A 115,343-nucleotide genomic window follows, 5' to 3' on the forward strand; every position below is an offset into this window, starting at 1 on the left:
AAAGAGTTAAAATAGATAGTTTTATCACCGATTTTGTAAGAATTTAATTCTTTTAAATCGTCTGCTTTTAAGCTACGTTTTACTAAAATTCCAACACGCAGAATTAATTCTTCTAAGTTGAAAGGTTTTACTAAATAATCGTCTGCTCCTTTTTTAAGACCCATTACACGGTCTTCGCTAGTATTCTTAGCAGTTAAAAACAAAATAGGAACTTCAGTATTTTCTAAACGAATAGTTTCACAAACCTGGAAACCATCCATCTCAGGCAACATTACATCTAAAATGATTAAGTTGAAACGTTCTTCCTTAAAAACTTTTAATGCAGTTTTACCGTCTTTAACAGCGTGAACTTTATAACCCTCTAGTTCGAGGTTTAATTTGATGGCATCCAATAAATGATCTTCATCTTCTACCAATAGTATTCTTAATTTCTGTGGCATATCAGTTAAATGTTACTTCAAAAATTGCACCTTGCGGTGTGTTATCTTTAACGCTAATATCAGCGTCGTGGTTTTGTAATACCTCTTTAACAATAAACAAGCCAAGTCCAGTGCCCTTAGATTTGCGCACATTTTCATCTCCTACACGATAAAATTTATCGAAAATAAGCATTTTTTCTTCATCCGGAATGCCCGGACCTTTATCAGAAACCGTTAAAAACGGCTTACCGTCATTTTGACAGAGTGTTACTGCTATTTCGGCACAAGGACCAGAATATTTTACAGCATTCTCTACCAAATTGGTAACTACCGATGATAAAGCAAATTTATCACCCAATACTTTTATGTCATTATCTATTTTAGTATTAATCATCTGCTGATTACCACAAGAGTGAACCTGTAGTCTATCAGTAATTCTGGTTACCAATTCAGACAAGTCAAACTCTTCTTTGGGAAACGAGTAAGTACGACTTTCGATCTTTGTGGCCAATAACATATTCTCTACTAAATCATCCAGGCGTTCAATATCTTTTAACGAGTTTCGCAGCAATTTAGATTGTTGCTCCTTATCTAAATCTCGTTTTACTATAGTTTCTATAGAAAGTTTAATAGCAGCCAAAGGCGATTTCAATTCGTGAGTTACAGACAATAAGAAATTTTGTTGCCTCTCGTGTAATTTATCTTCCTTTTTAATAGATGCATGAATAAAATAAGCACCCACGCAAAGTAAAAACAAGAAAACAGAGCCCTCTCCCATTACCATAGCCATTCGGTCCGGCTGTAATTTTATAACAACTGTTCCCCACCAAAACATTTCTAGCATGGCGTAGAACAAAAGGAAATAAAATATGAGCAAGGATTTCTTCATTTTATATACATTGTGTCATCTGAAGCTTGTCGAAGGACTTTTGGTTACATTTCGACTACTTATCCCGATTATTCGGGAGGCTTCAATGTGACAATTATTATTTTTTACTAAAAACTAAATCCAACGCATCAAAAATAGCTCTTTTTGCTTTCTCTAGTTCTATTTTAGTGTGTGCGGAAGAAACAAAACCTACTTCATATCCAGATGGTCCTAAATAAATACCTCTGTTTAACAATTCACGGTGCATTACTTTAAATTTCTCCATACTCGTTGGGTCTATATCTTCTGCAGTTTTAATGTCTTTATCAGTAAAAGCAAACCAGAAAATAGAACCAACGGTAAACACCTTGAACTTATAATTTCTTGCTGTTGCAAAACGTTGAATGCTATCTACAAACTCCTTTGTTTTTTGGTTTAAGTCTTTATAAAAACCAGAACGCAAAAGTTCAGTTAAAGTGGCAATACCTGCTGCCATCGCTACTGGATTACCAGATAAAGTTCCTGCTTGGTAAACGCCACCATCTGGTGAAATATGACTCATTATTTCTGCGGAAGCCCCATACATGCCCACAGGTAAACCACCACCGATAATTTTTCCGTAAGTAACAATATCGGGCTTAATGCCATAATGAGCAGCTGCACCTTCAAACCCAACTCTAAATCCTGTAATCACCTCATCAAAAATTAGTAAAGCTTTATTATCTGTACAAGCTTGTCGCAAAAACTCGATATAAGCTTGGTCTTGCATTAACAAACCATTATTTGCCGGAATACCTTCTATAATTACCGCAGCAACTTGGTCTTTAAATTGTTCGAAAGCCTTGCTAATCGCTTCCGTATCATTCAAAGGTATAACAATGGTTTCTTCTGCAAAAGATTTAGGCACACCTGCCGAAGAAGTTTCTCCAAAAGTTACCAATCCAGAACCTGCCTTTACTAAAAGCGAATCGCTGTGTCCGTGATAACAGCCTTCAAATTTGATGATTTTATCTCTTCCAGTATATCCACGAGCTAAACGAATTGCCGACATTACCGCCTCTGTTCCAGAACTTGTAAAACGGATTTTTTCTACATAACTGTTATTCTTGATAATCAACTCTGCTAATTCATTTTCTAAAGCAGTTGGTGCGCCAAAGCTCATTCCGCTTTGCATTACATCAATCACTTTTTCTCTAATTTTTGCGTTATTATGACCTAAAATTAGCGGCCCCCAACTTGCACAAAAATCTATGAACTGATTGCCATCTGCATCCCAAATGTAACACCCATCGCCTTTTTGAATAAACAAAGGTGTTCCGTAAACCGATTTAAAAGCCCTAACAGGAGAATTTACTCCACCAGGAAAATAGGTTTTTGATTTTGCATACAACTCTGCCGATTTCTCACGACTAATATCAGGTTTGCTTCCTGTATTTACCGGCATCTCCTCTTCGTTTCCCGAGAATATTTTCTTTAACGATTCTAACATTTTTTATTAAGCTAAAAGCTGAAAGACTAAAGGTAAAAGCTAAAAACTATGCACCCATTTTGGTTGCTTTAGTCTTTTTGCTTTAAGCTTTCAGCTTTAAAATTACATCCAATTATTCTCTACTATATCTCTAATGTGGTAAGTGGTTATAATACTTGCTCCTGCTCTTGCAAATGCATGCATCGTTTCCATTACTACTTTTTGTTCGTCTATCCATCCTCTTTGCGCTGCTGCTTTAATCATCGAGTATTCTCCCGATACATTATAACAAGCAATTGGCAAATCGCTGTTTTGCTTTAATTTACTAATGACATCTAAATAAGCCAAAGCTGGTTTAACCATCAAAACATCCGCACCTTCACTTTCATCTAATAATGCCTCCCTAACTGCTTCTGTTCCATTTCTGAAATCCATTTGGTAAGCTTTTCTGTCGCCATTATTTGGCGCACAATCTGCAGCTTCCCTAAATGGGCCATAATATGACGAAGCAAATTTGGTAGCGTGACTCATGATAGCAGTATTTACAAAGCCGCTTCCGTCTAATTTATGTCTTATTGCTGCTACTCTACCATCCATCATATCTGAAGGCGCTAACATATCTGCTCCCGCCTCTGCGTGATTCAATGCCATTTTTGCAATTAAATCTACTGATAAATCATTTTGGATATAGTCATCTTTCATGATTCCGCAATGACCGTGAGTAGTGTAAGAGCAAACACAAACATCGGTTACCACATATAAATCATCACCAAAGTTTTTCTTTAATTCCCTGACCGCAACAGGCACCAAAGAATGTGGCTCGTAAGCAGATTTTGCATCATCACTTTTCTCATCTCCAACACCAAAAAGCATAATTTTATTTACGCCTAACTTTAATCCTTTTTCAACGTCTTTTAACAAGGTATCTGTAGAGAAATGGTTAACACCGGGCATTGCATCAATTGCTTTTGTAATTCCGCTTCCTGGAACTACAAAATACGGATAGATGAACATATCCTTTGACAATCGCGTTTCGGCAATTAACTCTCTAACAACTGGATTTTTTCTTAACCTACGTGGTCTGTGCATAAATTTGGTATTGAAACTGCAAACCTATTTATTTTAAAACTTAGTATGATAACCTAAATATCATTTTTTAGAAAAGCAGTGATAGTGGTTCTTTTGTTTTGTAGTCCTGTTCCAAAGGAACCCCTTTTGGGGCTATTCGTTACAAGTTTTAATGGTCTTCGACAAGCTCAGACTGGCATTAAAACTTTTCACTGCTGTCAGGTTTATTTAAGAAAATTCAGTGCCGACACCTTCCTTTTCCTGCAATCGCTTTAAGGTTACTTCCCAGAGAAGTCGGGACAGCCTGTTCTTCTCAATTACGAGTAGAAAAACCTTCCCTCCTCAACCGTTCTACCTTTTACCTTATATCTATTCCAAAAACTGCTTCAGCTAGTCCAATTTCATCTGGAGAATAAGGCAATGTGTATTTTACACCCATTTCTTCAAACTTCTTACCTGTAGAGTTACCAATGGCTATTACTTTTTGTTCAGGGTCTAATAAATTATCTGCAAAATACGCTTCAACGTTACTTGGACTGGTAAAGATTAACACCTCAGCAGTTGTTCCATCAATATCATCAGCTACAACAGTTTCGTAAATTGGCAAGTCAACAATTTTTGTACCTGTACCTAAAGATTTTTGAATGCTTAACAGCGAATCTTGAGCTCTTGGGAATAATACGCTCTGACCAACAACTAATTTTGCAAACTCTTCTGCAACTTCTACAATATCTCCACTTTCGCCAACAAAGTCTGCCAAATGACCGAATTTCCTTAATGTATCTTCAGAACCACGACCAACCACACCAAATTGAACTTTTTTAGCTAATACAGGATTCAGTTTAAAGAAATATTCAACTCCATTTCTACTGCTAAAAAATATCCAATCGATATTCTTTAAATAAAAAGGATCTAAAATATTTACAATTGGAAACGTACGAATTAACGAACGTCCATCTATTTCAATATCGTGTTTTGCTAAAGCTTTTCTAAAATAACTATGTTCTCCAATTTCTCTAGAAATAAAAACCTTAGCAGGCAGTTTTCTTTCCTTATCAAACTTAGCTACTATTTTCTCTGCTAAGCCTTCAGTAGTTTCAGACCTTAAGAATAAACGGTCTGGAAAATCCTCGTCAGTTTCTGCCTTAGAAGTCCAAACTTCAAAAACTCCATTTTCCTTTTTACAATAGCATCCCAAAGGCATATGGCAGCCACCTTCAAATAAGTTTAAGACCTTACGTTCCACAGCAATTTCTTCAGCAGTTGCTGAATTATGGATTTGTTGTAAAGCAGTAAAAAGCTCATTATCATCTTCACGAATTTGGATTGCCAAAGCACCTTGCGCTGGTGCGGGGATCAACTCTGTGGTATCTATAACTTCTACGTGAAACTCACTTAAATCTATATTCAATCTATTGACACCAGCTTTTGCCAATAAAATAGCATCATAATTTTCATCACGTAATTTTTGAATACGTGTTGGTACATTACCACGTAAATCTTCAATATTTAAATCGGGACGTAAAGCTAATAATTGGGCTTTTCGGCGATTGGATGATGTACCAACCATTGCTCCCTTTTTTAAGGAAAGTTTATTGCTAACCTCAACCGTATCCTTCAAAATCAATAATAATTCTGCCGGGTCTTCACGCTCAGTAACCGCAGCAATGATTAATCCAGCTGGGTTTGTGGTAGGTAAATCCTTATGAGAGTGGACAGCAATATCAATTGTTCCGCCTAATAATTCTTCTTCTAATTCTTTGGTAAAGAAACCCTTACCTTCCAATTTATCAAGTCTAAGGTTTAATATTTTATCGCCCTGCGTTTTAATGATTTTTAATTCTGCCTCTATTCCGATGCTTGCCAACCTATCTTTTGTGTTGTTAGCTTGCCATAATGCCAAATCGCTTCCGCGTGTACCGATTATTAGTTTCTTCACTTTATGCTTAGTTTTCTGCTAAATTAATAAAATTTTGAAAGGGTTATATGCTTTGAGTTGTTTTAACCGCAAAGGCGCAAAGAGCGCAAAGAAGATGGTAAAATTATTTGATTGCATCCAATCTCATATCTCACCTGCCTAGCGGCAGGCAGGCATCTCAATACGCAAATCTATTTAACTGTTTTTAACCAGAATTTCTTTTGCCATCACCATTGGGATAGTGATACATTTTTTCTCCATGTAATCCATTACCCGTTCTAAAACCGCTCTTGAGTTATCATCCATCATATTTATCTCGTCTGCAAAAACAGCGTTGATAGCCTTATGTTTGATATCCTTAATTTTTTGAGGAACATCGCTCATGGCAATTTCAATTTTACGCTGACGTAAAACAGATTCAAAATCCTTGATATTTTCATCTATGATATGCTCGGCATTTACCAACTCATCATAACGTTCTTGAATATTTTTGCGAGCAACTTCCTTTAGAGATTCTACCTCAATATAATGTAGAGGGAAGTTTTCAACAACTTCTGGGGCTGTATCATTAGGAATTGCTAAATCGACGATAACTTTTTTGCAAGTATCTCCTTTTAACAATTTAGCATAAATTTCTTCTGTAATTATAGGTTCAGTTGCACCAGTACAGGTAATAATCACATCAAAACCTTGGTCGTAATCTGCTAAAGCTGATAGTGGATAGGCCGTTCCATTTAAATCTTTAGCAAGGTTTTCTGCTTTTTCTATTGTTCTATTAAAAATAGAGAAGTTAGAATATTTGTGCTTTTTAAGGTATTGAGCAATATTCTTATTGGTTTCGCCAGCGCCGATAATTAATAATCGAGAATTACCGCACATATTTAGTTCACGCAATTTGCGATAAGCAAGTGAAACTATAGAAACTGGATTTTTAGAAATATTAGTATTGGTATAAACCTCTTTTGCAGTTTTAACTACACGATTCATAATCATACGCATGTAATCGCCTGTAAAACCTGCAACTCTACAAGCTTCATAAGCTTTACGAACTTGGGCAAGAATTTCTTTTTCTCCAACTACTAAACTTTCTAAAGAACAAGAAATACGTAATAAATGGTTAAAAGCTTCAACCTTTTCAAACACAGAAACATTTTCGATGAATTGTTCCATGTATTCTTCGGGCAAGCCCATATCCAAAACATGTAAAAATCGATTGATGAAAGCCTTGTTAACTTCATCAGCAGAAGTAAAAATAAATTCTACACGGTTACAAGTACCAACGTAAAATATCTCTTTGATATTTAACTCTGATTGGATATTCCTCAACCTATCATCCAGCGTTTGCTCACATATAACTAATTTACCTAAAGCTTTTAGGTCTATCTGCTGATGTGTAAATGCAATAATCTTTAAATATTCCAAAATGGGTACAGCGTATTATTTTTAGCGAAACAAAAGTAACAACGTAGGCTGGTTTCACTGTCATTATGCTGTAAATTAGGTTTATTTAGAAAGATTTTAAATTAAAGGATGCCTCCATTCAATGCAAATGATGTTGAGTTAAATTAGCTGATATTTAGCTGACAAAAATTTATTAATTTAGAATATGGTCATCTTCAAAAAAACAGCTTTTTGGCTTACAATTTTAATTTAAGATTATGATTACGATAGAAAAACACAGCATTAAGGGAAGTAGTAACCTGTCAATTTTAATGGATATTACTTTTAATGAAACTAAAAAAAATGCACCTATAATAATTTTTGTTCACGGTTTTAAGGGTTTTAAAGATTGGGGAGCTCATCATTTAACTGCTCGTTATTTTGCTCAAAATGGTTATCGTTATTTAAAATTTAATTTATCGCATAGCGGAGTAACTTTAGAAAAACCTAATGATGTGAGTGACATGGAAACATTTGCAGCAAACACTTTTTCTAAGGAAATGCTTGATGTTGATTTAGTGATTAATTATGCCGTAGAGAATTTAGGCGTAAAAGAAGTTTTTCTAATTGGCCATAGTCGTGGTGGCGGATTGAGCATTTTGCAAGCAGCCAACAACCCACACATTAAAGGTTTAATAACATGGAGCTCTATCGCAGATTTTAGTAGTCTATGGAAAAGAGAACAGGAAACGGAATGGAAAAAAGAAGGTAAAATCCATGTCATAAATGCTCGAACCAAAGAGAAAATGCCTTTAAACGTGACTTTACTTGAAGACTTTAAAGCCAATAAAGAAAAACTAGACATTTTAGCCGCTGCAAAACAAATTACCATTCCTTGGTTAATTGTGCAGGGCGATGATGATGTAAATGTACCTTTTGAAACTGCTCAGCAATTAGCCAATGTAAATTCAAATAGTAGGTTGGTAAAAATTGAAGGAGCCAATCATGTTTATGGAGCTTCCCATCCTTATGATAAAGAAACTTTGCCAGCTCAACTTTTTCAGGTTTGTGAAAAGAGTTTGATATTTTTGAATAGCTTGATTTAAATCTTATTATCACAAAACAGCTCTAAGAAAATTTAGGTAACGACATAGTAAATTTACTTCCTACTCCCAGAATGGAATCTAAAACAATGGTGCCACCTAGTTTTTCAACAGATTGTTTAATGATGTAAAGACCTAAACCAGTACCTCTTTTACGAGAGTCAAGAATATAAAACATATCAAAAACCTTTTGATGGAATTCTTCAGAAATACCAATACCATTATCTTCTACTTTAATCACTAAATTAGTGTCATCGCTTTTTACCTTTACCTTAATAAACTGATATTCTTTTGTAGGGTCGCTATATTTAAAAGCATTAGAGATTAGATTATTAATAATAATCTTGATAAAAACAATATCGCTATTAATCTCCTCAAGGCCCTTTGCTATTTCTATTTCTGTTCTAATTTCTTTGTTATCTGCATTATGCTTATTTAATGAAAATGCATCTTCTACCACAACTTTTAAATTCATTTTTTTAGGTTGTGGAGTTAGGTTTCTGCGTTGCAATAAAGAAATCACATCTTTAATAAATGCATCCTGTTTGTCCAATAACCTATCCATTAAAAGCATGTTTTCCTTAATAGAGGTTATATCTGTTTCTAGGGATGAAAATTTAACTAAGCCTTGCAAAGAGGTTAAAGGCGCTCTTAAATCATGAGACAAACTATAAACAAAAGTATCCAGCTCTAAATTTAAATCGAAAACCTTATCGTAACTTTCTTTAAGTTCTCCCTTAGATTTATATAATTTAGCTATCACCAACATCAAATAAGCTGATAAACTTCCAATCATTATAATTGTTACTAATGCATTTACCCAGTTTAGTAATTTTTCAATTTTTCTGGCCAAATTACTCAGGTTTTTAGAAAAATTTGTTTCTAACTCTGTGAGTTTAGCATTCGATATCGCTATTTTTAAAGAAAGCTGTTCTTTAAGCTGTATGTCAGTACTGTGTTTAAATCGTTCTGCATCTCTATTTATATCAATTAAGACAATCTCAGATTTTGCCCATAAATCAACCGCTTCTTTAAATTCTTTTACGTTTTTAAAGTTTTTAAACATCCATATAATATTATCTATATCTGATGGGTGAACTTTTCCATTAATAAAGTGATTAAAAGGTATTGAATCTGGCTCATTATTAACCATTGCATGGCGGGCTAGATTATCACTCATTGGCACTTTTAATGATTCCTTATACCTGTTCCAATAAGATATGTCTTGCGTATTTAAGTAATAGCTTAAATTTAGAAGCGCATCTTTTTGACCTTTAGAATACGCTGACTCGCCATTAATATAAGACCTGACACCTGATTTAATTCTAGATGAATAAATGTTAAACAAAATAAGAATTAAGGAGGTTAGAGATACCAAAAATACTACTAGCCTACTTTGCGCTTTAAAAGTCATTCGTAAAATTTATTGAAACTAATCAATTTCTTATAATTTTTATCAACGCTAACTACTTTTAATTAAAAAGGTTAAGTAAAAATGATGAAGATTAAGCAATTCATATTTTATTTCATTTAAAATTTTAAAACAAACCAATTTCTCCATAAGAAATTCAAAAATGAATACCTTTGTTTTTTATATATAAGATCATGAACGAAAAATTTTTTCGCCAATTTACAGATATTGAAGTTAAAGAAATGAGCCCTGGTTTCTTTTCTAAACTTATTCATACAGAAAACAATACCATCAATTTTATTGATATTAAAGCTGGCAGCGACTCCCCCATCCATAGCCATCCACATCATCAATGTGCTTTTGTTTTAAAAGGACAATTTGAGATGACCGTTGGTGAAGAAACTCAAATTTTAGATACAGGTAAGTTTGTTTTAATCCCCGGCAATGTACCACATGGTGGAAGAGCGGTTACCGATTGTACTTTATTAGATATTTTTAGTCCGGGGAGAGAAGATTTTAAATATTAACATTATCAGTCTGATCCTGTCGAAGACCTTTATTAAAGCAATTCTGGAATAGAGTTCCTACAAAAAGAAACAATAAAACCTCCCCCTAACCCCCTCCAAAGGGGCACAACATAATGCCAAGAGAAAAATACAAATGTTTCAAAAAACAATTAGTTTAAAAGCAAGAAGTAGAGGCTTTCATTTGATAACTGATGAAATCCTTCAAGCTATTCCAGAAATTAAGGATTTGAAAATTGGGATGATGCAGGTTTTTATTTTGCATACCTCTGCTTCATTAACTATTAATGAAAATGCCGATCCAACGGTTAGAAAAGATTTTGAAATGTGGTTTAACAAGGCTGTTCCCGAGAACGACCCAGATTACAAGCACGACTATGAAGGTTCAGATGACATGCCTGCTCACCTAAAATCTGCATTATTAGATACCTCAGTTTTAATTCCATTAAGAAATGGAAGACCAGCTTTAGGAACTTGGCAAGGTATTTACTTATGCGAACACCGCAATTACGGGGGCAACAGAAATGTGGTCATTACAGTTTGGGGAGTTTAGTTTTGTCATTCAGAATGCACTGAAGAAACTCAAAATCGAATCCTTTATAATAGACTCCTCCGAAGTCGGAATGACAAATTTTAATTTAGATTTGCTAACTCGCAACTGTTTCCACCCAATTTCCGTCTTCTCTTATAATTTCGATAAGTTCATCTAGTGCTGATGGTGTATTCACGTTTTTCTTCACCACTTCTTTTCCACGGTATAGTGTAATTTTCCCTGGACCCGTGCCCACATAACCATAATCTGCATCTGCCATTTCTCCAGGGCCATTAACAATGCAGCCCATAATGGCAATCTTAATACCTTTTAAGTGGTCGGTTTTTGAACGGATATACTGCGTGGTTTCCTGTAAATCGAATAAAGTACGGCCGCAACTTGGACAAGAAATATATTCCGTTTTGGAAATACGAGTTCTTGTGGCTTGCAAAATTCCGAAACTAGTAGAATTAACTAATGATAATCCAATTGTAGTTGGGGCATCTATCCAAACACCATCGCCAAAACCATCAGTTAACAAGGCACCTAAATCACTTGCTGCATATAGCATCAACTGATCTGCACCAACATTATTATAACTTCTTTTTATGATTACAGGGACTTGAATGTTTTGCTGTTGCAAAGCGACAAAAAACTCCCTTTGCTTTTGCATTCCTAGATTTTGTGAGGTTTCTAAGATGATAATAGTGGAGTTATTGAATTGCTGGATTGTTGAATTGTTGAATTGCTCTGCATTAATACTCACGAAGTTCAAACCTTCTACCTTCCATCCTTCTACCTCTATATATTCCTTTTCAGTTAGTAACGGGTAACAATTATGCTTGTCTTTTAATTTAAGCCACGTTTGGTAATTATAAACCTGTTTTAAATTGCCTGGAAATGAAAAAGAAGGTAATTCATCACCTAAATACACCAAGTCACAAGCTTGGTCAGACAAGTTGTATTTATCTAATCCAGCACTGTAATTATAACCCAAAGGGCTTAAAAAATAAGGATCTTTTAAGTTTTGTTTCGTTACATCAATCATCACCACTGGGTGAAAATGCCCACCAATTTGTTGAACTGGGGTTGTGATGCGACGGCTGTATTGGTAAGGTGAATAAGTTGAGTTGTGAATTGTGGGTTGTGGGTTGTGGGTTGTAACTCCTGACTCTTGACTAAGGTCTGAAGACTTTCTCTCAAATCTATCTGCCAAGGCTCTTGCAACTGGCGCTTCAAATTCTGGGTCTTCGGTTAAAGAAACACGAATAGTATCCCCTAATCCGTCGGCTAGCAAAGTTCCAATGCCAACTGCAGATTTAATTCGTCCATCTTCCCCATCTCCTGCTTCGGTAACACCTAAATGCAAAGGATAATTCATCCCTTCCTTAACCATGGTTTCTACCAACAAACGATAAGCTTGCACCATTACTTGTGTGTTACTCGCTTTCATAGAAATGCACAAATTGTAATAATTCAAGCTTTCGCACATGCGGATGAATTCCATTGCAGATTCAACCATTCCTCTTGGTGTATCTCCATAATGGCTCATGATTCTATCTGAAAGAGAACCATGGTTGGTTCCAATTCTCATCGCCGTGCCGTACTCTTTACAGATTTTTATAAGTGGTGTAAACTTTTTATAAATTCTTTCTAACTCTGCTTGATAGGTATCAGTAGTATATTCTAGATTTTCGAACTTCTTTTTATCAGCATAATTACCAGGATTTACACGAACTTTCTCTACAATTCGAGCCGCAGATTCTGCAGCATTTGGAGTAAAATGAATGTCGGCAATTAATGGCACATCGTAACCACGAGCCCTTAATTCTTTTTTGATGTTCTCTAAATTTTCTGCTTCCTTAATACTTGGTGCAGTAATTCGCACATATTCGCAACCAGATTCTACCATTCTGATAGTTTGCTCAACTGTACCCAGAGTATCCATTGTGTCTGTGGTTGTCATAGACTGGATACGAATTGGATTTAAACCTCCCATTGGGATATTTCCTATCTTAACTTCGCGGGTTAAAAACCTAGAATATTGGGTTAAACTGTTACAATAACCGCCTTCTAGTTGGTTTGGTTTAATTAGTTCTTGCATACATTGCAAAGATATGCTAAAGGTTTTAAATGTTCCAAACGTTGTAAGGTTGAAATGTTTGAAGGTTGTAAAGTTTAGTTAACTATATCAACCTTTGTTTAGTTACCAAAGTTTCTGCCATTATATCATGTAAACATTGTTGCTTTTTATTTAGGAAACAAAAAAGATACCCCAGACCAAAAGTTGCATTAGAAACAATCTTACCTAGATTTCTACCAATTGAATTTCCTAATGTCAGTCGGCTACCATTTAAATCGGTAACTTTTATATCCATTATGCGCTTACCAATTGTTGCTTGTTTAATAGAAGCTTCAGCTACGCTAGAATAAACAATTCTTGCAACGGGAACTAAAATCAGGAAGAATAATGCCGTTCCAATTCTGAACATTTTTTGATCGACAAATATATAAGCTAGAAGAACAATGACAACATAACAAATCATTAGCAAGAAATAATCTATAACCGAAGCCATTAAACGTTGATCAAAAGAAGCGAAATATTGAGGTGCGGTTTGTTGAAATTTGAAACCCAAAAACTCACGTAGCTCTTCAAATTCATGGGCTTCTTTATAATCGTCCATACCAGGTTTACGAATGAAAGTACCTGGTTTTATATTTAGCTTTTGCAGTTCTTGCAAGGCATAAGGACCTTCAGGTTTTCCATTGATAACGACTGTATATTCTTGCATTAGATTTGTGAATTGAGATGTTAGGTTTGTGACAATAAACTAATAGCGTAAAAACAAAACTACTAAACATTTTGTCTTTACGCTACTTATAGTCTTTCAGCCTTTAAAACTTCGACCTACTAATATCTATCTACTTCGAAGCTACTTAAACCACCATCTAGGTTGATGAATATTTTATTGGTCGAGGTTTTGTAATTAGGTGTTTCGTAAACGCCATCACTAAGCTTAGTAAAACCATTAAAATCTTTGGTTGACAAGCCCGTTTTTGTTTTGATTCTGCAACCTGAACTTTCTGGAATTTTAATTTTCACATCTGCTAATCCAGATTTAACATTTACATCTGCAATTGGCAATAAGCTACCTATTTTAATGTCTAACTCGGCTGCACCACCATCAAAATTTAAGGTTCTAACTTTATAATTTGTTAAATCTAAATCCATGCTTCCAGCACCCATATTCAATTGCAGTTCCCAATTAGGGGCTGTGTTCATGTATAACTTAACATCATTCCCATTTCCAATATTCCATGATTTGTGACGGCCTTTATCTTGCATTTTAAAAGCTACTGTATTTACACTATCTGAAGTTGTTTTTGTAATACCAAAATGATTGTTTTTCCCACTAACTTGAGCAGTGAATAAGCTATCTGTTTGTCCTTCTAACTTGAATGATGTTCCTCCGCCAGAAAGATTTAAAATAGTTCTTCTAGCTTCATCACCCGCATCGAAAACAGCAGAATAGCTTTCTTTTACATCGCTGTCATTATCGTTATCTTCATCATCATTGTTGTCATAATGCTCATATCTATCTACTCTATCTCTATGATTTCCCCACCAAAAACGATGTGAAGCTCTTTCTTGTCCTCTGAAAAATAAAAATCCAAGCGCTATAACCAAAATACCTAGTGACATGATACTTCCAATTTGCGATTCACCTCTGTTAAACAGGATATTAACACCTAGAATAATGATAAATACTGGCCAGAAATCCCATACGTTTCCCCAATAAAAATCAATTACGTTAAAATTTTCTAACAATAGTACACCACCTATAAACAATAGTAGCACACCCCATATTACTTTGTCAAATTTCATATCTTTTAATATTTAAACTCGGTTTTAGTTTGCATGAAAACTGATTTACCGTTACTAATTAAATCATGCTTGGTTGGTTAATTAAGGATTTGGTGTTACCGAATCTTTATCTTCTACGATAATAGTTGCGTCTTCAACTGGTTTTTGGTCAGTTGTTTTTTGTGCTTCCTCGGTGGTTTTCTTAAAATTATCCCACTCTGTTTTTCTTTGGTTTCTAAAGATTAAACTAATACCCACCGCAACGATTGCCAAAGGCCACAATTTGTATATTTTGAAAATATTAAACCACTCTGGCAGGATCTCAAATTGACGAAGCAAGAAATAAAAACCTACAATTAATAAGATTAAACCACCAATTGTACGACTGGTATCGTCTTTCTTTTTAAAACTATTTGGATTAGTTGCGTCTGTAAAATCAGGGCCAGCATTTGGCGTATTCCACTTGGTTTGTTCAGTAGTATTTGAAGCATCTCCAAAAGCATTAGGCGTGCTAAAGGGATTATTGTTTGGTTGGTTCTTCTGAAAGTAATCGTTAAATTTATTAAAACGTGCTACTGGGTCGTTATTAACCGGCAGTATAATCCACATGATAATATAAACCAACAAACCTGTTCCCGCTAAAAATATGGTTGCCAACACAAAAAGTAATCTTACAATGGTAATATCAACTTGCATATAATCTGCTAAGCCAGATGCAACACCTGCAACTTTTTTGTCGTGTTCATTTCTAAATAATCTCTTTTCCATGATTCATCTCCTCCTTTTATTTGTGTGTTAAAATTTTAAAGGCGTTAGGGTTATTTCATCAACGTTTACACCACTACTTAAATTTAAAATGGAGTATAAAGAATTGGCAATGTCTTCTGGTTGTACAAACTTATCAGGATTAATGGTTGTACCTTCCCAAGAAGCTGTTAATGTAGAACCTGGCAAAATTGCCGTAACCTTAACGTTGTAATCTGCTAACTCTTTCCGCAATACATTATTAAGACTTAGCATCGCTGTTTTTGTTACACTGTAACTACCTGCATTCTCAATTGTTTGCGCACTTGCTATGGAGCAGATATTAAAAATATGCCCAGAATGCTGAGAACGCATTATTTTACCAAAATATTTAGAAAAATAATAAGTAGCATTTAGGTTTAATTGTTGTTGAAACTCGAATGAGTAATCATCTTCATCTAATATACTTCCTGTTAAAAAAACACCTGCATTATTAACTAAAACATCAATTATATTAAAAGCTGCTTTTGCTTTTTCGAAGAAATTCATTACATCAACCTTGTTGCTACAATCTGCTACAACAGTAACTATTTTTACATCCATTGGTTCTAGTTCTTTTTGCAGGGCAATTAAATCTTTTTCAGTTCTGGCGCAAACTGCTAAATTATAACCATTAGAAGCCAACTTAACAGCTATAGCTTTTCCAATTCCTTTAGTGGCACCTGTAATTACTGCGTTCTTCATTTGCAAATTGTTTTTTGACACAAAAAAGAATATTTATATCCGAAATCGGTAATATTTTTTTACAAATACACAAAGCCAGAACATTTTTTGTTGTTTCTTTGTATATTAAAGTGTTTACGCATAAGCTAATCTTTATTAAATGAACTTTACCAATTTTGGCAAATATATATTGCTACTTAAGGCAGTATTCAGAAGACCCGAAAAAACTAAAATATACCTTAAAGCTATTTTTCAACAGATGGATTTTATAGGGGTAGGCTCTTTGGGATTGATCAGCATCATATCTACATTTATTGGAGCAGTAATGACTTTACAAATCGCCTTCCAATTGGTAAGTGATTTAATCCCTAAAACCATTATTGGTTCTGTAAACCGCGATTCGAGCATTTTAGAATTAAGCCCTACAATTAGTGCTATTGTTTTGGCAGGTAAGATTGGTTCTGCAATCTCATCAGAAATTGGAACAATGAGAGTAACCGAACAAATAGATGCATTAGAAATTATGGGAATTAATGCGCCAGGTTATTTAATTTTACCTAAAATATTAGCCGGAATTACAATGGTACCTGTTTTGGTTATTATTTCTATGGTATTGAGTATTGGCGGTGGTTATTTAGGTGGTACATTATCTGGAGCCGTTTCTGCAGCAGAATATATTCAAGGCATTACTACAGACTTTAATCCATATACCATTACCGTTGCTTTAACCAAAGCATTTGTTTTTGGTTTCATTATTACTTCGGTTCCTGCATACGAGGGTTTTTACGTAAAGGGAGGTGCTTTAGAAGTTGCCCAAGCTAGTACAAGAGCAGTTGTTGTTAGCTGTATAAGTATCTTAGCTTGTGATTACCTTGTAACCCAATTATTATTATGATCGAGATTAAAGATATTCATAAATCGTTTGGTGATAATGAGGTTTTAAAAGGTATCTCAGGAACATTTAAAGAAGGTGTAACCAATTTAATAATTGGAGGTTCTGGTTCTGGAAAAACTACGCTTTTAAAATGTATGATTGGTTTGCATCAACCTGAAGAAGGAAGTGTGCTATACGATAATAGAGAATTTACTCAACTCAGCTTTGAAGAACGCATTGAGATTAGAAAAGAAATTGGAATGCTGTTTCAAGGTTCTGCCTTATTTGATTCGATGACAGTTGAAGAAAACATTATGTTTCCTTTAAATATGTTCACAGAACAATCTCGAAGTGAAAAGTTAGAGCGTGTTAATTTCTGTTTGCAGCGTGTCAATTTAGAGGGGAAAAACAAGTTATTTCCTGCAGAGCTTTCTGGAGGAATGAAAAAACGTGTTGGTATTGCTCGTGCCATTGCGATGAACCCAAAATATCTTTTTTGCGATGAGCCCAACTCTGGCTTAGATCCAAAAACTTCTATTGTAATTGATGAGTTGATTAAAGAATTAACAGAAGAATATAATACAACAACTATTGTGGTAACACATGACATGAACTCTGTAATGGGTATTGGAGATTATATTATTTTCTTACACGAAGGAAAAAAATTCTGGGAAGGTTCTAATAAAGAAATTGCCAAAACAGATATTGAAGAACTGAATGATTTTGTATTTGCTAGCCGATTCATGAAAGCTGCAAAAGGCAAATTTTAATATATACCACACCATTTATGATAAGCCTCTTAACACCAACCCACTGGAAAGATTACGAATTGATAGATTGCGGAGATTTCGAAAAGCTAGAACGTTTCGGCAATTTGGTACTTTCTCGTCCTGAGCCGCAGGCAGTTTGGAAAAAGATACTATCACCACAGGAGTGGAAGAAAAAAACGCATATTAATTTTAAAGGTCGCTCTGCAACAAGCGGAGAGTGGATTAAAGCTGATAAAAATATTCCAGACCGCTGGAATGTGAATTATAAAAATGATGACATCAGCATTAATTTACGCTTAGGCTTAACTTCATTTAAACACGTTGGTGTTTTTCCAGAGCAAGCAGTTAACTGGGATTATATCTCATCATCAATTAAAAAATTTAAGACACCTAGTCCGAAAGTACTTAACCTTTTTGCTTATACAGGCGCAGCTTCTTTAGTTGCAAAGGCAGCAGGAGCTGATACCACACACGTTGATTCGATTAAACAGGTAGTAAACTGGGCAAATGAAAACCAAGAACTATCTAACTTAAAAGATGTACGTTGGGTAGTTGAAGATGCTTTGAAATTTGTTAAAAGAGAATTAAAGCGAGGCAAAAAATACAATGGTATTATTTTAGACCCTCCTGCTTTTGGTCACGGGCCAAATGGCGAAAAATGGAAATTAGAAGACCATATCCAAGAAATGATGCAAGACGTTGTTCAATTATTGGATGAGGAAGAACATTTCTTAATTTTAAATACTTATTCATTAGGTTTCTCTTCGGTAATAGTGGAAAACCTAATTAAAACATCTTTCCCGCAAGTTAAAAATCTAGAAACTGGGGAGCTTTATTTACAAGCTACTTCGGGCATTAAATTGCCTTTGGGTGTTTTTGGCAAGTTTAATAAGTTTAGATAGATAAAGGAGCAAAGAATAAGGATAAAAGAGTAAAGCCTTAAAGTATAATATTTAGCCAACGATGTATTCGTTGGCTTTTTTTATGCGATTTGCGACTTGAAATAGCAGCACTAGATTTCGTTAATTAAAACTAACGATAATCAAAATCTTTTTTGTCATCTTAAGCGAGCTCGCACTGAGCGTAGCCGAAGTGAAGGACAAAAAGATTGGAATGGGTAATTCCAAAGAGTCCCTTTGTGCAATCGCTGCTATGAAATACTAACGTTGTTTTTCTAATTAGAATTAAGGATTACAATCCCCTTTTAATAGGAAAGGCTTCCGAATCCTCGAAAGCCTAGCTCCTAAACAAAACATAACCAAATGTATTATCCTTTTTTAACCAGTTTATATTCGATAACAGGTTTACCGCGTTCTCCGCCATCACCCGATATATAACTGTTAAATTTCAATTTGTAAATGTTGCCATTACTATCTTTTACAACATAAAATGAGTCTGTTTTAACTCCACCTCCAACACCTGTTTGACTTGGAGCAGTTCTCCATTTTGTTCCTATAACATCTTTTGCAGATGAAAATGTTAAGGCGGCAATATCTGCTTCTGCAAATGCAGCATAAGTTTTTGTGGCAGTAAGAACCTGCACCGCAGAAACTCCAGATAATGTATTTAGTGATATAAAATCTTGAACCCAATATGGAGAGCCTAAGCCTGAATTGTATGTAGAATAACTCCAAGAGATATCCCAATTAGTTTTTTCTGGCTCTACACTAACTATTTTATTATTCTCTAAAGACACGAATGTTAAATTAAATCTAGAGTCTTTAGGGACATCTAATGTTTTAATTACGGTTTCTCCAAGCTTTGCATATTGTACCTTATAACCAGTACCTGAACGAGTAACTTTAATTTTAAACCATTTATCACGCTCTTTATTTCCTTCATAGCTCAACAAGAAAACTTTGTTACTCGCATCAGTGACACTTATTTCATCCCTAATGGCAGTTTTTGTAATGTCTCCATCCCAACTATCTGCCAAGCTAATTGTATTTGGATCAAGTATATCATGGTTTAAATTAACTGTTGTACCAGGATCCCCAATAGTAACAGTATTAATGTCAGTTTTATTGGTTACAACAGCTGTAGTTTGATAAGAAGCATTTAATACTACTTTAAATTTAGAGTCAGAAGTAAGGGCAAGGTTCCAAGATTTTCTATCTGCTTTAGTTGCTTTATCAGCGCTAAAATCAACAAATACAATATTTGCGTAGTTGGAAGCATCTGTTTTACCTTCCATTGTTAGCGTACTACCATCAGATGGTGGCGCAACAATAATAGGTTCTTCCTTACTTTTTTTACAAGCTGTAAATGTAATTGCCAATAATGCAATCGCGACGAATGAGTTAAGTTTATTCATTTCTATTTGAGTTAAATATATATTTAAAAAGCCCCTTTAGGGGTTTGGGGGTTATTCCAGTTAAAAGTTATGCCTAGTACATACGAACGACCATAGCTATATGAAACACTTGCGCCACCTGTACTATGTGCACCATTGCTTGCGGTAGATGTATTTGTGAGTTGTGTTACATCAAATATGTTTTTAACACCAGCATTTAATGTGATATATTTATAAATGATTTTGTTAAGCATTAAATCTGCCCAACTAAAATCTCCTATTTTAACAACTCTTGGGGTTTGTACACCACCAACCATTGTTAATTGATAACCTGGTCTTTTGCCGGTGTATTTGTAGAATAAGCTTACGCTTCCATTAATTTTAGGGAAATTGTAAACTACGTTTCCGTTAATTTCTGGCGCCCACATGAACTCTGCTACATCTAACGATTCTTTATTTACCAATAAATTATTATACCTACCGATGTAAGAAACACCAAGATTTAATTGTAAATTTTTAAGAATGAAAGTATTATCTAACGTACCGCCAATTGTTTTATATCTAGAAACATTAATTAATGTGGTTATAGAAGAATTTGCAGGGTCCATACCGAAATCAATTCTATTGGTAAAAAGATTATAAAAACCTGTTGCCGTACTTCTAAACTGCAGATCATCTTTTTGTATACCTGCCCAAACCAATGATGTATTGAAACTATGAGATTGTTCTGCCTTTAAATTTTCGTTACCTCTAATCGAATGACTGGCATCAAAGAAATCATAATACAATTCTCTTAAAGCTGGTGCTCTAAATCCTCTTGCATAAGATAGGCGCAAGTCGAAGTTTTTTGTTAATCCGAATTTGATATTTAGAGATGGAATTACTGCTGGTGCATCATAAACAGAGTTTTTGATAAACCTAACTCCAGGGCGAATGTTAATGCTTTCTGTCGGTCTAACTTCCGCCGATGCGAAAAATGCGTAGTCATTGATAACTGGTGTGCCTTTAATCCTTTGTCCACTCGCAGCATCTCTGTTATATTCAAAACCAGGTTGAATAGAAATCAATTTATGGGCAAAGTATTGCGCAGTTAGCCTTACACTTGTTCCATTAAATTTGGCAACATCTTGCTCTCCAGCATCTGTAGAAAGTTGTTCTGCACCAGTAGTATAATCGTGAATAACAGACTTAGTTGCTCTCTGTAAATCTGTATAACCAACAATAGCGTTTAATTCTAACTCTTTAGAGAACCTATATTCAGATTGAATTTGATTTGTGTAACGTTTTGTAGTATAGGTTTGTAATTTGCCTTTATAGTTATTTGGGTTGATGCCCAATCTGGTATCTATTGTTTCTTTTAAGCCATCTAGGCGATACCAAATATTAAAATTATTATTTCTGTAAACGATTTTGGTATTTCCTAAAAACTGTTCTTTTGGTTTCCATCTGTTAGTTGCAGCATTTACCTCTGCAGTTGTGGCTGTTTTTGGCGCTAAATTCCAGCCACCAAATTCATTGTGACTAACACCTGCCAAAGCGCTCCAACCTTTATTTTGCCAACTTGCACTTAAATTTTGATTGTGTACACCACTACCACCAAATGCTTCGTACTCTTTACCAGCAGTTTCCTCCTGCACCCTTGCCGAAACATTTAATAATGATTTACCCGCATTTTTTGTAATGATATTAATTACACCCGCTAATGCATCAGTTCCGTAAACAACAGAAACCGGACCTTCAACAATTTCTATTCTTTCAACAGTGTTGATGTCTATTTGATTTAAACTTTCTCTGCTATCAGAACGGTCTACCATTGGTACACCATCTAAAAGGATTTTGATGTTTCTACCACTCATCCCCATTAACTCAACATCTGTTGTACCTAAAGTTAAATCGTTATTAAAGCGGAAACCAAGCTCAGTATTTAAAACCTGCTGTACATTAGTTGCTGATCTTAATCTAATTTTTTCTGCACTAATGGTTTTAACATTGTAAACAGAGTTCTTCATAGATTGTGGACCATACTGAGCAGTTACCACAACTTCTTTTAAATCGTAAGCCTTTTCTTTTAAGGTAATTGTTGGTATGGCTAACTGATTATCGCTAACCTCGATATTTTGTTCTAATGTAGAAGCACCAGATCTTACGATTAATTGCTTGTTGCCAACAGTCGATAATATCTTAAAAGAACCATCACTTTGAGTAAAGGCAATGCTTTTTGATTCTTTAATCGATATCAACAAACCAGCAGCAGGTAAACCATCAGCAGTCAACACCTTACCTGTAATAATTAAGCCCTTACCTTGTTGTTGTGCGATAGCACAGTTTATACAAATTAGAAATAAAATAGAAAATAAATATATTCTCATTGACGCTATTTAGAATGATTTCAAATAATACAGCAATGATATAACTTATTTAGACTAATTACAAATAATATTCAACAATAAGCTGCAAGTACCTAAAAACGAGGATTTTTGATATTGATAACTATATGTAGTATAGCAAAAGATTTGAGTGTTGAATTTTTATAGCCTTTTATTAACAAAATGTTAATGTGTTGATAATTATACGACCAGTCTCAAATGAAATGACGTATTTTTGAATTCGGACAAGAAAAACTAAAATAAAACAACCATTTATCTATGAAACTTACAAAAATTGCTGGTGCTGTGCTGATAGGAATAGCTACAATTAGCACATTCGCTTATTGCACTTCTGACGCTAAAAAGGCCGGAGATAAGAAGGCGGCAAATGACACTACTAAAGTTGAAGAAGAAAATTTGCGTGCACCAGTTGATACTGCAAAGTACGACCAAATTATTAAAAAATTAGCGAATGGTGACACTACAGGTAAGTGGCCAGTAAAAAATCAACCCTATCCATTAGACGGCGCAATTTTACCTTTTAAACGCATAGTTGTTTATTATGGAAACTTACACTCAAAAAAAATGGGTGCTTTAGGGGAATATGCACCTAAAGAAATGTGGTCTCGCTTAAATAAAGAGATTAAACATTGGGAAAAAGTAGACCCATCTACTCCAGTACAAGCAGGTTTACATTACATTGCAGCAGTTGCTAGTGGAACTCCAGGAAAAGACGGCAAATACATTAATAGGATGGGCAATAAGCAAATCGACTCTGTGTTGAAAATTGCAAAAATGCGTCCAAACACAATTGTGTTTTTAGATTTACAAGTTGCGTTAAGTAATATTAAAGCAGAACTTCCTCATATTGCGAAATATTTAGAAATGCCTAATGTACACTTAGGTATCGACCCAGAATTCTCTATGAAGGATGGTTCTTTACCAGGCAAAAAAATTGGAACTTATGATGCTGCTGATTTAAATTATGTTACTGGCTATTTAGCGGATATCGTTAAAAAACATAACTTAACCCCTAAGGTTTTTGTTGTACATCGTTTCACCAAAAAGATGGTTACAAACTATAAAAGCATCAAGTTAAGACCAGAAGTTCAAATCGTTATGCACATGGATGGCTGGGGCGAACCAGATTTGAAACTAGGTACTTACCGTCACTTTATTTTTGGCGAACCTGTTCAATTTACTGGATTTAAATTGTTCTATAAAAACGATTTGAAAAAAGCGCCAAACCGCTTAATGACACCAGAAGAATTGATGAAACTAAAACCAATCCCTAGTTATATTCAATATCAATAATTGAAAAAGAAATACCAAAAAAGGGCTTCGAGAATTCTCGAAGCCTTTTTTGTTTTAAGCTAATCCTCAAATGTTAAGAGAGAATGTTGGCTTGCCGTATGTATATCTCGCCAAACTCTATTAATTTCTGATTCTTTTTTTGCTGCCTCTAATCCGCAATAAGGATAAAGTGTGTCGGTAATCTTTCTGCTTGTATGGGCTAACTTTCTACTTGCCAAGCTTACGTTTTTAAGCAGACTTTCACCAATAGATTTTTTGTTCATCAAACTTACCCATGAGAAATCGAATGCTTCATAAAACTCATTTCGAGCTTGCTCAAATTCCATTTTACAACGCTTAAATTCTATATCAAAATAAAGTAATTGACTTTCCTTATAACGTTTTATTCCTGTTCTTCCATAAAAAAACGCTTCTGTTAGCTGCAGAAAATGCTTAGCCATGCCAGCACTATTTACAGCTAAAGTGGTTTCTGCCAATTGCAAAAATGGATAATCGAACCCAGGGATATCAACTTTTATATCCTTATTTATTTGAAAAGTTCTGTTTAATGGCACTTGCAAATTCTTAGCTTCAAATGCGTGGCTGCCTGTAGCAATTAAACCAAAATAAGACCAACCTGGTAAAATGGTTATTTCATCCTTAAATAAAATAAAAGATTTAATTACTTGTTCTCCCTCATCTGATAAAATAGGAGAACCATCTTCATTTTGCAAATTACAGTTTGCTGTAAATATAGTAGCGTGTAGTGCGCCACTAGCATAGTTCCAATGACCATTTACAACATACCCTTGCTCTGCTTTAACAGCTGTTCCTCCTACTGCCCCACTACCTGCAAAACAAACCTCCCTATTAGCAAAAACTTCCTTGGCTAATGCTGGATCCAAAAAACCTGCAAACCAACCAGCGCCACTACAAAGTGTAACCGTCCATCCTAAACTGCCATCTAAATAAGCCAACTCTTCTAGTAGTCTTAAAATTTCGGGAAGTATTCTAGCTGGTCCACCATAAACTTTTGGCACGTATAGCTTGAACCATTCTTGCTGATAGGTTATCTCTAATATATCTGGATGCAATTTTCCAAGCTGCTCTGAGGCAGATGCTAATTCGACTACGATTTCTTGCCAAGCTTTTTCTTTATTGATTTCCATAATTAGATAGGTTGTAAAACTTGTTGTTGTCTGTAAATTTTTCTCCAATCGAAGAAACCGAAAATGGCAACAATGAATAGGAATAAGGTTAATAAAGAAAAGAGTTCCAAATCTTTATGCCATAACAATGGAATAGCCACTATATTTGATACGTTGAAAAAAATCCAATTTTCTATTTTCCGACGAGCCAGTAACCACATCCCAGCCCAAGCCGTTGATGATACAAAAGCATCCAAAATAGGCACATCAGAATTGGTAAAGTTCACAAGTACATAATATAGTACAAAATAACCTCCTATGGCAATGGATAGAGCTATTTTAAGCTCTTGTTTATTCATCCAGCTTACAGATAAAATTTCATTTTTGGCTTTACGTTTAGTCCAGATTATCCACCCATAAAAACTCATTACTAAGTAGTACATGCTCAATAAACTTTCGGCATACAAGCGTGCATCTATTTTCAAATAAAGAGATAATAAGATACCTATAATACCGGCCGGATAAAGTAAAATATTATTACGCTTAGCTAATAACACTTCCATTACACCAAAACACACGGCAAACCACTCTAAAAAAGAGGTAGCTAAAATCTGGTCGTACAATAGTGCAAACCATTCCTGAAAATTCATCATTTACAATGCTTTTTGTCTGCAAAGACAGTTAAAAAAATAAAATATTAAAAACTGTCGCAGGGGCGAAACAGCAATGTAAAACAACCTCCTTCCTACGCTGGCATTATCCAGATCAGGTACATTTGGAGTTGAAACTGTAAGGTATAAAGTTGACAATCCAAACCTTTAACTTTCTACCTATAACTTCTTCACTCCAAAATGGGTATAATCTCAGCTAGCTTTTACAATTTGAGTTTGCAAAAAGCCAGCACCCCTTTGAGTGATGCAAATATAGATTTAAAAAGATTAAAACAAAGTGTGTTTTTAACCACATTGGCACATAGCCTGTGTTAAATGGGTCTTAAGTGAAAATAAAATCTTATTATGTGGTTGGTGAGCCACCAACCAAGGAGGTATGGGGGGCTTTTTGAATGAACAATATTACCACATAGGTACATAGCTATGTTTTCTATGTGGCTAAAAGGTTTGTTCTTGTGGTCGGTGTTATCACCGACCCACTCAAAAAAATAAATAATGGTTGGTGATAACACCAGCCAAAGGAAAAAGGGCTTCAAAAATTCAAAGCCCTTTTATAATTAATTTGCCATAGGGGGTGCATCTCCAGTGCCACCAATCCTATCAAAACTTAAATATCCTAACTGATAATCTTTACTTACTACAATAGAGACATCGCCTTCAATATGATTCGCTTTTGAGTAGAATATATATTTATATACGTAGTCTTTATAAGAAACAAACTTTACGGATTTTAATTTTCCCATCATATTGTAAACTTCTTTCATTTGTTTAGTAACGGATTCTTCAGAGACCTTTTGTCTATAACCTAAAGTATATAAATCATAAGCTGATTTATAGTCTTGTTTATTGAAACAATCTTTCCATTTATTCAATACTTCGTCAACTTTTTTATCTTGCCCAAAAGAGATTGAGCTAATGAATGATATTAATACTATGATTATTTTTTTTTTCATATCAACTTTAAAAAAAACCTAACTGTCCCTTATCGTCAATTTTAATATCATCAGGATTGGTGATTTCAAAATCTACTTTTTTAACCGGTTTTGCTTCTTCAGCTGGTTTCTCAACTTTTGGTTCAGCTTTAGTCTCGATTTTTATTTCTTCCTTAGCAACTGGAGCTGCTATTGGCTCAGCTTTAAAAACAGGCTTTCTCTTTGGCGCCTCTTCAGTAGGTTTCTCGACTTCAACCTTTATTTCTGGCAACTCAGCTTCTTCTACCATTTCTGGAACAACTTCATCAACAGTAATTTCATTTACCATTTCTACCGAAGTTTCATCAGCATCTGCTGAAGGAGCCGAGTCTTCAATAGCATCATCGCTATCTACCGCAATTGGCTCAACATCATCAACAATAATCGGTTCTACCAGCTCCATTCCTATTTCTGGTGTGGCATCAACTAAAGTAACTTGTTTTACATCGTGTTGCGAAAGCCTGTTACCATTTGCCTTTAGTCCTTTAACATCAATTAATCCGGCTAAGTCTACAACCAAAGTTTCTGGTGTTTTTGATTTACCTTTTTCTACATCAATCTGAACTTGCGCATCTGGCTTACCAGTAATAAAAACCAGTTTAGAACCCGGTTCCTCGCTAATAATACTTACCTCTTTCCCGGCAGGCTGCATTTCAAATACAAATCGTTTTACGAAGTAGTTTTTGGCCTTGGTATCAAAATGTACTAATCCATAAACTTTTTCAGGATCATATTTTTGCATCAATACAATTCCTGGGTCAAAGTGATTGCTCAACTCAAATCCAGTTAACTCATACCAACCCGCAGCATTTACTTGTAAAATTTTATCATCACCATCAAATTCACCAAGGTATTTCCCCCTGCCATCAACATTTAAGCGTTTCAGTAATTCGTCATACCAAATCTTTAATCCTGATAAGGTAGAAACACCTTTGCTCTTTAATAGCACTTTTTTAACCGGATATTTCGAAACAATATTACCCTGAGAAGCACGACCTTTTATCGCAGTTTCTGCAAAATCTAAATCAAATTGTAATTTCTTTAACTTAGAATGAGGTTTTAACTGAATGGTGATAATCTCTGCCTCTCCATTCGGATTAGCAGTAAAATATAAAATCTTAGAACCTTTAGTGCCTTTGGTTAAATCGTATTCCTTATCTCGCGTAACGCCTAAAACAGCGAAACGTTTAATGTAATTCGTTCCGCTTGCACCATCTCTATAAATCAAGTTGTAAACAGTACGCTCATCTCCTTTTTTAAATACCTGTGCATGGATAATTCCCTTGCCTACAAAAGTTTTATCTGCAACCTTGGTTACTATACATTTCCCATCTTCACGGAAAACGATAATTTCATCGATATCAGAACAATCAGCAACAAATTCGTCCTTACGTAAACCAGTGCCAATAAAACCATCTTCACGGTTTACATATAATTTAACATTAGCCAAGGCCACTTTACTCGCCTCAACTTTATCAAAAAAGCGAATTTCCGTTTTACGTTCCCTACCCTTGCCATATTTATCTTTCAGTTTCTGATACCAAGCAATGGCATAATCAGTTAAGTGACGTAAATGACCTTTAACCACCTTAATCTCATCTTCCAAAGCCTTCATCTGCTCATCAGCCTTTTTCACATCAAAACGGGTGATGCTACTCATCGGCTTGTCAATTAGCTTCTTGAAATCTTCTGGCAAAATGGCTCTGTATAAAGACGGTTTAAATGGATCGAACAATAAATTCAACACCGTTACCACACCTTCAAAATCAGCAGAATTTTCGTATTCAGGATTTTTGTACATCCCTTCCTGAATAAAAATCTTTAATAACGAACTAAAGAAAATCTTCTCTTGTAGCTCATGCAAACGGATTTCCAATTCTCGCTTTAAAAGAAACTTAGTGTGCTTTGTATTTTGCTCAAGAATATCATTAACCGTTAAAAAATGCGGCTTATCATCCTTAATGATACAAGTATTGGGCGAAATTGAAACCTCACAAGAAGTAAAGGCATATAAGGCATCAATTGTCACATCCGGAGAAATACCAGGTGCCAATTGAATAACAATCTCCACATTAGCTGCAGTATTATCTTCAATCTTTTTGATCTTGATTTTACCCTTATCGTTCGCCGCTAAAATACTGTCGATTACCGAACCAGTTGTTGTACTATATGGAACTTCGGTAATTACCAAAGTCTTTTTATCCTTTTCTGTAATTTTTGCCCTCACCCTAATTCTACCACCACGCATTCCCTCGTTGTAGTTAGAAAAATCGGCCATCCCTCCCGTAAAGAAATCTGGCAAAATATTACTTCTATTGCCTCTTAAAATTTCTATCGAAGCATCTAAAAGCTCCACGAAATTATGAGGCATTACTTTAGTCGCCAAACCTACTGCAATTCCCTCAGCTCCTTGCGCCAATAGCAATGGAAACTTAACCGGCAAGGTTACGGGTTCGCTATTTCTACCATCGTAACTTAATTGCCAAATGGTCGTATCTGCGTTAAAAACAACATCATTAGCAAACTTAGATAAACGAGCTTCAATGTAACGAGGTGCCGCAGCGCTATCCCCAGTAATCGGGTCGCCCCAGTTACCTTGGCAATCAATTAGTAAATCTTTCTGACCAATTTGAACCATTGCATCGCCAATAGAGGCATCGCCATGCGGATGGTATTTCATCGTATTCCCAATTACGTTGGCCGCTTTGTTAAAACGCCCATCATCCATTTCTTTTAGCGAGTGCATGATACGGCGTTGCACAGGTTTTAAACCATCATGAATGTGCGGCACTGCCCTATCCAGAATTACATAAGAAGCATAATCGAGAAACCAGTTTTCATAAAGTCCGTTAATGGGTATAACTGAATGTTTAATCTCCGGATTATCCGGCAAGGCATCTTCGTTTAAATTTTGGTCTAATTCTTCACTCATTCGCTATAAAAGTATTTGGGATGCGTAAATATAACGCTTGCAATTATAATTTTCGAGAGAAGTTTTTAACAGCTTGTGAACAGCGAATTGAGTAGAGCGTATTGCGAAATTAAATAACCATCTAAGAAATCTAAGAGCAGCTAAGCATAATCCAATCTAAGTCCCCTTAATGCCTTAGATGGTGAGATATTTAACCACATAGGAAAATAGCAATCTTAAAAACTTAGGTTTTCTTAGGTCTCTTAGGTGGTAAAGTAATACACATAAGAAAAACCATCTAAGAAATCTAAGAGCAGCTAAGTATAACTTCCAGTCTTAGATTTTCTAAGATGTCTTAGATGGTAAAAAATTAACCGATTAGGAAAGCAAAAACAGCAATCCTTAGCAATGTTAATCCCGTGCCAAAGGCACCCCTTTGGGGCTGTGCGCTTTACTTCAGGGTAACCGCAAGGGTTATCCCTACGTGCTCATTTCCATTGGGTTTATTTAACAAAAGATGGTGCAACTATTTGAGGTTGCAAAGTTTTCCAGTAAATTGCTTGCTTTGTAGGAAAACTAAGAGAACATGTCTGTTAAAAGAACTAAATACCTAAAAAAATATAAGGAAATTGATGCACCAGGTTTAGATGCCATTAACGAACGTGAGCTAGAAATTTATGGCAATCAGGAAGCTACACACATTGCTACAGCCATACCTTATGAAATGGGCGGAAAAGACCCACTTTGGGCAGTTGAATATTTCAAAAGCGAAGAACAAACTACTCACTTACATTATGTTACATTGGGTTATACCAATTTATTCTACGATGCCGAATGTGCAGATGATCAGATAAATGGTTTTGGTTTTGAAATTACTTTCAGGCATTTACCAGTTGCCGGTGACTCAGAAAAACCACTTTGGGCTGCTGCCTTTTTACAGAACATTGCCAAATACGTTTGGAAGTACCAAAATGCTTTTGATGAGTATCATTACATGTCGGCCGGTGGTCCATTTAGACCAAAGACAGCGTCAGACATTACAGCTTTTGTATTCTCTATCGACTCAGAATTTGAAGAGTTAGACACGCCACACGGTCATTTAAAATTCTTGCAATTGTTTGGCATCACCACTCAAGAGTATCAAGACATCGAAGACAAAAAATATACCGCAAAAGAATTGGTAGAGAGACATAAAAAAACGAATCCGCTGTTGATTACAGATTTGTTTAGGAAGTAGTCTTATAAACAGAATAATATGATAATTGCAAATCAGTCTATTAATATTAGTACAAAGAAACTATGATTCCATCTATACTTCAATTATCTGGTTCTATTTTATTGGCAATAATGACCTTTTTAAGAAATACAAACCAAATTCAAATGTATGCTGGTATTGTGTTGGTACAAAAAAGGGGAGTAATAAATCCAAAATTAAAGGAAATACTTAAAGAAACATTTCTATTTAGAGTTGGATTAGCCTACATATGTTTTGGCTATATTTTTCAAATAGGAGAAGTTGATTATAAAATAGATATTATTTCGAAGACCTGTGATTCTATTCTTTTAACACTCCTAATTACAACTCTAGGATATTTTGCATCTAGTTTATTTGCTAAATTCAAATTTAACAGATTAGAACCATTTGATCCAGAAAAAGGGAATCATCCTGATGGAAGTATTTTTATAGAAGATGAAAAATAAATTTATATCTAAATTTGTTTATTTAGGAATTGCAACATATTTGTAGCGTTAATTGATACAGAAAGATGGATAATAGCTTTTATAAAAAAATACTACTAATTGTGTTTTGGATTGCTGTCTTGATAGTTTCGTTTTATTTTTATTTCGATAGTGTATTGCCATACTTTAAAGGAACGCTCAGCCCTAGACAAGAAAGTGAAAAATGGTGGCTTATTGTACATTTTTCTGGAGCCACTTGTACGCTGGTTTTAGGTCCCCTTCAATTTTGGTCATATTTTAGAAACCATTTCAAGCGTTGGCACCGATTAGCTGGAAAATTCTATATTGGAGGTTCCATTGTCTCAGCTTTGATGGTTTTTTATTTGCTGTCAAATTATCCTTTACCTGGTTCAGTACCTTCTCTTGGCCTACTTGCTATCATTTGGCTTTTTACTACAATCATAGCATTTTGGTTTGCAGTGAAGAAAAATTTTAAACTTCATAAGCAATTCATGATACGTTCTTATGTTTGTGGACTAGCCTTTGTATTTATCAGGCTACTCCCTCTTATTAATGAATATACAGGCTTGTTCAATTTTATAAAAAATGAAGAAGTGCAATTTACAGTATATGAATGGATTTGTTGGGTTTATCCGATTATGCTAACAGAATTCATTTTAATATGGTGGCCCTCAGTTTTAAAGATTAAGACTTTAAAATAAATTTGTTTTTAATCTCGTGATACTCGCTATTCCAGATTTGTAATCTGGAATTCTTATCATAGGATTTGTAATCCGTAATAAATACATTTGATAAAGGGATTTAAATTCTAAACCTATGAAAATACAGTGCACCGATAAAAAGACATTTGAGCTTATTGATGGTTCCGAAAAATTAGGCCATATCACCTACGATGGCTTGTTTTCTTACAGCGCTAATGCTGTAATAGGTAAGGATAATTATAAAATCACTCCGAAAGGAATTTTTAGCTCCACAATTTCTGTAACGAAAGATGAGATAGAGGTTGCCAATTTGCAAATGAATTGGAAAGGACACATCATCATTTCATTTCCAGATGGAAAAAATTTCATATTAAAAACAACTGGTACTTTCCAAGACAAATACGTTCTTGAAGACGAAAATCATCAAAAATTAATGTTATTAAACCCTGATTTCAATTGGTCAAAATTCAGCTATAACTACGACATTTCTTACGACAATAAACAAAAAGACATATTATTGATTTTACTAACAACCTATGCTGCTAATTATTACATAGCTGCCATGTCTGGACAAATGTAATTCGTAGAAAGATTAAAGAAGCAAACTATCAAGATACCATAACTAGATGATGAATACAGAACTTTGGGACAAAATTATACAGTTTGACTTTGATAATCCCCCAAGTGAATATGGTTTTTCTACTAGGCTTGCCAAGGAAAACTATTGGACAAAAGACTTTACAGCAAAAGCCATTTTAGAATATAAGAAGTTCATGTATTTAGCCTCTACTTCTGAATTTATGGTTTCACCCTCAGAAACTATTGACATCGTTTGGCATCAACATTTAATTTTCACTCAATCTTATCAAGAATTTTGCAACTTAAGTGGTAAACAAATTCAACATATCCCCTCTACCCATAACAAAAAAGATTTCTCAAAATTTAAACAAGCAAAAGAAAGAACTATCAAGTTTTACGAAAACACTTTTGGAACTCAACCAAGTGACATTTGGGAGTTGGAAGGGATGTATGAGAGCTTGAATTTAGACAAAGCCAAACTTAAAATAAGAACATTTATTATAATTGGTATTTTGTCTTTTATCCTTTTAACAACGCCCTTCTACCTTCTACTAAAACCAATTTATATTACAATTAACAATCCTGATTTTCTTCTATATTTCATTGGCTTGGTAGTAACAATTGTCATAATTCTTGAAATATACAATAAAGACAAACTTAAAATTATTACAAGGTCTTTTGATAAAAATTCATTCATTTATTCCCTTCAACCTTTTGAATTGGTTTATCTTCAAACTCAACAACTTTCTAACGTTATCAATGGGGCAGTAAATGAATTAATTGATAATGAAACGATAAAAGTAAACACAGACAACACAGTTAAGCTTGTTATTAGAGGAGAAGCCAAATCGCCAGAGCAACTTCAAGTAACTACCACTTTAAGCGAGATTGGAAAAACTGCTTACCCAACACTTTTAACGCATTTACTTAGAAAACCAATTTTTTGGAACATTGTTAATGCCATGGATGCATTCAAAAAGTACTCTATCAAATCCAAAAAATTTGGCAATCTATTTTATTTGAACTTTGGCATACTTTCCATTTTTTTGATGTTAGGTTCTATAAGACTGGTAACTGGAATTTTAAGAGAAAAACCTGTCACACAAATTGCCATAATTGTTATTGCTTTGACAGTTTTTATGATATATTACCTGAATAGATTAACGAAAATTATTTGTACCCATACTATACCAAACTTGTATAAAACTGAGATTTTACCAACAAGAGAAATTGAAAATGATTGGCAATGGAATTACTTCTTATTTGGGTCTGCTGTTTTAACAACTACTTTTGTTCCACTAGTTAATTATGCAAATCGAAACAATAATGATGGCGGAAGTAGTTGTGGGAGCTCATCTAGTTCATCCTGTGGAAGTTCTTGCAGCAGTTGCGGGGGTTGTGGTAGCGATTAAATTATGACATTCTATTTCCTTTTATAACAGGCATTATAATAGTTCAAAGATATATGAGTGTTTTATAGAAAGCATCCAAGCAAATCATAAGAATTCTCTATAAAAAGCCTACCTTTATTACAACACCTCTTACTTGGCAATCCTGCCAAAATCTTTCAATCAAAAATGATATAGTTACAGCGACGTTATGGCGACATTACAGCGACCTTACCGCGACTTGTAGTCGTGAAGAAGTCGTGAAGAAGTCGTGAAGAATTCGTGAAGAGTTCGACATTAGCCTAGTTATTGGTTTGCTTAGCACCTCCAGCTAATGCATATCGCTACCCAAAAATTGATGTTTTTCCCGAACAGAAGTCGACCACTTCTCGACCATGATACGATGCAGACACGAAGCTGTTACGACCAAAGCTAAAAGAACAGTAAATGCCAGCTCACACAAATTCTTTTCTAATTTGTGGCATTTACTTTTTCTCTCTTATTACTACATCCATCTTAAAACATATTTTCTTCTTCACTTAAGATTTAATCATTTCTTATCATACATCAAATCTTTATTAACTTTCGCCGCTTATTTTTGTTATGTAAACAAAGAGAAATCATATCGTTGTTTATTCAAGCAAAAAAACAATCATCAATTAAAACCTTAAATCATGAGCTCATTAAAATTAAAAGACGGAACAGAAATTTATTACAAAGATTGGGGAACAGGACAACCCATAGTTTTTCACCATGGTTGGCCATTAAGTGGTGATGATTGGGATGCGCAAATGATGTTTTTCTTAAATGAAGGTTATAGAGTAATAGCCCATGACCGAAGAGGTCACGGCAGGTCTACACAAACTGCCACTGGAAATGACATGGATACTTATGCAGCAGACGTTGCAGAATTGACAGCATTTCTAGATTTAAAAGATGCCATTCACGTTGGTCACTCTACTGGGGGTGGCGAAGTAATTCGTTATGTAGCTAAACATGGAAAAGGCAGGGTAGCTAAAGCGGTTTTAGTAAGTGCAGTTACACCCATTATGGTACAGAACGATGAAAATCCTGATGGTATACCAATGTCGGTTTTCGATGAAATTCGCGAAGGTACTGCTACAAAACGACCTCAATATTTTGCAGATTTTACAGATGCCTTTTATGGTTTCAATCGCGAAGGAGCAAAAATTTCTCAAGGTATAAAAGACAACTGGTGGCGACAAGGAATGATGGGTGGCATAAAAGCACATTATGATTGTATCAAAGCTTTCTCTGAAACAGATTTCACTGACGATTTGAAAAGTGTAGATATACCTGTATTGGTTTTACATGGTGAAGACGATCAAATTGTTCCTTTTGAGTTAACTGGCGTAAAGGCTTCAAAATTATTAAAAAACGGACAACTGATTTCTTACCCGGGTTTCCCTCACGGAATGCCAACTACTGAAGCTACAACCATAAACAGAGACCTTTTAGCTTTTATTAAAGGATAATAATTATTGCGATAAACTCATTTCAAAAACTTGAACATTAAGTAATTAAGAAAAATGAAGTCTTAATTACTTAATGTTTTTTATTATGATGCAGCTTGAACCATCTAAGAAATCTAAGTTCATCTTAGCATTTCATAGCCATACAACATACTATTTGTCCTTAGATTTTCTAAGATGTCTTAGATGGTAAATAAACTACCTGATTCTTCCCTGTTCCTTTGCGGTAAACATTTTCATTTCTTATCATACATCAAATATTATAAACCGACCACACCTTAACTTTGTTAAAAATATTTAAGTTATGGAATTAGGTATAGGAATGTTTGGAGATTTGCAAGTAAATGCAAAAGGCGAAGTACAACCAGCCCAACAAAGATTACAAGAAATTATAGAAGAAATTAAACTAATGGATGAAGTTGGTTTAGATTTCTACGGCATAGGCGAACATCATCGTCCAGATTATGCAGTATCTACTCCAGAAATTATTTTAGCAGCGGCTTCTACGGTTACCAAAAACATAAAATTGGGTAGTGCGGTTTCTGTTCTTAGTTCTTCAGACCCTGTTAAATTATACCAAAGTTTTGCTACCATAGACTTAATCTCTAATGGCAGAGCCGAATTAATGGCTGGTCGTGGCAGTTTCATCGAATCATTTCCATTGTACGGTTTTAATCTGCAAGACTATGATGAACTCTACGAAGAAAAATTAGAATTACTTTTAAAAATAAACAAGGAACAAAAGATAAGCTGGAAAGGTAAATTCAGACCTGAATTAGCCAATCAAGAAATACTACCTCGTGCTGTAGACAATAACTTGAAAATCTGGGTAGCCATTGGTGGCACACCAGAATCTGTAGAAAGAGCTGGAAGATTGGGTTTACCAGTAATTTTCGCCATTATTGGTGGTAATCCGGCTAGTTTTAAACCTTTGTTTGATTATTATAAAAAAGTTTATCAGGCTTATGGTCACGATATGGCTAAGTTTGAAGTGGGTGTTCATATGCATTCTTTCTTTGGAGAAAACAGTGCCGAAACCGCTGATTATTATTACTCCTTATATTCTTCACAAATGGATCGAGTTGGTCGCTCTCGTGGTTGGCCCCCTTACCAAAAAAATCAATTCGATTTCGGGAGAAGTAAAGATGGTGCATTAATCATCGGCGATGCCAACGAAGCAATTGATAAAATTTTGGCAATGGAAGCTATGTTTGGTTTAACCCGTTTCTCTGCACACATGGATGTCGGCGGACCATCACACTCAGCAATGATGAAATCTATTGAAATATTCGGTACTAAGATTGCGCCAAAAGTAAGGGAAGCGTTGAAATAGAATTGCGTAAAGCGTATTGCGTATCGCGATAAATTAACATTAAGAAAGATTTGTGCTTTAAACCTTTTAAGAAATCTGAGAACAGCTAAGGATTTCCAACGAAAGATTTAAGATTATTTTTGAACCACCTAAGGAAACCAAAGAGAACCTAAGCATTTCAACTTCGGTTTCTAAGGTATCTTAGGTGGTAAATTTTTATTTAAACTACCTCTCCAACCTATCTTCTACAAAAGCAAAAGGCAATAAATTTTTAACGCTTTTTACTTTTAAAATCTGTCCATCTATGCAATAGAATAAAACTTCAATCGGCAATTTTTGTCTTTTTTCTACTTCAATCATCACTTGCAAACAACCACCACAAGAAGTAATTGGATTTACAATTTTAAAAACATCGGTCTGTGCAGTTATGGCCATTGTTTTGATAACAGCATTTGGATAGTTTGAGCCAATAGTAAATAAGGCAACCCTTTCGGCACAAAGTCCTGATGGATAAGCCACATTTTCCTGATTACTTCCTAAAACAACCTGCTCATCGGCTAACAAAATTGCTGTTCCTACTTTAAATTTAGAATATGGAGAAAACGATGAAGCTAATGCATTCTTCGCTTTTAAACATAGTATTTTATCGGTTTCTGAAAGGTCTTCTATACCGTCGAAAGTTTCGTAGCTAATTGTAAAATTCTGTGCGCTCATAGATTATGTTCCACAAATTATTTGTGGGATATAAACCTAAGCTATTTTTTCTTTAAATTCTAAAGAACTTTTCTATTCGCAATTTGTTTAAAATGCATAGTGTTAATGGCACAGTATTAGTATTAAACATTTTATCATCTCAAATTTATCTCGCTTGAAGAAGTATTTACGCAAAGGTTTAAAAATTTTCCTATGGGTTATCGCTAGCATTATTTTGCTGGTGGTGCTTATTGCGCTTTCTTTAAATATTCCTGCGGTACAGAATTTTGTAAAGGATAAAGCCATCACATACATCAAAAATAAGACTAAAACTGAAGTTAGGTTAGAAAGTATAAAAATTGCCTTACCAAAAGATGTGGTGCTTAACAAGTTTTATATCGAAGACCGTAAAGGTGATACCCTATTGTATGCGGAGAAATTACAGGTTGATATTAGCTTATTGAAGTTACTAAAAAACACAGTAGAAATTAATAACATTGAACTAAAAAACATACGGGCTAACGTAAAACGAATAAATCCAGATACTGCGTTTAATTTTTCTTTTTTGGTGGATGCTTTTATGACCGAGGAGAAAAAAGACCCAGCAAAAGACACTACTTCTGCCCCGCTTAAATTTAGGATAGACAAAGTTTTATTTACAGATATCGGTATTACCTATCGGGATGATGTGGTGGGAAATGACATTAAACTACATCTTGGCGAATTTAAAACCAAGATTAAAGACTTCGATTTAGCAAAACAGAATTACGTAATTAAATCACTTAGCCTAAAAAATACCACGCTAAATTATTTACAACAAAAACCGCTCACACAATTGGTGCAACATTTGACCAACAGTGTTGACAGCGCCCATATAGAAAAAGGGAAATTACCCACCATAACTGTTGAGGATTTTGCATTTACTAATGTGAAGATCAATTACGACGACCAGTTATCTACTACCAAAGCTATAGCCAACATTAATGATTTAGGTTTGGTGAATTTGAAGGTAGATTTAACAAATGGGAAATATAATGCTGATGAAGCAAGGCTAAACAAATCTAAAATCTTATTCGCTTTTAAACCTGCACCAAGTAATAATTTAAACAAGGTAAAAGATACAGTTCTAGTAGAGCAATCGCCCTTGGCTTTATTTCTAAAGAAGGTAGATTTTAACGACAACAATATACAGTTTGACAATTTGAGTGCAAAACCAACCAAGGGTTTAGATTTTAATCATTTAAATATTACCAATTTAAACTTAGGTGCTGGAGATTTGAATTTTGCCAATGGCGGAATTACCGTTAAAGTTAATAATGGTTCGCTAAAAGATAAGAGTGGTTTTATTTTAAATGAATTGCAAGGCGATGCTACTTATACAGACAAACAAATCAAGCTGGCCAATTTCATTTTAAGAACGCCAAATACCAGCATTGATAATGCAACAGAGTTGAATTTTACTTCTTTGGAAGATTTAACTAAACATCCTGAACGGGTTCAGATGAGCTTGAATTTTAAAAACACCATCATTGGTTTAAAAGATGCTGCTTTCTTCAGCAATGCGATACCTGCTAATTATAGAAATGAAAAAATTAAGGTAAACGCTAATGTAAATGGCTACTTAAACAATTTAACTATTGCCCAATTACAGATTTCTGGATTAAAGAATACGCAAATAGACATTAGTGGAAGAGCAAAAGGATTACCTGATATCAATAAAACTTACCTCGATTTAAACATCAAAAAGCTCCATCTTAGCAAAGCTGACATATTGGTAGTTGTACCTAAAAAATCACTTCCTCCAACTATTGAACTACCAAATATGGTAGATGCGAGAGGGACTTTTAAAGGTTCGATGACTGATTTTAACACCAATCTAAACATTCAGACAGATATGGGGGGTGCTGTGGTTGTAGCGAATATGAAAGGGCCGAAAGGAAAAGAACGTTACCAAGCCAATATAAGTTTAAACAACTTCAACGTTGGCAGATTATTGAAACAACAAGCTACTTTAGGCAGAATTACAGCAAAGGCTAATGTTTCAGGAACAGGTTTAGACCCAAAAACAATCCATGCGAAATTTGATGCTACCGTTTTAAGAGCAACCTATAACAAATACAATTACAGCAATTTGAAGCTAAACGGAACTTATGCTAACCAGTTAGTAAATGTTAAGGGAAGTATGCCAGATAGTAACGCGAACTTCAGTTTAGATGCAAAAATTAACTTGGCAGGAAAATATCCATCGTTAAAGGCTGATATTAATCTAAAACAAGTTGATTTACAAAAATTAAACTTTAGCACAACAGAATTTAAGGTTGCAGGTAATATAAAAGCTAATATCAGCACTGCTGATGTAGATCATTTAAATGGTGATGTTTTTGCAACTGGCTTACAAATTGTAAAAGAAGGTAGAAGGTTTAATGTTGATACTGTTGAAATTAATGCGGTTTCTACAGCAACGTCTAATAGCTTAGCTTTAAAATCTGAATTGTTAAGTGCAAAAATTGACGGAAAATACCAGTTAAGTAAAATTGGAAATGCAGTAATTAACCAAATCAACAAATACTATCAGTTTGGTGAAGTGGTTTCCATTCCAGATCAACGTTTCAGGTTTGATATTAACATTTACAGCCCTAAATTCTTAAAAGATTTTGTCCCTCAGTTAAGCACTTTTGTCCCCTCAAGAATTAACGGATTAATTGACACACAGAAAGACAGTTTATTGATGAATGCCTCTTTCCCGAAAGTAGTTTATGGCGATTATAATGTAGATAGTGTCCGACTTGCAGTTAATAACAATAACCAAAAGCTAAACTATAATCTAACTATCAGAAGTATTCAAAGTCCATCAATTGTATTATTCAACTCTGAAATTTCTGGAAATGCAGCCAATAATCAATTAGATTTAAACATCTTTCTTCGCGACAGACAAAGAAAAGATAAATATGTAATTGGTGGGATATTCAAATCTTTCAACAAGGATTTTAGGTTTAACCTTGATCCAAATAAGCTATTATTAGATTATCAGAAATGGACCATGTCTCCTGAAAACTATATTCAATTTGGTCAATCGGGCATATTGGCAAACCAATTTAATTTAAGTCAGGGTTCTCAATTATTGAGCATTAATAGCATCAGCAACACACCGAATTCTCCACTTCGAGTAGAGTTTAAAAACTTCCAAATAGAAACCATTACTAAGTTTGCAGAAACTGATACTGCAATGGTTGGCGGAACAATTAACGGAATAGTTGATGTAAAAGATTTGATTTCCAATCCTAAGTTCGAGGCTAATTTGAATGTTAGCAAATTACGTTACCAAAAAGACGAGCTTGGCGATTTGAGCTTACTGGTAAATAACAATACCGCCAATGCTTTTCAAGTAGATGCCAGATTAAAAGGAGTACACGAATTACGAGCAAGTGGTTTCTATTATACAGCTCCTCAAAGTGCATTAGACTTAGTAGTAAATATTGATAAGATAGATTTAAAGGAAGTAGAAAGTGTAAGTCTTGGGCAAATTAGACAAGGTAAAGGAACGGTTACTGGACAGTTTACTGTTAAAGGAGAATTAACTGCGCCAAAAGTTTTGGGTTCGTTGAAGTTTAATGACGCCGGATTTAATGTGGCTTACATCAATTCATATTTCACAATGCCTACGCAAGAAATAGCATTTACTAATGAAGGCATAAGATTTGATGATTTTACACTGATTGATTCATTAGGTAAAAAAGCAATTATAGATGGCAATATCTATACTACAGATTTTAAAAATGTAAGATTTGGCTTAGATATTAGAACAGATAATTTTAGGGCGATTAATTCTACCGCAGCTGATAATGACATGATTTACGGAACGGTTTATTTAACCAGTACCATTAAAGTTCGTGGAGATTTAAATCAGCCAGATGTGAATATGAACATCAGGGTAAATAAAGGCACTAAATTCTTTTACGCGTTGCCAATCAACGACCCATCTGTTATAGAACAGGAAGGAATTGTGGAGTTTATTGACGCTGATGCACCACCATTTAATGGTCAAAAACCTCTAAAAGCCGACAGCATAAGTAAATCGCCATTAAAGGGAATGAATATGGTTGCTAACATAACAATTGACCCAGAAGCAGAGTTAAATGTAGTAGTAGACCCCCAAAATGGCGATAATTTAAGTATAAAAGGTAATGCCAACTTAAATGCAACAATTGACCCGAGCGGAAAAATAAGCTTAACAGGGAGGTATGAAGTTGAAGAAGGTTCTTATAGTTTAACGGTTGCTCCTTTAGGGAAAAGACCGTTTAAAATTGTAAAAGGTAGCACTATTATTTGGACAGGTGAACCTACCGCAGCTACCGTAGATTTAACTGCTTTATATGAAGTTAATGCAGCCCCAATTGATTTAATTAATGAACCAGATAATATCCAGGCCAAAACGAAATTACCGTTTCAAGTTTATTTATACATGAAAGAGGAGTTGTTGAAACCAAAAATTTCTTTCAAAATAGATTTGCCTGAAAACGAGCGAGGTGCTTTATCTGGAACTGTTTATACCAAATTACAAAATGTAAACAGAGATGAAAGTGAGTTAAACAAACAAGTTTTCGCCTTGTTGGCCTTAAATAGATTTATAGCTAACAATCCTTTCCAAAGTTTAGCTGGCGGTGGTGGTGCTTCTACTTGGGCCCGCTCAAGTGTAAGTAAATTATTAACCGAGCAATTGAATAACCTAGCATCTGATTTAATACAAGGGGTAGATTTGAACTTCAATGTAAATTCTTCAGAAGATTATTCTACTGGCTCATTAGAGCAAAAAACGGATTTAGAAGTTGGCCTTTCTAAAAAACTATTGAACGAACGATTAACAATTACTGTTGGAAGTTCATTCGGTTTAGAAGGCCCTAAAGTACCTGGCCAAAGTTCATCTAACATAGCTGGAAATTTAAATGTAGAATACGCCTTATCTGCTGATGGAAAATATAGGTTACGTTTTTACAGGAGAAATCAGAATGAGGCGGTAATTGATGGTCAAATAATTGAAACTGGTATCGGTTTTACCTTAGTAGTCGATTACAATAAGTTTAGGGAGGTTTTCCAGTCACGTAAGAAGAAAATAAGAAACCAAATAGAACAGAAACCAAAAGATGAAACAACTAATTAAACCTATAGTATTTTTATTGGCTTGTTTGGTTGTGGCTAGCTGTAGTACAACCAGGCGATTAAAACCCGGGCAATATTTGTATACAGGCGCTGAAATAAACATCAACCCAGATTCAAGTAAAAGAATTGACGATCAAAAAGAGGTTAAAAAGACTTTAGAAAACAAAACCAGGCCTCGACCTAACAAATCGCTTTTAGGGATAAAATACAAATTGCTCATTCATAACTTAGCTCCAGATACTGTAAAACCTAAAGGGATTGGCAATTGGTTAAAAAACAAGATTGGAGAAGCTCCAGTTTTATTAAGTGAAGTAAAAATTAAATACAATAATGATGTCTTAAAAAGTTATTTAATTAGTCAGGGTTATTTGCAAGCTGAGGTTACAGGCGACACTGTAATTAAAGGGAAAAAAGGGAAAGCGATTTACACCACAAATACCGGAATTAGGTATAAAATAAACAGCATTACTTTCCCAAAAGACACTGGTGTTTTAACTCATATCATTGACCAAAACAAGAATAATACATTGCTTAAAGTTGGCAATTTTTATGATTTGGATACTTATAAAAATGAGCGGATTAGAATCGATAACGATTTAAAAGAAAACGGATATTTCTATTTCAGTCCAGACTATTTGATTTTACAAGTAGACAGTACAATAGGTAAAAATTTAGTCAACATAAATGTTAATGTTAAAAGAAGTGCACCAGATGCAGGTATAAAACCTTATACCATTAAATCTATTAATATTTATCCAAATTACAGCTTACGCAGAGATAGTTTATTAAAAACATTAACCCCTTTGCAGTATAACGATTTTAATATTTACGATAATAGAAATACATTCAAGCCAAAACTGTTCGACAGGTTAGTTTTCTTTAAAAAAGGAGAAAATTATAATCGTAAAGACCATAATCAATCTTTAAATAGAATGGTTAATCTAGGGGCGTTTAGAGATGTTAGGGCAGAGTTTTTATCAATTGACAGTTTTAAAAACAATCAGCTTAACTTAAATATTTTCCTCACACCATTAAAGAAAAACTCCCTAACATTTTCAGTAAATGGAACCAATAAAACGAATGGTTTTGTAGGTTCTGAAGTAAAACTAACACAAACAACCAGAAATTTATTTAGGGGGGCGGAGCAATTAGACGTAAGTGTAAGTGGTGGTTTTGAAACTCAAATTAGTGGATTGGCAAAAGGATTAAATTCATATTCATTTACAGCAGAAGGAAAGTTGACCTTTCCTCAGTTCATTGTTCCATTTTATAAACCAAGAGTTACAAATTCTTTTATTCCTAGAACTGTGACTTCTTTATCCTATCAATTATTAAACAGAGGTTCGTTATACAAGTTGAATTCGTTTAAAGGTGAATTTGGTTACAACTGGAAAGAGAATTTATATAAAGAGCACAGCTTTAACCCAATATCTATCACTTTAGTTAAACCAACAGAGGGAGATTCGTTAAAGCTAGATAGTTTATTTAAAGCCACACCAGGATTAGAAAACACATTAGAGGAGCAGTTTATTATAGGAAGTAACTACAGTTTTACCTTTACCAATCAAATGGAAAACCAACGTAGAAACACAACCTATTTTAGAGGTAGTGTAGAAACTGGTGGTAATTTATGGGGCTTATTTGTTTCTAAAAATGGGATTGGTGAAAGAACGTTATTTGGCATTCCATTAACCCAATTTATTAAGTTTGAAGCAGATTTGCGTAACTATCATAAAATAAATAGAAATATAACTTGGGCAAATCGATTTAATGCTGGTTATGGCTATGCTTATGGAAATAGTACATCGTTACCATTTGTTAAACAATTTTTTGCTGGCGGAAGTAATGACATTAGGGCTTTTAGAGCAAGGTCTCTAGGTCCAGGAACCTATCAAGTAGATTTAACCAATCAATTTGCAGATCAAGGTGGTGATATTAAATTAATGCTGAATACAGAATTAAGATTTAAAATTGCTGGACCACTGCAAGGTGCTCTATTTGTTGATGCTGGAAACATTTGGTTAAGAAAAGAAGATTTAGGCAAACCAACAATTCCAAACAGTGGTAGACCTGGTTCTGGCTTTAAATTAAGTAATACATTAAATGAATTGGCTGTTGGTACAGGAGCTGGATTAAGGATAGATGCTCAAATTTTTGTAATTAGGTTAGATGGTGCATTTCCTATTAGAAAACCCTATCTTCCTAATGGACAACGCTGGGTGTTAAATGATGTAGATTTTGGTAGCAAAACCTGGCGCAAAGAAAATTTTATTTTAAACATCGGCATCGGTTATCCGTTTTAAAAGTATGATTGGTTTATTAAAAAAGACAAAAAACTTATTAGTTATAACTTATCACCTTTTTATAGCTGCTGGAAAAGGCTTTATGGAAGATAGGGTGATGAAGTTAAGTGCGGCATTGGCTTATTATACCATATTTTCACTTACTCCACTGATTATCATTATTATTTCAGCTGCAACTCTTTTCTTGGGAGATAACATGGATCCTAACACAAAGCTATTTGGAGAAATTAGCGAAATGATCGGTACCGACGCTGCAAATCAGTTGAGAGGTTTTGTAGAAAATGCTAATCTTTCTGGCAAAAGCACAATGGGTTTAATTATTGGTATAGTAACCTTAATTATTGGGTCTACAGCAATATTTATAGAAATTCAGGATAGTATTAATATCATTTGGAAAGTAAAGGCGGTTCCTAAAAAGGGATGGAAAAAATTAATTACCAATCGTTTATTGTCATTTTCTCTTATTGCATCTTTAGGCTTTTTACTTTTAGTTTCTCTTGTTATAAATAGTGTTGTAGTTGGAATTGGCAATAGATTAGAAGTTTATGCCTCCAGGGTTGGTATTGAACAGATATCTGGATTTGTGATGTTAATTATTACCAATATATTAACACTCGGCGTGGTAACCGCCATATTCGCCATCATTTTTAAGGTTTTGCCAGATGTAGATTTAAAATGGAAGCCTGCATTAATAGGGGCTCTATTTACTGCACTTATGTTTAGTTTGGGTAAATACCTAATTGGTATTTACATCGAAAAGGGCAATCCAGGTTCTGCATTTGGAGCAGCAAGTTCCATTATTGTTATTTTAGTTTGGATATACTATACCTCTATCATTTTATATTTTGGTGCCGAATTTACTCAGGCCTATGCAGAAAAATATACTGAAGGCATCTCACCAAGTAAATATGCCGTCCACTTAAAAACAATAATTGTAGAGAAGAAAGTAGCTGTTTTACCTCCTCAACATCCAGAAGATACGGTTGATTGCCCTGAAGAAACTTAATCCTTATTTAAATACTCGGCCATTTTGTCTATCAATTCCTTTTCCGAGAATGGTTTGAGTACTAAGTCATCAATCCCAGATTCGATATATTTCTTTCTATCTTCTTCCAAAACGTTTGCCGTTACCCCTAAAATTGGGAGATTGGCCTTTGATGGATCAGGATACGATCTAATAAGTTTTGTTAACTCTATCCCTCCCATCTCTGGCATTTGAATATCTGTTAAAAGTAACTCGTAATCATTCTTTTTGAATAACTCAAATGCTTCCACCCCATCATAAGCAACATCAGTTATCATTTTATATTTTTTAATAACAGTTTGAGCAAGTAGAATATTCATCTTGTTATCATCCGCCAATAAAATACGTTTACCTTCTAAGCCATCTACAGCAATAATGGTTACATTCTTATTTTTTACAGCGTTACTTGTTGTACAAATATCATAGGGAATTTCAAAACTAAATATCGAGCCCTTTCCTAATTCGCTCGTTACACCAATTTGCCCACCCTGAAACTCTACTATTCTTTTACAGATTGCTAATCCTAAACCAGTTCCCTTTTGTTTAATCTTGGTTGATGAATAGTAAACTTGTGCGAACTCATCAAAAATCATATCAATATCTTCAGCCCCAATACCAATTCCAGTATCCACAATTTGAACTGTTAATAATCCTTTTTTACCATTTAAATCAATATCAGCCTTTAATGTAACCGAACCTTTATCGGTAAACTTAATTGCATTGCTTAACAAATTCATCACCACTTGCTTTAAACGTAATGAATCACCAGAAAAGCAAGCGTTTCGCTTAAAAGAAATTTCCTTTTTCAACTCTATCCCCTTGCTTGTAGCTTGTATGGCTATACTGTTAAATACTTCTGTTATAGCATCAAGCGGGATGAAAGAAATCTTATCAAAGTTTACTTTGCCCGTTTCATATTTAGAAAAATCAAGAATATCATTCACAACATCTAATAGCATTACAGAAGAACTCCTAATAGCGCTTACCTGCTCAATTTGCTGTGCATCAAGCTTACCTTGACTTAATTGTTCAGAAAAACCAATTACAGAGTTTAATGGCGTTCTAATTTCATGGCTCATGTTTGCCAAGAACCTACTTTTAGAAACCGCATACTGAGAGGCTTTCTGACTGTAATTAATCAGTTCGCTTTCATTTTTATAAATTTTCCAAAGGTTAAATAAAATGCCACTCACCAATAAAATGAGTAAAACGATACTAAAGACAAAAATCTTGTCTATGCTCTTAAAATTACCATTTATATTCCCTAAAATCTCTTCTTTATTTTGTTTAGCAAAGGTTATTTCCTTTGTCTTATAGTTTTGTAATAGCGAAACTATTTCTGTGATGATTTTGCTATTGAGTTTTAAAATAGCTATCTCATTATTCTTCAACATGCTATTCGCCGTATATAAATTACGGAAATAATTATTCATGTTTTTTAGTTGTAACCTATTGAAAGCTTTACTTTTCTTAGTAGTGTCTAATTTAGTTTCTACCCTAACTACCCTAGTTATAGCATTGTTTTGCTCTGTTTTTGGTTTACGTTTAATTGCATCTCCTAAACGACCAATTAGGTTTTTTTCTTTTTGAGCCTTTGGCCCAATCTTAATGGTATCAATAGTAACCATTGTCTTAAACTGTTTATAGGTTAACTCATTCCCATCGTCGTCTGTTTGAATTTTATTACCCACAGTATCTACCCCAGTTGATAAATTAATTAAACTATCCGTTAATTGCCTTAACCTTAAGTAAAGCTGAGTTCTAACTTTCTTTTGATCAACTAAACCTTTTAAATCTTGTGGACTATTTTTTCCATTAACATCTGCAGATAGCTTGATATTATTTAAAATGTTAGAAACAAATTTGATATCACTTGCAAATTTATTGATATATGCTTTTTGGCCTGTAACTGCATACAACCTGCAATTATTGTCTGCATTGTATAATACTACAATGCATGAATCTACTAAGGCGTAGTCTTCTTTTAGTTCAGATAGATTGTTAATGTCACGAGACAAATCATTCCCTTTACTATTGCGAACATAAAAGAAAATCGCACATAAAAAGAGTGATAATATTAAGAAAACGATAAGTCCGTATCGAGTTGAGGAGTTTTTAGCAGAGGAAAAAGGCATAAAGGAATTTGTTTATTAAATCAATTTTCCCATAATAATATATTACAGGCATTTTTTAATAACAAATAGGGATATGCAATATTACGTAAAAAATTATTCTTTTAAGTTAAATTAAAAAAATTATGCTACTTCTAAGTCTTCCGTGTTAGCTGCGTTTCTTTCTTCCTCACCCTCTTTTACCTCGTCTTTTTCAATACGTAAGTTTTTAATAATATGTTGTTGCCTTTCTGGTGTGTTTTTACCCATATAATATTCCAAAAGCTTTTTAATAGTTTGTTCCTTTAAAATAACAGGATCTAAACGAATATCTTTTCCTATAAACAAACCAAACTCGTCTGGAGATATTTCTCCTAATCCTTTAAATCGAGTAATTTCTGGCTTACCACCTAGTTTTTCAATCGCATCCCTTCGCTCCTCTTCACTATAGCAATAAATAGTTTCCTTCTTATTACGGACCCTAAACAATGGGGTTTGCAAAATGTAAACGTGACCGGCCTTTACTAAATCTGGGAAAAATTGCAAAAAGAAAGTCATCATTAACAAACGAATGTGCATTCCATCAACATCTGCATCTGTAGCAATAACAATATTGTTATAGTGTAAACCTTCCAAACCATCTTCAATATTTAAAGCGTGTTGTAGAAGATTAAATTCCTCATTTTCATAAACTACTTTTTTGGTTAATTCATAGCAGTTTAATGGTTTTCCTTTTAAGCTAAAAACAGCCTGACAATCTACATCTCGAGATTTGGTAATAGAACCAGAAGCAGAATCCCCCTCGGTTATAAACAATGTAGTTTCGTATCTTTTTTCGTGCGTACTGTTAAAGTGAACTTTGCAATCTCTTAGTTTTTTATTATGTAATGATGCTTTTTTCGCTCTGTCATTAGCTAGTTTTTTAATACCAGCAATATCTTTTCTTTCTCGTTCAGATTGGATAATTCTTTTTAAAAGTGCATCAGCAACATCTGAATGTTTGTGTAAATAATCGTCTAATTCTTTCTTTACAAAATCATTAACGAAGCCTCTAACAGATTGTCCTTCTGGGGCTATTTTCTCAGAACCTAATTTCGTTTTCGTTTGCGATTCGAAAACAGGTTCTTGCACACGTATGGCAACAGCTGCAATGATAGATGCCCTCACATCATTCGCATCAAACTCTTTTTTATAAAACTCACGAATTGTTTTTACCACTGCTTCTCTAAACGCCGCTTGGTGTGTTCCACCTTGTGTAGTGTATTGTCCATTTACAAAAGAGTGGTAATCCTCACCATACTGTTGTCCATGTGTCATGGCTACCTCGATATCATGGCCTTTTAAATGGATAATTGGATAACGGATTTCTTCTGGTTTATTTTGCTTTGATAATAAATCGAATAAACCTCGCTCTGAGAAATATTTTTGATTATTGAAATTAATAACTAAGCCTGTATTTAAAAATACATAGTTCCAGATCATGCTTTCTACAAAATCAGGTATGTAGTGGTAATTTCTAAAAATAGTTTCATCAGGGTAAAAAGTTATAGCTGTACCATTACGCTGTGTAGTATCAATTTCTGGATGCTCCAAAGTAATAAGGCCTTTACTAAACTCTACTTTTTTTGTTTTACCGTCTCTATAACTTTGTACCAAAAATGAAGTAGATAAGGCATTAACCGCTTTTGTACCAACACCGTTCATTCCTACCGATTTTTGAAAGGCATTACTATCATACTTACCTCCAGTATTCATTTTAGAAACGCAATCAATCACTTTACCCAAAGGTATACCACGACCATAATCACGAATGTTTACTTTTTGGTCGCTTAAGGTTATATCAATTGTTTTTCCTGCACCCATCATGAACTCATCTATAGAGTTATCCATGATTTCTTTCAATAGTACATAAATACCATCATCTTGCGCAGAACCATCTCCAAGTTTACCAATGTACATTCCTGGTCGGCGACGAATGTGTTCCTGCCAATCAAGTGACTTAATACTATCTTCGTTATAAATCGGTTCTGCCATAATATTTTTTTTGTAATAGAGGTCGTCATTTAGAGCACCGCGAGAAATCTACCAGTTAGAATAATAAATAATTAGATTTCTCCATCGTTCCACAGTCGAACTGACGTGGAAACAACTCAGCATTACAAATTTAATCTAATCTCTGTTCAAATCAATTACAAAGTTTCCACAAATGAACATTTTGGATAAGAGTTAATCGCATGGTGTATGGCGAAAATCGAAATGTACAATTAATAGCTCACCCCAAAAACAGAAAAACTTGCCCAATACATTGGGTTTGGATACTTAACTTTAGTATCTAAAATTGCTAGCCGAAGTTGTTCAGATGGAAGGTAAAAATTGGGCTCTTGTAAATGAAAGATGAACCTTTCCATTAAAAAAGCGGTGGCTTCATCATCAACATTCCATAAACTCATGATTACTTGTTTTGTACCCCCTAAAATAAACGACCTAGCTAATCCGGTTATACCCACATCAACAGATTTCCCCAAACCTGTTTGACAAGCAGAAAGTATAACCAGCTCTGGAAATGACTTGCCTTTTGCGGCAAGGTTCATTACATCTCTTGCCGTTAATTTCGCATCAATGCCGCTCAACACCAAGTAACTATTTTCTATCGGATTGCTCTCGTCAGCTATGCCGTGTGTCGCAAAATAAATTAAATCTGCCTTATCCCAATATTTAAGTATACTGTCTTTTTTGGCATTATTCCCACTAAGTAAGTGATAGTCTTCAGCATAACTTATTGCACCGGCAATTTCTTTTGTTGCTCCAGGCAAATCTGGAAAACTGTATTCTAAATTTTTAGGGTAGGCTGGGTTACTGATAAATAACGGGTTGTCTAATGTAAATTTTCTCCTTGGGGGCATATAAGTATTTCGGTCTGTACCACCAGATTGATCAAAGTATTTTCCGTCTCGCCACTCGCCGCCCATAGTTCCTCTTAATATTAGGGTTTTAGAAACTATTAAATCAACTATTCCCGGACTAATTGTAAAACTACATTTATCAATCAGATAAGAATTATCCTTGTAGGGCTTCAAAATATGGAAAGGGAAAGTACCAATATTTAATGCCGGAATAACGATTAACTGTTTTACTGTCTCATCAAAACCAATAGGCAACAAAATACTACCAATTTCTTTTGTTAATACTTCGAGATTAATTTTCTTGGCATTTGAACCTACATTCTTAACGGCCACTCCTCTTTTTATTGGAGATCTGCTTGCAGATTTGGCCTGTATTTGAAAAGCCATTAATAAATCACTATGCAGTTCTACAAGTTTTTGTTGGCTAATCTTAATCGCCTTTTCCTCTAAAACTTGTCCTGGTTTAAAAAAGGTCCGATGTAAAATACCTTCATTATAAAAAAAGAATACAACGCCTATTTTCTCCTTGTCGCCATACAGGTTCTTTAAAACATTGGCAAAATCTGTATTAGACTTTAAACCAGACGTTTTGAAACCTCCAATTAGATCTGTAAATCCAGATGAATAGGAAGCACCTCTAGATTTAATCATACTATTATATTGTCGTTTATAGATTTCAAAAACATCTTTTTCTACTGTTTGAGCAAAAACTAAATGGTTTAAAAATAAGATGATGAACAACAAAATGTATTTCATAATACTATAATACAAAAAAAGCCTGTCGTTTAATAATTTTCAACAGGCTTACAAAGCCCAAACTTTTAACTCCAAACTAAAATTCATATCTTCCAAACTTAAACTTATGCTCATGCAAGCTAAAAAGCAACTCTCTCTTTTCGACCTTTCTATGATTGTGGTTAGTCTAGTAATTGGGATGGGAATATTTCGCACCCCTGTTAATGTAGCTAATAAAGCACAAATTCCAGAACTCTTCTTTTTAGCATGGGTGGTTGGTGGTTTTGTGGCTTTATGCGGCGCATTAACCTATGCAGAAATTGGCTCTCGTTATCCAGTTACAGGCGGATACTATAAAATTTTCTCTGTTTGTTACCACCCCTCAATTGCATTTGCAATCAATTGTATTATTGTGGTTTCCAACGCAGCATCAGTTGCCGGTGTTTCCTTAATTGGTGCAGAATATTTAAGCAAGGTAATACTAAGTCCGGAAATGCAAACAGCAGAATATCGAATTATTATTGCTGCCATAAGCATCATTATATTTTACTTAGTTAACTTATTAGGCTTAAAAACAAGTTCCAGAACACAAAATGTACTAACCATTATTAAAATTGTGATGGTACTTACCCTAATTTGTGCTGTCTTTTTTGGAGAGCAAACTTCTAGTATCACTCCCATTTTCAATAGCACTTCTGGTTTGCCCGCAACGTGGAGCGATTATGGAAAAGCATTAGGCTTATGTTTAATAGCCGTTTCATTTAGTTTTGGGGGTTATCAACAAACTATCAATTTTGGGGGCGAAGCTAAGGAGGCTAAAAGAGTTATTCCAAGATCTATTATTATTGGTCTGGGAATAATCATCACTTTGTATATGGCCATAAATTATGCTTATGTTAAGGTTATTGGTTTCGAACAACTAAAAACTGCAGAAAGTATTGCAGCTATTTTGGCAGGCAAAATCTTTGGTCCGGCAGGTTTTACCTTACTTTCAGTTTTAATTTTCTTTTCAGTACTAGGTTATGTAAATGTTAATTTGCTAAGTAACCCGAGAGCAATGTACGCTATGGGCGAAGAAAAAGCCCTGCCTAGCATCTTTACCAAAAAAACAAAGAAAAATGATGTAATGATTGTGAGCTTAACTGTATTTACCCTTATTTCAATCCTTACCTTATTTTATGCTCAAACTTTTGATAAAATTTTAAACTATACCATATTTTTAGATAGCATTGGAATGGCATTCTCTGCAGCTGCAATTTTCTATTTACGCAAAACAACAGCCCATTTAGATAAAAACACAATTTATACAATGAAATTTTATCCAGTAATGCCAATCATTTTTATTGCCGCTTACCTGTTTGTAACCGTTAGTATTTACAGTGACGACCCAAGTGCGGCTACAAATGGTTTAATTATCTTTTTAGGATTTGTTGCCATTTATTTCATTACCAGATTTTTCAACAATAGAAAGGCAAAAACTAGCTAATGGATTTATCTTACATATTAAATGAACTAGGTGAAGAACGCGAAAACTATTTCAATTCAATTGCTCCTCCTATTATGCAAACGAGCAACTTTAAGTTTAACACAGTTGAAGATTTTAGAGCTGCATTGGCTGATGAATATCAAGGTAATTTATACTCAAGGGGGTTTAACCCAACGATAGATATTTTAAGAAAAAAATTAGCTGCGCTTGATGGAGCAGAAGACGCACTGGTTTTTAGCAGTGGCATTGCAGCAATTACTGTCCCTGTTTTGGCTTTATTGCAAAGTGGCGATGAAGTAGTTTGCGTAGAAAACCCATATAGTTGGACAATTAAATTATTTAAAGAGTTTTTACCAAGATACGGTGTAAGCACAACCTTTATAGATGGAACAGATCTAAGTCAGTTTGAAAGCGCCATTACAGCTAAAACAAAGTTGATTTATTTAGAATCACCAAATACATTTAGCTTCGATGTTCAAAACTTAGAAGCTGTAGCCAAAATTGCCAAAGCAAAGGGTATTTTAACAATGATTGATAATAGCTATTGTTCTCCACTTTATCAACAACCCATTGCTCATGGAATAGATTTAGTAGCACAATCGGCAACCAAGTATTTAGCAGGGCATAGCGATGTTGTAGCAGGAGTTTTAACTGGGAAAAAAGAATTATTGGAAAAGATTTTCAACAAAGAATACCTGAATATTGGTGCAGCATTAGCTCCACAAAATGCCTGGCTTTTATTGCGTGGTTTAAGAACCTTGCCAATTAGGTTAGATAAGATTAGTGAAACTGCAGATAAGGTGGTAGCTTATTTAAATGCGCATCCTAAGGTTGAAAAAGTATTACATCCTTTTAGTCAAGATAACAAGGACTTAGCTCTCGCTAAAAAACAAATGAAAAAATGTGGCGGTTTGTTTAGTATTGTTTTAAAAGATGCTGATCTTACTAAAATTGAAACTTTTTGCAATGGCTTAAAGCATATTTTAATGGCGGTTTCTTGGGGTGGTTATGAAAGTTTAATTATTCCAGCCTGTGCAGGGATTAACAAAACAAATTTCGATGCGACCAATAATAGACACGTGTTGATAAGAATTTATGTAGGATTGGAAGAAGCTGAGTATATTATCGCTGATTTAGAACAAGCCTTCTCGAAAATTTAAATGCCAACACAAACACTACCCTTTAAAAAACAATTACTTTATTGCGCCGGAATGATGGGTTGGAGTATCATGTCCAATATCATCATTGTAATGTTGCCTTATTTTTATTTACCACCTAACAATGCTGGCTTAAATCCATTAATTCCGCAATTACTGGTTTTTGGCGCATTTAATATTCTTTCTTTAATATTAGCTTCGGGTAGATTAATTGATGCTGCTTACGACCCATTCATTGCTTCGGTAAGTGATAGTAGTGAAAATCCAAAAGGAAGACGTTTTCCAATTATGAAATGGGCAATTTTACCTGCAGTTATCTTTTGCAGTTTGGTTTTTTATCCCTTGGTTAAAGGCGAAAGTGTAAATAATGCTTGGTGGTTGACTTTTGTTTTAGGTGGATTTTTTGTTTCGGTAACTACTTATATAATTCCGTATAATGCATTGCTTGCAGAATTAACCCATACACCAGAAGAAAAAGTTAAGCTTTCTACATTTCAACAAGTAGGTTTTGTTTTGGGGATGATTTTAGGTGCACTTTGTAATAACTTCGCCGATTTAATTCAGACATTTTTTCATGTAACAGAACGTTTTCACGCTTTGCAATATACCATTTGGGGATTAGCTATTTTCTCTGGTTTGGTGATGATTTTACCTATTCTTTTTATTAACGAAAAAGATTATGTGCAAAGCAAGCCAACACATATTCCTTTGTTACCGGCTATTAAAAGCACATTTAGAAATGTAAATTTTAAATATTATTTAATATCAGATTTTACTTATTACACTGCATTAAGCTTAATGAGTAGCGGCTTGTTATATTATGTAACCGTATTGCTTGGCTTACCAGATTCTGATGGTGGTAAGTTCATGGGAACAATGGTTTTGCTGTCTTTATTATTTTATCCCTTCATTAATGTTGGCGCTAAAAAATTAGGGAAAAAGACTTTGGTACTTTTAGCTTTCGGGGTTTTGAGTTTAATATTTGTCACCATTTTCTTTTTAGGCAAATTACCATTTACACCTTCCAACCAAATGTATCTATTAGTCGCTTTTGCCTCTTTCCCATTAGCAGCTTTAGGCATTTTACCAAATGCCATTTTAGCAGATATTGCACAACAAGATACTTCAGAAACTGGCGAAAACCACGAAGGAATGTTCTTCGCCGTTAAATATCTCTTCGTAAAATTAGGTCAGACTTTAGGCATAGCCATTTTTGCAATGCTTACCATTTATGGAAAAGACACAGGCAATGATCATGGTTTACGCTTAAATGGTGTAGTTGGGTTTGCACTTTGTGTATTAGCGCTGTTGTTTTTTACAAGGTTTAAGGAGGATAGTAGCAAGATTTGAGTATGAAGTAGCAAGATTGGGTACATAATCAATTCCATGCCTATCAGCATGCAGGCATTTTACATCTTACATCTTTTTCTACTTTCGTTCCCTAAACATGAATAGCAGAAAATACTTTTTTGAAAACCTATAAGATTTTTAAAACCTTATAGGTTTGAGATAAAAAGATAGTAGCGAGGACAGGGTTGCTCCTGATAGCTATCGGGATACCGAAAAGCTACTGACATCAGTTTCCGATTATTCCCAAAGGGATGCCTTTGGCACAATTTCAGTTTCCAGTTTTCACAACGATTGAGCAATTAAACAATAAAGCAATTTCTTCCCTGCCTGTCCGACAGGCAGGCATTTACGCTCTTACATCTTACATCCATTTATTTTACTTACCTTTGTGCCGAAGCAGAATTTCTTTATCATTTAAAGCAAACACAAGCTAGTCCTTCTAAATAATGATTGTTCTAGCTTCTTCGACATTTTACATTTAAAAATTATACTTTGTTATTTTCAGAATTAAACCTCATAGCTCCTATTTTAAAGGCGCTTGAAACCGAAGGTTATACACAACCTACACCAATACAGGAGCAATCTATACCCTCTATCTTACAAAAACGCGATTTATTGGGTTGCGCTCAAACTGGTACTGGTAAAACCGCAGCATTCGCTATACCGATGTTGCAATTATTAGACAAACCACATTCAAATGTTAAGGGCCCTAAGCCAATTAGAGCTTTGATTTTAACGCCAACAAGAGAATTAGCCATCCAAATTGAAGAAAGTTTTAAGGCTTATGGTCGCAACCTATCTTTAAAACACTTGGTAATTTTTGGTGGTGTTGGACAAAAAGCACAAACTGATGCCTTACATAGAGGTGTTGATATTTTAGTGGCAACTCCTGGTCGTTTATTAGATTTAATGAACCAAGGTTTTGTGAACTTACGTGATATCGAGATTTTCGTATTAGATGAAGCCGACCGTATGTTAGATATGGGTTTTATCCACGATGTGAAAAAAGTTATCGCCAAATTACCTGCTAAGAGACAAACTTTGTTTTTCTCGGCTACCATGCCAACAGAAATTCAGAAGTTGTCTAGCACCATATTAACCAACCCTGTTAAAGTAGAAGTAACCCCAGTTTCTTCTACAGCAGAAAAAATTCAGCAAGCAGTTTATTTCGTTGAGAAAAACGATAAAAGAAGTCTGTTAGCACACTTGTTAAAAGACAAGGCAATTGAAACCGTTTTGGTATTTACACGTACTAAACACGGCGCAGATAAAGTGGTTAAGGATTTGATAAAAATCAACATCAAGGCTGAAGCTATCCACGGCAATAAATCTCAAAACGCCCGTCAAAGAGCACTAACTAATTTTAAGGCCCGTACAACTCGTGTTTTAGTGGCTACTGATATTGCGGCTCGTGGTATTGATGTGGATGAATTGGCACACGTAATTAACTACGAATTACCAAACATTCCCGAGACTTATGTACACAGAATTGGTAGAACCGGTAGAGCTGGTTTAAGCGGTATTGCTTACTCGTTTTGCGATGGCGAAGAGAAAGAATTTTTAGATGATATTGAGAAATTGATTGGTTTAAAAGTTCCAGTAAATGAAGACCATCCTTATGCAATGAGCTGGCAAAGTTTAATGTCTGCTGCTGCAGATGCAAAAGGTAAAGGCAAAAAGAAAGGCAACCAACGCGAACCTCGTGAGCGTGAGCCAAACTTAAGCGGAGCGAAAAAGAAACCTCAAGGTGGTGGCGCTAGAAAGCCTAACCATACTGGTAGCACAACAGGTGCAAACGCTGGTGGTGGTAACCGCAGATTTAGCGGTGGCGGCAATAGAAGAAGGGATTAATATTCGTTGTTCGTTGAGCGTTGTTCGTTATTGATAACACATTGTCATCCGAGCTACTTTGTCATTCCGAGCCTGCGAGGAATCTCATTTAAAGAATCTTTCTAAGAGAGATTCTTCACTTCGCTCTGAATGACAAAACATCTTATAAAAAATGGTTCGTAGCAATACGAACCATTTTTGTTTTATAGGAATTGTTATATTCGTTTATAAAATCTTATGAGAAATTACTTATTTACCTGCCTTCTTTTTGTAATCGCTTGCAACAATAAAACCATAGAAACTCAAAAAAGCGGAAATTGGAAATTAAAAGGTAATTATAAGATTTGTGATACTTGTACCACAATCATACTTGTTCATCATGACGAATGTACTGAGTGTGCCGATTTATATGTAGACAGTGGAACGATATTTATTCCAACAAAGGTTTTGTCAATGATTGATACATTGAGTTTAAATACTAAATCTAGTATAATGTCACAAAGTAATCAAGTTAATCTTTCAGACATTAATTTAGATGATGCCAGCTATTTTAATAAATTGTGGTCTGATTCAATAAAATATGAGGATAGATATTTAAAAGATCTACATAACGCTTTTAGATTAAAAGGAAGAATACTTTCATTTGAGAGAAGATTCTTTAATGGGAAAAAAAGTTATTACCCAAGTTTATATTTTAAAGTTTTAAAAGCTGAAGAAATAGACACAGCATATCTTAGAAAAACAATCAACAAAAACAATTGACCTTCACCCTCAAAATTTCTACCTTTAGCCTCAAAATCCTATCTCTCCGTATTATTCGGCCTTGTATAAACCATTTGCATAACATTGATATTTCTCATTTCAAATGCAGCTTCGCAATAGTTTAAATAGTAATTCCATTTGCGGATAAAACGCTCGTCGAAACCTAATGCTTTAACCTCGTTTAATTTGTGATTAAATTCGATAAACCAAAGTTTTAAGGTTCTTGCGTAATCTAAGCCTAAATCTTTCAAGTCTACTAAGGTCAAATCGCTGGTATTGTTAATCGCTTTATTAATTACAGCTACTGATGGCAATAAAGAACCTGGAAAAATGTGCTTCTGAATCCAGTCTACACCCCTGCGTAAATTTTCATACCTGCTATCTGGGCTTGTGATTACCTGAAAAGCAAAAATCCCGTTAGGCTTTAAGACTTCTGCACATTTCGCAAAATAGGTTTCCAAATAATTATGACCTACGGCTTCCAACATTTCTACTGAAACAATCTTATCAAACTGGCCTTCAATGTTTCTGTAATCTTTTATGATAATTTCTATTTGATCTGATAATCCAGCTGCTGCGACTCTTTCTTGTCCAAGCTTTTGTTGCTCCTTCGAAATGGTTACTGTAGTTACTTTACAACCGTAGTTCTTCGCCATGAAAATAGCATTTGCACCCCAACCACTACCAATTTCTAGCACGTGGTCGCTCGCTTTTAACTGTAATTGTTCGCAAAGGCGACGATATTTTTCATCTTGAGCTTGTGCCAATGTTAATTCTGGCGTTTTAAAAAATGCGGCAGAATAAGTCATAGATGGATCTAAGAAAGTCGCAAAAAAATCATTATTTAAATCGTAATGTTCGGCAATGTTCTTTTGTGAACCTGTAATACTATTTGAACGATTATTATGATAAATTCTATTGAACCACTTAAATAAATTTAATCCTATAGATTTCACTTTACTCCCAGAAACCGATGGTGCGTTTTCGATATTCAGGATAATCCATTTGATGAGATTGGTAATATTATCTGTTTCCCAAAGCCCATTTACATAAGCTTCGCCAAAACCGATATCTCCATATAATACAACACATTTGAAGAATCTAGAATCCTTAACTTCCAAATCAGCTTTATAACTGGAATTTGAATCACCAATTTCAAAATTTTCTCCACTAGGTAGTGTTAGATTTAAAAATCCTTTATTCATTTTACAAAGCGCATTTACAACTGCATTTTCGTAAAATCCTGATTTCGATTTTGTTAGGGAGAGAGATGACATATTTGCTTACTAATTGGTTCTATAAGGTTTATATACGTCTTTTTGCAAATCTTGGTTTGCAGCTTTCGGGTGATATTTTATTTTCTTAATCCACAATCTAAAGGCTTGCCAATGGATTAACCACATTACCCTTAGTGGTATCATTGGGATGGCAAAGAAGTAACGCAACATATTTGCGTTAGTTAAAGGCTTTTGCTCTCCCTTTAAAGTGCTGATAAAAAATCGATTTCCATCTTTATCATAATCATCTATCTTAATTTCCAATTTTTCTGTCGGAATAACAAGATTAAAATCGAAAAAGTCATCTAAATCTATAAATGGAGATACGTAAAAATGTTTTTGAACCCTCTGTTTAAATGTATTTCCATCAAGCTCATCTTTATCAAAAAAGAACATTTTCATTTCATGATAAGTATTACTAATTTCTGCTACTGCGCAAAGTGGGCAATTGTTTTCATCAAAACAGAAATAAAAAGAAGCAGGATTGAAGTTATAACCTAATACTGAAAGGTTAGTCAACAACATAATTTTACCATTGCCAATTTCTACATTGTGGGATTTTAAATAAGTTGTAATTTGCTGTTTTGCTGAGATGGGAGATGTGAGATGTGAGATGTGAGACCTTTCATCTTTGTTCTTTGTTCCTTGCTCCTTACTCTCTAAAACCAAATGGCATTTATCTCTAAAACTGAATAAATTAAACTTGTTGTAACTAAACCAGCGAAGTTTTTTATCTAGAATTGCTAGCTCATCTAAATCTATATAAAACATAAATACATTATACCAGAAACTGTGCTTCTTAGGCGCTAACCTATGATGCATAACTTTGGCTGAATATATGGAGGAGCTAAACAATTAAATGGAAGATGTAAAATGGAAAATGGAAGATGGACCAGTTCTAAATGTAAGATGAAACTCTATGGAAAATTTAAAACGTAAAATGGAAGACGGACTTTTCATAAGCTATTTACTTGAGCTGATTTTGATTGATGCAAAAATTTTCTTGAGTTCATTAGCCTCATCTTTGTATTGTTCAAATTCAAGTGTAAACTTTTCATCAATATATAGTTCCTTTAATACTCTTAACCAATAGGCACTTTCTCTTGCCTCTCTGTAAGAAATTCCAATTTTATAATTGAAATCCCTTTTGCTTGTTGCACCTTGAGCTTCTTCATAATTTGCTCCAACAGATGTTGAAGAACGACTAAGTTGCAATATTGGCACTTTATAAACTTGACTATAAGGCAATTTGTTTAAAAACTTTAAAATGTTTACTCCAAAACAGAAAGTTCCGTCTAGAAGTTGTGTTGTTTTTTCATTCATAGTAAGATGTTTAGGTATACATAAACTTAATGTTTTCTGCCCATTTCCCATCTAACCTATTTCATTTCCCTTTTACTAAATTGCTCAACCATTTCCCATCTTACCTCTTACATCTTTTCACATAGCTCCACCGCACTTTTATAAGCATCTTCATGGAAACCATATTTAAAATAACTGCCACAATAATAAACCGGGCCAGTTTCATTTAGTTTGTATAATTCTTCTTGCGCTTGCATTGCTGGCACATCAAATAATGGGTGTTCGTATGCAATTTCCTTAATTATCTTACTTTTATCAAGCGTAGCTGATGGATTGATAGAAACGAAATAATCAACCTTATCTGAAACACCTTGTAATTGATTCATCCAGTAAATGGTACTTGGCACTAACACCTCACCTTGTTTTTCTACTCTATAGTTCCAACTACTCCAAGCCAATTTTTTCTTAGGCATTTGAGTTTTATCGGTATGTAAAATGGCAGTATTAGGTTGATATTTAAATTTAGAAAGAAGACGTTCTTCGTCGTCTGTTTTTCGCTTTACAATTTGATAAGTTTGGTTAGCGTGACTTGCCATGATCACTTTATCGAATTCCATTTCCTCTCCTTTTGATGTCGTTACTAAAACCCTTCCGTTTTCTAAACGCTCAACGCTGGTTATTTTTGTATTTATTCTAATCTGATTTCTAAATGGTTTAATCAATTTCTCACGATAAGCTTGGCTTCCGTTATGCAAGGTAAACCATTGATGCTGGGTATCTAAACCTAAAAAACCGTGATTTTTAAAAAAGCGAATAAGCGATACTGCCGGAAAATCTAATATCTGTTCCATCGGTGTAGACCAAACTGCTGAACTCATCGGAATAAGATATTTCCAAACCATATCTTCTCCATAACCAAACTCTTTTACATACTGTCCCAACGAATAATTTGCGTATTTTAGATCATCTAAAATGGCTACGCTTTCTTTGTTGAAACGATTAATCTGCATCAACATTTTTAAAAAAGAAGAATTAAAAATATTCCGTTTTTGCGCAAAAAGGTGTTTCATACTAGAGCCTGAGTATTCTAATCCACTTGGCAAATATTGAACGCTAAAAGACATATCTGTTTTTTTAACAGGCGCATCAATCTCCCTAAATAACTCACACAAATTTGGGTAAGTCTCATAGTTAAAAACCATAAAAGCAGTATCTATAAAAACATCTTTACCATCCTCATTAACTGTAACCGTATTCGTATGACCGCCAATATAGTTGAGCTCTTCAAAAAGTGTGATATCGTATTTTTTGTGGAGCAAATGCCCACAACCCATTCCTGCTATTCCTGTTCCTATTATTGCTAGTTTTTGCATCTGCGAGAGTAAAATCTTTAATCCTTGTTCTTTTCAAAAAGATAATGACAAACCATCCATTCATTACCTTTATTATAATTAAACAATTCTGCACAAGCCATATAAAACAAGCGCCAATAAACCCACCATTTTACTGCTTGATCTTTACCATAAGTATTCTCTAAGATTGGCATAATTTCCTTTTTATGTTTATCCATATTACTTAACCAAGCCTCAGAAGTTTTGCCATAGTTAGTTCCATTTACCACCCAATGTTTGCTGATTTTCAAATCGTCATTAAAGTAGAAAAACAAATGGTTCGATGGCATTATTCCGCCAGTAAAAAAGTACTTACTCATCCAATCGCTTTCATCAATAACTTCATACTTATAAGCTAGAGTTTTATGCGTAAAAATATGGACGAACAATTTGCCATCGGGTTTTAAGAATGATGAAACCTTAGCTAGCAATAATTTATAATTACGCATATGCTCGAACATCTCTACAGAAACTACCCTGTCAAAGCTATCAGTAATAGTGAAAGTATTCATATCTGCAGTTAAAACAGTAAGATTTTCAATACCTCTTTGTTTCGCAGTCTCGTCAATAAATATTTTCTGTGTAGCAGAATTTGAAACTACGGTAAACTTGCTCTCTGGAAATTTTGAGGCCATATACAGCGACAATGAGCCCCATCCACAACCTAATTCTAAAACGTTTTGCCCATTCTGTAAATCTGCTCTTTTACAAGTTAGTGCCAGCATATCATCTTCAGAAGTATCTATATCCTTTACTCCCGGATTCCAATAACCACTGCTGTATTTTAGGTTTTTACCCAAGCAATACTGAAAAAATTCAGTCGGCAATTCGTAATGTTGCTCGTTTGCATCAGTGGTATTTACTGCAATAGGAGAAGCCTTTAACTCATCAATTAAGTTAATGAATTTCCTTTGTTGCAATTCTTCATCGCCAACAGTTTCATCTGCCAAGCGTTGTTTTAAAAGTTTCCTAATTCCAGCTCGTAAAACAGGGTCTGGTAATTTATCGTTTTCTATTAGTTTATCGTACCACATATTTATGTAAAATGTAAGATGGTAAAGGGAAAATGGAATTTATAAGCAATGGGCACATCTTCCATCTTACCTCTTCCCTCTTCCATCCTTTTTTCCCCATGGGAAAAAGGAAGAAGTTGTTTCTTGATATTTTTTATAAGCCGCAGGTTTACTGCGCAAGTTTTGTTCTTCGTTGTTGGGTACGCCTGTCACCTTTAACAATAAATATAAAATGATGGCTGGGCTGATGATGGCCAAAATACCCCACGGTGTTGCTAAAGCAAAGATGAAATAAGCCATCCAGGTTAACCATTCAAAAAAATAATTGGGGTGCCGACTGTAATACCATAAACCTGTATCGCATACTTTGCCTTTATTTTTAGGGTCTTTTTTAAATGCTGCCAATTGATTATCAGCAATCATTTCCCCTATGAAAGCGATTACCCAAATACCAATTCCCGTGTATTCCAAAATCGATATTTGTGTTAATGGATTTGCCGTAATGATAAAAAATGGAATAGCCAGCAATACGTTTGATATGGCTTGGAACTGAAAGAAAAAGAAAAAATTCCTATCAGCTTTATCTCCCCATTCTTTCCGCAATTGCTTATAACGTCCTTCCTCCTCATTTAAATGACCAATTACACGCTGCCAAAGATGAAGTCCTAATCTTAGTTCTGCGATTAAAAACATACCGCAAATCAGAAATTTCCGTGTTTCAAATCCTTCCGACAGGAAAGAAGTAATAATCGTGATAACTGGAAAATTGAGTGCCCAAAATACATCAACAACACCAGCATTTTTAACTTTTTTAGCCCAAAGCCAAACCAAAAACATAATAGTACAACAGGCAATTAGCGAGATGAGTGCGATAAAAAGTAGATGTTTGTAATCCATTTTATAGTATAAAGTATTTAGTCCCAAAGAGATGCCTTTGGCATATCGAGTATCAAGAAAGCCCTCGGCCTTCTCATTCTATCTATTCCCCACCAACTCTTTAACACCTTCATTTGACTTAAGTTTGAATAATTTAATCAACACATAAGCGCAAGTTGCAATGCTACCTAAACATACGAATAAAATTACCCAAGAAATTTTAGGAATAATATTTTTTTCCTTGTAAAACATCCACAAGCTAATGATAAAAATATTGGCGTAAAAATCCCAAAGCGTAGCCCTCATCCAAGGTATCGAGCCCAGAAAGTCCCACTCTTTAAATAATGAACTTTCTAAACTTGTGCTAATAACTATATAAGTTACCCAAACTAATAAGACAGAGAAAATAATTTTTAAGGCTGTAATCATATATTTTTTAGTCATACGATGAATATAGCCAAGCTGCAAATATTTATCGGATGACTATTGAATAAACGAAAAAAGAGTAAGGGGAGTTTTTAGAAAACAAAAAAGGTTGGCAAAAACCAACCTTTAATATATAGGTATTGTCAGTCTGAGCTTGTCGAAGACCCTACACTAAATTATTCGACCACCTTCCGACGAGCGCTCAGGATTACATTTTAAATTTGACTATTAAAAAACAAATAGCTTTATACCTTTCTAATTCTAATAATATGCATCCAGTGTAAAACCTTCATCACCGGATAAGTTGGGTCAAACTCCCACCACTTAGATGAAAACTTTGGACTGTTTGGTTTTTTATGGTGATTGTTTTGGAACAATTCGCCCATTAACAAGAAATCCCAAGGTAAAGAGTTTTTACTATGGTCGTCATTATCATGGTTCGAATAACCATATTTATGTCCGCACCAATTAACAATAGCACCATGTAATGGGCCCATTAAAAAGTGAATTGGCAATAATAAATACATCCACCAGTATTCTGCAAAGGCAATATAAAAACCAATATAAAATAAACCACAAGCAATTCTCCAAATCCATGAATCTCCAATTCTATCAACTAGTGGCCATTCAGGATAGTTACCTCTAAAAGCAGGTTCAGGTTCTATTTTATGTTTTAAATAGCTCATGTACATATTTTTGGTAGCTATCATCATTCCGAAGACATCCTTAAAAAAATGTGGAGAATGTGGGTCTTTTTCCGTGTCACTATAAGCATGGTGCATTCTATGCAAAATAGCGTAAGCTCTCGGATTTAAGAAAGAAGAACCTTGAGAGATTAACAATACTAGGTAAAAGAATTTTTCCCAAAATGGCTCCATCTTAAACATTTTATGCGATGAATAACGATGCAGAAAAAATGTTTGGCTAAATAGCGATAAAAACCAGTGGGCAATAAAGAAGATTAAAATGATCATGAATTAGATGTGTACTACTCTATAAACGAATTTTAGAGAGATTAAGTTTAGATTCGTTACAAAAATGGATAGGTATAAGGAAATCTGTCTATCTACTGACAAACAGATTTCTTAAAAATTTGAAATTATTTTATCTACCGAAATCGTCTTGAACACGTACGATATCACTTTCATCAGAAGGATTTTCTGCATCAGTGTGTTGCCAAATTTCGGCTACAACTCCCCAATCATTTAAACCAATTAAACGATGGCGTTCGCCTTGTTGTAATTTGATTTGATTTGTTGGATGGTATTCTTTTACTTCTCCTTCTTCATCAGTCTGGCTGGTTTTAATACCAACCGTACCACTTACCACTTGCCAAATTTCGGCTCTGCGGTGATGATATTGCCAAGAAAGGCGGGTGTTTGGTGCTACTATTAAAATTTTTGGACTTAGTTTTCCTCCGATTTTCAGGCTATCTACATCTAAACCGTCAAAATAGGTATCGGCAAATTGTTGTGCTTGTGCTTCATCAATTACAAAAAAACCACCCCACGGGCGAGTTTCATCACGGTTAACGATATTAAAACCTTCAATTTGCAAACGTTGAGCAACGGTATCGAATATTTCTGTCTTTTTAGTTTCCATATTTTTTATTGATTAAGAAGCCAACAATGCTTGTTTAGTTATTGTTTGTTGATCACCTAATTTTTGTGCCGTAAAAATACGGGTTACAAATTAAAAAAGCCCTCTCGGGCTTTTTATTTTTTAAGAAATTATGTTTTTATTTAACTTCTGCCACTACAATATCAGTTGGTAAACCAGCAGATTGTAAGATAAAAGGAAAAGCTGCGTTGTTTAACACCCAAAGTTCTACTTTACCATCTTCACTTACAACATTTGTTGCATCAACTTCTTTACCCCCAATTTTCATCACACTAGCTGGCGATTTAATTTTAAAGTTCAATCCACTATACGTAAATGCCTTCTTATCTACTAGTGTTTTGTAAGCTGCTTTAGAGATAATTGCAAAAGTTTCTTCATCAGCTAATTTTGTAGCACCTAATGCAGGCTGGCTAACAGCCGCTAATTTAGTTGCGCTTTCTAAAGCTTTTGTAGTCATTTCAAAAGTTCCTTCTCCATAACCATCAACAGCCCAACCAATAGAAACTGGCCCAGCAATGCTTTTTACAGACAATAACAATGGAAATTCTTGACCTTGAACATAGGCACTACAATGCAACACGGTACCTACTTTAAATTCTGGCAATGTTTTTTGAGCATATACAGCTACAGAAAAAACAAAGGCAACTAGCGTAAAGATTATTTTTTTCATTTAAGATCTATTTATTTGGAATGAAGATAAAATTTATTTCTTTAATTTGAAAAACTTACACAAGTAATAAGAAATATGTTGAATAAATTAATTGCAACTACCTTTATCATTTTATGTTCCTTTAATTTAACTCTTGCTCAAAAGCAATCTAAACCAAATATAGTTTTTATTCTAGCTGACGATTTAGGCTATGGGGATTTGAGTTGTTTCGGTCAAAAAAAATTCTCTACACCAAATATTGATAAATTGGCTGCTAAAGGAATAAAATTTACTCAATTTTATGCTGGCACAAGTGTTTGTGCACCATCTAGGTCATCATTATTATCTGGTCAGCATACGGGCCACACCTATGTTCGTGGAAATAAGGAAGTGCAACCAGAAGGGCAGCAACCCATACCAGACTCTGTTAGTACCATAGCAGAACAATTTAAAAAAGCTGGTTATGCTACAGCTATCTTTGGCAAATGGGGTTTAGGTTTTGTTGGTACCTCAGGCGATCCTAACAAGCAGGGCTTTGATACCTTTTACGGCTATAACTGTCAACGAGAATCTCACCGGTTTTATCCAAGCCACCTTTGGGAGAATGGTAAAAAAGTACTCCTCCAAGGAAATGACGAATTACAAAACCACATAACTTATGCGCCAGATTTAATTCAAGCCAAAGCCTTAGACTTTCTTAATAAGCATAGGGATAAGCCTTTTTTCTTATACCTTACTTACACTTTGCCTCATGCAGAGCTAATCGTACCAAACGATGATATTTTCGAAAAGTTTGATGGAAAATTCCCAGAAAAAGCCTTTGTAGGCCAAGACTATGGCCCTGGTGCAACACCTGCAGGATATGTATCTCAAGCTAAACCTCACGCCACATTTGCAGCTATGGTAACTAGGTTAGATAAATATGTTGGCGAAGTAATGGACAAATTGAAAGCGCTTGGAATTGATGAAAACACCCTAATCGTTTTTACAAGTGATAACGGACCACATACTGAAGGTGGTGCCGATCCTGCCTTTTTTAACAGTTCAGGTGGCTTGAGGGGAGTTAAAAGAGATTTATATGAAGGTGGCATTCGTGTTCCATTTATTGTAAATTGGCCTAACAAAATAAAAAAACCATCTGTAAACAATCATATTGGCGCATTTTGGGATTTATACCCAACTTTTTCTCAATTATTAGGCTTAAAACAAAACAGTTATACTGATGGCATTTCTATTTTGCCAAGCATTTTAGGCGAGAAAAGTCAAAAAAATCATGCCTATTTATACTGGGAGTTTCACGAAAATAATGGCCGACAAGCGGCAAGAAAAAACAATTGGAAAGCTGTTTATTTAGACGTAAAAACCAAAAATGAAAAGTTTGAACTCTACGACTTGGATAAAGATCCCCAAGAAAAAAATGATGTCGCCTTAATTTATCCTGAAATAGCTAAGGAAATAAAGAGGATAATGGAAAACGCACATGATGAAAGTGTGGTTTATCCATTTTTTAAAACTAGCAAATAACAGAAAATCCCGCTCTTTTCAGAACAGGATTTTGTGGAGAATATCGACCCCCGATAGCTATAGAACCGATCACGAATCAGAACCAAAACCTGTGGAGTAATCCTAAATCTATTGTCTACCATAGTAACACAGTTAAAGATAACCCAATGGGCTTTGCCATTTGCCCCTATTCCTTAATAGTGAAAATGGCGTGTCGTAGTGTTACTTTCTTCCTATATAACTCCATAGTAAGTCCATATATAGTCCATAGTAACTCCATATATTTATGGTATTACTTGGACTTTATATAGATTTTATATCCTTTTATAATGAAGGATTATCAAAAGAGTGTTGATGCGATTATATCTATCCTAAAGTTAATGATCATCGCCCCACAGCAACTGATGTTCAAGAGCGCTCCAGGAGCAATTTATTTAGTGTCAATGGGACTTTTCTATTCCGAAAGAACATTTGTGGGCAAGGCCGTGCTAAGTAACCAGAACCTTCATCCAGCTGCCATCCTAAGAGCTGGGTTCTGCCTGGGGGAAACCATTGAAAGAAACAATTGGCGTAAGATTATCTTCAGTCACAGGAAAAAAGAAAGAATACGGGGCAAAACAAGGATGATGCCCGTAAAGGATTATTAGTGGGCGTAAATGATTGTTTAACTCTTCCACAACTTTTGTAACTGATCCCCGATCACCTCTCTCAAAACTTTCAAAATATAAAAAACCTCCCAAAACTAATTGGAAGGTCTAAATTATGGTGGAGAATATCGGAGTGGATATTTCATCAACTGCGAGCTCCAAACGCTGTTTTTGATGCTCTAAAAGCGGTTTTTTATCTGTCATTTTTGGTAATTTGGCTGAGTTTTGGCAGAGTTTATAAAGAAAAAATCACTCCAAAAACATCGTTACTAAATAATTAAAGGCATTTTTTTAATTTTTACGTCTACCCTAAAATAGGGAACTAGGCTAAATTTTCCAAAAAAAATGTTTTTTATCTGTGGATAACTCTAAAATCTACACACCTGTTTTCAACTCGAAATTTTGATTGTATTTTTCAACATTTGACCAATTTTTTGGCTGAGTTCTTCCTGAGTTTTTTGGCTTGAATTTCCTTCCACTACTTTGACAAAATGAACTAAGAACCTACCTAGAGCAATCAAACTAATTATTTTTTTTAGCTATCAAATCATAATCGAATTTTATTTTTTTAGGAAGATTAACTAAATCCCCAAAAACTGAATAGCAATTTATTCCTAACTTGGACAATTCCTTCTTAAGGTAGGATTTTGCCCTCTGCGGTATAATTACACTAACCAGTGTTAGACTATCACTAACCGTTAATAGTTCTTTTCCCAATGCATGAAAAGTAGAAAAACTACTTTGAAGTACCATACATAAGTCATTATGTTTAGAGCGGGGTGGCAACAGTGGCAGCCCTTTTCATCTTGGGCAAAAGACCCAGGACAGCTGACGGAGTCTGCTTTATCTCGATCGAGATCGAGCCCAGGTTTTGAGATCTGGTGGAATTGCAATTCCACAGGGCCAAAGAAGGCCTTCTACGCAGACAGGAATTTTAAATAAACATAGATTCAACTAGCCACAAAGCTGAGAGAAAAGACCTTTCGACACCTGTTGGTCTTGCCAAGTTTACCACCTTATTTTTGGCTCTATCAAACAATGGCTTTTTAGCGGGTTGAATAATCCTTCATCAATTCGCCAACAGCATTTTTTTATATGCCCTGGGTGTAACACCTTTAGAATCCTAAAAAACTTGTTAAAATTGGAAAGATTATTAAAGCCACAGCAATAGGCAAGGTCGCTTATCTGTTGATCTGTCTCAGCCAGCAGCTTACACGCATAACCAATCCTAACCTCATTTACAAAGGTTATGAAAGTTTTTTGGGTAAGGCTCTTAAAATACCTACAAAAGGCATATTTATTCATATGGCTCATCTCAGCTGCCTCATCAAGCAGTATTTCCTTATTGAAATTATCAAAGATGTACTTTAAAACCCTATCCATTTTATCATTATCCTTAAGCTGGTAATTATTGGATAGCCAGGACTTGAAAGCAATAGATAGTCTTTTGCATTGCAAAGCAGGTTTAGGATTTCGAGCACCACTATCAAGATCCTGATTTCCTCAATTTCCTGCACTGCTTTGATCAACAACTTACTCAACTCCGCTTTTGTTGTCAAACCAAATTTCATCCCCCGTTTGCCTAAAAGAAAAAAATTCTTCAACCGTTGGATATTTTCTGGTTCCCTAAAAATATGCTGTATTTTTTCGGGGTGGATAAAAAGCGAAACCGAACGGGCATACGAGTTTGTTAGTCCATCACTGAAATACTGTGTACTGTTGTGCCATACATGTGGCAGATTTGAGCCTATAAAAATCAGCTCGTCGTTATTAAAGTTGGCTATACTGTCGCCTATCATCACTCGTCCTTCACTTTCAATAATTTGATAGAACACATCAACGTGGTCTCTATGACGTGTTTGTCCGCCTTGTTGTACATTCCAAGGTTTGAGTGGGCCAAATGTACCTTAGCTTTTACTGACTGTACCGCCAGCCGAAAATGCTCCCTGCTCTTTAATTAGCAAAGGCTTCTGATTGGTATTATTTTGTACATAAAGTGATGGAGATAGCCATAATAAACATATGGCACTCCAATAGCTTGTGATTTTCTTTTTCATATTGTCCCTGTGTTGTTAGTTTTGTGAATGATAATGATCCAAGTTTCCAGCTGGCATTTTCATTTACATAAACTTCTGTGACCATAAATGGATTGGTTACTTCATTGCCGCCAACCACAGACAGAATTGTCCACCACTCACTGAGGGTAGAACTTTATGGTGAGTCATTAAGAAGGAGAAACTCTAAAACAGAAACTGTATTTTTGTATAAACAATGTTATTAACCAGACATAGAAATCTGAAATCTTGAACGGATTTGCATAACAACTTTGTTCTTTTCTACATCAACTCTGGGAATCAATTTGAAATTAGCGAAAAAAGTTCATATTTATTGGTATTTCCAGTTATACAATTGTTTCTGTCAAAAGTTTTTGATGAATGACAACTCCTAAATGGCTTTTTTCGAGCGCCAAAACCGCTGCAAAAGATTCGGCCGCTTTTTCTAGTTGTTTAAGTCCTAAATAGCCTAATCCTTGCATGTATAAACAATGAATGTTATTGCGCTTGTCTAAATCATCTTCCCAAATGGTTAAATCTGGCAATGACACTGCAAAATAATCGATGGTAACTTTATCATTTAAGTGCTTTTGCGCATAGTTCATCAACTTTTCAAAACGCAATTCTGCTTCGGCATGCCTGTTTAATTGAATCAAGGCAAAGCCTTGATAAAAAATCTTATCAGGTTGCTGATCATTATAGAAAATAGCAGCGGCAGGTTCGCTTAAACCTTTGGTCGCTTTTTTCCAATAATGATGCGCCTTGTTAATGTCGTTTAACTTTTCATACGCTACACCTAACCAATAAAAAATGTCATTTTCCTGTGTGCCGGTTAACTTACCTTCGGCCAGGTTGTGCGGATAATATTGCGCATTGGTAAGATACTGGATAGCTGTACTGTAATTTTCATCGGCGATAGCCTGTTTTGCCATTTCTACAAGTGAGGTCACATACTGAATGGCGACCTTACCTTCACCACCTTCCCAGGGATGAAAAATTCTATTCTGTAATAAATCAAAAGCTTTTTGATATTCACCGTTAAGGTTTAATAAAGTGATGTATTCAAGATAAACATCATCACGCTGCAATACCAGATCTTTATTTTGTGTTAAAAAATGAAGCCTGAAATCAAGATCTTTATTTACCCTTTTATATAACTGGTCTAACTCCATCAGAATTCGGGCATCATTTTTATCTAACTCAAATGCCTTTTCCAATAATTCTACAGCATTTTCCTGTTTATCGGTTTTATTGTAGTAAGCCAATGCAAGATTGCGCTGAACGGTTGGAAAATTCGGATCAATTGTTATCGATTTTTGCCAGCAATCAATGGCTTCATTATAATATTTGGAAGCATACCAAAAATTGCCCAAATAATACGGTGCTTTAGCATCATCAGGGTTTTGTCTCATAGCATCTTGCAAGGCTAAAACGGCTTCGATATGGTTAGGAAAACAATATGCAGGGTTTGCATGAGCAGCTTTGTTATAGGTTTCTTTAGCAAGCTTTTCATTGCCAGTTTTACTATAAAACCAGGCTAAGTAATAATAAGCCAATGGATAAACTTCTGTTTGAAGTTCAATGCCTGCATTTAATAATAAGCCAGCCTCATGGTATAAACCTGCGGCTGCATAATCAAGGGCATATTCGATATAAGTATGAATATTTTTCCTGATCAAATGATGCAATTGGCTTAAATCATTGAGGTTTTCAGATAAAAGATATTTCTCAAAGTGTATTCCAAAATTAAAATGATCATTTACCAAATAAGTTTCAGCAATGGATAATGCATTTTTCGTTTTTCCCAATTTGCGTAAAATCGCCACATGCAAGTGCAAAGCTTTTTGATCGTTGGTATTTTTAGAAATCGACTTTTCTATGTGTACTAAACCACTCTCCAAATCGCCTTTGATGATATCAAGCTGTGTAATATAAAAATACCCCTGATTTTGCCAGGCTGCGTTCCAGATTGATTTATAGAAGGCATTATACGCTTCATCAAAACTATTCTGTAATTTTAAGGATAATCCTAAATTAAAATAAGGTTCGCCATCATAAGGATTTGGGTTTCTATCCGTTAAGGTTTTTATGGCAGTTTTAAAATAATACTCCGCATCCTCAAATTTACCTTTTCTTAGTTTTAAGATGCCGACTGCATTGTTACATCTAATGTCCCCAGAATCTCTGCTTAAAGCTTCATTATAGTAATCGAACGGATTATAGGTAGCATGTCGGTATTGTTCTAAATGCAACCCTGTTAAGAAAAGCTGCTCATTATTTTCGATTTCTTTTGGTGCTTTTGCAGGTTTTGCAGGCGCTGGAATAGCAGTTTCATTTTCTCCCTCCCATTTCCAATCAACCAAAACATTGGCTTTCTCATCCATAATATAAATGAACAATTGATCAGGTTTCCCATCAAATTCCAGTTCTTTATGATATGAAAGCATTGGCGAAGCATCATAGCTATCGGTTAATAACTCTTGATCGCCATTTTTAAGCACGATTGTTGTATTGGGATAAGCACCTGTGGTATAAGCTTTAACGATTAATTTCCCGTCAGCCTGTTCTATATTAACCATGGCATTTTTAGAGGCGTTTTTTACCACGCCCAAATCGCGGTATGGCATATAATATTGTACAAAATCTTTGTACTCGCCTGGCATGATCCATGAAAAATCGGGCTGGTTATCCGTATAAACACCACACATTAATTCGATGTATGGCCCATCTTCATCGGTAAGGTTTCTATCCCAAGCTTGCCCAAAATCTCCATTGCCCCATGTCCATTGTTTTTTGCCCGGTGATATATGATGATTGGCTACATGTAATAAACCACCTTTGCTATCATTTTCATAACCGCCCACAAAATTGTATTTGGAAGAAACCGCCATATAAGAGGTAGGAACAGGAATATTCTTATAGCGTGATATATCTGTACCTGGAGAATAATCAACTTTATAATAGGTTCCTTTTGCTATGGGGAATGAAGAAACATCACGTTTACCATGATCAAAAACCGCATTCACATCTGGCGGAAAAACAGATTGATAATCGTCGTTAACTTTTACTGCCGGATTTGCCCACCATAAAAACGTTTGTGGAAACGGTGTTCTATTGTAAAGTTTGCCCTTTATTTCGAGATAATTTTTATCAGGGTACAAAGTAAAACCAATCGTTCCCTTAGTTCTGAACATTCTTTCTACCTCACTGCACCAAACCGTTGCGCTACCATCTTCATTTTCCTCAAAGCAAAAATCAACTGCATCGAAAGTTGAAGGACGATGATGCTGAGGCCAGTTAAATTCGATGCCACCAGAAATCCAAGGACCTGTTAAGCCTACTAAAGCTGGCTTAATAACCTGGTTATAATAAATAAAATGACGATTTTTAGTCTTATCGAAAGCCATTTGTACCCTACCACCCAGTTCTGGCAAAATCATAATCTTAACAAAATCATTTTCCAGATAAACAGCATTATAGGTTTTATCCGTTTTCTCGTCGGCAATTTTTTCAATAACCGGGTATGGATATACCGACCCACTGCTTCCCTGATAAACTCTTTTTTCTATAAATACAGGATTTTTTTCTGGCAAGCCAACCTCATAGGTCGGAATAACAACAGCCTCTGTCCAAACTTTAACTTTCATAAACACGAATTGAGCGTTTTATATTTTTGATTAAATTTCCTTCAAACAAGGATTTAACTATTGATAATGGAATACGTTTAAGATCTAATGTCCCATTAAACTGGTTTCCAATTCCTCTAAAGTTTGCCCCTTTGTTTCCTTTACCTTGCTCTTCACAAAGAAAAATCCTGCTAAACAAATGATAGCATACAAGTAAAACGGACCAAAAGCACCTAGCCATTCGGCCAAAATCGGAAAGGTAAAAACAAGCACAAAATAAGCGCCCCACAATGACACTATCGCTATCGACGATGCTTTGCCTCTTATATTATTGGGGAAAATTTCTGAGATTAAAACCCAGGTAACAGGAGCTAAAGAAGTAGCATACGTAGCAATGGCCAGGAGTACAAAAACCGAAACCAGATTTGCGTGTGCATTGCTCTGTAATAAAAAAGCCAGCACTATGTACAAAACCGATAAGCCCAATGACCCTATAAGCATTAATGGCCTGCGGCCCAGCTTATCTACCTGCCACATGGCAATTAGGGTAAATATAAGGTTAACAACTCCGATTGCAACCGTTTCAAAAAGCTGCCTGTCTAGATTGGCCCCTACAGCTTCGAATATAGTAGAGGTGTAATTAAAAACTACATTGATGCCGCACAACTGCTGAAAAACCGCTAATGTAATACCAAGCACTACCGCCGGACGAATAGCCTTTGCAAAAACAGCTTTGTAACTTTGCTTTTCTTCGCCACCTTGCATGGAATTATTGATTTTGGTAAAGGTTTGATCTACAAAATAGGCATTACCAATTTTAGAAAGCACTTTTTTTGCCTGATCTATTTTACCTGCTTTGATGAGCCAACGTGGACTTTCTGGCAACCACAAAACCCCAAGTAAAAACAACCCTGAGGGAATTACCCCTAAACCAAACATCCAACGCCAGGCATTCTCTCCATAATCTGCCAGTTTATAGTTAACTAAATTAGTGACCAAAATCCCTATTACTACTGTTAATTGGTTAATGGCTACATTTCTGCCACGTTTTTCGGGAGGAGAAACTTCTGCAATGTACATTGGGCTTAACATAGATGCCATGCCAACTCCAATACCTGCGGCAAAACGCATAAGGATAAAAATGGTAAGGTTGTGAGAAAATGCCATCCCGATAGATGATATGGCAAATATAACAGCGGCCAACATGAGCCCAGGTTTCCTACCCTTATTATCGGCAATATTCCCTGCCACCAGACAACCTACAATACAGCCCAATGCCAAAGATCCTGTTAAGAAACCCTCCCAATACGCATTCAGTGCAAATTCTGTACGCAAAAAAGGCAACGCTCCGGATATAACCGCAAAATCGAACCCAAAAAGATATCCACCAAGTGCTGATATAAATGAGATCCCTAAAATGTATGTATTATTGTAAGTAACAGTTTGATTATTCATTATCATTAATATTTGGTTAGTTGCTCGACTTAAAATCGAATATCCAAAACTAAATATCCAATCCTAACAATCAAATACTAAACCATAACGATTTAATGGATAATTAATTTAATAGATGGACAATATTACCATCTGCATTTTAGCCTACAACTTTATATTCCGCCTAGGTAAAAAGATGAATTGCTTAATCCAAGTCCCAATTAGCATTCTGCTTTTTTCTTACTTTTTAAAATAGAATGACGGATCAATCAGGCTTATTTATTTAAATTCCTATCAAGGTCTTTGGGTAATTCCCTTCCAGATGTCGGTTCGGAAAGGCGATGCCGGTAGGCCGGCACCATTCGCCAGGTTAAAAACAGGATTATTTGCCCAGGCATACCTCACTACAACAGGATTGGCCACATCAGTACTGCTTACAATGACCTGATTGCCCTTTACCACGGCTTTAGCCCAGTAAAACTTCTGATCAACTCCTGCTACCGCGAAGCCTTTCAATTCTTCTCCATCTTTAGCCATTAAGCCGCCGTTAGCGGAACTGAAGTTTAGTTTAATGACATTGCCATCAATAACCTGCGACTAATAAATGAAGAAAACAGAAAGATAATACCAATAGTAAAGCTCCATTTTTTAGTCTATTTCATATTTTGTTTAGCTACTCTATCTCTTATTAATCTAAAAATTCATACGCAACAGATAATCTCGGTTATAATGCTTCTATTTTTAATACCACACTTGTTCTATATTGATTTATATCGGGATTAAACCCAATCTTCATCAAAAAATCTCCATTATAAACCTTAGCTGCATCAATAGAAGATTTTGTGCCAGGGTATACATTGAGCTCTGAAATTTTATATTTTTTTGAGGCATCTAAACCATGGAACTTAATGGGTAGCTTACTTCCTTCGCCGTACCTATTATTAACCAAATAGTTAAATGCAATACCTGTTTTTTTATCTTCACTGATATACACCATGGAGGCTACGCTACTTTCTCTTGGATTAGAAAGCCTGTATTGATCTCCCTGCCAAATCACAGGTTTAAATTCGTTATAGGTTTTAATGGCGTCCTGGCAGAATTTTAAATCGTTAGGCGATAAGTGGCTCACTACAATATCAAAACCTAATTTACCCATCATTGCTACATCCGTACGGAACTTAATAGGTTGCTTGCCCCAATCTGTTACATGGTTGGAGCTCGAAATTGCAGGGTAAAAATAAGAATACTCCCATTGCATAAAGATCCGTTCTAAAGGGTCGGTATTGTCACTTGGCCAAAACTCGGTAAAGTATTGTAATGCAGCATAATCAACCCTACCACCACCACCAGAACACAGCATCATTGGTACTGTTGGGTATTTCTTTCTAATTCGTTCTAAAACCTGGTAAAGGCCACGTACATACTCAATATAAAAATGAGATTGATTTTTTAAGTAGACAGAATGTGCATTATAGATAACGGCGTTACAATCCCATTTAATATAGGCAAGGTTAGGGTTTTGTTTAAAAAGATCATCAACTACGCCAAAAACAAAGTCCTGTACTTTTGGATTGGCTAAATCGAGCACCAATTGGTTTCTAAAGTAAAACTCTTCTCTTTTCGGTTGCTTAACCACCCAATCCGGATGTTTCTCATACAATTCACTTTTAGGGTTTACCATTTCTGGTTCAATCCAGATACCAAACTTTACTTCATTATTTTCGGCCTCCTTAACCAGTGAAGCGATACCATTGGGTAGTTTCTTTTTATTTTCCGCCCAATCGCCCAAACCGGCAACATCTCCATTTCTTGGGTATTTATTTGCAAACCAGCCATCATCCAATAAAAACAGGTCTACACCTAGTTTTTTAGTATCTTTTAATAAGCCAAACAGCTTATTCTCATCAAAATCAAAATAAGTAGCTTCCCAATTGTTTAACAGGGTTAGTCGTGTACCCTTACCATCAAGCAAGCGGTAATTTCTAGCCCATGATTGCAGGTTTCTACTTGCTGTACCTTTACCCGAGCTCGATAAAGTAGTAAGGAAAGCAGGCGTTGTAAAAACCTCATTAGGCTTTAGCGTATATGCCGATACATAATTGTTGATACCAGAAATAATTCTCAGGTTATCAAGATAATCAAGTTCCAGATCGGTTCTAAAATTTCCGCTATAGGCTAATGTGCCATACAATACTGTGCCTTCGGTTTCGGTTGCTGGCTTATCCATCGAAACCATAAAAACAGAAGGTTGAAACAGGTTAGCACGCGTACCCAATTTAGTATCCAGGGTTTTTATGCCATGCGTAATTTTACTTTCCTCGGGCTGCATTTCTTTTGCCCAATCGCCATGGTATTGGGTGAGGTAAAAGGAATTTCCCCTTAAGTAAAGATTGGCTGAAGCAAATTTCTGTAAGGTAACATTTCCTTTCTCGTTATTCTTAATTTCGCTCCATTGCTCAATTACATCTTCATTATAATAGATTTTGTAATAAAGAATGGTTTTCAAATTATACACCGGATCTTTCAATACAATGCTAGTAATGGCAATATTATCAGATTCCTTTTTTACAGCATGACTGACAAACAAAAGATCCAAAGAATTATTTCCATCGGCATGTGTAACCGTAATGGCAGGTTCCATTAAATTCCTTGATCCTGACGCAGTATAAGCCGCATCGACAACACCGGTATATTCACTTCCCTGTTTGTATGAACTTACAATATTAATATAATCGCTTTGCGCAGCAAGCTTTGGTCCATAATAAACCATTGCAATATTTGCCTTTGCATCGACCTGCAGAACCAGGGCATTGTGTTTAGTTTCGATAGGTATAATGGTTTGCGATTTTACTTGCAGCAAGCCTACCATCAGGCCAGAAAATAAGGTAACTGATAATTTCATATTGTATAAGGTTCTCATTATGGTGTTTGTAATTAAAATAAACTAGGGATGAATATATAGTGCAAAACCTCCACCCTTAGCCATTTTTACAGGTAAAATTGTTTTATTATTTACCTTTATTGTTTTGTAAAGGTATTCCTCTGCGCTTCCATTTGCGCCAGGTCCATCGATATAAATTTCTGCCTGATATTGTTGCGAGGGCGAAAGAAAAGAAAAATCGATATTAACCTCTCGTTCATCCCAATTAGTCATACCGCCAACAAACCAATTCTTACCTTTTCTTTTTGCAATTACTATTTGTTCGCCTAACTTGGCCGATAATGCTTTTTCTTCGTCGAATACAGTAGGTACTGCAGACAAAAACCGCATAACTGTATCTTCTTTCATATACGCTGTTGGCGAATCGGATAACATCGCCAATGGCTGGTTATATATCACATACATCGCCAGCTCATGACAGCGTGTTCCTTGAGCCGAGGGCAAACCTGGATCTATAGGCTTAAACATTTCTTTAGTTTTATTGCGCATGGCTCCCGGCGTGTAATCAAACGGACCAGCCAGCATACGTACAAAAGGGGTTAATACATGTAAATCAGGATTTATGGTATAGTCCCATTTGTTTGATTCTGCCCCTCGTACTGCTTCATAGTTAACAATATTGGGATAAGTTTTTTCCAAACCCGTAGGTTTGCTGCAACCATGAAAATTGATCATTAACTTTCTTTTGGCAGCCGCTTTCGCAATAAGCTCAAACCATTTAATCGCCTCTTGATCATCTCTGTCTATAAAATCTACTTTTAACCCTGCCGCCCCTAAAGATTGGATAAAATCGAGGTTTTTATCTATATCTTTCAGTAAAGTAGTAGCTACACACCATAAAAATACGCCTACATTTTTTGATCTGGCATGGGCAATAACTGCCCTAATATCATTTTTAGGATTAATCCTGGTCAAGTCATAATTGTCAGACCAACCCGCATCAACCATTAAATATTCGAGTTTATTTGCCGCAGCAAAATCAACATAATAATTATACAACCTGGTATTTCTATTATCCATCCCCGATGGGATAGCTGCTCCAGGCAATAAAGCATCGTGCCACCATTCCCAAGCAGCTTTTCCGGGTTTAATCCAACTCGGATCCTTAATTTTAGACGGGGTAGCCAATTCCGTAACCAGGTGATTGGTCAGTAACTGTTTATCATCAGTAGAAATTATCGCAATGCGCCAGGGATAACTTCTATCACCTGCTGTTTTTGCAATAAAAGGGTATCTATCTTTCACTACGGAAACAAAATTCCCCCAACTTCCCATTACTGTATGTGATGGCAACTGCGCCCATTCGCCAATAAAACCTGATTTTTCTGTTTTGATGTACATCCCTGGGTAGTCAAATAAATCTGATTCAGCAATAACCACTTTTACTTCGTTAGGGTAAGCAAAAAGTGCAGGTGTTGTTGCTCTTTTTCCCAATGGAATGGTTCCTACAGCATTTGATTTGACATACCTACCTTCCCAGGTCGTATAATTATCAGTTTCTTGTAATATTGCTGCTGCATTGGGTTTAATGTTAAATGTAGCCGTTTCATTAAGCACTTTTACCGAATCTTTTAAATGGGTAATAAAACGATAAGTAAACCCTTCATTATATAACCTAAAAACAACCTTGTATTTTTTGGTAAAGCTTAGCGTTAGCTCATTGTATCTAGCTTTTTTTTGGGTTGAAGTTTGATTTGGAACAGTATTATTGCCCAAAAGCTCATTTTCTAGTTTAAGGCCAATTGGCGAAAAACCGATAATTTCCTGTTGCTTTAAGGCAATTGAATAACCAAGTGTTTTGCCACTGGTAATGTTTGCGCTGATATTTCCATCAGGTGATTTTAAGGTAAATTTACCTTGAGCAAAAGTAGCACTCGCTAAGAAGAATAAAATATAAAAAACAGGTAAAAATCGTCTCATGGTTTTAAGGTATCAAACTTGTAAATAATTTGCTGTTGATAAATTGCTCCTTTTTCTAAGGTTACTTTTGGAGCAATTTCTTGGTTTGGAGCATCGGGATAATGTTGACATTCCAGGCATATACCATTAAATGCGCTATAGCGTCGACCTTGATGACCAATGCTGGTGGAGGCTAAAAAATCACCTGTATAAAGTAATACGCCCGGGCTATCGGTAAATACTTGTAACCTTCTTCCTGATGGGGGGTGCAAAAGCTCGGCGGCCAGATCAAGTGTCGATGATGTTTTTTCTTTCAGTAAATAATAATTGTTTAATCCACTAACCTCCATACCATTTTGTTGAACAACCTCTGAAATCTGCTGTCCTTTAAATGTATTTGTTGAGGTTGGTGTAATCTTCCCGGTAGGCAGGTAATCTTTATCCATTTCCAGCATTTTTTCTGATGGAATAGTTAAGCAATGATCAAAAATATTCGAGTGCTTGCCACTTAGATTAAAATAAGCATGGTTGGTAAAACTTACTATTGTTTTTTGATTTGATTGAGCCTGGTAAGTAATCAAAACCTCTCCATAATCTGTTAATTCATACGTTACCGAGCAATGCAAATCGCCCGGAAAACCTCCTTCTCCTTCTGGGCTATATAATGTAAAAATTACCTTCTTATCATCTGTATGGTAATGGAATATCTTATGACTAAAACCATAAGCGCCACTATGATTAGAGTGGGCTCCATCATTAGTTTGCAAATGAAAGGTTTTACCATCAAGCATAAATTTTGCATTTGCAATCCGATTAGCAAAACGACCAATGGTAGCCCCCAGATAATTCGTATCCTTTAGATAGTCTTCTACATTAGAAAACCCTAAAACTACATCTGCATATAACCCATTTCTATCTGGTGTAACTACAGATACCAATGTAGCCCCATAGTTGGTAAGCGAAATAGACATCCCCTGCTTATTGGTTATTTTTATAAGTTTAACTTCATCTAAGCGATTGATCAAACCATTTTCTTTTATATTAGTAATACTCATTATACATAGGGAGATTTTAGGAACAAAAAAATTTCAATTGTTTTAACCTATTTTTTTTAAAGAAACTACAGTAAGTAGTTTACCATTTACCTTAACCTTTACCGAGCTTCCTGCTGGCGAAAAAATCCGGTAATCTGTTACTAAACCATTTTTCCAGCTTAAATTCACCGTATAATTACCTCTGGCTTTTAACCCTTTAATGCTTCCATATTTTTTCCATTCATCGGGTATGGCAGGCAATAGATTAATATATCCTTCATGACTTTGTATCAGCATTTCGGCTATACCTGCTGTGGCACCAAAATTCCCATCGATTTGAAAAGGAGGACCAGCTGACAATAGATTATCGTACACGCCACCTCCAGCTCCATAATTGATATCGGTTCTTTGGGTTGGTTTTAATAATTCTCTAAAAAGCTTAAATGCCCTATTGCCATCCCTTAACCTGGCCCAAAACAATAGTTTATAGGCAATTGACCAACTCGGGCCATCATCGCCCCTCACATTTAAGGTCTTTTTAGATGCCTCGGCAAGATCCGGAGTCGCATCAACTGTAATTAAAGATGCAGGGTATAAACCATACAAATGGGAAATGTGCCGGTGTTGAGGATCGGTTTCCTTATAATCATCAATCCATTCCATTATTCGTCCATCTTTAGAAATTCTGCCAGCTGGCGGAAGTTGATTTAATTTATCCTTTAAGGATTTACTTAATGAATCATCCTTGCCCAAGGTTTTAGCCGCATAAATTACATTTTGAAACAATTCTCTAACAATTTGATTATCAATGGTTGGCCCCATGGTTACATTGGCCGTTTTTCCATTGGGCATATAAAAGCTATTTTCTGGAGAAACAGACGGAGCAGTCATTAGCCAATTCGTTTTCGGGTCGAAAATTAAAACATTACTATAGAATTGGGCCGATCCTTTAATTATGGGATATATTTTCTTTAAATAATTTAAGTCTTTGGTAAAAGCATAATGATCCCAAAGGTTATTGCACAACCATCCCGAACCTGCGTTGGCCACCCCCCAAGAGGCACTCTCGCCAGGCTCGGTAAAACCCCAAATATTGGTAATCACGTGGGCAATCCAACCCTCAGCATTATAATAAGCTTTGGCTGTTTTTTGTCCGTTCGGCACTAAATTACCCACCAAATCTGCTAATGGGAGGTTAAGTTCAGATAAGTTTACCACTTCTAAAGGCCAGTGGTTCATTTGCACATTTACATCTAAATGGTAATCGCCATTCCATGGCGTATGGACTTGATTGGCCCAAAGCCCTTGCAAATTTGGAGGCAAAAGTCCCACACGCGTGCTCGAAATGCTTAAATACCTGCCATACTGAAAAAATAGAGCTGGCAATTGTAAGTCTAATTCAGGGTTTTTATAGTATAAACTTAACCGTTTATCAGTGCTCAGTTGGCTATTTTTTCCTTCTCCTAAATCAATAGCAAGCCTAGTGAACATCTTTTTAAAAATAGCTTCGTGCTTTAATTTCTCGGCAGCATAGTTTTGTTTGATGGCCTTATTAAGCAAAGCCTCAGCATTTATCCTAAAATCAGCATCTTTATAACTGGTTTTGGTTGATAGGTAAATGGTTAAAACATCAGCCTTTGTAACCTCAAGTGCATTTCCGTTTTCACTTATTTTGCCCCCAGAAACTACCGGAGCCAACATGGTTAGGTACTGCATTCCCTTTCCATCAATGCCATTGTCTAACTGGCCAGAAAGTAAAATCCTGTTCGCTTTAACCTCGCTAACACCCCGTTCCGGTCGGTCAAGTGCTAATTTGCAATTGATTTGCCCAGGTCGATCTGCAGTTATTCTAATAATTGCTACATCTGCGTTAAAACTGGTAAAATATTCTCTTTTGTAAGAAACATTATTCAGCGTAAAATCTGTAGTGGCAATGGCATTATTTAACAAAAGCTGCCTTTTATATTGTGTTGGAGCATGGTCGTTTCCTTCATAAACGTATTGAATATTTAGGTTACCCAGCATTTGGAAGCAACCCCAATTAGCTCCACCAGACCCTTTTCCCTCACACACAAAATTTTTATTAACCAAGTCTTGTGCTTCATCGTTTTTGCCTGCCAAAATCAAATTTCTTATTTCTGGCAAATATTTGCAAGCTTCGTAGTTATTTGCATCTTGTGGCGCACCAGACCAAAGCGTAATATCATTTAATACGATCTGTTCATCTTTTATGCCGCCATCGGGCATCATCCCTAATCTGCCATTACCTAATGGTAAAGTTTCTTCCCACCGACTTGCCGGTTTATCATACCACAATTTAAAAGGTTTTGTTTGTGCAACACTTCGCGATAAACCAAAAAACAAGATAAGAATAACATAGATAGGTCTGTTCATTTGAAGCAAGGGTATTGGCAATTGAGATTGGATACTTAAAATTGCGCTACCTTATTGATGATATAATGGTAGCGCAGAAAGATCAGTTAGTTACGTTTATAAAAAGTTAATTCGGTTAAATGAAGATAACTTGCACCACCCCAAGTTTGAAGTACCTTAATGCGTATGTACCTTACATTTGGAATTGTTGTGGGGAAGATAAATTTTTCGCCAGCTTTGGCAAATGTTTTATCTCCATCGCTTGTTTGTCCGGCAGGTAAACCCGATGGTTTAACCGAGGTAAACGTTTGCAATTTTGTCCAGCTATCCCAACTTCCATTTGAATTTGGATTAGTACTGCCCCACACCTCAAACACCTTAAGATTACCAACATCATATAATGCATTTTCACGTTGCCAAAGCCTAAAATTATCTAATGTAACGGTTTGGCCAAGATCAATGGTAAACCACTGCGGCATACCTGAGCCTCCAGTATGGAAACCTTGATCTTGCCCTGTAGTATTATCCCACAGGTGTGGTAATATCCAGCCATATTCTGAAGTAATATCTGTTGGGAGATTTACTTCCTTAAAAAGAGATTTATCACATTCGGTAATTTTTATGATGGTTGGAAAATCTGAAAATTGAGCTACATTAAATACATCAATTGCGCCGACTTCAGGAATATAAGAAGAGCGATATTGTATGCCAGTACCTGTTTTATAATTCGGGATAACAATAGAATTATCATTTGCCAATAATTGTCTTTCTTCAATTGCGCCTAGCGTATTCGTGTAACGTATAGTGGTAGCAACATTCATGGTATCTCTTTTATTAAAGTTTAACTGCAACTTTCCATCAGACAAAAAACTGTAGGGCTCGCTTGTGTTTATTGCTCTATTAAGCAATGTGGCTATATAAGTTGCGCCAAATACCCTTACGTTATTAATTTCGGTTGCAATAGATTTATTGCCTTCATTATCATAAGAAACCACCGAAAAGGAATATACATATTCTTCGAGGTTAGGTACAACAACCCTCACTATATCGCTAGGATTATGTGAAGTAGCTGCTAACTCTAATTTGCTAGCGCCATTGTTCCAGGTAATTACATATTTAGTGATACTAGGATCTGGACTAGGATTCCAAAACAACTCGGCTCGCAGATTACCTGTATTATAGCCAGATTTTGCAATTTTCCCTGAATATTTTATCTCCTTATTATCCAGATAAGTCAAATAATCATCATCGTATTTTTTACAGCCAAAAAAAACAATGGAAATAAAACAGATGAAAGTGATATTAAATATAATTTTCATGATCTAATTTTTAAATTGAATATTATCCCTATAAAGGACTGCCATACATACTTATTTCCATTGCATTGACATAATCCAAGCCTCCCCACGTTTGTGTGCATTCGTATCTGATATATTTAACAGCCGGTGCAGATTTTGGCATTTCAAAATTAACACCTTTGGCCACAAAATCTTTATCGGCAGCATTAGCCTGACTTGGCAATAAGCCGGATGGTGGATTTGGAAAAATAAAATTGCCCAAGTTGATCCAATCGCCGGCCACAGTGCCTTCGGTCGAATTATTTGGCAGGGCTACATCTGCTGGATTATCTTTATTTGATCCCCATAAAGTAAACTTACGGGTATTTTGATAACCATAATAGTCTGAAGGCCTTTGCCAAACCACAAATCGGCTTATTTTGGCCGTTACCCCCATGCCAAACGTACCGATGGTTTTGGGTGCGCTTAAGGTATGCCATCCCGGATCACCTAGATTGCCATCAAAGAAATAACGAAACTCCCAGCCATAGCCAATTGGGGCATCGCTTGATAAATGATAGGTAAAAAATTTGCTTTTATCAAGCAGGGTCTCAAATAAAGGAGTAACTGTTTTAAATACGGTATCAGAAACATTGCCAAACCTATCCGTTGTAAATACACCAACTTTATGTGGCGTTGGTGGTAAATTTCTAATAGAAATATCAATAGTATCTGTGCTTACATATTCAGGTTCCTGCTCATCATAAGTTTTTGTGGTTTCGTTATATACAAGTAAATGCATGGAAAGTGATGCCCTGTTTATATTTAAACCAAAGAAATTAGCTCCTCCAAAATCTGGTGTAATATTGAGCGCCGAATTAATAAGTATATAATTTGGCGTTTTTGGATGTACTTTTACCACAACAGGATCAGACATTACATTAGCTCGACTAACAGCATATAGAGTAACTTCATAGTCCTTTTCTCTTGCAAAACCATCTACAAATATGGTATCGGTATAATAACTTGATTTTGTTTCCCTTATACGATTATCATTTATAGCGTAACGGGCCAAAACATATAAGAGGTTTTTTGAATTGGGCAAGGTATAGGTAATTCTAGCGGCTCCGTTAATATTCTCTACCTTAACATTGCTTACCACACCAGGTTTTGTCATATCATTAGATACAGCTTCAAAACCATTTTCTACTTTTTTGCACGAAGCAAACAATATAGTCATCAAAACCATGGCTAATATTAAAAAGACAAGGTTTTTTCTGTAATTAATTTTTTTCATAACATAATTTATATTTGAATATTAATCTGCAAATTTTACACGCTTACCAAAATGGGGTTTGAACCAAGTTTTCATTGATAACAACCTCAGAATTTCGGATAGGCCATAAATAATCTTTTAATCCAAAAAATGGTACAGCAACCGTTCTAGGGCGATAATAATTTGCCGCAGTGCTTTCATTTACATTCCAACCTTGTAAAGGCCTACTTAATATACCTTGTATCTCTTTCCAACGACGTAAATCCCAACCACTTTGGCCTTCAAAACATAATTCTATCCGTCTTTCTTGATGAATAATCTCACGCCTACCTTCTTTGCTATCGGGCTTAGTTGGGTTTTTTGAATAGTTTTGCCATGCGCTTGCCACACCAGGTAAACCCGCTCGGGTACGTACTTTATCTATCCATAACAAAATATCTTGTTTAGATGCGCCTCCCTCTTCATTTAATGCTTCGGCATAAAGCAAATACAAACCCCCAAGGCGCATAACTGGAATATAATAGCTTTCAAACTCTATCCCATTGTTCATTATCGATAAATAATTCGCAAGTTTTTTAGGCCAATATCCAGTAATGTTTGTAGCGAATTGGCTTTTTGGCCCAGCAATAGCAAAAGGTCCTCTTGCCTGTACATAAAATGCATCACTCTCATTTCTCTTATCGTTACCAAACCAAATCCCTCCATCAAAACCAAGAGCTGCATAAAACCTTGGCTCACGATTAAAGTTTGCTTTTGCGGTTTCATAGCCCATTTTGATATAAGATTTATTGCTGTTATCGCCAAATTGCGGCGTATTTCTGTTTGCATAATCAAATGCACTAGTGTTATCCTCGTTTATGGGAACGCCGTTTTTGGTATAAAATAATTCAGTAGTAGAGATGGGTACAGACCAGTTTGAAGGGTGTTCGTTACCAAAAGAAACTGCATCGGTAGTTAGCTTTGGAAATACGTAGCCCTGATATTCGAAACTGAATTGAGATGACCATATCAATTCTGGATTTTGGTCACGTTTTTCTGTAATAACGGATTGAAGTTTCAATACACGTTTTAGTTCATCAGAAACATTTTCGACTTTATTTGTTGGAACCCGATCGTATAAAACACCACCTCGAGACTCAAATTCGTCAATTGCCTCTTTGCATGCTTTAGCTGCCGCACTCCACTTTTGTGGATCAATTGCTGTTGAAAAAAGATTTTTACCATCTTTATCCTTAAAACCTGCATAATCTGGATTACCATTGAATAATGGGCTTGCAGCAGTTGTTAACGCTTCTGCTTTTAAAGCCATTCCCATAGATTTGGTAGCACGGCCATATTCTAAAAGTTTGTTTCCAATAGCAGATGGTAAATCTGGTGTAGCTTCGTTAAGCAACTGGATTACATAGGCAAAAGATTCGTCAACGCTTGATCTTTTTACTTTTGTTTGTTCAATCAGGCCATCGATAGCGCGGTTTTCTTTAATTAACACAATTGGTCCATACAGCCTAATTAAATAATAATGATAATAGGCCTTTAAGAACTTTATTTCTGCAATCCATCTTTTCTTTTCAGGTTCTTTCAAATCGAAGGGTTTATCAATGTTTTCTAGCATAATGTTACACCTTCTAAGCGCAACGTAAATTGGTTGCCCTCCGTTTGCACCATTCCAGTAATCAATAACCGGATTTGATACATTTTGTACACCCCCTCTTATCAGCTTAAAACCCGCCCCTGTAATTTTGTTGAAAGGATTGTCATCTAAGTTGGGATATATAATTTCAGAAGAGGTTACAAAACCAACATTATTTACAATTTCTCTATTTAATGTTTGAAAGGTATTATAACATCCAAAAAGGTAATTTTCAGCCTCATTTCTATTCGAAAAAGCATAGTCCAGCGTACCCACGTTATTAGGAACAACATCCAGATATTTTTTACAAGACACCCCTATGATGCAAAGCACCATTAAGCAGGTCAGTTTATAATAGAATTTCATATCTTTTATTTTTTCTGTTATCATTATAAATTCATATTTAAACCGAAATTGAATACTTTCTGGATTGGATAAGAAAATCCATTGCCGCCCAACTCTGGATCCCACATTTTAAAAGGACTCCAGGTAACCAAATTCAGGCCATTAAGATAAATGCGACAATTTGAAAGCCTTAAAGACTTTAATAGCTTATTTGGAAGAGTATAGCCAATTTCTACCGATTTTAATCTGATAAAACTTCCATCTCTTAGCCACCAAGTACTAGGTTGTAAATTATTTGCGACTACGGCAGAACTGGTTCCTAATCTAGGATAGGTGGCGAATAAATTCTGGTTTTCTTCTGACCAGTGGCTCTCTGCAAAAGCTTTTAATACCTGCGCTCTACCTTCTACATAAGCTACATTACGTTCAAGAAAAGGACTTGTTTTTCTTGGATCGATAAAGAAAGATACCCTTGCCTGGCCTTGGAAAAATGCCGAAAGATCAAATCCTTTAAATCCACTTGAGAAGCCAAAACCATATACAACTTCAGGGGTGGATGGATAACCTAAAAATGCCATATCCAAGTCGTCTATTCTTCCATCTCCATTTAAATCTCTGTATTTAATATCGCCCCCTCTTGGAACCGCCCCGGTAATTGTATTGCCATACGCATCGCTTGTATTAAATGCCTGCGTAGGCGAATTGCCAACTTCTTGATCATCAACAAATAAACGCTCTGCAATAAACCCATAACCTCTGCTAATAGGCTGTCCCATAAAGTGCCTCCATGTTTCAGGATAATTAGGCTCTTCGATATAGGTATATTTATTGGTAGAGTAAGTGAAATTTCCACGAAGAGTACTCCATAAGCCATTACTGAAGTTCTGTTTATAATCAAGCGATAAATCTATCCCTTTTGAATCTACTACGCCGAGATTGGTTAATACATCAGCTTCAAAACCTTCGGTAGATGGAATATTACGTGAGCGCAAAATATCGTATCGATGGTTTTTATAAAGTTCGGCAATGATATTAAGGTTTTTTAGCAAGGTAATTTCAGTTGCTAAATTAGTTTGCCTCGAAGTCTCCCAAGTAATGTTATCATTTGCATAACTTCTTATGGTTACTCCATTCAATTGATTTTGGTTATTTATACCAAACTGTGCAAAGTTACCTCCGTTTAGGTTAACATCAGATAAGTAGAAAAATCGCTGGGAACCAATGGCATCGTTACCAACTAAACCGTGACTAAAACGTATTTTTAGTCGGTTAACAATATCATTCTGTTTCCAAAAACTCTCGTTTGAAGGCACCCAAGCAGCGCCTATAGTTGGGAAAAAACCAAATCTATTGGCTTCTGAAAAACGTTCAGAGCCATTATACCCGAAGTTAAACTCTACAAAATATCTATCCTTAAATGAATAAGTTGCTCTAGCTGCCAAGCCTAAATTACGGAAAGGCAACGAATAAGGTAGCGTAGTTGTATTTGTTCTTGGATCTCTTGCACTCGAATAAAGCGTTTGTTGTGCAGTACCAATCAGTGTAGAACTAACTGTATGGTTTCCAAATTTTTTATTGTAATCTAAAGCTCCCTGAAAATAAAAAAAGGAGTTGGCATTAGGTTCGTTTTTATTATACACCAAATATTCTGTCGGAACATTATTGGCTACATTATTCTTAGGATTAAGCCAAGTTAACGAATAAACATTGGTTTGCTTATTGTAACTATCTGCGCTATAAAAATATGGAGAATAAGAAAGTTGCGAATCAAAATAAGAATACCTGTTGGTATTAAATATTGCTCTGAGTTTAAGTCCTTCTGTTATGAATTTAAAATCCTGATTAAGCTCTAACTGTGCAGACATCCGCGATTCTGACGAATTTTTATGTCCTTTTAAAAGCTGTGCATAGGGATTACCATTGGGATATAGAATACTGTTATTGTTTGTTCCATCCGGTCCTCCTACGTTTCCAAACAAAATATGGTTTGCCCCGGCATTTGCCTCATCTGCGGGATAATATGCAGGGAATAAAACCGGGCTGGCATGAGACGCTATCGCATACAAATCAGAAGCAAAGGAACCATCTAATGTAATGGGTCCATTATAATCGCTAAAAGTACCCGAAAGCCTAACAATAAGCTCGGTTGTTTTACTTAAGTTAACATTGATATTTGAACGCAACTGGTAATTTTTAAAATTAACGTTGTTCTCATTATTATTACGTAAATCTGTTTTTAAAATTCCGTTATCAATGTTATATGAGCCAGAAATATAATACTTAGCTACGCCACCACCCCCGCTAATGCTTAAATTGTTACGTTGCGTACTAGCCCTATCTTTAAATAACATATCTATCCAGTTAACCGCAGGATATACATAAGGGTTACTACCCGCCTTACCCGCTATTGTAGCTTGTGTATTATTTATTTTAGATTGCGTAAAAGGTAAAGGTAAAGCGGCATTACGCGTTAATGAGGCTTCGTTAAAAAGCATCATATACTCAATAGGATCTACAAGTTCGAGCGTTTGGGTAGATTGCGACAATGAATACTCTGAACGAAAATTAATTTTGGCTTTGCCCTCCTTGCCTTCTTTGGTACTTACTAAAATTACGCCATTGGCACCACGAGCACCATAAAGTGCCGTTGCACTGGCATCTTTTAATATAGAGAAACTTGCAATATCATCGGTCTGTAAACGAGCAAGATCATTGGGCGTTAACTCAACATTATCAATTAAAATCAAGGGATCTTGCTTATAACCAAATGTGGTTACTCCCCTAATAAAGAAAGAGGCATTGTCTTGTCCGGGCTGGCCACTACGCTGATATGAAATAATACCCGCTGCCTGACCTGCAAGCGCAGCCGTTAGGTTACTGGCCGGTATCTTCAAAGCGCTAGGTTTAATTGTGGTTACAGAACCCACTACAGCTTCTTTCCGTTGCTTTTGTCCCATGGCCGTAATCACAATTTCATCGCCCGTCATTACCGATTCCTTTAAAACTATGTCATACACAGTATTGTCTGTTACAGTAACTCTATTTTCGAGGTAAGCCACTAATGATATTCGAAGAGTATTACCCTTAACAACATCAAGAACAAACTTACCGTTGTTATCAGTTTGGGTACCTGCCTTGGTATTTTCTATGCTTATGTTTGCGCCAGGTAAGGCTATCCCTGCTGTATCTCGAACAGTTCCGGTAATGGTTGTTTTGGTTTGAGCGGTTACCTGTGAACCAATTAAAATAAGGAATAAAAATGGGATGCATTTAAACACATTTAAAAAAAGACGTTCTCGGCAGAGCCACCTAATGCCCGAATGATTAGTAAAAAATGACTTCATAAATTATTTGGTTAGTTAAATTTAAATATTGCCAGTTTTGCGCAGGCAATTTGAGCTTTACTTATACTCTACAGTATATCGGCTGGGTTGGCATGTCAACTGCGCCAAAGTAAGAAGCAATTACGGATCTGTGGGAATGAAAATCATAACATTTTATATTTGGTTTAGTAAACTTAGGACAGAAACGCTCCTCTTAAAATGGATAAACCCGAAAAAAAGATGGACAATATTATCATTACATACAAATTATGGGCGAATGAAAAAAATATCATTTATTATACAAAAGTCCTGTAGTTTTAAATCAGAAATACTTATATTGTATATCTCTAAATGTACAAACAACCTAGTCGATATTTCTATTATTACAATTAACCAAATATTCAACAATTACATTTCTCAAAAATTTTAATGGAGCAAAAAATCATTGAACCTAAAAAAAAAATTAAGGAAGGTTTTATTGGCCAGAAAAGAATTGTACTCCCTCCGAACATTAGGAAAAAAGTTATTAATAACCCCATAGTTAAAAACTTTTATTTAACGGCAATTGGTCATTACCCAAAGGCTGCTAACCATGACATTGTAAGAAAATTTGGCAGCAAAGAGTATATCCTACTCTACTGCACCGAAGGATTTGGCTATATCCATATTTTTGGAGAGAAATTATTGTTAAGTCCAAATTCTTATTATATCATCCCAAAAAATGCAAGTCACCACTATCAAAGCCATGAAATTACCCCTTGGAGTATTTTCTGGGTACACTTTAGTGGCGACATAGCAGAAAATATTTACAATCGTTTTACCGAAGGGAGTTTGGCACATGTACAGGAGATACCATTTGTAGAAAGTCGCATTAAACAGTTTAATTTAATTTATACTTTATTAGAACATAGTGTTGATGAGAAAGACATGGAAATCATTAACATTAAGCTATTAAACTTTATGTCGTCGTTTATCTATTACAAAGAGGTAAATCCTGATGTTTATAACACAAATTCTATTAGTAAATCTATTCTTTATATGAAGAAAAACCTAAGAGAACGATTTTCTGTTGAAGATTTAGCGATGCAACAAAACTTATCGGTTTCTCATTACCTTAGGTCTTTTAAACAGAAAACAGGCAGTTCACCAATTAACTATTTCAACCAACTTAAGATCCAGGAATCTTGCCAATACCTATATTTTAGCGATATGAGCATTAAAGAAATTTGTGCTGAGCTAGGTTTTATAGACCAGTATTATTTTTCGCGTTTGTTTAAACTTATCACTGGCACATCGCCATCTCGCTATAAAAAATTGCACAAAAGATAGGCTTTTAATTATTATATGGTACCACTGATAGTTTTACCGAATCGTTTTTTATCAAATCTGATTTAAATTCTATTTTAATATCCTTGCTTTCGCCCGGCATAAGGGTAAAATAACTATCATTAATCATATGTGGCAATATTTGTTCGCCATTACTCGCTTTAACTGGTTGTACCCTTACGGCAAATGCAATTGTTTTTGCCGATTTCGGATTGGTAATTTTTGCCTCAATGAAATGCTTATCACCTACTGTTTTTTCTGTAGAAACAACTTCAAGTTTGGCTTTAGGCAATTGACCTAATGCCGTAAAATTTTTTTTATTAATTCCTCTCCAATATAAATTATCCGATATTAATTGCCCTTTTGCATCGGTAAGTTTAAGCTTTAAAAAGTGTACGCTAGATAAATCAGGACTTGGAACGTCGCCGGCAAACACCTCAAAATTCCATAGAGAATAACCCCAATACGAACCTCTCTCTATTCCCAAAATGCGCACATAACGTGCTTCTTTTTCTTCCGAAAATATGAATTCCTGTATGCCTTCTTTTCCATTAACCTGAGCCATTGCGTCGTTCCAGCTTTTCGCATCATTTGATAATTGAATTTTAAAAACTTTGGCATAGGCCTGTTCCCAGTTTAATTTAACACCGGTAACGACTTCCTTCTTGCCTAAATCAACATAAATCCACTCATCATTGGTCGAATTACTTGCCCACCTGGTATCGTTCTTTCCATCGTTAACCATCGCTACATCACTGTACGAACTTGAAGATGCCACACAAGGTTTATTCAGTGCTAAATTCACTTTATCCCCCTGAAATGGGAGTTTAAAAGCCGTAACCGCGGCGTTGGATAACGAATTTACTTTGGCTACTTGATTGTATTTTGCAGCCTGTTTGCCATCCATGTTAAAGATATTAACCTCGGCTGTTAGCCCATTCATGTCGTTAGCCGACGTGTTAACGACCTTAATTTCATTATTTACTGGATTCCACTGGATATGAATAGGTTCGCAGGCTTCTTTTACGCCCCAATAGGCTCCATTTAAGTCATAATAATAATCATAGGTTTGCCAAACAAAAGTTGGGTTTGAGGCATTACTTGTCCAAGTCATAATCCCCGATGCGTCTTCCCAAATATGGTCTAGCCAGCCCTCATACATGGCTTTATTGGTTTCAATGTTAAGCAATTGAGCCTTTTTACAAAAATCTTCAATCCCCGTGGCTTTGCCATATCTAGTATTGATACTTTGTTCGTATTGATCGGCTCCAGCGTTAAAAGCCCAGGTACCGAAAAAGTGTTTATCCCACATATCATTTCTTGGCCACCAGTTTTCTTTAGGGATCATTTTTTTAAAGCTCTCTACGTTTGTAAATACAGCCGAACCTAGCTCGGTTCTAAAGCCCCAACCATCATTACCACCTAAACCAGTAGGATATTGCGTAAAATAATAACGGGGGTCTTTGTTCATCCACGGCCCACTTCCCGATAAATTATCGGCGTGAGAATTAGCTTGGTAATACCTGTCGTTGCCATCAAACGTGGCAATATTTTCTTTCAGCCAATTATTTAATGGCGCTTCTGGCCAACCTTCATTATCGCCACACCAAACTGCAATGGATGGATGGTTTCTAAACCGCTTAATTTTCTCAATTACATTGGCATTAAAATTATTCACATCTCGAGGAAGAACGGGGTTGGAATTTAGCCAGAAATCATCCCAAATCATGATGCCGTATTTATCGCACGCCTCATAAAATTCTTCGTCAGTGGTTGATCCGATCCAATTGCGGATCATATTAAAATTCATCTCCTTATGCAACCTAACTTTGGTATCGTATTCCTCTCCACGGCAACGCAACATATATTCAGACATGGCCCAGTTTCCACCTTTCACAAAAATTCTTTTCCCATTAATATAGAGATGAAAAACTTGTCCGACGGTATCATAAGTATATGATTTAACCCCAAATTTTATGGTCTGCGTATCCGAAACCTGATTATTTACTACAACACTAAGTTTACAGGTATAAAGATTTGGTTCTCCATATCCATTTGGCCACCAAAGCTTGGGGTTATTGATGGCTAGTTGTTCAAATTCTCTTTTATCGAGCAAAAAAGAAATCTCATCATTGGCATCGACCTTTATTTTTTTAACAAACTCGATATTACCGGGCATAATTACCCCATTAATATAGGCCGTTTGCTCTTCATTTTCTGTGTTTTTTATAGCCAAAGCAATACTCAAGTCGGCTCTAGCATTGGTAGGCAACTTAGTACGAACCCAAGGATCCTGGATGGTTAAACTACCTGAATTTGATAGAAATACCTTATCGGTAATTCCCGAATTTAAACCAGGTACATAAGGCATCCAATCCCAACCGCCGCTAGATACATAAGTAGGGCTAGCCGAATTGGCCATTGGCCTTTGGGGCATATCTACTAAAACCGCCAAAATATTTTTTTTGTTTTTATTTACGATGCCCCCAATATCATATTTCCCTCTTTCCATAAAGCCATTTAACGCACCTAATTTCGTTCCATTCAAATAAACATCGGCCTTACGATTAACCCCATTAAAATTTAACCAGATTTTTTCTTTATCGAAAGATATTGGCACCTCGAAATTGGTTACATACCAAAAACTTTGATCAAACTTTGCTCTGTCTGCTTTCCAGATATGATCAGCAAAATTCGGGTCCTTTTCCAATCCAGCCTCAACATACGAGGTATAAATAGTTCCAGGCACAACTGCTTTTACCCAGTCTTGTTGTTTAAAATCCGGTTTCCAGAAAGTGATAATATCACCTACTTCTTTTTTAGGCTTAATACTCCATAGTTGCATAGAAGAACTGTTTAACGAAACAATTTCTTGGGCATATGTACCTAAACTAATGGTCAATAACATCAGTAAAATTAATACATTAATCGTTTTAGTGAAATAAAAAAGCATAAAAGTACGTTCGTTCTAAATTTAAAAAAAAGGTTTATTTGACTATACAACAACAATGCTTGTAGTAAAAGCTAAAATGCAATACACGAAAATTTATCATTGGTTAGAAATTAAAGTTGGCATTTAATTCTATTTGGAAAAATGGATTAAAAATAAAAAAAGATGGATAATACTATCTTTTGGAAATACCAATAAATCTGATCCTCTTTTGCCAATTTCAAATTGACCCTCAGAGTTGATGTAGAAAAGAGCAAAAGTTGTTATGCAAATCCGTTCAAGATTTCAGATTTCTATGTCTGGTTAATAACATTGTTTCTACAAAAATACAGTTTCTATTTTAGAGTTTCTCCCTCTTAATGATTCACCAAAAAGTTCTACCATCAGTGAGTGGTGGACAATTCTGTCAAGCTGCCTTCAAATATTAAAAAATCGAACAACACATATGAAAAGATCACTAACACCAGAAATGGTTATATAGAATTTTGCAAAAACATGGTCGCGAAATAGATCTAGAGACAGCAGAAAAAATTTTAGAATTGAGCATGACCTAGCTGCTCTTTCAGTTAAGAAGAAATTGACATTGCTTTAAGAAATGGTGTTCGAGAAGCACCATAAAGATGGGCAATGTTGCTCGAACTTTAAAAAATGCAATAAATATGCGAAAAATGAGGTCTTAGAAAAGATTGGGTTTTAGAAAAAAACAAGTTATTCTAACGAATACCACAAAAAGTTCCTTATAGGAGTAAAAAAGGCCAAAACCATTAAGATTTTGACTTTTGAAAATTTCGGGGTCAGTGGCGGTGCGTAATTCGAACCATTTTGTGGACGAATTGATTGAAATTGGGGGTTTTTCGAAAATTCTTGATGAAAAATTCGCAAAGTGAGGTACTACTCTACATCCACACTTTTAATCTAATCAAATCTATCACAAATACATTTTTAGAGATTGTTGAATAATTAACCACCCCATCATAGATAATGGGCCTTATAAATGGACTGACGTAATCCAGTGACCACTTTCCAGATAACCCCCGGAGATCATCTAATTCCTGTTTCATAGCCTATTTCAGACGTTTATTTACTAGTTCAGAAAGAAATATTACAACTAGGGCAAAATGACACGGACCTTCGAGTTCCGCATTATTAGAATATGTTTTAGTTAAATCTGGATTGTGAAAGAGGATTTCATGAATTCCATTAGGTTTTCATTTGGGCTCTTGATCCTGTTGAGTTTTAATATCTAGCGACCCCAGAAATGAAAGGGATGGCTTCCCAATAAACCCACTAGGACTTTGGTTATAGCACGCCATGATATATAAGCACATAAACTTTAGCCAAGCTTTAGAGTTCGATATCTTAAAAGCTTAATCAGGCGTATTTTCTAATACACCCCTGTCATCCGACTTCAATATTTTTCTGATCCTATCGATATGTACCTGTGAAGCCTCTGCTCTTTCCATCGAAGATTTCGCCGAAGCACCACTCTGGCTTTTTGAGAACGTAGTCAAAAGATTCCGACGCTCCTCAAACATGCGAAGCGCCGTCCACATCGTTTCCTCTATCTTTTTGGTCTGTTCAGAAATTAGCACCTTTGCCGTGTAAGAATGTCCAGTATGGCATCGGAACCGAAGCAAAGGCCCTTCACTAATTTGCCAAAGCACTCCGCCGCACCCGGGGCAGTTGAACGGTACCTGATCACCTAATGCATTTACTGAAGGGAGGTCACTTAGCACCCTTTCAGCAATCTCAGACTCTCGAACAATGTCTTTTGGAATCTTCACTTGCTTTGGAAGCTTATCCAAAAGGATCCTTGTTAGGGTTACCCCCATCTGAGAAATAGGGATTTTAAAGTCTGCCCTCACCTGACCAAGTGCATTATTTGGCATATCGGGATATTCCGCATCAGAGGGATCCTGTACAATACAAATCCCGCCACACCTATTAATTGCCATTAGACCAGCAGTTCCATCATCCAGATATCCAGTCAGTATAATTCCGATGGCTCTATTGCCATAGGCGACCGCCGCCGACCGAAAAAGCGGATCGATCCCAGGTCGGTAGCGGTTTTCTTGGGCTCCCTTTGTTACCATTAACCTTCCACTAGAATCTATCAGCATATGATGATCAGGTGGTGCAAAATAGATATGCGCTAATTTGGCCTGCATCCCAGCTGTGGCGTGAACGCATGTCAGCTTGCCAGCTGAATTCAACGTGTCTATCAATACTTTGCCCGTAGCATCTGCCGAGATGTGCATCACTACTAAAATCGGCGCCGGAAAATCAATTGGGAGATGTTCAACAAATTCCTTTAGCGCCTCAAGCCCTCCTGCCGAAGTGCCAATCACTATCAATCTGTCGAGATCCTTTACTGTGATTTTCTTTTTAGTGGTTTTCATATTGGCTGGGATTTAATAAAGGAATAGTTCCACAAGTTGTGAACGCTTATCTAATAAGAAGAAAAAGTGGTAAATTGTTTCATCACCGATGATATCGGCGGTAATACCAACCAGTTTGCATATTGGAGTACTTAAAAGCTGCTTCACTCAAACAACTATGGCTGACTTTTGGCTAGGCAACGAATGTTATAAAAAAGTAAATCATTCGTTCTCAAATAATTCATGAACTCTCGTACCAAATGCAATATTCTCCACTTGATGCTATTTATAGCCACAGAATTGTATTAGAGCATATTAACGTTCTAAAAAGCCAAATCTCAGACAAATATTAAACAAAAAAAACGCACAACTATTTGAAAAACAAATAATTATGCGTTTAAGTGGAGAATATCGGAGTGGATATTTCATCAATTGCGTCCTCTAAACGCTGTTTTTGATACTCCAAAAGGGGTTTTTTATCTGTCATTTTGGGTAATTTGGCTGAGTTTTGGCAGAGTTTTCAATGTTAAAAATCATCAAAAATCTACCTTAATAACTATTTTAACTGCTATTTATAAATTTTTGCTATTATCTAATTTACGAAATTTAGCTGAATTTTCAAAAAAAACTTCAAAATTGTGAGTGGATAATTTCATATTCTACACTGCTCATATTTCCGAAAATTCTGAAAAATTTCTACTACAACTCTAAAATTTTCATGGCTGAATTTTACCCATATTTTTTTTATGCTTTTTCGTGTTTTCTTAATTAGTCTGATCGGCTCCAAAGAAAAACAAAAATACGCTCCAATCATATTCAAAGGTCGTTTATTCAGTCACCTAACGTTGAGAATAAAACATTCGCCACAAACATATTACTGAAATTATCCTCCGATATTTTAATTGAGCTTGGCTGAGTTTTTATCATCAACAGTACCTAAAATGACTAAAAATAAAGGGAAAAATTGAGTTTTTTTTGAACGCATTTTTTAGGCGATTTTTGGAAGTTTTCATAAGCAGTTCTATTGAGCAATAATGATGCTTTTATAAGATTTATAGAACACTAAGACGGAGTGATTTGGGCTGACTGTGAAATTTGGTTTGATTGCATATTTCAATAAAGCTGTCAAGTTGTATTGCGACAATACAAATAGTGTTTTTGTCGCAATACTTAATATCGCGACAAAATTGTTATATAAATCTGACTACAAACTCCCTTTATGGAGACAGTTTTACAACTATCAATACCGTAAAGGTATTTACATTCATTTGTCATATTTTATATATAATATACGTAATTTAAAATATTCTATATATATTGTATACCATAAAGTATATATACTTTATGGTAATTAATAGTATTAACCCTAGTTAACCCAAACAATCTTCCTATATATCGTTTAGCGCACTTCAGATTGTCATTTTAAATCCTTAACTTTGTTATACCAAAAGTATATATACTTTTGGTAATTATCACATTAATATAATATTACTCCTATACAGTTATAGCAGGGCTTTCTATTAATACCCTCTAAATATTCACTTCGTACTCCATTATCACAGCCAGCTACAAATTTGTCCTTGCATTTTTTTAAAAAAATGCACACGGCATACTTGATTTTTAAAAAAAATGTTGTAACTTTGACGACAAGGTATATATACCTTGTCGTGTTTAATTAAAATAGCCAACTATTATCTTTAACCCCTCTTGACAATGTCATTTTAAATCATTAACTTTGGAATACAAAAAGTATATATACTTTTTGTAAATGATATAAAATGGCAGGTATTTCACGATTTACGACTTCCTTAAAAAGCATCGTTAAGCAATTTACCGATAGCAACAAAAACTTATTCACCTATTCAGAAATTGAGGGGATATTTGAAGATGGAAGGCAGTCATGGCGATTACCTCAATCAATGACAACCGATAAATTCTTAATGCAACTTATTGAGAAGACTGATTTTAGAGAGATCGAACTGAACTTTTCCAGTGTTGAATCCAGGAGACTATTCATGTATGGAAATGCTACGCCCGAAGAAATTGCATCTGCATCATTTAATAAAGCCTACCTATCTCATTTTACGGCCTCAAGTATGAATGGTCTTACTGAACAAATACCAAAGACCATATATGTGACAGTTGAACAATCAGCCAAGCACGAAATTGTGCCAGAAATAGCTAGACGTGGGTTAATACAAGAAAATATTGACAAAGCTTTTAAAAAGCCACAACGAACGTCTGAGGCAATAGCAGATTGGGAAGGGGTAAAAATCGTATTACTTAGAGGTAAGTCAACTGGCAACCTAGGTGTAAAATCTATAGGCTCAGCAAGGAACTTGCGAGTAACAGACATTGAAAGAACTCTCATTGACATGACAGTTAGGCCTTCTTATTCCGGAGGAATATTTGAAGTGCTCAAAGCATACCAAAATGCAGGAGAAAACAGTAAGGTATCTGTCAACAAACTTTTAAGCTATCTCAAAAGAATGGACTTCATTTATCCTTATCACCAAGCTATAGGCTTTTATATGGAAAAATCAGGCGCATTTAAAGAGCAACAATTAGAAAAATTCAGGGAACTTACTGGAGAATATAAATTTTACCTTGCATACGATATGCAGGAAATGGAATTTTCAGAAGATTGGAATATTTATTATCCAAAAGGACTTCGTTAATCCAATACATTTTCGAACATGTCTAGGACATAGTTAAAATAAAAATCAAACCCGTTCTCTTTAGCTTCTTTGTCCTTGATGGTATCAATCAGTCCATCAAAATCCAATCTATGGATATCTTTCATTGTCCTGATTTTTTTCAGGTAAGTATGGGGAACTTTTTTTGCATCAAACACATGCCCTAGTATTTCTTTGAAAGATGCTGATGATGCATCAAACGGAGCGTATTGTGTAAGCACATAAATATCATAGAAATCACGCGCTCTCGCACGATCTTTTTCAGGCTTACTCTGATGCAAGATATCTGTGGTGTATTCGGGTAATTTCTGACAAAGTGCCCTGATTTTTTCTGCAACAATCAGTTCTGGAGCATATAATTGGTATCGAATGTGGTCGATTTCCCTTGTTACAACATGCCCTCCAACATATTCAAATTTACTGATATCGATGCTGAATTTAGGGGAGCCTCCTGGATTTAAAGCCAATGCAAATTTTGAGCTGGCTAAAGCCAAATCCCCATTGATCTCTTTAAATTTCTTCTCTTCTATAAGCTTGAAAAGAATGTTATACCCACCCCAAAACCCAAAGTTCTGGGTCTGTGTTTTGGGTTTGTCCAAAAACTCATATTCAAAACAGACGTAACCATTTAAGGCAAAACCTTCAACCAATAGCTCCTCTATTCTATGGGCAACTTTATCTTTATCAGGAAAATCCTCTTCCAATGAATAATCTAGATCATACGATGCCCGGTCTTCCAGCCCATAACCCAGACTAATTGCATTGCCACCTTTAAGGATCAGTAATTCATATAAATCATCGTCTGACACCAATGACGTGATTACAATTTTCTTTATTTTGTTAATAAGGTCTAGATCAAGTTTAATCGCCATATAAATTCGGAAGACTCATGATGACTTCACATGTAAAGATAAGATTATGTTCGCATAAAGAACCTATTACCTCTTGCTTCAAGGTATATTGCAAAAAATGGCCAAGAGTAGCATAATACTATTTTTATAATTATTTTTAACTATGGAGAAACAAATACTTGATGAACTGAAGGAACTAAGAATGGCACTTGTAAAATTGGTGGGTACAACGTACCTTCCCAAAAGCAAACAACTGTCACCCAATGTATTGGACAAGGCTGCCGATGAATTTAAAAAACTGCAGAAGCAAAGCGATGCATGGGTAACTGAATATGATCTTTATAAATATTTTAAGGATTCTCACTACGGGGTGGGCAAATTCATAAGGGAAGAATTCAAGTTTACCAATTTTTTCATCAAGGGAAAATCACACTATTACAACAGAGTAGATATCCAAGCCTTGGCTAAAGAGCTGAAAGCAAGGAACGTCAACCTAAAAAGGTATATGGAACTCAAGGCGGACAGGGAAAACTTTAACAAAAAGATAGCCTCTGCCCTATCGAACAAAAAGCAACATAAGAACAGACCCTACCTGCTCGAAGAAGACCTATCTGACATCAACACTTCCAATCCACCAAGACCTTCGGCTGAGATCATCAAGGAAGATCTAAAACGATTGGAAGAAGAGTTTTTTGAATATAAATTGGAAGAGTACATAGATATATACAAGGGAAATTATGCCATGGTCAAATTTGAATATCACTTTTCAAAATACATGAAGAGCGAAATAAAGTCGCGAACTAAAAAATGGTGTGAAAATTTCAATTATGCCAACAAGGCACTTGAACTACTGACCAGCAAAAAATCAAATTTCATTCCCGTTAAGGACGAAGAAAGATATCAACTTTAATGTTCGGCTCTTCTTCGGCGGACTTGTATCTTAAGCACTTCCGACTCTAGGTACATTGCCTTTTTTCTGCCCTTGACCAATTGCGGCTTGACGACACCGTCATTGATTGCCTTTAAAAAGACGGCATTGCTTGCACCCGTTATTTTTAGTGCGCCTTCTTTAGTTAATAACTGATCCTGTTGCAGTACACTTTTGAGTTCCTCTTTGATAATCGCCCTCATTTTTTCAAAAAATTCATCCACCGTAATGGATTGTAGTAGAATAGTCTCCATTTAATTAATGATTAAAAGCTGAAGATATAAATTTGCAACAATACAATAAATCTAAATACCTATGTTCTTTGTTTGCAAATTGCGAACACGGAACAATTAAAAAATATCCAAAGAATAATTAATATTTTGGAGGGCTGACTTATGACTGAGTTGTAAGTACAAAAATATATTAAGAACTGATTATAATCTCCTTACATGGAAATAATTTTTAATGAAGTATTCTCCACTAATATCATTGCTAATCTTCCCGAGACTGTGTACTTTTCAAGAAATTTATTTGATGACTTGACTAGAATTTCAAAGATTGACGAAGATCCTTTGGAATAATTCAAGGTTTAATTGCCATCATTGCATTTTTGGCAAACCTCATATTCACCTCTCTTATTCATATAAGACCTGCGCCAGCATGATATTGATTTGCCGCATCGTTTTGTTATAGTGCCCATTTTCATGGTAGATTTTTATTCAGATCAGCTGAATTTGACTTTTAAAATTATAGTCTTTGAATTTTGCATATAATGCTTTGGATCCTGCATTTTTCCCCTCTGTTTTAAGTAGACCTTTGGTATATCAAAAAGAAACAAAAACTTAAAATAACAACAACATGAAAAATTTAACAGGAAAAGTAATCTTAGTAACCGGAGCATCAAGAGGAATTGGAGCAGAAATTGCAAATACATTAGCCGCTCGCGGGGCCAAAGTAATCATCAATTTTGCGGGAGATGAAAATGCAGCTGAGCAGCAGTTGCAGAAAATAAGAGCAAACGGTGGCGATGCTATTGCCATCAAAGCTGATGTGAGCAAAACTGACGAGGTAAAAAATCTTTTTGATGCTACCATCGCCCGTTATGGAAGAATCGATGTGCTGGTTAACAATGCCGGTATCATGATTACAAAACTCCTTAAGGATACAACCGATGAAGATTTCACCCGTCAGTTTGATATCAATGTAAAGGGAACTTTTAATACGATGCGAGAAGCAGCTACCAAGCTTGCCGACAATGGCAGCATTATTAATTTCTCTTCAACCACCACCCGGGTGATGATGCCCACCTATAGCACCTATGTAGCTTCGAAAGCCGCAGTTGAACAACTTACCCGAGTATTTGCCAAAGAAGTTGGTGCAAGGGGCATAAATGTGAATTCCGTATCTCCAGGACCTACCAATACCGAGCTTTTCACGAAAGGGAAACCACAAGAGGTTATCGACCGTCTTGCCTCACTTTCAGCTTTTAACCGCATCGGTGAGCCCGAAGATATTGCAAAAATTGTTTCCTTCCTTGCCAGCGATGATGCCAAATGGATTTCGGCACAGAATATCGGAGCTAATGGCGCCATGGCCTAACTGAGCAATCAATAATCAAATCATAATCCACAACCATTAATCTTAAAATTTATGAAAACGTTTATAACCGCAATCATTTTCGGCCTGTTCGGTGCAGTTGCAGTAAGTATATCCTTCGCCATGGCATGGCCAACATGGGTAATGTTCATCGCCTGGGTAAGCTATTACCTATTTGGGAAGACGGTATTGTCCTCACTTAAAGCCTTCATACAGATAGGGCTTGGCATCCTGATGGGCGTGCTGATTCAGCTAACTGGAGGCGTACTGGGCAAAGTGATTGGCACTTTGGGCTTTCCGATTGCCGTGTTCATCTTTATCGGATCACTAGCCTATTTCGCCAGAACAAAAACGCTGAATAATATTCCGGCGTGGTTCCTGGGGTTGATCGTCGTATTCGGTGTACACCCACCCTTGGCCCCACTCCCGATCTTACAACTAGCCATTCCATTATTCTTTGGGTTTTTATTCGCCTGGCTTAACGACTCTGCTGTAGAAAAAGTAAACGCCCAAAAAACCAACCATTCTCTTAACCAAAATCATTAACAAACATTTTAACTATTCAAATCATGACAAATTTAACAAATAAAGTAGCATTGATCACAGGATCAGCAAGAGGCCTAGGTAAAGCAATCGCAGAACGTTATGCAGCATTGGGTGCAGACATCATCATTAACTACTCACGCGATAAGGCATCAGCAGACGAAGTAGTGAGCAACATCAAAGCCATGGGCGTAAGGGTAATATCCGTAAAGGCAGACGTTAGCAAGGTAGCAGATGTACAGCGACTTTTTGCAGAAGCGATCAGTACCTTCGGCAAGATAGATATCGTAGTGGCAAATGCAGGTATCGAACTGGTAGAAACGCCGGTAACCGATTTTACCGAAGAGCAATTCGACCGTGTATTTTCCATCAATACCAAAGGCACCTATTTTACGATGCAGCAGGCCGCCAAGCACGTAACCGATAATGGCCGTATCATTTATGTCGCCTCAAGTACAACATCATACCCAGTCCCGGGAATGGCGGTGTATGGAGGTAGCAAGACCACTCCAAAATACCTTGTAGAAATCCTTTCAAAGGAGATTGGCTACAAGGGAGTTACGGTAAATACCATTATCCCATTCGCGGTTGACCATTCTGGAATCTTTGCGGAAGCCGATAGCTATCCAGAACTCCGCAAGCAACTGTTAGACAGCTGCCCAATGGGGCGTTTGGCAGAAGTAGAAGATGTGGCCAATGCGGCAGAGTTCTTTGCAAGTGACCTTTCTTCGTTCATTTCCGGCCAGCACCTTTTGGTAAACGGTGGGGCGACCAACTAAGCTAAAATATTAGCGGGCAACTATTTGTTTTGACTGGCATGAAGTAAAATTCATGCCAGTTTTTTATATGGGCATTTCTGCAATTAGGAGGAGAGTTTTTACCCCTTGGAAAGATTGAGGATGTGTTCACTGCGAAAGCTGGCAGGGGAAATCTTGGTGTGCTTCTTGAAATAGTTGCTAAAGTGTGCCGATTCAGAAAATCCCAACCTGAAACTGATTTCCTTGATTGAAATAGATGAATTCTGCAAAAGGGACTTTGCCTCCGCTATGGTCTTTTCCGCTATCCAAGTACCAATTGCTTTTCCTGTCTTTGCCTTGATCACGCTGCTGAGGTAATTGGGATGCAGGTTCTGGTCATCCGCATATTCCTGTACACGGTAGGCACGATCCAACATGCCGCTACTTAGGTCCCGATAGTGCTTTTCAAGGAGTCTCTTAAAATTCTTTACGATATGCGAACTCCTGTTGCCCTCGTATATGGGATTATAATCAAGCCAAAAGTACTCCTTGATCTTCAGCAGCAGCACAACAAAAAGATTTCCGATAAGGCGGTTGCGAAATGGCGAATGGGACACATACTCCTTGTGAATCTGTAGGTAAAGTCGTTCAAATTCTTCAAATACCTCGGGGGCCAGCACCCGTGCCGGAAAGGTTTCGGCCAGCAAAAAGGGAAACTCCTCGAATATATCTGCATGTACATTCTCCTTTAAAAAGGATTCGCTAAGGGTGATCAGATAAACCTCCTCGACCTCTGCCCAATCGAATGATCGAGAGTGTCCGGGGTTGGTAAAATAGACAGTACTGGGACGGATATCGAAACGCTGTTCATCGATCGTGTAGTTCCCCTGACCGTTCTTCACAAATGCAAACACAAAAAAATTCAGCCTGCTGATGGGCGAGCGAATGGTAATCATATCCCTGATGTCCGCAAGGTTGAAGATGGTGAAATCGCTCTGTCGGTCGATTAGCGAGACAGGTAATCCAAGATGCTTGTACTGTTCATGGAGATCATTGAAAATCCTTAACTTTTCCTCTTTCATGCGCGTCGAATTCTTGTTAAAATTACCAAGTAATTCCGTAATACACAATCTGCCATGAATTGCCATAACGAAATAAGGGTTTTGGCGCTTAGAACCAAAACCCACATCTGTCGCTGCTGACTAAATAAATTTGAAAATGAGGTGCTGTCGAAATGCTATTTTTTTACTGTTGGATACTGAAAATAGATCAGTGCAAGATTCATTAACAGAAAAGGTACCTCGATCATTGCACCCCTGATATCCATTATTGAAAGTTGGAGGCACAAGATCAAAAGGATCAGGGAGGCCATCAGTACATTGCCGACCACATACGTTTGTGGGAACAGCACCATTATTGCCGCCAATATGGTCAGTCCCCCAAGTACCTTCACCCAAAACCTGCTAAAATTGAACTTACCGAACATCTCCAACACAACTTCGTTCCCATTGAACATAGCTATGCCCTGCTTGAACCCCATTATGACCACCACAATCAGCAGTACGGCCGTAAAAATTCTTATCATTATCATTTTTCTCTGTTTTTGTTAAACAAAGATCCGGATTGGATGGGCTAAGGAATTGCGAGAATCAAATGAAGTGTTGCAAATAACAAAGATAGTTTGCTATTCAATCACAGCGACCCAGGATAATGTTTTCTAGTTTGAGCTAAAAGGGTTCCTATACTCCAAAGGGAAAAAGCAGTCTTCTTTACAAAAAGCTAATTGAGGGATTGAGGATACTCAAATCCCAATTGGTAGGCAATCTCACTCACGGATAAATTGGTACTAGCTAATATTTCTTTTGCTTTTTCAATTAAATAATGGGTGTGTTCAATCTGTAAGATTGCGGAGCATATCGCTCAAGTAATCGGCCGATACATTTAATTTGGACGAGACGTATTGGACCGTGGAAACCCCCAATGCCTGCACCTGCCCAGCGTTAAATAATGGGTCAGTATCTTTTCCTCCTTTATCAACAGACCGTTGTTTGCCGTCCGTCGGGTTATAAATTGCCTGTTGGAAAAACCGTTGTAATAATTTAGTAACAGCTCGATGTGGGATACCATAACATCCTGGCTATAATTATCAATGGGAAAGGCAACTTCCTTGGCGATATTGCCATCACTGTGTCCAAAATTATTTCCTCACTTTCAGATAGATGCAGGGCTTCATTTACCTCATAATTGAAATAGCCAAACGTTTTCATCGTCAAAGCGTTTGATTTCCTCAAAATTTATCACACTCACCAGCGGATTTGTAGGCTTTGATATTTCCAATATCCGTTGCCGATCGGCGATGGCGCTAAAACATGTGGTTGAACCAGATAATTCTTCCATCGTCACATAGCTGAACTGCAGCCAACATTTCTTTTATAATTATAGGCTCATAATGAATAGACCGCCTTAATTCAGGCAGAGTGATTTTTTCTGCCGATTGAATGGTTAAAAATGCTGTCTCCATAATTACTTTTTCATGCAGGAATAAAGCAGCAGGATAGGGTGTCAGGAGCCACGGTCCACCGTGATTTATATAGCCTTGACGACTTAGCAGGCTGATTTACCTTGAAATCCAAAAAAGTGATAATGAAAACAGCAGGATCTGAATTAACTTTTATCTTAAATTTGATTATGTGTTTGCAAAAACAAAATTAGAAATCTCTTTTCAAAGTTTCCTTTCCTCATTATTTTAAGAAATTTAAGGCCTCATTTACAAACATTGCTGGGTACTGGAAAATAGAACCATGTCCGGAATCTGGATACAAATTTAGTTTAGCGTTAGGTATTTCCTGGTACATTAAATACGAGTTAATTGTTGGGACCATAATATCATTATTTCCATTAACAATCAAAACTGGTATTCTGACATTCCTTAGCTGACTTACTGCATTTGCGTCTGGCTGAGCCCATCCTAAGATTGATTTTAACTGTGCCTGTATCGCTGGCATTTCTGTGTCAGGGTCGCGGTTTAACTTCCTTTTATTGATCCTGTTTAATGATTGCTGTCCGAACAAGCGGCTCGACGGCGTTGTATTATAAAATAAATAGAGTTTTTGTTCATCAGGCGTCATTCCTGCAGATGCGGTCAACGGCTTTACAATATCCGCGAGATTCTGGCTGCCCTTTGGACCAGTCCCTGCGAGGATCAGCTTATTTACCAAGGTCGGCTCATCAAGCGTGATCTGCTGAGCGATAAACCCGCCCATAGAGAAGCCTAAAAGGTTAACTTTTTTGTAACCCAGCGCTTTAATGAAACTGATTGCATCCTGAGCCATCGCTTCAATATTATCAGGGGTTTGACCTTCAGAAGCACCGATCCCTTTATTATCGAATAACACCACCTGAAACTGTTTTGCCAGGCCATTGGTTACCGCTGGGTCCCAGTTATCCATCGTCCCCGTGAAATGCTGTAAAAGAATGAGCGCTATACCCTCTTTTTTTCCAAATGAACGGTAAGCATATCTGTTACCGTTAGCCTGTATAAACTGTGTAACTGCGGTCTGGTGATAATCAATAGATAGCTGGGCGAAGGTTGAGGCACTGGACATGCCGAAAAAAAATGTAAAAAGTATGAAAATGCGTTTCATGATTATTGATTTAAAGCGGCCAGATAAAATTATGACCGCGGGTTTATGTTAAATTATTATTTCTTGTTAAGGAATTGAGTTACATCTTGCACGAACTCATCCGGATATTGAAACAAGAAGCCGTGTCCAGAGTCAGGATATAATATAAGTTTGCTGTTTGTTAAGTGCTGAAACAAATTATAAGAGTTTATAGTTGGCACCATAATGTCATTGTTGCCATTAACAACCAGGACTTCATGTTTGATCTCTTTCAGACGCGGAAGTGCCGGATTGGGAATACCCCATTTGCCTATTGCACTGGCCTGAGCAATTAGTACGCCAGTGGAACTTGCGGGTTCAAGATCATTGTTACGCAGGTGACGACGTTCCCAAAACGCCCTACCAGCATTCTGACTGTTTTCACTGGGTGAAAAAAAAAGATATAAAAAATTCTCAAGTGAAGGTACCTCAGTGGTTGCTGCAATAGTCACTTCCGGGGTGTATTCTTGCATATTCTGTCCGCCCTCCGGACCTGTTCCCGCAAGCACCAGCCGCCTTACCAGATCCGGTCGGTCTAGAGTAATCTGTTGTGCTATAAAACCTCCTAAAGAAAAGCCGAGCAGATCAACCTGTTGATAACCCAGGGCTTCAATGAAAAGAACGGCATCTTTGGACATTCCTGCTATTGTATCAGGTGTTGTTCCACTTGTTAAACCGATACCAGTGTTAGAGAACAGTATTACTGTTCGGCGAGTTGCCAATCCGTCTGTAATACTTGGATCCCAGTTTTCCATAGTCGCCCTAAAGTGGCCAAGCATTAGCAAAGGGACTCCTTCTTCTTTACCAAACTTCCGGTAGGCAAAACGTATTCCACCAGCCTCGATAAATTGATTGGGCGCTGTAGTATGTGTATGTTGTAGCATTGTATTAATTTGTTTAATGTTTAAGTTACTATGTTCAAAGGACTATAACTATCTAGGAGTTTATCCCTAACATCCGTTGTACGTGAAGGCTGATTTGGTGTGTGCTTTCATTAATTGATTCAATCACAGGCTGTCCATCTCCCAGCCCTATCGCCGTCCATATAGTCCTTTCAGGTTTTGAAGTATCAATTATTTTTGCAATTAGTTCAGCTACCTCATTCGGTTCGGGGCTGTCAGGACTAGCCGCAAATAAATAACCGATGCCTTGTTCTATTCTGGCTCCGTACTCCCCGTAACGATCTGCTGCTTTTGGGTTGTCAGCAGGCATAATCTTACTAAAAAGATCTGTTGCCGGGTAAGCTCCTGGTTGAATAATAACCGAATCAATGCCAGTCTCTCGTAATTCGTAATGAAGGGTTTCAGCAAGTGTATCTATGGCTACCTTTGTCGCGCTATAAGCGCCGAGATAAGGCAAATGGAGTCTTGATAGCCCTGAGGATAGATGAATTATCAGTCCACTGTTAGCTTGATGCATATACGGCAAGACTGCCTTATTCATTCGATCAGCACCAAAGACATTCACCTGAAAAATCTCTTCAAGCTGTCTGGTACTAACCGTTTCTGATAAACCCCATATTAACAAGCCTGCGTTATTTATCAGCACATCAATTCCACCGGCGTCCTGTGCAATCTGACTTATAGCATTTTTCACAGATTCATCGCTGGTTATATCCAGCTCGACGATTCGAATGTCAGCATTATTTTGTTCTGCCCAAATGTTAAGGTTTTCTACAACCTTTGCATTTCTGGTCCTGAGATTTCGCATTGTAGCATAAACAATATGACCCTGCTTTGCTAATGTTTGCACTGTCAATAGTCCAAAACCGCTTGAACTTCCTGTAACGATGATTTTTTTCATGATTTAATTGATTGTGACTGATCGTTGTTCTAAATACATTTATAAACCATACAGACCAGTCTGTTTTATATGGATAAATTTTTTTTATATCATACTCTTAACAATGCCCAGGGCGCTTTTCATCTCTGCGGTACTTTTGGTTATAGTAGCGGTTACAGTCGACCCTTCCAGTAAAAAGTAGAGCGTATCTGTCAAGTTTTCATTTGAGAGATCTTGCTGTTCTTTGAGAAGGACAACCTGTTCTCTGATTAAACGCCTTAAACGGTCCTTATTTTCTTTAACAACATTCAAAACAGCTGTTTCATCACACTTTACCTCCGCCTTTATTTTTAAGAACGGACATCCGATGAAACCCGAACTCTCATAAGCATAAATGTGATATTCAAAAATTGCAAGGATTTTTTTTCTTCCTCCATTACTGTCCTTAATAAATTTCTCCAGATCACTAAAAAAATTGCGTGACTGCTGGTTAAGATATGCAAGTAAGAGATTGGACTTCGATGGGAAATGACTATAAAGTGACGCTTTAGCAATTCCGGCTTCTTCTATGATTTGATTAATTCCGGTGAGATTATAACCTTGTGTATAAAAAAGCCTAGATGCTGCATCTAATATTCTGTGTTTAACATTCATTTCTATCATAGCGACACAAAAATAGAAACAATACTGAACATACAAGTCTGTATAGTGTCATAACTTAATATTCTTCTGACATTTAACTGGTGATTAGGTATAACACATTACCTGTTCGTATTTATGCCTTTAGCCGGAAGTTCCTTGTAGTCTTGCACAAAAGCGTTTAGAGCTTTTGATTGTAATGCATCATTGCGGTATATAAGGATGGTGGTAAGCGTTGCTAATTCTTTATTCAGGCTTAGGGTTTTAACACTTCGTTGAGAATAATAAAGATTAATTATTTCTACTGGTAAAATGCTGATTCCTAAACCTGCCTCGACAAAGTTTATGATACCTTCTATTGAATTAACGACAATCGCTTTAAATTGAATAATCCCCTTGGAATTCAGCCAGGATTCCAGCCGTGTCCGGAAAACACACCCATGGTCAAAAACAATTATCTTCAGCGGGATTTTATTTTTTAATATTGAGGGTAGCGAAACTGAGTTTCCGGGTAGAATAACGGCCAACTGCTCTTCCTTTATAACCTGCTGCTGAAGTTCAGGAATATTAACAGGCGAAGAGACAAATGCAGCATCAAGATTATAACTTAAAACATCGTTGATAAGCGTAGGCGTTAGTGCAGATTTGAACTCAATATCTACAAATGGCTGACGGTTGGAAAAATCCTTCAGTATTTGAGGTATTTCAAGCGCTATCGTGGTTTCAATACAGCCGAGCCTTAACGTACCGCTAATTTCATCTGAATTGCTGATTTCTCTTCTTGCTTCCTCTAACAGATGCAAGATCTGACTTGTATAATTCATTAAAATTTGGCCGGATTTGGTTAGTTCAGTTTTTCGTGTATTACGTTTAAATAGTTCAGTTCCTAACTCCTTTTCTAGGATTTTAATCCTTGCAGTTACATTTGATTGCACGGTAAACATGGTCTCAGCCGCGCGTGTAAAACTGTTATGTACAGTTACTGCTTTGAAGATCTTTAAATCATTAAAATTCATAATCACTAATTATGATAAATCACATCATTATAAATCATTTTTACAGACCAAAAATACAGAATATATTTGCTTTACCGTAATGATTTAATGTCAACATTAAAATATATGCCGAATGAAAGATAAGCTACTCCCAGGATTGCTATTCGCTATATGCTGGTCAACCGGATCTGTTGCAGCGAAATTTGGAATACAATCAGCAGATGCATTAATACTGGCAAGCCTAAGATTTATAGGAACTGGCATAATTTTGAGTCCTTACTTTATCTATCGCACAAAAAGAGCTTTTTTACCGCCAAGAGAGGAATGGAAGCATGTTATAATATACGGAATATTAAATACTACGTTGACTTTGGGAGCCTTTTTCGCTGCACAAAAGTACGTGACATCGGGGGTGAGTATGTTATTCATAGCCATAGCGCCCTTATTAATCTCGCTACTCTCTTCTATCCTTTTGAAAAGAAAACTTAGTATTTGGGAGATAGTAGGTATGCTTGTAGCATTCGCTGGACTGGTAATCTGCTCGATGCCCGAAATAAACAATGGAAAGATTAAATTGATCGGCATTGTTTATTTGTTAATATACATTATTTCGTATGCCATAAGCAGCGTATACTATTCAAAAGCGCGCATAACTGTACAGCCGGCAGTTTTCAACATCTGGCAGGTTTTTATCGGTGGTATTGTGCTTTTACCTATTAGCTTTCTTCTTCATAGTGCGCAAATAAGATTTATAAATGCAACGCTTTTCATTTCATTGGGATGGATGATAATAATACTTTCATTTACTGCAAACCTTCTTTGGCTGTTCCTGATAAAAAAGGATGCAGTTGCCGCCGCCGCATGGCTTTACCTTACACCCGTATTCGGGTATTTATGGGGTTTCCTTTTTCTCAAAGAAAGCATTGACTACAATGCCGTAGCAGGAACGGTTCTGGTAATCGTCGGATTAGTAATTGCGAAGAAGACGGAAAAAGCAAGAACTTAAATGCAAATTGATAAGGGAGAAATAACATAATTTCCGCATCGTTTACTCACTACATCTACCTTTAAGAAAAGTGTAGCATATAATTTTTAACTGATAGTTACTCAAATAATCTATTGCCCGTTACTTATCTCTCCCCTTTTCTATTTTTTCAGACAGCATAATAAGCGGCTTTATATCATTTGTAACCAATGCATAGGATAATAACATAGGATTCTATCCCAAAAGATATGGTGTTGATAAAATAGACTTCAGCAACCGTTAAAAAAAAGACCGGTGTCTAGAATGGACCCGGTCTTGTTAAGTGAATGTAACTGTTATTCAATTATTAAAATATTTTTACCTTTCGAATGACCAGCTTGCTGATATAAAAGGGCAGGAACCAAGTCTTTGAAAGAAAATATCTTATCAATGAATACTTTCAGTTCTCCCGCCTCAATCAGATCTACAATTTTTTGAAGACTATTGCTGTTTGAAGTGTATAAAAAATTAGTTGCGGAAACATCAAGGCTTAATGCCAGTTCCTGTGATGCGGGTAATGTTAATGATACGTATTTACCACCTTTTTTAAGCAGCTGCAAGGTTTGTTCAGAAGATGCAACACTATCTAATATAGCGTCAAAATCATTTGGCAATGTCGAAAACTCATTCCGATAATCGAAAACCTCATCAGCTCCAAGGGATTTTAGGAATTCAGCATTTTTTTCAGATCCAACGGCTACGACGTAGGCGCCTTTGATTTTTGCCAGTTGAACAGCGAAAATACCAACACCACCTGCTGCTGCTTGGATAAGAACTTTCTGGCCGGACTGTATGTTCAGTTTGTCAGTAAGCGCCTCTAAGGCGGTTTGACTTGCCAATGGAACACCTGCTGCTTCGAAAGCAGTTAAATTCGATGGCTTCAGTACAACTAGGTTTTCATCAATGGGTGCGTATTCAGCAAATGCACCCTGATTTTGAAGGGTGAAACTTCCGATAACCTCATCACCAACCTTGAATTTGCTAATATCCGAACCAATCTGCACAACAGTTCCTGAAAAATCGCTGCCCATGATATAGGGTGTCGGCATTCCCAGAACATCGAACATATTATAAGCCGGTGCCATCCAGTCCACGGGATTTATTCCGGCCGCAAATATTCTCACAAGTATTTCCTTGCCCGCAGGCGCAGGCTTTTGAATTTCCCTAATTTGTATATCCTCGATCTGTATCGGTCCAGTTATTTCAATAGCTTTCATATCTCTATATTTTATCTGATGTTAAACGATTAATTCCATGTGCTTTATCAGAAACTTCTTTCCACTGTTCCCACTCGTCCATTTTTCGCTGATACGCT

At 35.9% G+C, this 115,343-nt stretch carries 90 protein-coding genes (2 of these 90 cut by a window edge); 31 read left to right on the plus strand and 59 right to left on the minus strand.

Annotation, left to right across the window (positions count from 1 at the left end):
• The 6 genes from EZ428_RS11245 to hemA form a co-directional block, all read right to left on the minus strand.
• Nucleotides 1-440, minus strand: the 5' portion of a protein-coding gene (locus EZ428_RS11245) for a response regulator transcription factor (protein ID WP_131553236.1). 268 nt of this gene lie to the left of the window's left edge; the window shows 440 of its 708 coding nt (coding positions 1-440); the start codon lies at nucleotides 438-440; its stop codon lies off the left edge, out of view.
• 1 nt (nucleotide 441) lies between these two features.
• Nucleotides 442-1,308: a sensor histidine kinase gene (locus tag EZ428_RS11250; RefSeq protein ID WP_131553237.1), complete on the minus strand. Its 867-nt coding sequence runs from the start codon at nucleotides 1,306-1,308 to the stop codon at nucleotides 442-444.
• Between the two features lie 97 nt (nucleotides 1,309-1,405).
• Nucleotides 1,406-2,776, minus strand: a complete 1,371-nt coding sequence (gene hemL / locus EZ428_RS11255) for a glutamate-1-semialdehyde 2,1-aminomutase (RefSeq protein ID WP_131553238.1) — start codon at nucleotides 2,774-2,776, stop codon at nucleotides 1,406-1,408.
• 102 nt (nucleotides 2,777-2,878) lie between these two features.
• Nucleotides 2,879-3,844 (minus strand): porphobilinogen synthase, encoded by a 966-nt coding sequence (gene hemB, locus EZ428_RS11260; RefSeq protein ID WP_131553239.1) that lies wholly within the window; start codon nucleotides 3,842-3,844, stop codon nucleotides 2,879-2,881.
• 337 nt (nucleotides 3,845-4,181) lie between these two features.
• Nucleotides 4,182-5,762, minus strand: a complete 1,581-nt coding sequence (hemC, locus tag EZ428_RS11265; protein ID WP_131553240.1) for a hydroxymethylbilane synthase — start codon at nucleotides 5,760-5,762, stop codon at nucleotides 4,182-4,184.
• Between the two features lie 174 nt (nucleotides 5,763-5,936).
• Nucleotides 5,937-7,163 carry a glutamyl-tRNA reductase gene (hemA, locus tag EZ428_RS11270; protein ID WP_131553241.1) on the minus strand — a complete coding sequence of 409 codons (1,227 nt, stop codon included), beginning with the start codon at nucleotides 7,161-7,163 and terminating at the stop codon, nucleotides 5,937-5,939.
• A gap of 236 nt (nucleotides 7,164-7,399) precedes the next feature.
• Here hemA and EZ428_RS11275 point away from each other — a divergent pair, with 236 nt between their 5' ends.
• Nucleotides 7,400-8,227 (plus strand): alpha/beta hydrolase family protein, encoded by an 828-nt coding sequence (locus EZ428_RS11275; RefSeq protein ID WP_131553242.1) that lies wholly within the window; start codon nucleotides 7,400-7,402, stop codon nucleotides 8,225-8,227.
• Nucleotides 8,228-8,249: 22 nt separating this feature from the next.
• Here the strand turns inward: EZ428_RS11275 and EZ428_RS11280 are convergent, their stop codons facing one another.
• Complete coding sequence (locus EZ428_RS11280) at nucleotides 8,250-9,638, minus strand: sensor histidine kinase (RefSeq protein ID WP_131553243.1); 1,389 nt, start codon at nucleotides 9,636-9,638, stop codon at nucleotides 8,250-8,252.
• 191 nt (nucleotides 9,639-9,829) lie between these two features.
• On the opposite strand from EZ428_RS11280, the gene EZ428_RS11285 reads away from it, so the two are divergent.
• Complete coding sequence (locus tag EZ428_RS11285) at nucleotides 9,830-10,162, plus strand: cupin domain-containing protein (protein WP_131553244.1); 333 nt, start codon at nucleotides 9,830-9,832, stop codon at nucleotides 10,160-10,162.
• Between the two features lie 133 nt (nucleotides 10,163-10,295).
• Nucleotides 10,296-10,712, plus strand: coding sequence for a secondary thiamine-phosphate synthase enzyme YjbQ (locus EZ428_RS11290; protein WP_205945666.1), 417 nt, complete (start codon nucleotides 10,296-10,298; stop codon nucleotides 10,710-10,712).
• A 94-nt stretch (nucleotides 10,713-10,806) separates the two neighbouring features.
• Here the strand turns inward: EZ428_RS11290 and ispG are convergent, their stop codons facing one another.
• The 5 genes from ispG to EZ428_RS11315 all read right to left on the minus strand — a co-directional run bounded on the left by ispG (nucleotide 10,807) and on the right by EZ428_RS11315 (nucleotide 16,044).
• Complete coding sequence (gene ispG / locus EZ428_RS11295) at nucleotides 10,807-12,795, minus strand: (E)-4-hydroxy-3-methylbut-2-enyl-diphosphate synthase (protein WP_131553246.1); 1,989 nt, start codon at nucleotides 12,793-12,795, stop codon at nucleotides 10,807-10,809.
• Between the two features lie 82 nt (nucleotides 12,796-12,877).
• Complete coding sequence (locus EZ428_RS11300) at nucleotides 12,878-13,483, minus strand: RDD family protein (RefSeq protein WP_131553247.1); 606 nt, start codon at nucleotides 13,481-13,483, stop codon at nucleotides 12,878-12,880.
• Between the two features lie 119 nt (nucleotides 13,484-13,602).
• A complete protein-coding gene (locus EZ428_RS11305; protein ID WP_131553248.1) occupies nucleotides 13,603-14,577 on the minus strand; it encodes a LiaF transmembrane domain-containing protein in 975 nt (324 codons plus the stop codon).
• An 81-nt stretch (nucleotides 14,578-14,658) separates the two neighbouring features.
• Nucleotides 14,659-15,324 (minus strand): PspC domain-containing protein, encoded by a 666-nt coding sequence (locus EZ428_RS11310; RefSeq protein ID WP_131553249.1) that lies wholly within the window; start codon nucleotides 15,322-15,324, stop codon nucleotides 14,659-14,661.
• Between the two features lie 27 nt (nucleotides 15,325-15,351).
• Nucleotides 15,352-16,044 (minus strand): SDR family oxidoreductase, encoded by a 693-nt coding sequence (locus EZ428_RS11315; protein WP_131553250.1) that lies wholly within the window; start codon nucleotides 16,042-16,044, stop codon nucleotides 15,352-15,354.
• A gap of 139 nt (nucleotides 16,045-16,183) precedes the next feature.
• Here EZ428_RS11315 and EZ428_RS11320 point away from each other — a divergent pair, with 139 nt between their 5' ends.
• From EZ428_RS11320 to EZ428_RS11330, 3 genes are read left to right on the plus strand one after another with little or no spacing between them, the layout of a single operon-like run.
• Nucleotides 16,184-16,918 carry an MlaE family ABC transporter permease gene (locus EZ428_RS11320; protein ID WP_131553251.1) on the plus strand — a complete coding sequence of 245 codons (735 nt, stop codon included), beginning with the start codon at nucleotides 16,184-16,186 and terminating at the stop codon, nucleotides 16,916-16,918.
• Nucleotides 16,915-17,667 carry an ABC transporter ATP-binding protein gene (locus EZ428_RS11325; RefSeq protein ID WP_131553252.1) on the plus strand — a complete coding sequence of 251 codons (753 nt, stop codon included), beginning with the start codon at nucleotides 16,915-16,917 and terminating at the stop codon, nucleotides 17,665-17,667. The genes EZ428_RS11320 and EZ428_RS11325 overlap by 4 nt, the downstream gene beginning before the upstream one ends.
• Before the next feature lie 17 nt (nucleotides 17,668-17,684).
• Nucleotides 17,685-18,569: a class I SAM-dependent methyltransferase gene (locus EZ428_RS11330; RefSeq protein WP_131553253.1), complete on the plus strand. Its 885-nt coding sequence runs from the start codon at nucleotides 17,685-17,687 to the stop codon at nucleotides 18,567-18,569.
• A 365-nt stretch (nucleotides 18,570-18,934) separates the two neighbouring features.
• Here EZ428_RS11330 and EZ428_RS11335 read toward each other — a convergent pair whose 3' ends face one another.
• Both EZ428_RS11335 and EZ428_RS11340 read right to left on the minus strand, forming a co-directional pair.
• On the minus strand, nucleotides 18,935-19,981 hold the full coding sequence (locus EZ428_RS11335; RefSeq protein ID WP_131553254.1) for an HmuY family protein: 1,047 nt from the start codon (nucleotides 19,979-19,981) through the stop codon (nucleotides 18,935-18,937).
• A gap of 23 nt (nucleotides 19,982-20,004) precedes the next feature.
• Nucleotides 20,005-22,329 carry a TonB-dependent receptor gene (locus EZ428_RS11340; protein WP_131553255.1) on the minus strand — a complete coding sequence of 775 codons (2,325 nt, stop codon included), beginning with the start codon at nucleotides 22,327-22,329 and terminating at the stop codon, nucleotides 20,005-20,007.
• A 276-nt stretch (nucleotides 22,330-22,605) separates the two neighbouring features.
• Between EZ428_RS11340 and EZ428_RS11345 the strand changes: the two genes are divergently transcribed.
• On the plus strand, nucleotides 22,606-23,640 hold the full coding sequence (locus tag EZ428_RS11345) for a hypothetical protein (protein WP_131553256.1): 1,035 nt from the start codon (nucleotides 22,606-22,608) through the stop codon (nucleotides 23,638-23,640).
• Between the two features lie 59 nt (nucleotides 23,641-23,699).
• On the opposite strand, the gene EZ428_RS11350 is transcribed toward EZ428_RS11345, so the two are convergent.
• From EZ428_RS11350 to EZ428_RS11365, 4 genes are all read right to left on the minus strand, one after another.
• A complete protein-coding gene (locus EZ428_RS11350) occupies nucleotides 23,700-24,788 on the minus strand; it encodes an acyl-CoA dehydrogenase family protein (RefSeq protein WP_131553257.1) in 1,089 nt (362 codons plus the stop codon).
• A 2-nt stretch (nucleotides 24,789-24,790) separates the two neighbouring features.
• Nucleotides 24,791-25,420, minus strand: coding sequence for a nicotinamide riboside transporter PnuC (gene pnuC, locus EZ428_RS11355; RefSeq protein ID WP_225871040.1), 630 nt, complete (start codon nucleotides 25,418-25,420; stop codon nucleotides 24,791-24,793).
• A 575-nt stretch (nucleotides 25,421-25,995) separates the two neighbouring features.
• The gene (locus EZ428_RS11360; protein ID WP_131553258.1) at nucleotides 25,996-26,391 is read right to left on the minus strand and encodes a hypothetical protein; all 396 of its coding nucleotides are present in this window, start codon (nucleotides 26,389-26,391) and stop codon (nucleotides 25,996-25,998) included.
• Between the two features lie 7 nt (nucleotides 26,392-26,398).
• Nucleotides 26,399-29,341 (minus strand): DNA gyrase/topoisomerase IV subunit A, encoded by a 2,943-nt coding sequence (locus EZ428_RS11365; protein ID WP_131553259.1) that lies wholly within the window; start codon nucleotides 29,339-29,341, stop codon nucleotides 26,399-26,401.
• A gap of 565 nt (nucleotides 29,342-29,906) precedes the next feature.
• On the opposite strand from EZ428_RS11365, the gene EZ428_RS11370 reads away from it, so the two are divergent.
• From EZ428_RS11370 to EZ428_RS11400, 7 genes are all read left to right on the plus strand, one after another.
• Nucleotides 29,907-30,557 (plus strand): suppressor of fused domain protein, encoded by a 651-nt coding sequence (locus EZ428_RS11370; RefSeq protein WP_131553260.1) that lies wholly within the window; start codon nucleotides 29,907-29,909, stop codon nucleotides 30,555-30,557.
• Between the two features lie 62 nt (nucleotides 30,558-30,619).
• Nucleotides 30,620-31,021 carry a hypothetical protein gene (locus tag EZ428_RS11375; protein WP_131553261.1) on the plus strand — a complete coding sequence of 134 codons (402 nt, stop codon included), beginning with the start codon at nucleotides 30,620-30,622 and terminating at the stop codon, nucleotides 31,019-31,021.
• Between the two features lie 65 nt (nucleotides 31,022-31,086).
• A complete protein-coding gene (locus EZ428_RS11380) occupies nucleotides 31,087-31,722 on the plus strand; it encodes a DUF2306 domain-containing protein (protein ID WP_131553262.1) in 636 nt (211 codons plus the stop codon).
• A gap of 115 nt (nucleotides 31,723-31,837) precedes the next feature.
• Nucleotides 31,838-32,302 carry a hypothetical protein gene (locus EZ428_RS11385; RefSeq protein WP_131553263.1) on the plus strand — a complete coding sequence of 155 codons (465 nt, stop codon included), beginning with the start codon at nucleotides 31,838-31,840 and terminating at the stop codon, nucleotides 32,300-32,302.
• Nucleotides 32,303-32,348: 46 nt separating this feature from the next.
• Entirely contained in the window at nucleotides 32,349-33,713 is a 1,365-nt protein-coding gene (locus tag EZ428_RS11390; RefSeq protein ID WP_131553264.1) for a glycine-rich domain-containing protein, read from the plus strand.
• Nucleotides 33,714-34,363: 650 nt separating this feature from the next.
• Nucleotides 34,364-35,185: an alpha/beta fold hydrolase gene (locus tag EZ428_RS11395; protein WP_131553265.1), complete on the plus strand. Its 822-nt coding sequence runs from the start codon at nucleotides 34,364-34,366 to the stop codon at nucleotides 35,183-35,185.
• A gap of 301 nt (nucleotides 35,186-35,486) precedes the next feature.
• On the plus strand, nucleotides 35,487-36,515 hold the full coding sequence (locus EZ428_RS11400; RefSeq protein WP_131553266.1) for an Atu2307/SP_0267 family LLM class monooxygenase: 1,029 nt from the start codon (nucleotides 35,487-35,489) through the stop codon (nucleotides 36,513-36,515).
• A 204-nt stretch (nucleotides 36,516-36,719) separates the two neighbouring features.
• Here the strand turns inward: EZ428_RS11400 and EZ428_RS11405 are convergent, their stop codons facing one another.
• On the minus strand, nucleotides 36,720-37,208 hold the full coding sequence (locus EZ428_RS11405; RefSeq protein WP_131553267.1) for a cytidine deaminase: 489 nt from the start codon (nucleotides 37,206-37,208) through the stop codon (nucleotides 36,720-36,722).
• A gap of 154 nt (nucleotides 37,209-37,362) precedes the next feature.
• Between EZ428_RS11405 and EZ428_RS11410 the strand changes: the two genes are divergently transcribed.
• The 3 genes from EZ428_RS11410 to EZ428_RS11420 are packed head-to-tail and all read left to right on the plus strand — an operon-like array spanning nucleotide 37,363 to nucleotide 45,653.
• On the plus strand, nucleotides 37,363-42,345 hold the full coding sequence (locus EZ428_RS11410; protein ID WP_131553268.1) for a translocation/assembly module TamB domain-containing protein: 4,983 nt from the start codon (nucleotides 37,363-37,365) through the stop codon (nucleotides 42,343-42,345).
• On the plus strand, nucleotides 42,329-44,647 hold the full coding sequence (gene tamL, locus EZ428_RS11415; protein ID WP_131553269.1) for a translocation and assembly module lipoprotein TamL: 2,319 nt from the start codon (nucleotides 42,329-42,331) through the stop codon (nucleotides 44,645-44,647). Before EZ428_RS11410 ends, tamL begins: the two co-directional genes overlap by 17 nt.
• Nucleotides 44,648-44,651: 4 nt before the next feature.
• Entirely contained in the window at nucleotides 44,652-45,653 is a 1,002-nt protein-coding gene (locus EZ428_RS11420; RefSeq protein ID WP_131553270.1) for a YihY/virulence factor BrkB family protein, read from the plus strand.
• Here EZ428_RS11420 and EZ428_RS11425 read toward each other — a convergent pair.
• The 3 genes from EZ428_RS11425 to EZ428_RS11435 form a co-directional block, all read right to left on the minus strand.
• Nucleotides 45,650-47,806, minus strand: a complete 2,157-nt coding sequence (locus EZ428_RS11425; protein ID WP_131553271.1) for an ATP-binding protein — start codon at nucleotides 47,804-47,806, stop codon at nucleotides 45,650-45,652. The two genes, EZ428_RS11420 and EZ428_RS11425, sit on opposite strands and share 4 nt — an antisense overlap.
• Nucleotides 47,807-47,926: 120 nt before the next feature.
• Complete coding sequence (locus EZ428_RS11430; protein WP_131553272.1) at nucleotides 47,927-49,816, minus strand: DNA topoisomerase IV subunit B; 1,890 nt, start codon at nucleotides 49,814-49,816, stop codon at nucleotides 47,927-47,929.
• A gap of 230 nt (nucleotides 49,817-50,046) precedes the next feature.
• Entirely contained in the window at nucleotides 50,047-51,441 is a 1,395-nt protein-coding gene (locus EZ428_RS11435; RefSeq protein WP_131553273.1) for a CHAT domain-containing protein, read from the minus strand.
• Nucleotides 51,442-51,553: 112 nt separating this feature from the next.
• Between EZ428_RS11435 and EZ428_RS11440 the strand changes: the two genes are divergently transcribed.
• The 5 genes from EZ428_RS11440 to EZ428_RS11460 all read left to right on the plus strand — a co-directional run bounded on the left by EZ428_RS11440 (nucleotide 51,554) and on the right by EZ428_RS11460 (nucleotide 58,005).
• Nucleotides 51,554-52,906 (plus strand): APC family permease, encoded by a 1,353-nt coding sequence (locus tag EZ428_RS11440; RefSeq protein WP_131553274.1) that lies wholly within the window; start codon nucleotides 51,554-51,556, stop codon nucleotides 52,904-52,906.
• The gene (locus EZ428_RS11445) at nucleotides 52,906-54,066 is read left to right on the plus strand and encodes a trans-sulfuration enzyme family protein (RefSeq protein ID WP_131553275.1); all 1,161 of its coding nucleotides are present in this window, start codon (nucleotides 52,906-52,908) and stop codon (nucleotides 54,064-54,066) included. Before EZ428_RS11440 ends, EZ428_RS11445 begins: the two co-directional genes overlap by 1 nt.
• Nucleotides 54,067-55,413 (plus strand): MFS transporter, encoded by a 1,347-nt coding sequence (locus EZ428_RS11450; protein ID WP_131553276.1) that lies wholly within the window; start codon nucleotides 54,067-54,069, stop codon nucleotides 55,411-55,413.
• A gap of 492 nt (nucleotides 55,414-55,905) precedes the next feature.
• Nucleotides 55,906-57,264 (plus strand): DEAD/DEAH box helicase, encoded by a 1,359-nt coding sequence (locus EZ428_RS11455; protein WP_131553277.1) that lies wholly within the window; start codon nucleotides 55,906-55,908, stop codon nucleotides 57,262-57,264.
• A 216-nt stretch (nucleotides 57,265-57,480) separates the two neighbouring features.
• Nucleotides 57,481-58,005 (plus strand): hypothetical protein, encoded by a 525-nt coding sequence (locus EZ428_RS11460; protein ID WP_131553278.1) that lies wholly within the window; start codon nucleotides 57,481-57,483, stop codon nucleotides 58,003-58,005.
• 38 nt (nucleotides 58,006-58,043) lie between these two features.
• Here the strand turns inward: EZ428_RS11460 and EZ428_RS11465 are convergent, their stop codons facing one another.
• The 10 genes from EZ428_RS11465 to EZ428_RS11510 form a co-directional block, all read right to left on the minus strand.
• Complete coding sequence (locus EZ428_RS11465; RefSeq protein WP_131553279.1) at nucleotides 58,044-59,282, minus strand: SAM-dependent methyltransferase; 1,239 nt, start codon at nucleotides 59,280-59,282, stop codon at nucleotides 58,044-58,046.
• A 9-nt stretch (nucleotides 59,283-59,291) separates the two neighbouring features.
• Nucleotides 59,292-60,137 carry a DUF1365 domain-containing protein gene (locus EZ428_RS11470; protein ID WP_225871041.1) on the minus strand — a complete coding sequence of 282 codons (846 nt, stop codon included), beginning with the start codon at nucleotides 60,135-60,137 and terminating at the stop codon, nucleotides 59,292-59,294.
• 108 nt (nucleotides 60,138-60,245) lie between these two features.
• Nucleotides 60,246-60,605, minus strand: a complete 360-nt coding sequence (locus tag EZ428_RS11475; RefSeq protein WP_131553281.1) for a four helix bundle protein — start codon at nucleotides 60,603-60,605, stop codon at nucleotides 60,246-60,248.
• Between the two features lie 107 nt (nucleotides 60,606-60,712).
• Complete coding sequence (locus EZ428_RS11480) at nucleotides 60,713-61,957, minus strand: NAD(P)/FAD-dependent oxidoreductase (RefSeq protein ID WP_131553282.1); 1,245 nt, start codon at nucleotides 61,955-61,957, stop codon at nucleotides 60,713-60,715.
• A gap of 17 nt (nucleotides 61,958-61,974) precedes the next feature.
• Nucleotides 61,975-63,009, minus strand: coding sequence for an SAM-dependent methyltransferase (locus tag EZ428_RS11485; RefSeq protein WP_131553283.1), 1,035 nt, complete (start codon nucleotides 63,007-63,009; stop codon nucleotides 61,975-61,977).
• 66 nt (nucleotides 63,010-63,075) lie between these two features.
• Nucleotides 63,076-63,885, minus strand: coding sequence for a DUF1295 domain-containing protein (locus EZ428_RS11490; RefSeq protein WP_131553284.1), 810 nt, complete (start codon nucleotides 63,883-63,885; stop codon nucleotides 63,076-63,078).
• Nucleotides 63,886-63,963: 78 nt separating this feature from the next.
• Nucleotides 63,964-64,308 (minus strand): DUF1475 family protein, encoded by a 345-nt coding sequence (locus tag EZ428_RS11495; RefSeq protein ID WP_131553285.1) that lies wholly within the window; start codon nucleotides 64,306-64,308, stop codon nucleotides 63,964-63,966.
• A 227-nt stretch (nucleotides 64,309-64,535) separates the two neighbouring features.
• On the minus strand, nucleotides 64,536-65,264 hold the full coding sequence (locus EZ428_RS11500) for an acyl-CoA desaturase (RefSeq protein WP_131553286.1): 729 nt from the start codon (nucleotides 65,262-65,264) through the stop codon (nucleotides 64,536-64,538).
• 130 nt (nucleotides 65,265-65,394) lie between these two features.
• Nucleotides 65,395-65,892 carry a cupin domain-containing protein gene (locus EZ428_RS11505; protein ID WP_131553287.1) on the minus strand — a complete coding sequence of 166 codons (498 nt, stop codon included), beginning with the start codon at nucleotides 65,890-65,892 and terminating at the stop codon, nucleotides 65,395-65,397.
• Between the two features lie 136 nt (nucleotides 65,893-66,028).
• Entirely contained in the window at nucleotides 66,029-66,580 is a 552-nt protein-coding gene (locus EZ428_RS11510) for a hypothetical protein (protein WP_131553288.1), read from the minus strand.
• A 75-nt stretch (nucleotides 66,581-66,655) separates the two neighbouring features.
• Between EZ428_RS11510 and EZ428_RS11515 the strand changes: the two genes are divergently transcribed.
• Nucleotides 66,656-68,083: an arylsulfatase gene (locus EZ428_RS11515; RefSeq protein ID WP_131553289.1), complete on the plus strand. Its 1,428-nt coding sequence runs from the start codon at nucleotides 66,656-66,658 to the stop codon at nucleotides 68,081-68,083.
• Between the two features lie 308 nt (nucleotides 68,084-68,391).
• Entirely contained in the window at nucleotides 68,392-68,709 is a 318-nt protein-coding gene (locus EZ428_RS11520; RefSeq protein ID WP_131553290.1) for a hypothetical protein, read from the plus strand.
• Between the two features lie 1,008 nt (nucleotides 68,710-69,717).
• Here the strand turns inward: EZ428_RS11520 and EZ428_RS24365 are convergent.
• The 14 genes from EZ428_RS24365 to EZ428_RS11590 form a co-directional block, all read right to left on the minus strand.
• Nucleotides 69,718-70,092, minus strand: coding sequence for a helix-turn-helix domain-containing protein (locus EZ428_RS24365; RefSeq protein ID WP_131553291.1), 375 nt, complete (start codon nucleotides 70,090-70,092; stop codon nucleotides 69,718-69,720).
• Complete coding sequence (locus EZ428_RS24090; protein WP_131553292.1) at nucleotides 70,077-70,544, minus strand: cupin domain-containing protein; 468 nt, start codon at nucleotides 70,542-70,544, stop codon at nucleotides 70,077-70,079. Before EZ428_RS24090 ends, EZ428_RS24365 begins: the two co-directional genes overlap by 16 nt.
• 72 nt (nucleotides 70,545-70,616) lie before the next feature.
• Complete coding sequence (locus EZ428_RS24095; protein ID WP_205945668.1) at nucleotides 70,617-70,766, minus strand: hypothetical protein; 150 nt, start codon at nucleotides 70,764-70,766, stop codon at nucleotides 70,617-70,619.
• Between the two features lie 344 nt (nucleotides 70,767-71,110).
• Nucleotides 71,111-74,410, minus strand: a complete 3,300-nt coding sequence (locus tag EZ428_RS11540; protein ID WP_131553293.1) for a tetratricopeptide repeat protein — start codon at nucleotides 74,408-74,410, stop codon at nucleotides 71,111-71,113.
• Nucleotides 74,411-74,494: 84 nt separating this feature from the next.
• Nucleotides 74,495-75,844: a sugar porter family MFS transporter gene (locus EZ428_RS11545; protein WP_131553294.1), complete on the minus strand. Its 1,350-nt coding sequence runs from the start codon at nucleotides 75,842-75,844 to the stop codon at nucleotides 74,495-74,497.
• Between the two features lie 273 nt (nucleotides 75,845-76,117).
• On the minus strand, nucleotides 76,118-76,360 hold the full coding sequence (locus tag EZ428_RS11550) for a hypothetical protein (protein WP_131553295.1): 243 nt from the start codon (nucleotides 76,358-76,360) through the stop codon (nucleotides 76,118-76,120).
• 187 nt (nucleotides 76,361-76,547) lie between these two features.
• Nucleotides 76,548-78,743: an alpha-galactosidase gene (locus EZ428_RS11555; protein WP_131553296.1), complete on the minus strand. Its 2,196-nt coding sequence runs from the start codon at nucleotides 78,741-78,743 to the stop codon at nucleotides 76,548-76,550.
• A 24-nt stretch (nucleotides 78,744-78,767) separates the two neighbouring features.
• Nucleotides 78,768-80,684, minus strand: coding sequence for a glycoside hydrolase family 97 protein (locus EZ428_RS11560; RefSeq protein ID WP_131553297.1), 1,917 nt, complete (start codon nucleotides 80,682-80,684; stop codon nucleotides 78,768-78,770).
• Nucleotides 80,681-81,718, minus strand: a complete 1,038-nt coding sequence (locus EZ428_RS11565; protein ID WP_131553298.1) for an aldose epimerase family protein — start codon at nucleotides 81,716-81,718, stop codon at nucleotides 80,681-80,683. The genes EZ428_RS11560 and EZ428_RS11565 overlap by 4 nt, the downstream gene beginning before the upstream one ends.
• A gap of 42 nt (nucleotides 81,719-81,760) precedes the next feature.
• Nucleotides 81,761-84,091 carry a glycoside hydrolase family 95 protein gene (locus tag EZ428_RS11570; protein ID WP_131553299.1) on the minus strand — a complete coding sequence of 777 codons (2,331 nt, stop codon included), beginning with the start codon at nucleotides 84,089-84,091 and terminating at the stop codon, nucleotides 81,761-81,763.
• Nucleotides 84,092-84,177: 86 nt separating this feature from the next.
• Nucleotides 84,178-85,389 carry a DUF4998 domain-containing protein gene (locus EZ428_RS11575; protein WP_131553300.1) on the minus strand — a complete coding sequence of 404 codons (1,212 nt, stop codon included), beginning with the start codon at nucleotides 85,387-85,389 and terminating at the stop codon, nucleotides 84,178-84,180.
• A gap of 28 nt (nucleotides 85,390-85,417) precedes the next feature.
• A complete protein-coding gene (locus tag EZ428_RS11580) occupies nucleotides 85,418-86,644 on the minus strand; it encodes a DUF4959 domain-containing protein (protein WP_131553301.1) in 1,227 nt (408 codons plus the stop codon).
• Between the two features lie 43 nt (nucleotides 86,645-86,687).
• Nucleotides 86,688-88,643 (minus strand): RagB/SusD family nutrient uptake outer membrane protein, encoded by a 1,956-nt coding sequence (locus EZ428_RS11585; protein WP_225871043.1) that lies wholly within the window; start codon nucleotides 88,641-88,643, stop codon nucleotides 86,688-86,690.
• Nucleotides 88,643-91,942 carry a SusC/RagA family TonB-linked outer membrane protein gene (locus EZ428_RS11590; RefSeq protein ID WP_131553302.1) on the minus strand — a complete coding sequence of 1,100 codons (3,300 nt, stop codon included), beginning with the start codon at nucleotides 91,940-91,942 and terminating at the stop codon, nucleotides 88,643-88,645. The genes EZ428_RS11585 and EZ428_RS11590 overlap by 1 nt, the downstream gene beginning before the upstream one ends.
• A gap of 408 nt (nucleotides 91,943-92,350) precedes the next feature.
• Between EZ428_RS11590 and EZ428_RS11595 the strand changes: the two genes are divergently transcribed.
• On the plus strand, nucleotides 92,351-93,250 hold the full coding sequence (locus EZ428_RS11595; RefSeq protein ID WP_131553303.1) for an AraC family transcriptional regulator: 900 nt from the start codon (nucleotides 92,351-92,353) through the stop codon (nucleotides 93,248-93,250).
• 4 nt (nucleotides 93,251-93,254) lie between these two features.
• On the opposite strand, the gene EZ428_RS11600 is transcribed toward EZ428_RS11595, so the two are convergent.
• A complete protein-coding gene (locus tag EZ428_RS11600) occupies nucleotides 93,255-96,200 on the minus strand; it encodes a discoidin domain-containing protein (RefSeq protein WP_131553304.1) in 2,946 nt (981 codons plus the stop codon).
• A gap of 1,364 nt (nucleotides 96,201-97,564) precedes the next feature.
• Nucleotides 97,565-98,596 carry a chemotaxis protein CheB gene (locus EZ428_RS11610; protein WP_131553305.1) on the minus strand — a complete coding sequence of 344 codons (1,032 nt, stop codon included), beginning with the start codon at nucleotides 98,594-98,596 and terminating at the stop codon, nucleotides 97,565-97,567.
• A gap of 1,757 nt (nucleotides 98,597-100,353) precedes the next feature.
• Here EZ428_RS11610 and EZ428_RS11615 point away from each other — a divergent pair.
• On the plus strand, nucleotides 100,354-101,253 hold the full coding sequence (locus EZ428_RS11615; RefSeq protein ID WP_131553306.1) for a type IV toxin-antitoxin system AbiEi family antitoxin domain-containing protein: 900 nt from the start codon (nucleotides 100,354-100,356) through the stop codon (nucleotides 101,251-101,253).
• Here the strand turns inward: EZ428_RS11615 and EZ428_RS11620 are convergent.
• A complete protein-coding gene (locus EZ428_RS11620) occupies nucleotides 101,250-102,143 on the minus strand; it encodes a nucleotidyl transferase AbiEii/AbiGii toxin family protein (RefSeq protein ID WP_131553307.1) in 894 nt (297 codons plus the stop codon). The genes EZ428_RS11615 and EZ428_RS11620 overlap by 4 nt on opposite strands.
• Before the next feature lie 142 nt (nucleotides 102,144-102,285).
• Here EZ428_RS11620 and EZ428_RS11625 point away from each other — a divergent pair, with 142 nt between their 5' ends.
• Complete coding sequence (locus tag EZ428_RS11625; RefSeq protein ID WP_131553308.1) at nucleotides 102,286-103,032, plus strand: hypothetical protein; 747 nt, start codon at nucleotides 102,286-102,288, stop codon at nucleotides 103,030-103,032.
• On the opposite strand, the gene EZ428_RS11630 is transcribed toward EZ428_RS11625, so the two are convergent.
• Complete coding sequence (locus EZ428_RS11630; RefSeq protein ID WP_131553309.1) at nucleotides 103,029-103,304, minus strand: hypothetical protein; 276 nt, start codon at nucleotides 103,302-103,304, stop codon at nucleotides 103,029-103,031. The two genes, EZ428_RS11625 and EZ428_RS11630, sit on opposite strands and share 4 nt — an antisense overlap.
• A 604-nt stretch (nucleotides 103,305-103,908) precedes the next feature.
• On the opposite strand from EZ428_RS11630, the gene EZ428_RS11635 reads away from it, so the two are divergent.
• Genes EZ428_RS11635 through EZ428_RS11645 form a run of 3 tightly spaced genes read left to right on the plus strand, consistent with a single transcriptional unit; the run spans nucleotide 103,909 to nucleotide 105,968 of the window.
• Entirely contained in the window at nucleotides 103,909-104,649 is a 741-nt protein-coding gene (locus EZ428_RS11635; protein WP_131553310.1) for an SDR family oxidoreductase, read from the plus strand.
• A gap of 51 nt (nucleotides 104,650-104,700) precedes the next feature.
• Nucleotides 104,701-105,192 (plus strand): DUF1097 domain-containing protein, encoded by a 492-nt coding sequence (locus EZ428_RS11640; RefSeq protein WP_131553311.1) that lies wholly within the window; start codon nucleotides 104,701-104,703, stop codon nucleotides 105,190-105,192.
• 23 nt (nucleotides 105,193-105,215) lie between these two features.
• Nucleotides 105,216-105,968, plus strand: a complete 753-nt coding sequence (locus tag EZ428_RS11645) for an SDR family NAD(P)-dependent oxidoreductase (protein ID WP_131553312.1) — start codon at nucleotides 105,216-105,218, stop codon at nucleotides 105,966-105,968.
• Between the two features lie 98 nt (nucleotides 105,969-106,066).
• On the opposite strand, the gene EZ428_RS11650 is transcribed toward EZ428_RS11645, so the two are convergent.
• From EZ428_RS11650 to EZ428_RS11685, 7 genes are all read right to left on the minus strand, one after another.
• Nucleotides 106,067-107,008 carry a helix-turn-helix domain-containing protein gene (locus EZ428_RS11650; RefSeq protein ID WP_131553313.1) on the minus strand — a complete coding sequence of 314 codons (942 nt, stop codon included), beginning with the start codon at nucleotides 107,006-107,008 and terminating at the stop codon, nucleotides 106,067-106,069.
• 155 nt (nucleotides 107,009-107,163) lie between these two features.
• Nucleotides 107,164-107,517 carry a hypothetical protein gene (locus EZ428_RS11655; protein ID WP_205945670.1) on the minus strand — a complete coding sequence of 118 codons (354 nt, stop codon included), beginning with the start codon at nucleotides 107,515-107,517 and terminating at the stop codon, nucleotides 107,164-107,166.
• Between the two features lie 1,150 nt (nucleotides 107,518-108,667).
• Nucleotides 108,668-109,570 carry an alpha/beta fold hydrolase gene (locus EZ428_RS11665; RefSeq protein ID WP_131553314.1) on the minus strand — a complete coding sequence of 301 codons (903 nt, stop codon included), beginning with the start codon at nucleotides 109,568-109,570 and terminating at the stop codon, nucleotides 108,668-108,670.
• A 56-nt stretch (nucleotides 109,571-109,626) separates the two neighbouring features.
• Nucleotides 109,627-110,472, minus strand: a complete 846-nt coding sequence (locus EZ428_RS11670) for an alpha/beta fold hydrolase (protein ID WP_131553315.1) — start codon at nucleotides 110,470-110,472, stop codon at nucleotides 109,627-109,629.
• Nucleotides 110,473-110,524: 52 nt separating this feature from the next.
• Nucleotides 110,525-111,391, minus strand: coding sequence for an SDR family oxidoreductase (locus EZ428_RS11675; RefSeq protein ID WP_131553316.1), 867 nt, complete (start codon nucleotides 111,389-111,391; stop codon nucleotides 110,525-110,527).
• A gap of 84 nt (nucleotides 111,392-111,475) precedes the next feature.
• Nucleotides 111,476-112,024 carry a TetR/AcrR family transcriptional regulator gene (locus EZ428_RS11680; protein ID WP_165501754.1) on the minus strand — a complete coding sequence of 183 codons (549 nt, stop codon included), beginning with the start codon at nucleotides 112,022-112,024 and terminating at the stop codon, nucleotides 111,476-111,478.
• Nucleotides 112,025-112,131: 107 nt separating this feature from the next.
• Nucleotides 112,132-113,025, minus strand: coding sequence for a LysR family transcriptional regulator (locus EZ428_RS11685; protein WP_131553318.1), 894 nt, complete (start codon nucleotides 113,023-113,025; stop codon nucleotides 112,132-112,134).
• A gap of 112 nt (nucleotides 113,026-113,137) precedes the next feature.
• Here EZ428_RS11685 and EZ428_RS11690 point away from each other — a divergent pair, with 112 nt between their 5' ends.
• On the plus strand, nucleotides 113,138-114,010 hold the full coding sequence (locus EZ428_RS11690; RefSeq protein ID WP_131553319.1) for a DMT family transporter: 873 nt from the start codon (nucleotides 113,138-113,140) through the stop codon (nucleotides 114,008-114,010).
• A gap of 314 nt (nucleotides 114,011-114,324) precedes the next feature.
• Here the strand turns inward: EZ428_RS11690 and EZ428_RS11695 are convergent, their stop codons facing one another.
• Nucleotides 114,325-115,245 carry an NADP-dependent oxidoreductase gene (locus EZ428_RS11695; protein ID WP_131553320.1) on the minus strand — a complete coding sequence of 307 codons (921 nt, stop codon included), beginning with the start codon at nucleotides 115,243-115,245 and terminating at the stop codon, nucleotides 114,325-114,327.
• A gap of 4 nt (nucleotides 115,246-115,249) precedes the next feature.
• Nucleotides 115,250-115,343, minus strand: partial view of an SDR family NAD(P)-dependent oxidoreductase gene (locus tag EZ428_RS11700; protein WP_131553321.1) — the 3' portion only. 749 nt of this gene lie beyond the right edge of the window; 94 of the gene's 843 nt are visible here — the last part of the coding sequence; its start codon lies beyond the right edge, outside the window; the stop codon is at nucleotides 115,250-115,252.

The organism is Pedobacter frigiditerrae, assembly GCF_004331645.1.
GTDB lineage: Bacteria > Bacteroidota > Bacteroidia > Sphingobacteriales > Sphingobacteriaceae > Pedobacter > Pedobacter frigiditerrae.

Bases quoted from the DNA above. Each gene is read 5' to 3' on its own strand.
- EZ428_RS11250 (WP_131553237.1), bottom strand. From the start codon at position 1,308: ATGAAGAAATCCTTGCTCATATTTTATTTCCTTTTGTTCTACGCCATG.
- hemL (WP_131553238.1), bottom strand. From the start codon at position 2,776: ATGTTAGAATCGTTAAAGAAAATATTCTCGGGAAACGAAGAGGAGATG.
- hemB (WP_131553239.1), bottom strand. From the start codon at position 3,844: ATGCACAGACCACGTAGGTTAAGAAAAAATCCAGTTGTTAGAGAGTTA.
- EZ428_RS11275 (WP_131553242.1), top strand. From the start codon at position 7,400: ATGATTACGATAGAAAAACACAGCATTAAGGGAAGTAGTAACCTGTCA.
- EZ428_RS11280 (WP_131553243.1), bottom strand. From the start codon at position 9,638: ATGACTTTTAAAGCGCAAAGTAGGCTAGTAGTATTTTTGGTATCTCTA.
- EZ428_RS11285 (WP_131553244.1), top strand. From the start codon at position 9,830: ATGAACGAAAAATTTTTTCGCCAATTTACAGATATTGAAGTTAAAGAA.
- EZ428_RS11290 (WP_205945666.1), top strand. From the start codon at position 10,296: ATGTTTCAAAAAACAATTAGTTTAAAAGCAAGAAGTAGAGGCTTTCAT.
- ispG (WP_131553246.1), bottom strand. From the start codon at position 12,795: ATGCAAGAACTAATTAAACCAAACCAACTAGAAGGCGGTTATTGTAAC.
- EZ428_RS11300 (WP_131553247.1), bottom strand. From the start codon at position 13,483: ATGCAAGAATATACAGTCGTTATCAATGGAAAACCTGAAGGTCCTTAT.
- EZ428_RS11305 (WP_131553248.1), bottom strand. From the start codon at position 14,577: ATGAAATTTGACAAAGTAATATGGGGTGTGCTACTATTGTTTATAGGT.
- EZ428_RS11310 (WP_131553249.1), bottom strand. From the start codon at position 15,324: ATGGAAAAGAGATTATTTAGAAATGAACACGACAAAAAAGTTGCAGGT.
- EZ428_RS11315 (WP_131553250.1), bottom strand. From the start codon at position 16,044: ATGAAGAACGCAGTAATTACAGGTGCCACTAAAGGAATTGGAAAAGCT.
- EZ428_RS11320 (WP_131553251.1), top strand. From the start codon at position 16,184: ATGAACTTTACCAATTTTGGCAAATATATATTGCTACTTAAGGCAGTA.
- EZ428_RS11325 (WP_131553252.1), top strand. From the start codon at position 16,915: ATGATCGAGATTAAAGATATTCATAAATCGTTTGGTGATAATGAGGTT.
- EZ428_RS11330 (WP_131553253.1), top strand. From the start codon at position 17,685: ATGATAAGCCTCTTAACACCAACCCACTGGAAAGATTACGAATTGATA.
- EZ428_RS11335 (WP_131553254.1), bottom strand. From the start codon at position 19,981: ATGAATAAACTTAACTCATTCGTCGCGATTGCATTATTGGCAATTACA.
- EZ428_RS11340 (WP_131553255.1), bottom strand. From the start codon at position 22,329: ATGAGAATATATTTATTTTCTATTTTATTTCTAATTTGTATAAACTGT.
- EZ428_RS11345 (WP_131553256.1), top strand. From the start codon at position 22,606: ATGAAACTTACAAAAATTGCTGGTGCTGTGCTGATAGGAATAGCTACA.
- EZ428_RS11350 (WP_131553257.1), bottom strand. From the start codon at position 24,788: ATGGAAATCAATAAAGAAAAAGCTTGGCAAGAAATCGTAGTCGAATTA.
- pnuC (WP_225871040.1), bottom strand. From the start codon at position 25,420: ATGATGAATTTTCAGGAATGGTTTGCACTATTGTACGACCAGATTTTA.
- EZ428_RS11360 (WP_131553258.1), bottom strand. From the start codon at position 26,391: ATGAAAAAAAAAATAATCATAGTATTAATATCATTCATTAGCTCAATC.
- EZ428_RS11365 (WP_131553259.1), bottom strand. From the start codon at position 29,341: ATGAGTGAAGAATTAGACCAAAATTTAAACGAAGATGCCTTGCCGGAT.
- EZ428_RS11370 (WP_131553260.1), top strand. From the start codon at position 29,907: ATGTCTGTTAAAAGAACTAAATACCTAAAAAAATATAAGGAAATTGAT.
- EZ428_RS11375 (WP_131553261.1), top strand. From the start codon at position 30,620: ATGATTCCATCTATACTTCAATTATCTGGTTCTATTTTATTGGCAATA.
- EZ428_RS11380 (WP_131553262.1), top strand. From the start codon at position 31,087: ATGGATAATAGCTTTTATAAAAAAATACTACTAATTGTGTTTTGGATT.
- EZ428_RS11385 (WP_131553263.1), top strand. From the start codon at position 31,838: ATGAAAATACAGTGCACCGATAAAAAGACATTTGAGCTTATTGATGGT.
- EZ428_RS11390 (WP_131553264.1), top strand. From the start codon at position 32,349: ATGATGAATACAGAACTTTGGGACAAAATTATACAGTTTGACTTTGAT.
- EZ428_RS11395 (WP_131553265.1), top strand. From the start codon at position 34,364: ATGAGCTCATTAAAATTAAAAGACGGAACAGAAATTTATTACAAAGAT.
- EZ428_RS11400 (WP_131553266.1), top strand. From the start codon at position 35,487: ATGGAATTAGGTATAGGAATGTTTGGAGATTTGCAAGTAAATGCAAAA.
- EZ428_RS11405 (WP_131553267.1), bottom strand. From the start codon at position 37,208: ATGAGCGCACAGAATTTTACAATTAGCTACGAAACTTTCGACGGTATA.
- tamL (WP_131553269.1), top strand. From the start codon at position 42,329: ATGAAACAACTAATTAAACCTATAGTATTTTTATTGGCTTGTTTGGTT.
- EZ428_RS11420 (WP_131553270.1), top strand. From the start codon at position 44,652: ATGATTGGTTTATTAAAAAAGACAAAAAACTTATTAGTTATAACTTAT.
- EZ428_RS11425 (WP_131553271.1), bottom strand. From the start codon at position 47,806: ATGCCTTTTTCCTCTGCTAAAAACTCCTCAACTCGATACGGACTTATC.
- EZ428_RS11430 (WP_131553272.1), bottom strand. From the start codon at position 49,816: ATGGCAGAACCGATTTATAACGAAGATAGTATTAAGTCACTTGATTGG.
- EZ428_RS11435 (WP_131553273.1), bottom strand. From the start codon at position 51,441: ATGAAATACATTTTGTTGTTCATCATCTTATTTTTAAACCATTTAGTT.
- EZ428_RS11440 (WP_131553274.1), top strand. From the start codon at position 51,554: ATGCAAGCTAAAAAGCAACTCTCTCTTTTCGACCTTTCTATGATTGTG.
- EZ428_RS11445 (WP_131553275.1), top strand. From the start codon at position 52,906: ATGGATTTATCTTACATATTAAATGAACTAGGTGAAGAACGCGAAAAC.
- EZ428_RS11450 (WP_131553276.1), top strand. From the start codon at position 54,067: ATGCCAACACAAACACTACCCTTTAAAAAACAATTACTTTATTGCGCC.
- EZ428_RS11460 (WP_131553278.1), top strand. From the start codon at position 57,481: ATGAGAAATTACTTATTTACCTGCCTTCTTTTTGTAATCGCTTGCAAC.
- EZ428_RS11465 (WP_131553279.1), bottom strand. From the start codon at position 59,282: ATGTCATCTCTCTCCCTAACAAAATCGAAATCAGGATTTTACGAAAAT.
- EZ428_RS11475 (WP_131553281.1), bottom strand. From the start codon at position 60,605: ATGAATGAAAAAACAACACAACTTCTAGACGGAACTTTCTGTTTTGGA.
- EZ428_RS11480 (WP_131553282.1), bottom strand. From the start codon at position 61,957: ATGCAAAAACTAGCAATAATAGGAACAGGAATAGCAGGAATGGGTTGT.
- EZ428_RS11485 (WP_131553283.1), bottom strand. From the start codon at position 63,009: ATGTGGTACGATAAACTAATAGAAAACGATAAATTACCAGACCCTGTT.
- EZ428_RS11490 (WP_131553284.1), bottom strand. From the start codon at position 63,885: ATGGATTACAAACATCTACTTTTTATCGCACTCATCTCGCTAATTGCC.
- EZ428_RS11495 (WP_131553285.1), bottom strand. From the start codon at position 64,308: ATGACTAAAAAATATATGATTACAGCCTTAAAAATTATTTTCTCTGTC.
- EZ428_RS11500 (WP_131553286.1), bottom strand. From the start codon at position 65,264: ATGATCATTTTAATCTTCTTTATTGCCCACTGGTTTTTATCGCTATTT.
- EZ428_RS11505 (WP_131553287.1), bottom strand. From the start codon at position 65,892: ATGGAAACTAAAAAGACAGAAATATTCGATACCGTTGCTCAACGTTTG.
- EZ428_RS11510 (WP_131553288.1), bottom strand. From the start codon at position 66,580: ATGAAAAAAATAATCTTTACGCTAGTTGCCTTTGTTTTTTCTGTAGCT.
- EZ428_RS11515 (WP_131553289.1), top strand. From the start codon at position 66,656: ATGTTGAATAAATTAATTGCAACTACCTTTATCATTTTATGTTCCTTT.
- EZ428_RS11520 (WP_131553290.1), top strand. From the start codon at position 68,392: ATGAAGGATTATCAAAAGAGTGTTGATGCGATTATATCTATCCTAAAG.
- EZ428_RS24365 (WP_131553291.1), bottom strand. From the start codon at position 70,092: ATGGATAGGGTTTTAAAGTACATCTTTGATAATTTCAATAAGGAAATA.
- EZ428_RS24095 (WP_205945668.1), bottom strand. From the start codon at position 70,766: ATGAAAAAGAAAATCACAAGCTATTGGAGTGCCATATGTTTATTATGG.
- EZ428_RS11540 (WP_131553293.1), bottom strand. From the start codon at position 74,410: ATGAAAGTTAAAGTTTGGACAGAGGCTGTTGTTATTCCGACCTATGAG.
- EZ428_RS11545 (WP_131553294.1), bottom strand. From the start codon at position 75,844: ATGAATAATCAAACTGTTACTTACAATAATACATACATTTTAGGGATC.
- EZ428_RS11550 (WP_131553295.1), bottom strand. From the start codon at position 76,360: ATGGCTAAAGATGGAGAAGAATTGAAAGGCTTCGCGGTAGCAGGAGTT.
- EZ428_RS11555 (WP_131553296.1), bottom strand. From the start codon at position 78,743: ATGAGAACCTTATACAATATGAAATTATCAGTTACCTTATTTTCTGGC.
- EZ428_RS11560 (WP_131553297.1), bottom strand. From the start codon at position 80,684: ATGAGACGATTTTTACCTGTTTTTTATATTTTATTCTTCTTAGCGAGT.
- EZ428_RS11565 (WP_131553298.1), bottom strand. From the start codon at position 81,718: ATGAGTATTACTAATATAAAAGAAAATGGTTTGATCAATCGCTTAGAT.
- EZ428_RS11570 (WP_131553299.1), bottom strand. From the start codon at position 84,091: ATGAACAGACCTATCTATGTTATTCTTATCTTGTTTTTTGGTTTATCG.
- EZ428_RS11575 (WP_131553300.1), bottom strand. From the start codon at position 85,389: ATGAAAATTATATTTAATATCACTTTCATCTGTTTTATTTCCATTGTT.
- EZ428_RS11580 (WP_131553301.1), bottom strand. From the start codon at position 86,644: ATGAAAAAAATTAATTACAGAAAAAACCTTGTCTTTTTAATATTAGCC.
- EZ428_RS11585 (WP_225871043.1), bottom strand. From the start codon at position 88,643: ATGATAACAGAAAAAATAAAAGATATGAAATTCTATTATAAACTGACC.
- EZ428_RS11590 (WP_131553302.1), bottom strand. From the start codon at position 91,942: ATGAAGTCATTTTTTACTAATCATTCGGGCATTAGGTGGCTCTGCCGA.
- EZ428_RS11595 (WP_131553303.1), top strand. From the start codon at position 92,351: ATGGAGCAAAAAATCATTGAACCTAAAAAAAAAATTAAGGAAGGTTTT.
- EZ428_RS11600 (WP_131553304.1), bottom strand. From the start codon at position 96,200: ATGCTTTTTTATTTCACTAAAACGATTAATGTATTAATTTTACTGATG.
- EZ428_RS11610 (WP_131553305.1), bottom strand. From the start codon at position 98,596: ATGAAAACCACTAAAAAGAAAATCACAGTAAAGGATCTCGACAGATTG.
- EZ428_RS11615 (WP_131553306.1), top strand. From the start codon at position 100,354: ATGGCAGGTATTTCACGATTTACGACTTCCTTAAAAAGCATCGTTAAG.
- EZ428_RS11620 (WP_131553307.1), bottom strand. From the start codon at position 102,143: ATGGCGATTAAACTTGATCTAGACCTTATTAACAAAATAAAGAAAATT.
- EZ428_RS11625 (WP_131553308.1), top strand. From the start codon at position 102,286: ATGGAGAAACAAATACTTGATGAACTGAAGGAACTAAGAATGGCACTT.
- EZ428_RS11630 (WP_131553309.1), bottom strand. From the start codon at position 103,304: ATGGAGACTATTCTACTACAATCCATTACGGTGGATGAATTTTTTGAA.
- EZ428_RS11635 (WP_131553310.1), top strand. From the start codon at position 103,909: ATGAAAAATTTAACAGGAAAAGTAATCTTAGTAACCGGAGCATCAAGA.
- EZ428_RS11640 (WP_131553311.1), top strand. From the start codon at position 104,701: ATGAAAACGTTTATAACCGCAATCATTTTCGGCCTGTTCGGTGCAGTT.
- EZ428_RS11645 (WP_131553312.1), top strand. From the start codon at position 105,216: ATGACAAATTTAACAAATAAAGTAGCATTGATCACAGGATCAGCAAGA.
- EZ428_RS11650 (WP_131553313.1), bottom strand. From the start codon at position 107,008: ATGAAAGAGGAAAAGTTAAGGATTTTCAATGATCTCCATGAACAGTAC.
- EZ428_RS11655 (WP_205945670.1), bottom strand. From the start codon at position 107,517: ATGATAATGATAAGAATTTTTACGGCCGTACTGCTGATTGTGGTGGTC.
- EZ428_RS11665 (WP_131553314.1), bottom strand. From the start codon at position 109,570: ATGAAACGCATTTTCATACTTTTTACATTTTTTTTCGGCATGTCCAGT.
- EZ428_RS11670 (WP_131553315.1), bottom strand. From the start codon at position 110,472: ATGCTACAACATACACATACTACAGCGCCCAATCAATTTATCGAGGCT.
- EZ428_RS11675 (WP_131553316.1), bottom strand. From the start codon at position 111,391: ATGAAAAAAATCATCGTTACAGGAAGTTCAAGCGGTTTTGGACTATTG.
- EZ428_RS11680 (WP_165501754.1), bottom strand. From the start codon at position 112,024: ATGAATGTTAAACACAGAATATTAGATGCAGCATCTAGGCTTTTTTAT.
- EZ428_RS11685 (WP_131553318.1), bottom strand. From the start codon at position 113,025: ATGAATTTTAATGATTTAAAGATCTTCAAAGCAGTAACTGTACATAAC.
- EZ428_RS11690 (WP_131553319.1), top strand. From the start codon at position 113,138: ATGAAAGATAAGCTACTCCCAGGATTGCTATTCGCTATATGCTGGTCA.
- EZ428_RS11695 (WP_131553320.1), bottom strand. From the start codon at position 115,245: ATGAAAGCTATTGAAATAACTGGACCGATACAGATCGAGGATATACAA.